At 43.7% G+C, this 115,343-nt stretch carries 101 protein-coding genes, 2 tRNA genes and 1 riboswitch (2 of these 104 cut by a window edge); of the genes, 45 read left to right on the top strand and 58 right to left on the bottom strand.

Going from position 1 to position 115,343, the window contains the following annotated elements; all coding sequences use genetic code 11:
* Window positions 1-30, top strand: partial view of an FMN-dependent NADH-azoreductase gene (locus ACZ5ZC_RS15080; RefSeq protein ID WP_054867089.1) — the 3' portion only. The gene continues 555 nt to the left of window position 1, outside the view; the window shows 30 of its 585 coding nt (coding positions 556-585); its start codon lies off the left edge, out of view; the stop codon is at window positions 28-30.
* Between the two features lie 79 nt (window positions 31-109).
* Here the strand turns inward: ACZ5ZC_RS15080 and ACZ5ZC_RS15075 are convergent, their stop codons facing one another.
* Window positions 110-529 carry a hypothetical protein gene (locus tag ACZ5ZC_RS15075; protein WP_225480717.1) on the bottom strand — a complete coding sequence of 140 codons (420 nt, stop codon included), beginning with the start codon at window positions 527-529 and terminating at the stop codon, window positions 110-112.
* A 62-nt stretch (window positions 530-591) separates the two neighbouring features.
* The gene (locus tag ACZ5ZC_RS15070) at window positions 592-1,896 is read right to left on the bottom strand and encodes a MipA/OmpV family protein (RefSeq protein ID WP_464932061.1); all 1,305 of its coding nucleotides are present in this window, start codon (window positions 1,894-1,896) and stop codon (window positions 592-594) included.
* A gap of 236 nt (window positions 1,897-2,132) precedes the next feature.
* Here ACZ5ZC_RS15070 and ACZ5ZC_RS15065 point away from each other — a divergent pair, with 236 nt between their 5' ends.
* From ACZ5ZC_RS15065 to ACZ5ZC_RS15055, 3 genes are all read left to right on the top strand, one after another.
* Window positions 2,133-2,483 (top strand): VC1380 family protein, encoded by a 351-nt coding sequence (locus ACZ5ZC_RS15065; RefSeq protein ID WP_074191431.1) that lies wholly within the window; start codon window positions 2,133-2,135, stop codon window positions 2,481-2,483.
* Between the two features lie 9 nt (window positions 2,484-2,492).
* A complete protein-coding gene (locus ACZ5ZC_RS15060) occupies window positions 2,493-4,433 on the top strand; it encodes an alkaline phosphatase D family protein (RefSeq protein ID WP_432604043.1) in 1,941 nt (646 codons plus the stop codon).
* Between the two features lie 189 nt (window positions 4,434-4,622).
* Entirely contained in the window at window positions 4,623-5,063 is a 441-nt protein-coding gene (locus ACZ5ZC_RS15055) for a tellurite resistance TerB family protein (RefSeq protein WP_046875238.1), read from the top strand.
* A 252-nt stretch (window positions 5,064-5,315) separates the two neighbouring features.
* On the opposite strand, the gene ACZ5ZC_RS15050 is transcribed toward ACZ5ZC_RS15055, so the two are convergent.
* A complete protein-coding gene (locus tag ACZ5ZC_RS15050) occupies window positions 5,316-5,846 on the bottom strand; it encodes a 3'-5' exonuclease (protein WP_005394213.1) in 531 nt (176 codons plus the stop codon).
* Between the two features lie 83 nt (window positions 5,847-5,929).
* Window positions 5,930-7,471 (bottom strand): sensor domain-containing diguanylate cyclase, encoded by a 1,542-nt coding sequence (locus tag ACZ5ZC_RS15045; RefSeq protein WP_464932060.1) that lies wholly within the window; start codon window positions 7,469-7,471, stop codon window positions 5,930-5,932.
* A gap of 289 nt (window positions 7,472-7,760) precedes the next feature.
* Here ACZ5ZC_RS15045 and ACZ5ZC_RS15040 point away from each other — a divergent pair, with 289 nt between their 5' ends.
* From ACZ5ZC_RS15040 to ACZ5ZC_RS15030, 3 genes are all read left to right on the top strand, one after another.
* Window positions 7,761-8,393, top strand: a complete 633-nt coding sequence (locus tag ACZ5ZC_RS15040; protein WP_005394205.1) for a DUF2760 domain-containing protein — start codon at window positions 7,761-7,763, stop codon at window positions 8,391-8,393.
* Entirely contained in the window at window positions 8,393-10,348 is a 1,956-nt protein-coding gene (locus ACZ5ZC_RS15035; RefSeq protein WP_464932059.1) for an Hsp70 family protein, read from the top strand. Before ACZ5ZC_RS15040 ends, ACZ5ZC_RS15035 begins: the two co-directional genes overlap by 1 nt.
* Window positions 10,349-10,409: 61 nt before the next feature.
* Window positions 10,410-13,220 (top strand): Hsp70 family protein, encoded by a 2,811-nt coding sequence (locus ACZ5ZC_RS15030; protein ID WP_464932058.1) that lies wholly within the window; start codon window positions 10,410-10,412, stop codon window positions 13,218-13,220.
* Between the two features lie 98 nt (window positions 13,221-13,318).
* On the opposite strand, the gene ACZ5ZC_RS15025 is transcribed toward ACZ5ZC_RS15030, so the two are convergent.
* Window positions 13,319-13,513: a hypothetical protein gene (locus tag ACZ5ZC_RS15025; RefSeq protein ID WP_005394200.1), complete on the bottom strand. Its 195-nt coding sequence runs from the start codon at window positions 13,511-13,513 to the stop codon at window positions 13,319-13,321.
* A gap of 86 nt (window positions 13,514-13,599) precedes the next feature.
* Here ACZ5ZC_RS15025 and ACZ5ZC_RS15020 point away from each other — a divergent pair, with 86 nt between their 5' ends.
* From ACZ5ZC_RS15020 to ACZ5ZC_RS14995, 6 genes are all read left to right on the top strand, one after another.
* Entirely contained in the window at window positions 13,600-14,286 is a 687-nt protein-coding gene (locus tag ACZ5ZC_RS15020) for a DNA-3-methyladenine glycosylase I (RefSeq protein ID WP_054867108.1), read from the top strand.
* Window positions 14,287-14,860: 574 nt separating this feature from the next.
* Complete coding sequence (locus tag ACZ5ZC_RS15015; protein ID WP_047008748.1) at window positions 14,861-16,204, top strand: sodium/glutamate symporter; 1,344 nt, start codon at window positions 14,861-14,863, stop codon at window positions 16,202-16,204.
* 192 nt (window positions 16,205-16,396) lie between these two features.
* The gene (locus ACZ5ZC_RS15010) at window positions 16,397-16,909 is read left to right on the top strand and encodes a prepilin-type N-terminal cleavage/methylation domain-containing protein (RefSeq protein WP_054867094.1); all 513 of its coding nucleotides are present in this window, start codon (window positions 16,397-16,399) and stop codon (window positions 16,907-16,909) included.
* Between the two features lie 273 nt (window positions 16,910-17,182).
* Window positions 17,183-18,922, top strand: a complete 1,740-nt coding sequence (locus ACZ5ZC_RS15005) for an ABC transporter transmembrane domain-containing protein (protein ID WP_258623564.1) — start codon at window positions 17,183-17,185, stop codon at window positions 18,920-18,922.
* A gap of 3 nt (window positions 18,923-18,925) precedes the next feature.
* On the top strand, window positions 18,926-20,701 hold the full coding sequence (locus ACZ5ZC_RS15000; protein WP_464932057.1) for an ABC transporter transmembrane domain-containing protein: 1,776 nt from the start codon (window positions 18,926-18,928) through the stop codon (window positions 20,699-20,701).
* Window positions 20,702-20,953: 252 nt separating this feature from the next.
* Entirely contained in the window at window positions 20,954-21,502 is a 549-nt protein-coding gene (locus tag ACZ5ZC_RS14995; protein WP_054867095.1) for an MSHA operon transcriptional regulator, read from the top strand.
* Between the two features lie 41 nt (window positions 21,503-21,543).
* Here the strand turns inward: ACZ5ZC_RS14995 and ACZ5ZC_RS14990 are convergent, their stop codons facing one another.
* The 8 genes from ACZ5ZC_RS14990 to ACZ5ZC_RS14955 all read right to left on the bottom strand — a co-directional run bounded on the left by ACZ5ZC_RS14990 (window position 21,544) and on the right by ACZ5ZC_RS14955 (window position 32,192).
* On the bottom strand, window positions 21,544-23,766 hold the full coding sequence (locus ACZ5ZC_RS14990; RefSeq protein ID WP_464932056.1) for a TonB-dependent siderophore receptor: 2,223 nt from the start codon (window positions 23,764-23,766) through the stop codon (window positions 21,544-21,546).
* A gap of 201 nt (window positions 23,767-23,967) precedes the next feature.
* Window positions 23,968-25,944 (bottom strand): Fe(3+)-hydroxamate ABC transporter permease FhuB, encoded by a 1,977-nt coding sequence (gene fhuB / locus ACZ5ZC_RS14985; protein ID WP_464932055.1) that lies wholly within the window; start codon window positions 25,942-25,944, stop codon window positions 23,968-23,970.
* Window positions 25,941-26,825 carry an ABC transporter substrate-binding protein gene (locus ACZ5ZC_RS14980; RefSeq protein WP_374071781.1) on the bottom strand — a complete coding sequence of 295 codons (885 nt, stop codon included), beginning with the start codon at window positions 26,823-26,825 and terminating at the stop codon, window positions 25,941-25,943. Before ACZ5ZC_RS14980 ends, fhuB begins: the two co-directional genes overlap by 4 nt.
* 11 nt (window positions 26,826-26,836) lie before the next feature.
* Window positions 26,837-27,601, bottom strand: coding sequence for an ABC transporter ATP-binding protein (locus tag ACZ5ZC_RS14975; RefSeq protein ID WP_464932054.1), 765 nt, complete (start codon window positions 27,599-27,601; stop codon window positions 26,837-26,839).
* Window positions 27,602-27,926: 325 nt separating this feature from the next.
* Window positions 27,927-28,145 (bottom strand): hypothetical protein, encoded by a 219-nt coding sequence (locus tag ACZ5ZC_RS14970; RefSeq protein WP_005377723.1) that lies wholly within the window; start codon window positions 28,143-28,145, stop codon window positions 27,927-27,929.
* Between the two features lie 87 nt (window positions 28,146-28,232).
* Window positions 28,233-29,357, bottom strand: a complete 1,125-nt coding sequence (locus ACZ5ZC_RS14965; protein WP_048626351.1) for an HD-GYP domain-containing protein — start codon at window positions 29,355-29,357, stop codon at window positions 28,233-28,235.
* 274 nt (window positions 29,358-29,631) lie between these two features.
* Complete coding sequence (locus ACZ5ZC_RS14960) at window positions 29,632-30,837, bottom strand: aromatic amino acid transport family protein (RefSeq protein WP_074191420.1); 1,206 nt, start codon at window positions 30,835-30,837, stop codon at window positions 29,632-29,634.
* A gap of 161 nt (window positions 30,838-30,998) precedes the next feature.
* A complete protein-coding gene (locus tag ACZ5ZC_RS14955; RefSeq protein WP_464932053.1) occupies window positions 30,999-32,192 on the bottom strand; it encodes an iron-containing alcohol dehydrogenase in 1,194 nt (397 codons plus the stop codon).
* 624 nt (window positions 32,193-32,816) lie between these two features.
* Here ACZ5ZC_RS14955 and ACZ5ZC_RS14950 point away from each other — a divergent pair.
* Window positions 32,817-34,082, top strand: coding sequence for an HD domain-containing phosphohydrolase (locus ACZ5ZC_RS14950; protein ID WP_464932052.1), 1,266 nt, complete (start codon window positions 32,817-32,819; stop codon window positions 34,080-34,082).
* Between the two features lie 61 nt (window positions 34,083-34,143).
* Here ACZ5ZC_RS14950 and ACZ5ZC_RS14945 read toward each other — a convergent pair whose 3' ends face one another.
* Together ACZ5ZC_RS14945 and ACZ5ZC_RS14940 are read right to left on the bottom strand one after the other, a co-directional pair.
* The gene (locus ACZ5ZC_RS14945; RefSeq protein ID WP_046875222.1) at window positions 34,144-34,746 is read right to left on the bottom strand and encodes a 2OG-Fe(II) oxygenase; all 603 of its coding nucleotides are present in this window, start codon (window positions 34,744-34,746) and stop codon (window positions 34,144-34,146) included.
* A gap of 160 nt (window positions 34,747-34,906) precedes the next feature.
* Entirely contained in the window at window positions 34,907-35,677 is a 771-nt protein-coding gene (locus ACZ5ZC_RS14940) for a TerC family protein (protein WP_464932051.1), read from the bottom strand.
* 414 nt (window positions 35,678-36,091) lie between these two features.
* Between ACZ5ZC_RS14940 and ACZ5ZC_RS14935 the strand changes: the two genes are divergently transcribed.
* Window positions 36,092-37,030: a LysR family transcriptional regulator gene (locus ACZ5ZC_RS14935; RefSeq protein ID WP_047008735.1), complete on the top strand. Its 939-nt coding sequence runs from the start codon at window positions 36,092-36,094 to the stop codon at window positions 37,028-37,030.
* A 24-nt stretch (window positions 37,031-37,054) separates the two neighbouring features.
* On the opposite strand, the gene ACZ5ZC_RS14930 is transcribed toward ACZ5ZC_RS14935, so the two are convergent.
* From ACZ5ZC_RS14930 to ACZ5ZC_RS14915, 4 genes are all read right to left on the bottom strand, one after another.
* On the bottom strand, window positions 37,055-37,936 hold the full coding sequence (locus ACZ5ZC_RS14930) for a YjjW family glycine radical enzyme activase (RefSeq protein WP_464932050.1): 882 nt from the start codon (window positions 37,934-37,936) through the stop codon (window positions 37,055-37,057).
* Between the two features lie 23 nt (window positions 37,937-37,959).
* The gene (locus tag ACZ5ZC_RS14925; protein WP_464932049.1) at window positions 37,960-39,504 is read right to left on the bottom strand and encodes a YjjI family glycine radical enzyme; all 1,545 of its coding nucleotides are present in this window, start codon (window positions 39,502-39,504) and stop codon (window positions 37,960-37,962) included.
* A gap of 214 nt (window positions 39,505-39,718) precedes the next feature.
* Window positions 39,719-40,342, bottom strand: coding sequence for a LysE family translocator (locus ACZ5ZC_RS14920; RefSeq protein WP_054867099.1), 624 nt, complete (start codon window positions 40,340-40,342; stop codon window positions 39,719-39,721).
* A 192-nt stretch (window positions 40,343-40,534) separates the two neighbouring features.
* Complete coding sequence (locus ACZ5ZC_RS14915) at window positions 40,535-41,752, bottom strand: HD-GYP domain-containing protein (protein WP_005394162.1); 1,218 nt, start codon at window positions 41,750-41,752, stop codon at window positions 40,535-40,537.
* A gap of 486 nt (window positions 41,753-42,238) precedes the next feature.
* On the opposite strand from ACZ5ZC_RS14915, the gene ACZ5ZC_RS14910 reads away from it, so the two are divergent.
* Window positions 42,239-43,942 (top strand): putative bifunctional diguanylate cyclase/phosphodiesterase, encoded by a 1,704-nt coding sequence (locus ACZ5ZC_RS14910; protein WP_395208796.1) that lies wholly within the window; start codon window positions 42,239-42,241, stop codon window positions 43,940-43,942.
* 128 nt (window positions 43,943-44,070) lie between these two features.
* On the opposite strand, the gene ACZ5ZC_RS14905 is transcribed toward ACZ5ZC_RS14910, so the two are convergent.
* The 5 genes from ACZ5ZC_RS14905 to ACZ5ZC_RS14885 all read right to left on the bottom strand — a co-directional run bounded on the left by ACZ5ZC_RS14905 (window position 44,071) and on the right by ACZ5ZC_RS14885 (window position 48,405).
* The gene (locus ACZ5ZC_RS14905) at window positions 44,071-44,544 is read right to left on the bottom strand and encodes a response regulator (RefSeq protein ID WP_012841869.1); all 474 of its coding nucleotides are present in this window, start codon (window positions 44,542-44,544) and stop codon (window positions 44,071-44,073) included.
* Window positions 44,531-45,868 carry a sensor histidine kinase gene (locus ACZ5ZC_RS14900; RefSeq protein WP_464932048.1) on the bottom strand — a complete coding sequence of 446 codons (1,338 nt, stop codon included), beginning with the start codon at window positions 45,866-45,868 and terminating at the stop codon, window positions 44,531-44,533. Before ACZ5ZC_RS14900 ends, ACZ5ZC_RS14905 begins: the two co-directional genes overlap by 14 nt.
* Window positions 45,869-45,871: 3 nt before the next feature.
* Window positions 45,872-47,290 carry an SLC13 family permease gene (locus ACZ5ZC_RS14895; RefSeq protein WP_005394158.1) on the bottom strand — a complete coding sequence of 473 codons (1,419 nt, stop codon included), beginning with the start codon at window positions 47,288-47,290 and terminating at the stop codon, window positions 45,872-45,874.
* Between the two features lie 240 nt (window positions 47,291-47,530).
* On the bottom strand, window positions 47,531-48,007 hold the full coding sequence (locus tag ACZ5ZC_RS14890; protein WP_464932047.1) for a GNAT family N-acetyltransferase: 477 nt from the start codon (window positions 48,005-48,007) through the stop codon (window positions 47,531-47,533).
* Between the two features lie 35 nt (window positions 48,008-48,042).
* Entirely contained in the window at window positions 48,043-48,405 is a 363-nt protein-coding gene (locus tag ACZ5ZC_RS14885) for a hypothetical protein (protein ID WP_046875214.1), read from the bottom strand.
* Window positions 48,406-48,884: 479 nt separating this feature from the next.
* Between ACZ5ZC_RS14885 and ACZ5ZC_RS14880 the strand changes: the two genes are divergently transcribed.
* Window positions 48,885-49,442 carry a DUF3750 domain-containing protein gene (locus tag ACZ5ZC_RS14880; RefSeq protein WP_054867101.1) on the top strand — a complete coding sequence of 186 codons (558 nt, stop codon included), beginning with the start codon at window positions 48,885-48,887 and terminating at the stop codon, window positions 49,440-49,442.
* 51 nt (window positions 49,443-49,493) lie between these two features.
* Here ACZ5ZC_RS14880 and ACZ5ZC_RS14875 read toward each other — a convergent pair whose 3' ends face one another.
* The 7 genes from ACZ5ZC_RS14875 to ACZ5ZC_RS14845 all read right to left on the bottom strand — a co-directional run bounded on the left by ACZ5ZC_RS14875 (window position 49,494) and on the right by ACZ5ZC_RS14845 (window position 57,353).
* A complete protein-coding gene (locus ACZ5ZC_RS14875; protein ID WP_047008725.1) occupies window positions 49,494-51,071 on the bottom strand; it encodes a sensor domain-containing diguanylate cyclase in 1,578 nt (525 codons plus the stop codon).
* Between the two features lie 190 nt (window positions 51,072-51,261).
* Window positions 51,262-51,738 carry a heme-degrading domain-containing protein gene (locus tag ACZ5ZC_RS14870; protein WP_005393342.1) on the bottom strand — a complete coding sequence of 159 codons (477 nt, stop codon included), beginning with the start codon at window positions 51,736-51,738 and terminating at the stop codon, window positions 51,262-51,264.
* Window positions 51,735-52,775, bottom strand: a complete 1,041-nt coding sequence (locus ACZ5ZC_RS14865; RefSeq protein ID WP_054867103.1) for an oxidoreductase — start codon at window positions 52,773-52,775, stop codon at window positions 51,735-51,737. Before ACZ5ZC_RS14865 ends, ACZ5ZC_RS14870 begins: the two co-directional genes overlap by 4 nt.
* Before the next feature lie 11 nt (window positions 52,776-52,786).
* The gene (locus ACZ5ZC_RS14860) at window positions 52,787-53,560 is read right to left on the bottom strand and encodes a DeoR/GlpR family DNA-binding transcription regulator (protein ID WP_203346381.1); all 774 of its coding nucleotides are present in this window, start codon (window positions 53,558-53,560) and stop codon (window positions 52,787-52,789) included.
* Between the two features lie 187 nt (window positions 53,561-53,747).
* Complete coding sequence (locus ACZ5ZC_RS14855) at window positions 53,748-54,749, bottom strand: HAD family hydrolase (protein WP_464932045.1); 1,002 nt, start codon at window positions 54,747-54,749, stop codon at window positions 53,748-53,750.
* Window positions 54,750-54,907: 158 nt separating this feature from the next.
* Entirely contained in the window at window positions 54,908-55,990 is a 1,083-nt protein-coding gene (locus tag ACZ5ZC_RS14850) for a tetratricopeptide repeat protein (protein WP_464932044.1), read from the bottom strand.
* A gap of 40 nt (window positions 55,991-56,030) precedes the next feature.
* Window positions 56,031-57,353: an anaerobic sulfatase maturase gene (locus ACZ5ZC_RS14845; protein WP_317387841.1), complete on the bottom strand. Its 1,323-nt coding sequence runs from the start codon at window positions 57,351-57,353 to the stop codon at window positions 56,031-56,033.
* A 177-nt stretch (window positions 57,354-57,530) separates the two neighbouring features.
* Between ACZ5ZC_RS14845 and ACZ5ZC_RS14840 the strand changes: the two genes are divergently transcribed.
* Window positions 57,531-58,319 carry a formylglycine-generating enzyme family protein gene (locus ACZ5ZC_RS14840; protein ID WP_054867380.1) on the top strand — a complete coding sequence of 263 codons (789 nt, stop codon included), beginning with the start codon at window positions 57,531-57,533 and terminating at the stop codon, window positions 58,317-58,319.
* A 58-nt stretch (window positions 58,320-58,377) separates the two neighbouring features.
* Here ACZ5ZC_RS14840 and ACZ5ZC_RS14835 read toward each other — a convergent pair whose 3' ends face one another.
* Complete coding sequence (locus ACZ5ZC_RS14835; protein ID WP_464932043.1) at window positions 58,378-60,699, bottom strand: multiheme c-type cytochrome; 2,322 nt, start codon at window positions 60,697-60,699, stop codon at window positions 58,378-58,380.
* A 393-nt stretch (window positions 60,700-61,092) separates the two neighbouring features.
* On the opposite strand from ACZ5ZC_RS14835, the gene ACZ5ZC_RS14830 reads away from it, so the two are divergent.
* Window positions 61,093-62,658 carry an arylsulfatase gene (locus tag ACZ5ZC_RS14830; RefSeq protein WP_256955452.1) on the top strand — a complete coding sequence of 522 codons (1,566 nt, stop codon included), beginning with the start codon at window positions 61,093-61,095 and terminating at the stop codon, window positions 62,656-62,658.
* A gap of 183 nt (window positions 62,659-62,841) precedes the next feature.
* On the opposite strand, the gene ACZ5ZC_RS14825 is transcribed toward ACZ5ZC_RS14830, so the two are convergent.
* The 7 genes from ACZ5ZC_RS14825 to ACZ5ZC_RS14795 form a co-directional block, all read right to left on the bottom strand.
* Window positions 62,842-64,263: an aspartate kinase gene (locus ACZ5ZC_RS14825; RefSeq protein ID WP_005393366.1), complete on the bottom strand. Its 1,422-nt coding sequence runs from the start codon at window positions 64,261-64,263 to the stop codon at window positions 62,842-62,844.
* 84 nt (window positions 64,264-64,347) lie between these two features.
* Window positions 64,348-64,734 (bottom strand): ectoine synthase, encoded by a 387-nt coding sequence (locus ACZ5ZC_RS14820; RefSeq protein ID WP_005393369.1) that lies wholly within the window; start codon window positions 64,732-64,734, stop codon window positions 64,348-64,350.
* Between the two features lie 15 nt (window positions 64,735-64,749).
* Window positions 64,750-66,015, bottom strand: coding sequence for a diaminobutyrate--2-oxoglutarate transaminase (gene ectB, locus ACZ5ZC_RS14815; RefSeq protein ID WP_005393371.1), 1,266 nt, complete (start codon window positions 66,013-66,015; stop codon window positions 64,750-64,752).
* A 34-nt stretch (window positions 66,016-66,049) separates the two neighbouring features.
* Complete coding sequence (ectA, locus tag ACZ5ZC_RS14810; protein ID WP_005393379.1) at window positions 66,050-66,583, bottom strand: diaminobutyrate acetyltransferase; 534 nt, start codon at window positions 66,581-66,583, stop codon at window positions 66,050-66,052.
* Between the two features lie 313 nt (window positions 66,584-66,896).
* Window positions 66,897-68,558: a BCCT family transporter gene (locus tag ACZ5ZC_RS14805; RefSeq protein ID WP_464932042.1), complete on the bottom strand. Its 1,662-nt coding sequence runs from the start codon at window positions 68,556-68,558 to the stop codon at window positions 66,897-66,899.
* 191 nt (window positions 68,559-68,749) lie between these two features.
* Entirely contained in the window at window positions 68,750-69,496 is a 747-nt protein-coding gene (locus ACZ5ZC_RS14800; protein ID WP_005393383.1) for a 3'-5' exonuclease, read from the bottom strand.
* On the bottom strand, window positions 69,496-71,376 hold the full coding sequence (locus ACZ5ZC_RS14795; protein ID WP_006741594.1) for a DUF294 nucleotidyltransferase-like domain-containing protein: 1,881 nt from the start codon (window positions 71,374-71,376) through the stop codon (window positions 69,496-69,498). The genes ACZ5ZC_RS14800 and ACZ5ZC_RS14795 overlap by 1 nt, the downstream gene beginning before the upstream one ends.
* Window positions 71,377-71,814: 438 nt before the next feature.
* Between ACZ5ZC_RS14795 and proV the strand changes: the two genes are divergently transcribed.
* The 13 genes from proV (at window position 71,815) to ACZ5ZC_RS14730 (ending at window position 84,877) form a co-directional block, all read left to right on the top strand.
* The gene (gene proV / locus ACZ5ZC_RS14790; RefSeq protein ID WP_005393388.1) at window positions 71,815-73,002 is read left to right on the top strand and encodes a glycine betaine/L-proline ABC transporter ATP-binding protein ProV; all 1,188 of its coding nucleotides are present in this window, start codon (window positions 71,815-71,817) and stop codon (window positions 73,000-73,002) included.
* A gap of 4 nt (window positions 73,003-73,006) precedes the next feature.
* A complete protein-coding gene (gene proW / locus ACZ5ZC_RS14785) occupies window positions 73,007-74,098 on the top strand; it encodes a glycine betaine/L-proline ABC transporter permease ProW (protein WP_046874899.1) in 1,092 nt (363 codons plus the stop codon).
* Window positions 74,091-75,098, top strand: a complete 1,008-nt coding sequence (gene proX / locus ACZ5ZC_RS14780) for a glycine betaine/L-proline ABC transporter substrate-binding protein ProX (protein ID WP_005393392.1) — start codon at window positions 74,091-74,093, stop codon at window positions 75,096-75,098. Before proW ends, proX begins: the two co-directional genes overlap by 8 nt.
* A 216-nt stretch (window positions 75,099-75,314) precedes the next feature.
* Window positions 75,315-75,959 carry a thermostable hemolysin gene (locus ACZ5ZC_RS14775; RefSeq protein WP_464932041.1) on the top strand — a complete coding sequence of 215 codons (645 nt, stop codon included), beginning with the start codon at window positions 75,315-75,317 and terminating at the stop codon, window positions 75,957-75,959.
* Window positions 75,960-75,966: 7 nt separating this feature from the next.
* Window positions 75,967-77,526 (top strand): AMP-binding protein, encoded by a 1,560-nt coding sequence (locus tag ACZ5ZC_RS14770; protein WP_464932040.1) that lies wholly within the window; start codon window positions 75,967-75,969, stop codon window positions 77,524-77,526.
* 25 nt (window positions 77,527-77,551) lie between these two features.
* Window positions 77,552-78,235 carry a TenA family transcriptional regulator gene (locus ACZ5ZC_RS14765; protein WP_464932039.1) on the top strand — a complete coding sequence of 228 codons (684 nt, stop codon included), beginning with the start codon at window positions 77,552-77,554 and terminating at the stop codon, window positions 78,233-78,235.
* A gap of 8 nt (window positions 78,236-78,243) precedes the next feature.
* Window positions 78,244-79,038, top strand: coding sequence for an SDR family oxidoreductase (locus ACZ5ZC_RS14760; RefSeq protein WP_464932038.1), 795 nt, complete (start codon window positions 78,244-78,246; stop codon window positions 79,036-79,038).
* A 14-nt stretch (window positions 79,039-79,052) separates the two neighbouring features.
* On the top strand, window positions 79,053-79,688 hold the full coding sequence (locus tag ACZ5ZC_RS14755) for a tetratricopeptide repeat protein (RefSeq protein WP_464932037.1): 636 nt from the start codon (window positions 79,053-79,055) through the stop codon (window positions 79,686-79,688).
* Between the two features lie 3 nt (window positions 79,689-79,691).
* Window positions 79,692-80,348 carry a response regulator gene (locus ACZ5ZC_RS14750; RefSeq protein ID WP_005393404.1) on the top strand — a complete coding sequence of 219 codons (657 nt, stop codon included), beginning with the start codon at window positions 79,692-79,694 and terminating at the stop codon, window positions 80,346-80,348.
* Window positions 80,338-81,750: a sensor histidine kinase gene (locus tag ACZ5ZC_RS14745; RefSeq protein WP_464932036.1), complete on the top strand. Its 1,413-nt coding sequence runs from the start codon at window positions 80,338-80,340 to the stop codon at window positions 81,748-81,750. The genes ACZ5ZC_RS14750 and ACZ5ZC_RS14745 overlap by 11 nt, the downstream gene beginning before the upstream one ends.
* A gap of 186 nt (window positions 81,751-81,936) precedes the next feature.
* The gene (locus ACZ5ZC_RS14740) at window positions 81,937-83,886 is read left to right on the top strand and encodes an LTA synthase family protein (RefSeq protein WP_457868384.1); all 1,950 of its coding nucleotides are present in this window, start codon (window positions 81,937-81,939) and stop codon (window positions 83,884-83,886) included.
* A gap of 141 nt (window positions 83,887-84,027) precedes the next feature.
* On the top strand, window positions 84,028-84,393 hold the full coding sequence (locus ACZ5ZC_RS14735) for a VOC family protein (protein ID WP_005393412.1): 366 nt from the start codon (window positions 84,028-84,030) through the stop codon (window positions 84,391-84,393).
* 100 nt (window positions 84,394-84,493) lie between these two features.
* Window positions 84,494-84,877, top strand: a complete 384-nt coding sequence (locus ACZ5ZC_RS14730) for a hypothetical protein (RefSeq protein ID WP_005393414.1) — start codon at window positions 84,494-84,496, stop codon at window positions 84,875-84,877.
* A 91-nt stretch (window positions 84,878-84,968) separates the two neighbouring features.
* On the opposite strand, the gene ACZ5ZC_RS14725 is transcribed toward ACZ5ZC_RS14730, so the two are convergent.
* Together ACZ5ZC_RS14725 and ACZ5ZC_RS14720 are read right to left on the bottom strand one after the other, a co-directional pair.
* Window positions 84,969-85,703 (bottom strand): chromosome partitioning protein ParA, encoded by a 735-nt coding sequence (locus ACZ5ZC_RS14725; RefSeq protein WP_464932035.1) that lies wholly within the window; start codon window positions 85,701-85,703, stop codon window positions 84,969-84,971.
* Between the two features lie 31 nt (window positions 85,704-85,734).
* Window positions 85,735-85,893 carry a hypothetical protein gene (locus ACZ5ZC_RS14720; RefSeq protein ID WP_005377784.1) on the bottom strand — a complete coding sequence of 53 codons (159 nt, stop codon included), beginning with the start codon at window positions 85,891-85,893 and terminating at the stop codon, window positions 85,735-85,737.
* 528 nt (window positions 85,894-86,421) lie between these two features.
* Window positions 86,422-86,521, top strand: a riboswitch (glycine riboswitch).
* Between the two features lie 122 nt (window positions 86,522-86,643).
* On the opposite strand from ACZ5ZC_RS14720, the gene ACZ5ZC_RS14715 reads away from it, so the two are divergent.
* A complete protein-coding gene (locus ACZ5ZC_RS14715; RefSeq protein WP_005393417.1) occupies window positions 86,644-88,020 on the top strand; it encodes an alanine/glycine:cation symporter family protein in 1,377 nt (458 codons plus the stop codon).
* 114 nt (window positions 88,021-88,134) lie between these two features.
* Here the strand turns inward: ACZ5ZC_RS14715 and ACZ5ZC_RS14710 are convergent, their stop codons facing one another.
* Together ACZ5ZC_RS14710 and ACZ5ZC_RS14705 are read right to left on the bottom strand one after the other, a co-directional pair.
* Window positions 88,135-88,701 carry a hypothetical protein gene (locus tag ACZ5ZC_RS14710; RefSeq protein WP_005393418.1) on the bottom strand — a complete coding sequence of 189 codons (567 nt, stop codon included), beginning with the start codon at window positions 88,699-88,701 and terminating at the stop codon, window positions 88,135-88,137.
* Window positions 88,701-89,336, bottom strand: coding sequence for a LysE family translocator (locus tag ACZ5ZC_RS14705; protein ID WP_005393419.1), 636 nt, complete (start codon window positions 89,334-89,336; stop codon window positions 88,701-88,703). Before ACZ5ZC_RS14705 ends, ACZ5ZC_RS14710 begins: the two co-directional genes overlap by 1 nt.
* A gap of 223 nt (window positions 89,337-89,559) precedes the next feature.
* Here ACZ5ZC_RS14705 and ACZ5ZC_RS14700 point away from each other — a divergent pair, with 223 nt between their 5' ends.
* A complete protein-coding gene (locus ACZ5ZC_RS14700) occupies window positions 89,560-91,032 on the top strand; it encodes a carboxypeptidase M32 (protein WP_464932034.1) in 1,473 nt (490 codons plus the stop codon).
* A gap of 70 nt (window positions 91,033-91,102) precedes the next feature.
* Here ACZ5ZC_RS14700 and ACZ5ZC_RS14695 read toward each other — a convergent pair whose 3' ends face one another.
* Window positions 91,103-92,053 carry an LpxL/LpxP family Kdo(2)-lipid IV(A) lauroyl/palmitoleoyl acyltransferase gene (locus tag ACZ5ZC_RS14695; protein ID WP_464932033.1) on the bottom strand — a complete coding sequence of 317 codons (951 nt, stop codon included), beginning with the start codon at window positions 92,051-92,053 and terminating at the stop codon, window positions 91,103-91,105.
* Window positions 92,054-92,749: 696 nt separating this feature from the next.
* Between ACZ5ZC_RS14695 and ACZ5ZC_RS14690 the strand changes: the two genes are divergently transcribed.
* A complete protein-coding gene (locus ACZ5ZC_RS14690) occupies window positions 92,750-94,177 on the top strand; it encodes an APC family permease (RefSeq protein WP_464932032.1) in 1,428 nt (475 codons plus the stop codon).
* Window positions 94,178-94,251: 74 nt separating this feature from the next.
* Here the strand turns inward: ACZ5ZC_RS14690 and ACZ5ZC_RS14685 are convergent, their stop codons facing one another.
* On the bottom strand, window positions 94,252-94,587 hold the full coding sequence (locus ACZ5ZC_RS14685; protein ID WP_065646842.1) for a DMT family transporter: 336 nt from the start codon (window positions 94,585-94,587) through the stop codon (window positions 94,252-94,254).
* Between the two features lie 173 nt (window positions 94,588-94,760).
* Entirely contained in the window at window positions 94,761-95,147 is a 387-nt protein-coding gene (locus tag ACZ5ZC_RS14680; RefSeq protein ID WP_047008701.1) for a DUF6559 family protein, read from the bottom strand.
* 340 nt (window positions 95,148-95,487) lie between these two features.
* On the opposite strand from ACZ5ZC_RS14680, the gene metA reads away from it, so the two are divergent.
* The 7 genes from metA (at window position 95,488) to ACZ5ZC_RS14645 (ending at window position 105,596) form a co-directional block, all read left to right on the top strand.
* Window positions 95,488-96,429: a homoserine O-acetyltransferase MetA gene (metA, locus tag ACZ5ZC_RS14675; protein ID WP_006741610.1), complete on the top strand. Its 942-nt coding sequence runs from the start codon at window positions 95,488-95,490 to the stop codon at window positions 96,427-96,429.
* A gap of 178 nt (window positions 96,430-96,607) precedes the next feature.
* The gene (gene pilW, locus ACZ5ZC_RS14670) at window positions 96,608-97,333 is read left to right on the top strand and encodes a type IV pilus biogenesis/stability protein PilW (RefSeq protein WP_464932031.1); all 726 of its coding nucleotides are present in this window, start codon (window positions 96,608-96,610) and stop codon (window positions 97,331-97,333) included.
* 269 nt (window positions 97,334-97,602) lie between these two features.
* Window positions 97,603-98,532, top strand: coding sequence for a phosphate/phosphite/phosphonate ABC transporter substrate-binding protein (locus ACZ5ZC_RS14665; RefSeq protein ID WP_114322401.1), 930 nt, complete (start codon window positions 97,603-97,605; stop codon window positions 98,530-98,532).
* Window positions 98,532-100,691 carry an EAL domain-containing protein gene (locus ACZ5ZC_RS14660; RefSeq protein ID WP_464932030.1) on the top strand — a complete coding sequence of 720 codons (2,160 nt, stop codon included), beginning with the start codon at window positions 98,532-98,534 and terminating at the stop codon, window positions 100,689-100,691. Before ACZ5ZC_RS14665 ends, ACZ5ZC_RS14660 begins: the two co-directional genes overlap by 1 nt.
* A gap of 158 nt (window positions 100,692-100,849) precedes the next feature.
* Complete coding sequence (locus tag ACZ5ZC_RS14655; protein ID WP_464932029.1) at window positions 100,850-104,017, top strand: response regulator; 3,168 nt, start codon at window positions 100,850-100,852, stop codon at window positions 104,015-104,017.
* A 9-nt stretch (window positions 104,018-104,026) separates the two neighbouring features.
* A complete protein-coding gene (locus ACZ5ZC_RS14650) occupies window positions 104,027-104,503 on the top strand; it encodes a hypothetical protein (protein ID WP_005393443.1) in 477 nt (158 codons plus the stop codon).
* Window position 104,504: 1 nt separating this feature from the next.
* Window positions 104,505-105,596 (top strand): outer membrane protein, encoded by a 1,092-nt coding sequence (locus ACZ5ZC_RS14645; protein ID WP_464932028.1) that lies wholly within the window; start codon window positions 104,505-104,507, stop codon window positions 105,594-105,596.
* A 44-nt stretch (window positions 105,597-105,640) separates the two neighbouring features.
* On the opposite strand, the gene ACZ5ZC_RS14640 is transcribed toward ACZ5ZC_RS14645, so the two are convergent.
* From ACZ5ZC_RS14640 to ACZ5ZC_RS14620, 5 genes are all read right to left on the bottom strand, one after another.
* A complete protein-coding gene (locus ACZ5ZC_RS14640) occupies window positions 105,641-106,255 on the bottom strand; it encodes a sugar O-acetyltransferase (RefSeq protein ID WP_176320442.1) in 615 nt (204 codons plus the stop codon).
* Between the two features lie 208 nt (window positions 106,256-106,463).
* Window positions 106,464-106,775: a hypothetical protein gene (locus tag ACZ5ZC_RS14635; protein WP_046874879.1), complete on the bottom strand. Its 312-nt coding sequence runs from the start codon at window positions 106,773-106,775 to the stop codon at window positions 106,464-106,466.
* 208 nt (window positions 106,776-106,983) lie between these two features.
* Entirely contained in the window at window positions 106,984-107,418 is a 435-nt protein-coding gene (locus ACZ5ZC_RS14630; protein ID WP_012841889.1) for an Mpo1 family 2-hydroxy fatty acid dioxygenase, read from the bottom strand.
* A 77-nt stretch (window positions 107,419-107,495) separates the two neighbouring features.
* Window positions 107,496-107,849, bottom strand: a complete 354-nt coding sequence (locus ACZ5ZC_RS14625; RefSeq protein ID WP_005393450.1) for an MmcQ/YjbR family DNA-binding protein — start codon at window positions 107,847-107,849, stop codon at window positions 107,496-107,498.
* 24 nt (window positions 107,850-107,873) lie between these two features.
* Entirely contained in the window at window positions 107,874-108,356 is a 483-nt protein-coding gene (locus ACZ5ZC_RS14620) for a MarR family winged helix-turn-helix transcriptional regulator (RefSeq protein WP_005393451.1), read from the bottom strand.
* 110 nt (window positions 108,357-108,466) lie between these two features.
* Here ACZ5ZC_RS14620 and ACZ5ZC_RS14615 point away from each other — a divergent pair, with 110 nt between their 5' ends.
* Window positions 108,467-109,354 carry a DMT family transporter gene (locus ACZ5ZC_RS14615; RefSeq protein ID WP_005393452.1) on the top strand — a complete coding sequence of 296 codons (888 nt, stop codon included), beginning with the start codon at window positions 108,467-108,469 and terminating at the stop codon, window positions 109,352-109,354.
* A 173-nt stretch (window positions 109,355-109,527) separates the two neighbouring features.
* Here ACZ5ZC_RS14615 and ACZ5ZC_RS14610 read toward each other — a convergent pair whose 3' ends face one another.
* Window positions 109,528-111,024 (bottom strand): EAL domain-containing protein, encoded by a 1,497-nt coding sequence (locus tag ACZ5ZC_RS14610; protein WP_464932027.1) that lies wholly within the window; start codon window positions 111,022-111,024, stop codon window positions 109,528-109,530.
* A gap of 388 nt (window positions 111,025-111,412) precedes the next feature.
* Between ACZ5ZC_RS14610 and ACZ5ZC_RS14605 the strand changes: the two genes are divergently transcribed.
* Together ACZ5ZC_RS14605 and ACZ5ZC_RS14600 are read left to right on the top strand one after the other, a co-directional pair.
* Window positions 111,413-111,859, top strand: coding sequence for a DUF3291 domain-containing protein (locus ACZ5ZC_RS14605; RefSeq protein ID WP_005393454.1), 447 nt, complete (start codon window positions 111,413-111,415; stop codon window positions 111,857-111,859).
* A 222-nt stretch (window positions 111,860-112,081) separates the two neighbouring features.
* A complete protein-coding gene (locus ACZ5ZC_RS14600) occupies window positions 112,082-112,378 on the top strand; it encodes a YkgJ family cysteine cluster protein (protein ID WP_074191235.1) in 297 nt (98 codons plus the stop codon).
* A 139-nt stretch (window positions 112,379-112,517) separates the two neighbouring features.
* On the opposite strand, the gene ACZ5ZC_RS14595 is transcribed toward ACZ5ZC_RS14600, so the two are convergent.
* From ACZ5ZC_RS14595 to ACZ5ZC_RS14570, 6 genes are all read right to left on the bottom strand, one after another.
* Window positions 112,518-112,594, bottom strand: a tRNA-Val gene (locus ACZ5ZC_RS14595).
* A gap of 32 nt (window positions 112,595-112,626) precedes the next feature.
* Window positions 112,627-112,703, bottom strand: a tRNA-Val gene (locus tag ACZ5ZC_RS14590).
* Window positions 112,704-112,882: 179 nt separating this feature from the next.
* Window positions 112,883-113,221, bottom strand: a complete 339-nt coding sequence (locus tag ACZ5ZC_RS14585) for a hypothetical protein (protein ID WP_005377830.1) — start codon at window positions 113,219-113,221, stop codon at window positions 112,883-112,885.
* Between the two features lie 120 nt (window positions 113,222-113,341).
* Window positions 113,342-114,001: a DUF2726 domain-containing protein gene (locus ACZ5ZC_RS14580; protein ID WP_046874874.1), complete on the bottom strand. Its 660-nt coding sequence runs from the start codon at window positions 113,999-114,001 to the stop codon at window positions 113,342-113,344.
* Between the two features lie 195 nt (window positions 114,002-114,196).
* Complete coding sequence (gene maiA, locus ACZ5ZC_RS14575; RefSeq protein WP_065646798.1) at window positions 114,197-114,865, bottom strand: maleylacetoacetate isomerase; 669 nt, start codon at window positions 114,863-114,865, stop codon at window positions 114,197-114,199.
* Between the two features lie 21 nt (window positions 114,866-114,886).
* Window positions 114,887-115,343 carry the final stretch of a fumarylacetoacetate hydrolase family protein gene (locus ACZ5ZC_RS14570; protein WP_170902090.1) on the bottom strand. Its footprint extends 581 nt past the window's final position, so 457 of the gene's 1,038 nt are visible here — the last part of the coding sequence; the start codon falls outside the window, past its right edge — the gene reads right to left on this strand; it ends in the stop codon at window positions 114,887-114,889.

Below are 115,343 nucleotides of genomic sequence, written 5' to 3'. Positions count from 1 at the left end.
GCGCAGAGCCAACTTGCAGCGATAGCGTAAATTGGCCTAAGTTCAAGAACAAGTAGAATACAAATAACAAGGGATTGCTTCGCGCCAATCCCTTGTCGATCAAAATACCCTAATCGTGTTTAGAAGTTATCTTATTTCTCCCAGAGCGATTCACTTTCTCTAAGTTGTGTAGCGCTTCGTGATAGAGCTTTTCCAAAGACTGCTCAGCTTCGTTTATCATATTCTCAATCATCGCATCAAACGCGACATCACTCGGAATTTCGAGATCGTCTCCAACGTCAACCTCAAGAGAATTGACGTACAACACTAACCATTCATCACTCTCTAAATGTCCTTCCCCGTGGACGACAAAAAAGCGCTTGGCAAATTCATCGTTGGTACAGTTTATCGCCTCAATTTGAATATTGAATGAGGAGTCGATACTCATGGTGCTCATGCCATCCGATTCATCAGATGCATCACAAACAGCCTTAACTTTGGCACGATACACGAAGGTTCGCGTTGAAAGCAGCATTGTATTATTCATCATTACTCATAATGGGTGATAAAGAAGTCAGTTGCAAATCCGACCTATATGCATCTTACGATGCTCTAAAACTCGAACTGGAAGTAAATGGTATTGTAGTTGCTCCCGCCTTTAATGCGCCCAAACTGGGACGCACTTTCGAAAATTGCTGAGCGGTGATGCAATGAATAACCCACCCACATATTTCCCCAGTTTTTTTGGTTGAATAAGTCACCTATATTTACACCAAACGAGAAGTCTAAGTAGTTCAGTAGCTTACTTGGTGTATAACCCTTGTCTTCCATTTCGGTTCCTTCGATGTAGGTAATGTTGTCGACGTATGACATACCTTCCGCAACACCAAATCGCCAAGTCGTTGGCCAATTAACTGTATAATACGCCTTAATCGCCATCACGTATTCTGTGCTCGCGGGCTGAACACTGGACGACCAGTGATGAACCAAACCTGGCGTTAAATAAATATCAAGAGGAAAGCCAAACAACTCGTCCGTTAGCGGGTGCCCATAAAACAATGAAGTAAGTTGATTGTCGTATGGGTCTTTTTCTCTCTCAAAGCTAAATATTTCACCAATATTTGAAGGCGTCGCCCAACCATGCGCGATACGTAGATATGGTTTATTGCTCAGTGTTGATTTCGGAGCTTTGCCTTTATCGTTGAAAAAACCAAAACCGACAAACACTTCACCTTGATATCGGTCTTCTACAAGCTGGCTGTCGTAGGCATTATCATCTAAGCGAGTGACACTCGTCTCCCCCAATAAATACAAGTTGGAAGTCACATGATAACGCGCTTTGATGCCGAGGTTGGCATCAAGTCCTGCTCCAATTCTTTCCCCAGTAACATCTTTAAACGCATAATATTCACTGTTGAAGTCAGCGTCTTTGTATCGAATCGTGATAGATGGCTCTAACTCCCAATCACCAAACGCATAATTAGCGGCAAGGCGATAATTAGAGTGAAACTGGAGTTCATCGTCCGTCATTAATTCTACTTCTGCGCGCCAGTTGTCGTTAATGCTATAACGAACTTGACCACCGAAGTCGACTCTGTCCCCTTCATTGGCATTTTGTAGCGACATGGGAATATCAACAAATCTCAATCGCATAATCGCACTCGCGCGCCAGTCAGAATCACTCTCGTCATACAGAAAAACGCCGCCTTCAATGCCATTGATATACAAATGCTCGTTTTCAAAGAACATCATTGGTACAAATGTACTCACCGTCGAGTCATTATCGGCGGTATAAAACGGGATCGATGCAGTGCGATACATCGCTGCAATTCCCCACGTTTGCTCTTCTACACCATACGCAGAAGAAGCCATCGCAGCTAAAGGCAAAGTGAGTGTTGTTAGAATTAATCTCTTCATGAGTTCGAAAAATGTTGGTTGAGAAGCAGGCAAACATCAATGATTTGCCATTTAAAGCTTATGTTCTTCTGATGATAGCCGTTACAATGACAAATGTTGTCATCCTCGTGACAGTTTGAGTCCCAAGATTATATTAATATTGCACGACTAGATGAGCTTATTTGTGAATATTTTACTATCGTAACAAGCTCTTAAAACTCTAGCTTAGTTCTAAATCAAACATAATGAAGTAAAAAGTGAAAGCATCAGAACTCATCTCTACCTTGAATCATTTACCCGCAGACACGGACCCAGACATTGTGATGGGAGAAGCATGGCTGCCTGAAAGGTTGATAGGGACTCAACTTGAGGGTGACATGTTATTTTTGCACTTTGATAATGCTCCAGAAGATGGTCAGGGAGACGAAGAGGGACGCGGCTTCGTCGAGCACGAAATAGATCTAATCAGAACGCGACTTCAGCAGATTTTGGATGAAGACAGTGATAACGCGTCAAAAGCCGATGCTATGCTAGGTTTATTCCTTATGGGACATGAACTTAGCAGTTCACAAGTTATCGAAATATTAGAAGAAGAAGCTGACACATAAGGAGCCGTTTTGCCAGCATTGATGAATACGACTGAAACATCTTCACTTCCTCTTATCGTTGCAGGTCCGATTTTGCGCAAAGTGACCGCAACTGAAATCAATATTTGGCTAGTCACCACCCAACGCTTGGAGGGTATGGTGCAAATTACGGATGAAAACGCCTCCGTCCTTCATCAAGCCCCCTTAAGTGAGCAAAAAGAACAGCTTCAAATCGGTCTCAATGCGTGGTGCTGTTTGTTGCAATTAAAGGGCGAGTTTCCGCCCCATCAAACGTTACGCTATCAAATACAAACGCAACACGGCTCCGTAACGGAACTGCTTCCTCATCTGACTTATGAACGAGATAACAGTCCAAATTTGGGCGTTGAGTTCCTAATCAGCGAAAAAGCAGATTATGTCCTGCATGGCTCGTGCCGGAATCCCCACCACTTCAGTAAAGATACATTGGTCGCTGCAGATCATAAAATCGCATCTCAAACCATCGAAGAAAGACCAGATATGCTCATCATGAGTGGTGACCAAATCTACGCAGACCATGTTGCAGGCCCTACTCTGGACGCCATCGAACAAGTCATTGCCCTACTCGGTTTACCGGGCGAAGAATTCGAGCAAGCGCCGATAAAAAATACCAATGCCCTCTACCAGCACTCAGCTTGTTATTATGGTCGGGACAAATTGTTGCCTCATTATATGAATGATGGCAGTTTACTGAGTACGTTTTTCCCGCACAGAGGGACGCCAATATTCAGCGCCAAAGAGTGTGAAAACCATCTAATAAGCTTTGCCGAATGCTTTGCAATGTACTTATTGGTTTGGTCTCCAACCTTATGGAAGCTCATTCGGACAGATCGCTTATTAGAAAATGAGTTTACTGTCGGCGGAGCAACTCTCGATCCCAAATGGCAGCAGCAATGGCGCGAAGAAAAAGCTCAAATAGATAAATTCGTCTCAGGTCTGGATAAGGTTCAACGCCTACTTGCTCACATTCCAACCTACATGATCTTTGATGATCACGATGTCACCGACGATTGGAACCTTACCATAGGCTGGGAACAAGCCGCGTACAGCAACGCCTTTGCGAAACGTATTATCGGGAACAGCCTGATTGCCTACTGGCTCTGCCAAGGGTGGGGAAACGCGCCAGAAAAATTCAATGATGAGTTTATGAGTATCGCTCAACGCTTTTTCAACGAGCGTTCCTCACAAACTCAAGATGCATTTATTCAATATTTGTATCGCTTTGAGAATTGGCATTACACCATTCCGACGACGCCAAAAGTTGTCGTGCTAGATACGCGAACCAGACGCTGGCGTTCTGAGTCTAAAATGAACAAGCCCTCTGGGTTAATGGACTGGGAAGCAATGATTGAGTTCCACCAAGAACTTGTTCATCAAGACAAAGTTATCATTGTTTCTGCCGCACCGATGTTCGGAGTGAAATTTATCGAAGCACTGCAGCGAGTAGTAACGATGCTTGGTAAACCATTAATGGTCGATGCTGAAAACTGGATGGCGCACCCCGGAAGTGCGAATACGCTTATTAGTATTTTTACACATACTAAGACGCCGACCAATTTCGTTATTCTCTCTGGCGACGTGCACTACTCTTTTGCATACGACATTAAGCTTCGCTACCGAAAAAATAGTCCGAATATCTATCAAATCACCTGTAGCGGGATTAAAAATCAGTTCCCAACCCAATTGCTCAATATTTGTGATGGTCTAGATAGACTGCTATATAGCCCTCGTTCGCCTTTAAACTGGTTTACAAAACGTAAGCGGCTAAAGATCTACAAACGCGCACCAAGTACGCACAATTTTTATCGCTTAGTTAACCACAGCGCCATTGGTGAGCTGCGTCTTGATGACGAAGGAAAGCCGAGCCAAATTAGCATTCTAACGAGCGATGGTGAAGAGGTACATTTTCCACCAACTCGTGCAGAAGGCTAAATCTCGCTCCCAAAATGACTTGCCCTTTATTGAAGGCAAATCATTTTGACTGAACTTAAAAGTGCGAGGGATTTGGGTAGATGAGAAAAGCTCTTGACTGTCAACGGCGTGCTAATTTTGATACTACACCTTGAGATCTACCGTATTTATGACCATGTTAACCAAATAAACAATAGCTCGGTGTTCAATATGTTTAACTCTCTTACCTCATTATTTAAACAGCTCATTGAAGGCTCTGATTTAAGCCAAACCAACACACTCTCTCCGAATATGGCTATCGCGTGCTTGCTGTGTGAAGTATCTGGCGCAGACCATAACGTCGATGATAAAGAGCAAGAAACAAAGCGTTCATTATTGATGAAGCTTCTGTCATTAAATGAAGAAGAATCAAATGCTTTGTTAGATCAAGCGCAACAGAAAATAAAAGACTCCGCGTCTCTGTACGATTTTACTTCTCAACTGAGAGAATTGACTCAAGAAACACGCTACAACTTAATCAAAAGCATGTGGGAAGTGGCGTATGCCGATGGCGAAATTGATCCACTAGAAGATGCAGTGATCCGCAAAACAGCAGAACTACTCTACGTTGATCACAGTGAGTTCATTCGAGCAAAGTTGCAATCTCAGTAAGGAAACAAGGTAAACATGTAAGTCGCGCAAGCTATTTCAAGTCTACCGTGAAATGATGGCGAAGATTGAGTTCTATAGCCATAAAAAAACGCGCATTACGCGCGTTTTTTCGATAAGCCAACGACATTGTTATTAAAATACTGGTCAAGATATGAATGTGTTTGACGAACTCAACACTAAACAGATTCCATGACAAAACGACAATGGTTGAATGACGATTTGATTACAAGTTTGCCTATCTATAGCGGACCATTAAAGCATAGTCAGAGCGAGCTTAGCTAAATTGTACGCATCCACATAACCAGAATGTTGGCGCCCTTCCCAATCAATGCCTTTTGCTTCTTGAGCGGCTCGGTGACCAATACGCTTATCCTTAAGACGATTTTGAATGCGATAAAGCGTCGCTAAGTTGATAAACTCCGTAAATGGCGCTTCAATACCTTTTTGCTTACACTCTTCAAGCAGGATGAGGTCATCTCGGCCCCATGATGCATAAATCTTGTTACGACCACCGAAGTTCTTAACCATGGATTTAAGCACTTCTTCTAATGGGCGTCCTTGTTTTTCAATTTTACGTGGCGTAATACCTGTTAGCTCGGCACAAAACAGCGAAACTTCATCATGTTCAGGTTTTACGTAGTATTGAGCTCGCTTGACTATCTCGCCTCTAGACAAATCTATTTCAGCCAACCCAACTTCGATAATTTCACCCGTGCTGCCGACACCATTTTCGTTCCAGCAACACATTTCTAAATCGAAGCATACAATACGGTTATGGTTCATAGTTTGTCTTGATTCCTAACATAAAATTTTAAAGCGTGGGATTCTACCGTAACACGGTGTAAAACTCGAATTTGCGCGCCCATTTAATCGCCAATCGACACATTATTACGACCGTTTTTTTTACTCAAATAAAGTTGATTATCCATTTTGTGATACAAGCTTTCAGGATCTTCATCTTTATGAACAGCCGCGCCGATACTTAACGTGCAAACGATTGAAGCATCGCCATAATCAAAAGCCGTACTTGCCACGATGCTCCGCAACTTTTCCAGATAAGCTTCCAGTGCTTCTTTATCAATGACTTTAGAAATAATACAGAACTCATCACCACCAGCACGATAAAATCGGTCTCCAGGCTTTAGATTCGCACTGACTAACTTAGTCACATGCTGCAATGCTTCATCTCCCCCTAAATGACCGTGCTTGTCATTGATAACTTTGAAGTGGTCGATATCAAAACCAACCAATGCGAAGCTAACACCTTTGTTTATCTGGCTAAACAAATGATCGTTAAACGCTCGGCGATTGAGTAACTGAGTTAGAGGGTCACGCTCAGCCATCCTTTTTAATTCGACGGTTTTAAGCTCTAACATGACCGCCAAGCGCTCTTTTTCTCGTGACTGTAAATTCACAATCCAACTAATCAAAAAGGCGATTACCAACCCGGCTAATGTCGTGCCCGCTAAAATAGAACGCTCCCAAGCAGAGACGGCATCAGAAAGTTTAAAATCAATCCGCCACTCACGATTAGGCAGTTGAATGGTACGGCTTATAACCGTTCCTCGAATGTTGTCCCAGTTTGAACTTTGGAAGAGAACGGGATCATCTGCTGCGTCAAAGCCTAAATCTTCTACGCGCACCGACATATCTAGCTCAGTCGCGGTTTTCGTAATCAAATCCTCAAAGTAAACTGTACTTCGAATCACCCCTGTCACTACACCTAATAAATGTTGGTTCTCGAAGTCAAACACTGGATGGAACACTAGCAGCCCAGTTTTAGGGATGGACTTGTCATACCCATCTTGCAGTAAGCGAACTTTATCCGAGATATTCGCTCGCCCATTTGTGGATATATCATCTAAGATGAGATCAAAGCGTTTACGTGAAAAATAGAAACCTAGTAGAGAAAGGTTTTCTGGTGTTCTTGGATAAATATCCGATGCGATAAAAATTGGCTCTTTGTGTTCAAAAATGTACCCGTAGGTTTTGGGGCCATCTTTAGGAACGGTAAACGGTTGGAAATCAGGAAATGTTTGACGGGTCTTTAAAATATGCTCATCAAGGTCTTCGAATTCGACCTTTTGCATCCATTGAAGTCCAATTAGACTTCGCGAGCTATTGATTACTTGTTCCGCATACATTGGGAACGAAGACCAATAGGTGCGTTCAATCGAATGAAAAAAGTTTGCACCTGCACCAATGAACTTTAAATCATTTTCGACGTTCGCTTTCAGTGATTCTGCTTGTCGGTCAGCTAAAGTATCAAACGTCGTCTGCGTATACCGTTGCTGCATCGTATAAGCAGCACCGACCACACCAGCAGTGACACACAACGTCGCTGCAAAAGCTAGAATAGAGTCTGAATGTCGTTTGATAACGCTCTTGTGAGCGGTGCTTTGTGTCATATCGTAATTTTGATACTTCCGTAAGTTAAACTTCGGGATCTATTGAAATACTGCGTTAGCAACGCACAAACATCAAGCAACAACCTATGCTGGGCAGTCCGATCGTCGATTTTTCACGCTGTTCGTACGGTATAGTCACGAATTATTACAGCCTTAAGCCTTGAATATGCTACCATCCGTCATCATTTTAATGTCTAAACTTGGTGCAAGATCGCAAAGACGATCGTTTTAGTGAACACATATGAGCCAATACTGAGCACCAATAATCAATAGAAAGAGAAAAAACGTCATGAACATTGATTTGAACCTAATTCCTCAAACGTTCGATATGCTTCACGCTGGCCTAACCGCATCGAGCGTTTTGCTTCTTTTAGTCGCGGTCTCTCGCAAATCAAAAGTGGTTGAGAAAGTCGTAGAAAAACCGGTCGAGAAAATCGTCGAAGTTGAGAAGCCAGTTGAGAAGATCGTCGAAGTAGAAAAAGTCGTTGAAGTTGAGAAAGTCGTAGAAAAAGTGGTGGAAGTTGAATCGAAACTCGCAACAGCTTCTACTGATTCTGCAATGCAGCTACTTTCTATCATGCAACAAGAAGCTCGTCTGATTGACTTCCTACAAGAAGACCTAACGTCATTCTCTGATGAAGAAGTAGGCGCAGCAGCTCGCGTAATTCATACTGGTGGCCAGAAAGTATTGAACGATTACGTAACACTTGCGCACGTTCGCAACGAAGACGAAGAAACTCGTATTACGGTTGAAGAAGGCTTCAACCCACAAGAAATCCGCCTTACTGGCAACGTGACAGGCAGCGCGCCATTCCAAGGCACGTTAGTGCACAAAGGCTGGAAGGCAACATCGATGAACCTTCCTAAGCTGGCAGAAAACTACGATGCATCTGTGATTGCTCCAGCCGAGGTTGAGCTGTAATGGAACACATGAACCAAGAAAATCATTCTCAAGAAGCGTCTGTTGAAACTCAACAGACGCCTAAATTCAGTGTTGGTATCGACTTAGGTACAACACACTGTGTCATGTCTTTTGTTGATACGCACGACGAAGACGCTCGCGTAGAAGTAATGCCTATCCCGCAGCTAACTGCGCCGGGTACGGTAGAGACTCGTAGCCAATTAGGCTCTTTCCTATACCAACCACACGAACACGAAATGAACCCGCAATCACGCGTTCTTCCGTGGTCGAGCGAGCCAAAAGCTCTAGTTGGTGCAATTGCACGTAACCTAGGTTCAAAAACACCAATTCGTCTTGTTGCAAGTGCGAAATCTTGGCTTTGCCACGGTGGTGTAAACCGTCGTGACGCATTCCTACCAGCGGGTAGCCCAGAAGAAGTGGAAAAAGTATCCCCTCTTCGCGCAACCGAGCTATACCTTGAGCACTTAAAAGATGCTTGGAATCACGCAAACCCAAATCACAACCTTGCCGATCAAGACGTTACCATTACGGTTCCTGCTTCTTTTGATCCTGCTGCCCGTGATCTAACTGCAGAAGCAGCACGCAACGTTGGTTTTGTGCACCTAACGCTTCTAGAAGAGCCACAAGCAGCACTTTACAACTGGATTGATAACAGCAACGACAAATGGCGCGACGAAGTTGAGGTTGGCGACATCGTGCTTGTGGTCGATATCGGCGGTGGTACAACCGACCTTTCTTTGGTTGAAGTAACTGAAGACGACGGCAACCTAACTCTGAATCGTATCGCGGTAGGCGAGCACATCCTACTTGGCGGTGACAACATGGACCTTGCACTTGCGTACCGCTTGAAGATGAAGCTAGCGCAAGAAGGCAAAGAGCTACAGCCATGGCAAGTTCAGGCGATGACGCACGCATGTCGCGATGCGAAAGAAGCGCTATTGAACGACAGCGAGCTGCAGTCAGTGCCAATCGTGGTACCAAGCCGTGGTTCTAAACTGCTTGGCGCAACACTGAAAACAGAACTAACTCAAGAAGAAGTACAACAAACATTGGTTGACGGTTTCTTCCCTCAAGTTGCGATTACCGACCACCCTGTTCAACGTAACCGTGGTGCACTAACACAAATGGGTCTGCCTTACGCACAAGATGCGGGTATTACTCGCCACATTGCAGCATTCTTGTCTAAGCAAGCACACGCGCAAAGCGGTGGTGAATCAGCGCAAGCTCAAGATTTCAACCCATTTGCAAACATGCCAGGTATGCCAGGCGCGGAGGCAGCGCAATCGGCTGACTTCATCAAACCAACGGCAATCCTATTCAACGGTGGTGTGCTGAAATCAAAACTTCTAGCCACTCGTCTAGAAGACACGATTAACGAATGGCTAATTGAAGCAGACGCAGAAATGGCGAAACGCCTAACAGGTGTGGATCTAGACCTTGCGGTTGCTAGCGGTGCGGCTTACTACGGCTCTGTGCGTCGTGGTCAAGGCGTTCGTATCCGCGGCGGTATTGCTTCGGCGTACTACGTGGGTATCGAAAGTGCGATGCCTGCGATTCCGGGCATGGCGCCTCCAATGGAAGCACTGTGTGTAGCACCATTTGGTATGGAAGAAGGCTCAAGCGTTGACGTACCAAGCCAAGAGTTTGGTTTGATCATCGGCCAGCCAGTTAACTTCCAATTCTTCGGTTCAACCGTTCGTCGTGACGACCTAGCAGGTACTCACCTTGACTACTGGGCACCAGAAGAGCTTGAAGAGCTACCAGAAATCCAAGTAACGCTGCCTGTATCAGAAGGTCGTCGTGAAGGTGAAGTGGTTCCAGTTACCCTAGCTTCTCGCGTCACAGAGCTTGGTACGCTTTACTTAGAAGCCATTGCCGCTGATAACGGGCAAAAATGGCATGTTGAGTTCGATGTGCGCGAAGACGCGAAAAGTGACTCAAACGAAGAACAATAATTAGAAGTCAAACGGCATCCAATCGGGTGCCGTTTTTAAATACACGAAGGTTTGGTTTTGTATGGCATCTCCTCGTTTCCTTGTTGGTATTGACCTCGGCACCACAAACACTGTGGTGGCCTACTGTGAAATCACCGACAACCTTGAACAATCCGAAGTATCCCTATTTGACATCGACCAACTGATTGGTCCGGGCGAAGTCGTTCGTAAACCACTTCTGCCCTCTTTCCGCTATCATCCAGCTGTAGGTCAAATCTCCTCTTCTGACCTCACTCTTCCTTGGGACAACGAACCTGTTGCTGGCGACATTAACAATGTCATCGTTGGTGAATGGGCTCGTGAATTAGGCGCGAAGGTGGAAGGACGTCAGGTATCCAGTGCAAAAAGCTGGCTATCGCACCAAGCGGTAGATCGTAGCTCAGACATTCTCCCTTGGGCTGGCGCGCAAGACGTAGATAAAGTCTCGCCCGTCATTGCCAGCGCAAGCTACCTCAACCACATTCGTCAAGCATGGAACTACCGTCATCCTAGCAACAAGCTAGAAGACCAAGATGTGGTTGTGACCGTTCCAGCATCGTTCGATGAGACGGCTCGTAAGCTCACGCTTGAAGCCGCAGAGTTGGCAGGTTTAAAGAAAATCGTCCTGCTCGAAGAGCCACAAGCCGTATGTTACGACTGGTACGCACGCCATCAGAAAACCGCAGCTGATGAACTCAAAGAGTTACCGCTGATTCTTGTGTGCGATGTGGGCGGTGGTACCACCGACTTGAGCTTGATTGAAGCAAGTTTCTCTTCTCAAGATGAGCTAGCCCTTGATCGTATTGGCGTTGGTGAACACTTAATGCTAGGGGGTGATAACCTCGACTTAGCGTTAGCGCACCTTGCTGAAAGTCGCTTCAGTCAAAACAAAAAACTCACTGCAGCAAGCCTGACTAAGCTGATTCAACAAACTCGTAAAGCCAAAGAAAACCTGCTCTCAACAAGCGCGCCTGACGAAGTGAAGATCACCATGTTAGGTAGCGGCTCTAAGCTACTTGGGGGCACAAAGAGTATTGCTCTAAGCAAACAAGAAGTGCACCAAATCGCATTAGATGGCTTCTTCCCGCTTTCTGATTTCAGTGAAGTACCAGACAAACGCCGCAGCGCAGTTGTCGAGTTTGGCCTTCCATACGTTGCTGACCCAGCGGTGAGCAGGCACGTTGCCGAGTTCTTAACGATGCATCAGCAAGTGTCTCGTGCCGCTCTTGGCATTGAAGACGATAAACAAAATGCCATTCCAATCGGTTTGCTACTCAACGGTGGCGTGTTCAACAGTGATCTGGTGACTGAGCGTGTCACTACCCTACTGTCCGATTGGCGCGGCGCTCCGGTTACGGTATTAGATAACCCACATCCAGATTGGTCTGTTGCGCTGGGTGCCGTTGCCTTTGGTAAAGCACGTCGTGGTGCACAGCTTAAAATTGGTGGTGGTGCAGCCCGTTCTTACTTCTTGCATCTTCAAGAAAAGAACAAAATGGGCAAAGCGCTCTGTTTGCTTGCAAAAGGTACAGAAGAAGGTCACGAGATCCGTTTAAGCGGTCGTCGTTTCTCGCTCACTCTTGGAGAGCCAGTCCGCTTTAACCTGCTGACTTCTACCCACGATACCTTAACCAATAACACCGCCATTCAAAATGGCGTGATGGTTGATGTTGACCCAGACTTGTTTGCTCCGCTACCGCCTTATATCACCACCCTTGAAGGTGAAGGTGCCGAACTGCAAGCCAACCAGAAAGAACGCGTAGAAGTACAACTGGCGTGTCAGTTGACTGAAGTCGGCACACTTAAGATGGAATGTGTCAGCGCAGAAGACGACAACAAACGTTGGGAACTCGAATTTGAAGTCCGTAACAAGCAAACCGATGACAGCGAGCAAGTTAAGCTTCACCCTAAACTGAACGAATGTAAGGGGCTAATCGCTCGCCTATACAGCGGTAACAAAAAAAGCGCAGAAGGCAAAGAGATCAAAACCTTAGCCAAAGATCTTGAGAAGAAGCTCGGCAAACGTGACGAATGGGACTTCACCACACTCCGTCAACTTTTCGATACTTTTGCACAAGGTCGTAAACGTCGCCGTCGTTCTGAACAGCACGAGAAAAACTGGCTTCGTTTGGCGGGCTTTGCATTGCGTCCGGGCTTTGGCGATCCAACCGACTCATGGCGCATCGAGCAAGTTTGGGGACTGTATCAACAAAATATTCAGTTCAAAAACCATCAAGGCTGGACAGACTGGTGGGTATTCTGGCGACGTATCGCGGGCGGTCTAAGCCAAGAACAACAAGAAACCATTTTGGCAGACATCGCAAAATATCTGCATCCCGGCGCGATGAAAAACCCACAATCCGCCAAAGCGGCACAAGACATGGGTTACGAATCCATGGTACGTCTTTCAGCCTCTCTAGAGCATCTAGAAGTGGAAGATAAAGTTCTATTGGCAACGTGGTTCTTGAGTAAAGCGATCAACCAAAACCAGTTTGAACAAGCGCACTGGTGGGCGATGGGACGTTTGGCTTCTCGCACACCACTTTATGGCAGCCAGCACAACGTCATTCCTCGTGAACAAGCAGAACAGTGGTTGCCTAAGCTGTTAGAGCAGAACTGGCAGAAAGAGCCAATGATCGCTTTCGCAGCCGTAATGATTTGTCGTAAGACGGGTGACCGCCTGTTTGATATTTCTGACGATTACCGAGAGCAAGTTCTAACGAAGCTGAAACAAAGTAAAGTGCCCGAATCTTGGGTATCACTAGTTAAAGAAGTGAAAGAGCTTTCAGAAAGCGAATCAAAACGCGTCTTCGGTGATGCTTTACCAAGCGGTTTAACGCTGGTTCATCATTAAATCCACTCTACACAAGAAGACGAGTTAGACGTACAAAGCCCTTCCGACGAAGGGCTTTGTTGTATCGCATTCTTTTGGTTTTTATCGTGTACAACGCGCTAATTCATTTCTGTCGTAATCACTACATCGCGCGTTTCGTTATCCATATCGCTAATACCGACCACCGACACTTCTCTGTCCGATAGAGTTTCAATTAAGCTGTCTTCTAGTCCGCCATCAGCCAGCCAAGTATAAAATTTATCCGCGATACGCTCCGAACCTTCCCCGACAAACGTTAATGTGACCTTCTTCATTTGTGACACTCCATCAATTTACGATTCAGCCACTTAAGCGTAGTATGTTTCGCAAATATCGACATAAACTAGGACTAACTTCTTTTATGAGTATCGAAAAATTTGACGCGATTTATCAACGTGCTGCTAAGCGAAAAGGCGGAGAAGATCAGCTTGAAGCGCTATTGTCTCACCCATTAAGTAAAGAGGAATTAGCAGCGATTCCCGATGACCGTTGGCTGGCCGCTTTTTCGATGAAGGTATTCCAAAGTGGGGTTTCGTGGAGCGTGGTTCGCAACAAGTGGCCGAACTTCGAAGAAGTGTTCTTCGGATTTAAGATTGAGCCGTTGTTGATGCTGTCAGACGAACAATGGGAAACCAAAGCGACCGACAAACGCATCATTCGCCACCTCACTAAAGTCATGTCGATTCCGGCCAACGCTCGCATGATCCATGAAGCAAGAATCGAATATGGCTCGTTCAGTAACATGATTGCTGAATGGCCTCGGGAAAAGATCACGGATCTATGGGGCTACTTGAAGAAGCATGGTAGTCGTTTGGGTGGAAATACAGGCCCTTACACTTTACGCCAAATGGGCGTGGACACTTTTATTCTGTCTAGCGATGTCGAAGCTTATTTACGCAACTGCAAGATCATTGAAGGCGGCAAAGACACGAAAAAGTCCTTGGACTCTGCTAATAAAGCCTTTATTCAGTGGCAGCAAGAAAGTGGAAGAAGCTTGACCGAAATCAGTCAAATTATCGCGTTTAGTACTGGTGACAACCGAATTTAAACAAGCACTTTGTAGCTCTGGGGGCGAAATTCCGGCCCCCTATAACGCATGATATTTGCGCGAATCACTCTACTTTAGCTCTTACTGATATTACTACTTTCTCGATTCCTCCAAAAAATCCCTCCTTAAAGTGGCAAAATCCCCCTTCAAATCACAAAAAGTTATCATATCGACAAATTATTTTTCTTGTTCAATATTTTTATTTATCAAATATTTAATTACAAGTGCCCAGTTTTTAGGCACTAAATATTGATGACGCTCAATTGCATTGCGCTGACAAACTGACTAGGATACACGCCCTTCCTGAGTGAACTATCAGAAACTTGATCGAGGAATTTATTCAAATTTCTCAACACTTCGTGAGCACTCACAACAATTGCACTCACTTTATAGATTTAAGGATCAACAGATCCGTTAATACAAATTCGACAGCGCAATAGAGTGCTGACTAGAACAACCATGACGCGATGTCACATGAGTGACTATTTTCGTGGTTTTGTGCTGGAAGTTATTTATTACATCAAGGCTGGTTAAAAGGATGAGCCCCTTGAACGCATTTACTGGAGGACAAGAAATGCCAAAAGGTCTAATGCTGACTGACTTAGCCATCGCTGGCTTACTATTAATTGCAGCAAAAGTAATTCGTGTACATATGCCTTTACTACAACGCATGTACATTCCATCAGCTGTATTGGCTGGGTTATTTGGTCTTATTTTTGGCCCAGCTCTGCTTAACGTATTACCTTGGACAGATACTTTTACCGCAAACGCAAGCCTCTTAACTGCTGCACTTTTTTCTGCGTTGGGTTTAGCAACAGATGTCCCGTCACCAAAAGTGGTTGCTCAACGAGCAGGCTCATTGTGGGCGTTTAACCAAATTGCATCCGTGTCGCAATGGCTGTTTGCAGCAATGTTTGGTTTAGTACTTACCACCTTCTTTTGGCCTGAGATTAATCCTGGGTTTGGCGTAACCATGTCCGCTGGATTCATGGGCGGTCATGGTTCAGCATCTGTAGTCGGTGAAATCTTCACAGGCCTTGGCTGGGAAGATGGTTTTACACTTGGTTTAACGTTCGCCACGGTTGGGATCTTTATTTCAATCTCGGTGGGCATGTTAATGCTTCAGTTTGCGTTGAAAATGGGCTGGATTCGTAGCTTTACGACATTCGACAGCATGGACGAACACGAGCGCAAAGGCTTAGTGAAACCTGACGATCAAGAACCTGTGATGAAAGATACGATGTCATCATTGTCAGTCGATTCTTTCGCGATTCACGCGGCGCTGGTTGTAGTGGTAACCGCTTTCTCTTATGTAGCAGCCAACTACTTATCTTCTTTCCACGATAAGGTACAAATTCCGACTTTCGTTACTGGCTTTCTGGGCGGTATGTTAGTTCGAATCATCGCTAAGCAAACCAAGGCATCTCATTACCTATGTGACGGCGCATTCAAACACGCAGCGGGTATTAGTACGGATTACCTGATCATCTTTGGTATCTCAGCGATTAAGATCACGGTTCTAGCACAGTATTTAATGCCAATGGTAGTGCTCGCAATTGGTGGTATCGCGTTCACGCTATGGCTTATCTTTTGGGTTGCACCTCGCATCATGGGAGATGACTGGTTTGAGAAAGGCATTTTCTCTTGGGGATGGTTAACAGGTACAGTCGCTATGGGTATCGCGTTATTACGCATTGTCGACCCCAAAATGCGCAGTAAAGTGTTAGATGACTATGCTATCGCTTATGTTCCAGGCTCAATTACGGACATTTTCATCATCTCGCTTATGCCAATCGCAATGTATAACGGCATGCACTGGCAAGCGTTAGGTGTTGGTCTAACCTATATTGCCGTTGTCTTATTTATTTGGCGATTTGTGTTTAAGCGCAGCGGTCAAGCCGTCGCAAACGAGTCTTAATTGCTCATTTCGGGAGGTATTTTATCCTCCCGAATTTAACTCTCTTCTCTTATTCGATAGCCGCCTCCCAACAGCATGCAAAAATAAGCAACTTGTTTTATACTTAAGATCTGCAAGCTTGGTCACCCCTTCCCATCCTTTTTTAATACTTGACCTACGCATTTTTATATCAAAATAGCCGCCAAACTATTCATGACTCATGGAGAAAAGGCAGTGCATCGCTCTCAAGGATTTACCCTCATTGAACTCATTGTGTGCATCATTATCCTTGGTGTCGTTAGTGTTATTGCCCTTCCTAAATTTCTTGGTCTGCAAAAAGATGCCCGAGTGGCAGTACTATATGGCGCGAGGGAAGCGCTCATGACTGCAAACAACTTTGTGTACACTAAAGCCGTTATTCAATCTCAAGAGACGATAGATGGCGGCAAACAATATAACATTGATCTAGATAATGACGGCAATAACGACCTAATTGGTTACTTTGGATTTATTAAGAATGTCATTCCCGCAAAAGAGCTGGCAGGTTTCGACCCTCAACTCACTATCAATACTTGGTACGGGGTAGACAGCCCGGACGAACCCTATTTCCTTATCGGCTTTGCAAACAAACCTGTTGGTCCAGACCATATGTGTTATGTCGAAGTTTACTACCCAGAAACTCCAGGTGGCCAAGTCAGCTACAAAATACAAACTGACGACTGCTAGTTCCCCTAGTGAGTGAAAGTAACAGTTGCACTTTTGGCGCTTTCATCGCTTTTAGCAGAATACTGGCCCCAAAACCCATTATTAACAACTATTTCACATAATGTTGTTTCATAGTTAGCTTGCAGCGAGAAAACAAGTAATTAGCGACCGCACGCGCCCGTAATCGAAACAATCTATCGTTTTTCCGACCGCCAATAATTTGTGCTTGTAAACTCATCATTTCGCTCAATAATAGTTCTATAACAAATTCAATAATTTAAAGCGGGAGGCGTGATGAGAATATTCTGGCAGTTACGTTGGTATTTCCAACAAAAGTGGAAGCATTATGTCGGATCGATTTTGCTTTTCGCTGTGATATCGACTCTACAACTTGTTCCTCCTAAAGCGGTCGGTATCATCGTTGATGGGGTCGTAGATAACACGTTAGATACAAATACGCTGATTCTGTGGCTCTTGGGACTCACTGCACTGATCTTTGCCATTTATGGATGCCGTATCTTATGGCGAATTTGGCTTTTCGGCGCAAGCTGGGAACTCGGAACCATTCTACGTAATCGTCTCTATAGGCACTTATCGACACAACCACCCCGATTTTTCGAACGTTATAAGACCGGTGATCTGATGGCGCGTGGTACTAATGATGTACGTAACATCGTAATGACAGCCGGCGAAGGGGTTTTAACGGCAGCCGATTCCTTGATCACGGGTATTGCAGTTTTAATCATCATGGTAACGCAAGTTAGCTGGAAGCTCACCGTTATGGCACTTCTTCCAATGCCGTTTCTTGCAATCATCATCTTTTTTATCGTCCGTATACTGCATCAACGTTTCCGCATTGCTCAGGAAGCCTTTTCTACCATGTCAGACATGACGCAAGAGTCACTTAACGGCGTGCGAATGTTGCGAGCTTTTGGGTTAGAGAATCAAGAACAACAGCGCTTTGAAGATGTAGTCGATGATACCGGTCAGAAAAATATCGCCGTCGCTAGAGTCGACGCGAGATTTGATCCAGCTATCCAACTCACCATCGGCCTCTCTTTCCTTCTCAGTGTCGCTGCTGGTGCTTACCTTGTCGATAAGGGAGAGATCACGCTTGGTGATCTAACAGCCTTTACGATGTATTTAGGGTTAATGATATGGCCTATGCTGGCCTTCGCTTTCTTATTTAATATTTTAGAGCGAGGCTCCGCAGCATGGAATCGCCTACAAGAGATCTTTGATGAAACACCAGAGATTGTCAGTGGAAATAAACCATTAGAAGATAAACCACTGCCATTAAAAATTGATATCGATGCTTTCCACTGGTCCAGTGATTTACCACCAGCTCTGGCCGAAATAAAAATCGAACTTGAACCCGGTAAAATGTTGGGAGTAGCTGGCCCTGTCGGAAGCGGAAAATCAACCCTGCTAACGTTGCTTTTGCGTCAGCACGACCTAACAAACGGTTCAATTACATTCGGGGATGTTGAGATTAAAGATGCCCTACTTCCTCAATGGCGCAACCGCTTTGCCGTGGTGAATCAAAGCCCGTTTCTATTTTCAAAATCTATCTTTGACAATATTGCCTTAGGCAACCCTAACGCGGGAAAGGAAGAAGTCTATAGAGCAGCAAAGTTAGCCTGTATTCATGATGATATAGAGAAGTTTCCTGAAGGCTATCAAACAGAAGTCGGTGAAAAAGGCATTACACTCTCCGGCGGGCAAAAACAACGTATTGCGATAGCACGCGCTATGTTACTAAATGCACAAGTCTTGGTATTGGATGATGCGCTTTCGGCTGTTGATGGCCGAACCGAGCATCAAATCCTTAAGAATTTGGAAACACACTACCGTGATCAAGCCCTAATCGTTATTGCACACCGCCTCACCGCATTGGAAGCAGCAGACGAGATCATTGTCTTGAATCACGGCCACATTACTGAACGTGGGCAACATAGCGCTTTATTAGCGCATCAGGGATGGTACGCCGAAATGTTCGAGTACCAAAAACTAGAACAGGCGATGGAGGAATAATGAATGAACCAGACCAGTACGTTTAAACGGTTAATGTCTTACCCATTATCTCAACCAAAGCCAATGATTAAAGGACTTGCTTTGCTGTTTATCGCAGCGTTAGCCAGCGCTGGCGGCCCTTGGTTGATTCAATATTTCATTGATGAGCACATCGCTAAAGGTGACTATTCACAGAATGTTCTGATTTCGCTAGCAGTAGGTTATATCGCTCTTCAGATTGTATCGGCAACATTTCAGTATTTTCAGTCATTGCAATTTAGCATTGTCGCGGCTAACACGATCAAAACGATTCGTAAGCAAGTATTTTCTGGTGTGATTAAGCAGCCGTTATCTGCGTTTGATTACACTCCTGCTGGAAAGTTGGTATCGCGAATCACCAACGATACGGAATCTCTACAGCAATTTTATGAGCTCTTGATCGCGACCGTGGTGAAAAACGTGGTCATGATTGTGGTGATGCTTGGCGTTATGTTTTTCATGAGCTGGAAACTCACACTTGTTGTGCTTGTATTGCTACCGATCGTCATCGGCTTTATGTACTTGTTTAAGCAGCTAAGTACAGAAAGCTACCGAAAGATGCGTGACCTATTGACTGATATAAATGCGAATCTGAGTGAATCCATTCAAGGGATGAGTGTCATTCAATTAATGCAACAAGAACAGCGTTTTAATAAACAGTTCAACGAGCTAACCGCAGAGCACTTGGTGGCATCTAAACGAGTGATTCGGCTAAACGGCTATCTGCTAAGACCATTAATGGATTTGCTCGCAGGTCTTGCGTTGCTTTGCTTGGTTGCGATCTTTGGTTTTAATGGTATTGAGTTGATTGGTGTGGGGGTACTGTATGCATTTATCAGTTATCTTGCGCGAGTTACTGAACCACTAATTGAGATGACTCAGCAACTTGCTCTACTTCAGCAAGCGTTAGTATCAAGCGAACGTGTTTTTGAATTGATTGATGCGAAAGAACAAACTTACGGGAACGATCATCAACCATTAAGGTCAGGTGCTATCGAACTTAAAGACCTCACATTTAGCTACGATGGTAAACAGGACGTCCTAAAAGACATTTCGTTGAGGGCCAACCACCAAGACTTTATCGCGCTTGTCGGGCATACAGGAAGCGGTAAAAGCACATTAGCGTCACTGTTAATGGGCTTTTATCCAACGCAATATGGTGAACTGCTCATCGATAGTCGTCCACTTAAAACACTAGGGAAAGACGTCCTTCGTAAAGATGTGGCAATGGTTCAGCAAGATCCGTACATTCTCCCTGCTTCAGTCAGAGAAAACATCTCTCTTAGTCGAGCGGTTGACGATACTCAAATATGGGATGCGTTAGACAAGGTAGGTTTGGCAGAGCAAATTCACCGTTATCCTAATGGGCTAGACACGCAGTTAGGTCAAGGTGAAACCAATCTATCTGCTGGACAAAAACAGCTCTTAGCGTTAGCACGTGTGCTTGTGGTAAAACCTAAAATATTGATATTAGATGAAGCAACGGCCAATATTGACTCAGGAACAGAAGCTTTAATACAAAAGAGCTTGGCAGTACTCAGACAAGACATGACACTAGTCGTTATCGCTCATCGACTTTCAACTATTTTGGATGCGGACCAAATAATTGTTCTTCATCATGGGGAGTTAGTAGAGAAAGGCACACACAAAGCACTGTTGAAACAAAATGGTCGTTATGCCCAAATGTATCAGTTACAGCAAGCAAACCGACATTTACAGCAGATTGAAGAAGAAACCAAGCAACTCGAAGAAGCGGTGTGATTTTTATACCCATGCCTTCTTTTTATTTGGTAGGCATGGGCATAATCGGCCCAACTTCAAAAGTTAGCCTGATTAGCTTCCAATTTCTTCATAATGTGAACTAATTTTCTATTTCTTACCTATTATTGACATAACCCCTCGCTATATCACGCAAGGTCGTTGTAAAATCGTACGGTACTTCAGTCTGGTGCCCTTTGCACTAGACTGTTTTTCACTTTCTAATAATGCATATTAATCTCATGACACAAGTCCATGGACAAAGATAAGTTTACTAACATCTATCGCTTGCCTGGTTCGATTCAAATTCGTATCGGTAAATGGCAAAAAACGTTCCGCGGCACCTCTGATTTAGTTTTACATCAGGCGCTAATGGAGCGTAATAAGCAATTTAAGAAGCCAGACTTTTTACCTAAAGGCTGGTGCGTCACTCCTGTTGACGAAAAAGATATTACTGTCACGCACCACGGTAAATATATCCAAACCGTCATGCGCACAATGTTGGACAGAAAGGTCTCGTACAAGCGATTATTCCTATCTCGAATGAGTGCGGAAGAAGGTGAAAAAGTGCTCCACAATTACAAACTGGAGTGGGTAAGAAAACATAACCAGATCGCCAAAAAGTACAATCAAATTAAGAAGAAACAGTACATGAACTTTGCAAGAGAAGAAGAGGAAACCCTCTACCCTTCGATTCCAAAGGGTGAGTTTGACAAAACGTTATGGAACAAGCTCGTAGTATCATCGTTTGGTCCGCAGAAAAAGTACAAAAACCCACATTTTGTCCGCAAAGCCGATTTCTAAATAAACACCCCTACACTAGGGGTGTTTATTTATCCGTTAAATCACCAATCGTAAGTTAAACTGGCAATAATATTTTGTCGATCGCCATACCAACAAAAACCATCACATGTCGCTATGTACTCTTTATCAGTGATATTTTTGGCTGCGACTTGTAGCTTGTAATCTCCAATGCGATAGCTGACCGTCGCATCCATTAAAAAGTAACTTGGTACTTTTAGTCTCTCTTCATTATCTCCGTATGACTCACCTGTATAGCGCGCACCTAAGCCAACCGAAAAGCCATCAAGAGGTCCATCAAAGAAACGATAATGTGCCCAAGCTGATGATACGGTATTCGCGACTTGAGACGGTGTTTTGCCGACCCATGTCTTATTGACGTCTTCTTTTATCTCTGCATCAACATAGGCTATGTTTCCGATTAATGTTAAAGAAGGTGTCACATTGGCTACAGCTTCAAACTCAACGCCGTTATTTTCTATTTTTCCTATTTGCGTCAATTCACTCAAGTAGATACGAGCCAAATTTTCTTTTGTTGCCCGATACGTTGCGATATTGAAATAGCCATCGAATGAATCCGGTTGGTACTTCATACCGATTTCAAATTGATCACCGCTTTCCGGCTTCGCTGGCTTACCATTGTTATCTTCTTGAATAATCGGATCAAAGTACTGAGAGTAACTAAAGTATGGTGTGAAGCCAGAATCAGAAATATAAGCCGTTCCCACGCTAAACGTCCACTCTCCATTATCGACTTTCGTGCGAGCACCCGTGGTAACATTATGTACTTCGTTACTTGTATCATCGTAACGCGCACCCAATAACATTGCCCATTTATCGTTAATCAGCATATGATCTTGAAAGTAGACACCGAGCTGTCGGTTCTCGATTTTCGTTCTTTGCTTATCGGTTTCGCTCAATGGCTGTAGCGTATTCGGATCGAGTAACATTATATTATCCGAATAAGTGGGATTGAATACATTAAACCTAGGGTCAGGCAAAGCTCCCATTGGTGTGGTTAAGAATGCATTACCATCAGCAACGATAGGATCATTAGCAAAGTCCTTACCATTGATACTGATCATTTGAAAATCTAAACCCAACATCAAGTTATGCTCAACGCTTCCCCAATTTACTTGGTGCATCAAACGATTATCAATATTAAAAGCATCGGATGATCCATCTTCTGTTGAAGCGCCCCGAAGTATGGTCTTGCGTTCATTTGATGGATCTAAAATCGACCCCAACCCAGGCACATCAGCCGAGTAAACGTACGAATACATTTGTCTCAACTTAACATCCATTTCACTGTAACGAGCTGCTTGAACAAACGAAGTGGTATCATTAAACGCATGAGAAAACTCATAGCCTAAAGACACCTGCTCACGCTCAAAGGTCTCCCAGTTAGGATTACCTATCGCTAAACTATCACTGATCTTTCCATTTTTGTTTGGCGTTAACGTTCCTTCAACTGGCAAAAATTGCAGATAAGGATCTGAGTCGTCTTTTTGATAGCTCGTTAGAAAGGTAATTTCAGACGTCTCATTAAATTTGTACGTCATTGATGGAGAGAGAAGAATGCGCTCTGCTTCTACCCCACTAATTCTCGTCCCATTTTTTCTCGCTAACCCTTGAAAGCGGAAAGCTAACTGCTCACTCACCTCAGAGTTTACGTCAAGAGAAAGTTGTTTACGGTCTTCAGAACCGTACTCCAAAGATACAAGCCCTGAGCCTCCATCAAATTGAGGTCGCTTACTGACGACATTGATAACCCCACCAGGAGGGTTTTGCCCATAAAGAACAGACGCTGCACCACGTAACACTTCAACCCTTTCTAACGTAAACGGATCTATTTGCCAACTATAGAAACCAGAAGAATATAAACGGGTACCATCTTGATACAGCCCGCTGTTCGCCTGTTTAAAACCACGAATAATAAACCAATCTTGCTTGTTATCTTCGCCGAAATAATTAGTTTGAATACTTGGTGTGTACTGTAGCACGTCAGAAATGCTAATAGAGGCACGATCATCCATTTGTTCTCGCGTAACAACAGATACCGCTCTTGGGGTTTCATTGATGGCAATATCAGTTTTCGTCGCTGCCCGACTCTTCGCTCCAAGATAACTAAAATCAGGACCAACTGCACTGTCTTGCTGCTGTCCAATCACAACTATATTTTCATCTTCCTGAGCCAAGACATTTGGCGTTGATAACGCTAATACAACCGCCATTGACGTTGGTGTCAGCATAAACTGCCGAGTCATATTATTCTCCTTTTTTGTCGGCAGCCAAACCAACCCTTCATGACTTCAGCGATCGCTGAAAGAAAAGCGAGTTACGGCATCACCAGTTGTTTCCATAAAAGACAAACCAGAGGTTTTGCATAAAGCACTCGCATAGGTTGCGAATGCCACTGCGAGTGCTTGTTTGTATAATTACTTTCTTGGTTGAGGCGTAGCTCGTATCTACAAACGACGTAATCCCCACATCAGATACAAACCGCCAATGAGAGATGCCATCAGCCCTGTTGGTATTTCTTGTGGGTAAAGAACTTGTCGTCCCAACCAATCGGCCAACAACATCACGCCGGAACCCAATATCGCGGCGCATAACATGTGTTGTGACGCTTTGTTAAAGCCAAATAAGCGAGCTAAATGCGGAGCCAGTAACCCAACAAAGCTAATAGGACCAACAACCAATGTCGCACTGACCGTGAGACAAGCAACTAAAAGCAGCAGTATCGCGCGCGAACGATCAACGCGAATCCCAAGTGCTTTAGAGGAAGCGGCGCCAACAGGAAGAATATCTAGCCATCTTACGCAGAGAAAACTCAACCCTATAAAGACAAGCGCAGATAAAGACAATGGGAGTAACGTTTCAACCGAAACATAGTAGGTAGACCCAGACAACCAAGCCAATGCTTGATAACTTCTTGGGTCACCAGTGGCTAGAATAAAGCTCTGTATTGCATTCATCAGTGCGGTAATAGCAATACCAGTCAACAAAATGCGCTCCGGCTGAAAACCTGATTTACGGTTTAGCAGCACAATGACCAATACCGTCGCTAATGCGCCTACGAGCCCGCCTAGAGAAAGAGTGAAAATTGACGAACCAAACCCAGTAAACATCGCGATGATCAATCCCATCGCTGTCCCTGAACTGATACCGATCACTTCAGGACTGGCCATTGGGTTTCCACTTAGGCGTTGAATCATGGTCCCAGCAATCGCCAACATTGCCCCCGCAATTGCTGCTGCAAATAATCTAGGTGCGCGCCATTCCAAAAAAATCCAATTTTGGCTAGAAAATAAGTTTGTCCACCCTTCATTTTGCACAGCAACCGTGGCAAAAAGAACAACGGAAATTAACGTGCCGATCAACGCCAATGAGATCGCTTTAGGGTTTAGCTTGTAAACATGTTGACGGTGTCGAGTTAACACTGTTTGAGTATGGCCCTGCGTCTTTTGTGATAAGCGAGGTAACAACCATAACAGTAGCGGAGCGCCCAATGCAGCCGTTGCTGCTCCCGTTGGTATAAAACTCGCCATTAGCCCCGGCAGTTGCTGAATAACCAAATCGGTTAAAGTCAATAACATGGCACCAATCAGCATTGATACCCAAAGCTTATGCTGGATTTTATTGATACCTATCAATCGAGTAGTCGCTGGCGCTGCTAATCCGATGAAACCGATGATTCCTACTGCAGAAACGACCCAAGAAGTGATTAACACCGCAAGCCCAAGACAGACAAAGCGCAGTTTGGCTAGCGAGACACCTAAACTCTTGGCACCTTGCTCGGAGAGTTCTAACAGACTTAACGGCTTTGCAAACACAAATGCGATAACCGTAGCAAGTGCGATTCGAGGTGCAAGATACGAGAAATCACCCCATCCGCTCTGAACAAGCGAGCCCGCTCCCCATATCATTAATCCATTCAGCTTTTCGGTATTCATCATCAGAATAACCGTACTTAATGATGCAAAGTACAGGTTTATCACTAACCCAGAAACGACGACGACCGTTGGAGATAACGCTCGTCGCCATGACAACAGCATAACCAACCCCATTGATGTCACACCGCCGATGAGAGCAACCAAATTAGGTGCAATATCCAACATCCAAGGTGCAAATAGCGTAGCTAACATCAAAGCAAAACTTGAACCGCTCGCCACACCTAATGTCGTGGGCGAAGCAAGAGGATTGCGCAGAACTTGTTGCATTAATACCCCAGCAACCGCTAATCCGGCACCAGAAATAATCGTGGTGAAGACTCGAGGCCACCAGCTAAAGTGAAGTAAGACAGAATCGATAGATTGAAAGTTAGGTTCCCATAAACTGCTAAGAGCCAGTGAGAATGAACTTGCTTGATACAATTGGAAAGCACCAATAGAAAAGGTAAATGCCGAAAGTAACACCACAAGGCTTAAAGGCATGGCTTTCATTGTTCTAACTCCTCGACCTTACTCGCCGTAACTAACTCCGCGAACCGAAGCGCTGAAGGCATAGAACCAAAACTCCAAACAGGCGCGACTTGCATGACCTTCTCACCAGACTGTTGAACAACGTATTGCCAAAACGGATCTTGAGAGAGCTGCTTTTCGCCACCGTGAGGCAATGGCTCAACGATAACAATTTGGGCTCTTATACCTGCTAACTTATCGATGCCGACTAAGCTGAAGCCCCAGCTATTTGTCTCTTCGTTCCACGCATTACTCAGCCCAATCTTTTCGATAGCCTGAGAGTAAAGACTATTCTGACCAAAAACACGAACGTGCTTCGTATCCATAAACTGAATCATTAAAAGCGGCGGCTGGTCTTTGTTTATGCGCTGTTTTAATAAAGAGAAATGTTCTTCATATTGTTGTATAAGTGCCTCAGCTTCCGCTTCTCTTCCTAGCTCTTCACCAAACCTCCGAGTGAAACGAGTAAGTACCGACCAATCTGTAATCCCGCTTTCATATAAGTCAATCGTGGTAACGGGGGCAATATCGACTAAGCGATGCTTCATTGAGGAGAAGTACGGGGCAATAAAAATACGGTCAGGTCTGAGCTCGTAAATACGCTCTATATTGGGTTGAGTTCTTAACCCTACATCCTTAGTTTGAGGTGGTAACGGTGGCGATTTTACCCAAGCATCGTAATCTTGCCCTTGAGCGACGCCTACGGGCACAACCCCTAACGCCAACATCGTTTCAGTTTGTGTCCAATCAACCGACATCACCCGAGGTGACGCCTCAGCTACTGCTTGAAAGGAACTGACCAAAAGCGCACTAAGTGAGAGAGCGAAAGAGAAATGTTTAAGTCGAGTGTTTGTACTGCTCATTATTCCAACCTCTAGCTTGGCATCGCCACCGGATAACCCGCAGGATGGTCAGAGATCTTCATCTCTATCCCGTATATGTCCCTCAGCTTAGGTTCAGTAAACACCTGTTCAACATTGCCTTGTGCAATCAAATCACCTTGATGTAATGCAACGATATGATCGCAAAAGCGCGCCGCTAAGTTGATGTCGTGCAATACGATAATAACGCCCAAACCCAACTCTTTACTGAGTTTAGAGATGAGCTTCAACATATCGACTTGATGGCTAATATCTAACGCAGACAAAGGCTCATCAAGAAGCAAATACTCGGTTTTTTGCGCTAATAGCATGGCTAGCCACACTCGTTGGCGCTCCCCTCCAGATAGTGTATCAACTAAGCGATCTGCGTATTTTAGTGTTCCTGTCATCGCCATTGATTCTTCAACAATGTCATGATCTTTCTTGCTCAAACGACCAAGTAAACCATGCCATGGGTAACGACCAAAACCGACTAAATCTCGACCTAAAATACTGTCGGTCACCGGAAGATGCTGAGGCAAGTAGGCAATGTGTTGGGCGAATTTTTTCGCTGAGAGCTCGTTAATGCTCGTTCCATGCAGAACCACGTCACCAGCGGTGTATGGCTGTTGCTGTGCCAGCAACTTTAACAATGTGGATTTTCCTGAACCATTGTGCCCAACAAGAGCGTATGTTTTTCCAGGTTCAAATGTCACATCAAACGCTTTTAGCAATGACTTGCCTTCAATCTCAAACTGGAGTGCTTTAGCTTCCAACATCCCTACTTCACCTAATAGCCATTCACAAATGAAAGCTAATCAATCGCTTTCATTCGTTCATCACGTTTGCCGTTCTTATTCAACAGAACGATTAATAAGGGAGGTTTTATATAACAACAAAGATACAAATGCAAACCGTTGTCATTATCATTACATCAGCAAGATCATTGAGAGAATTACTAAGCGTTAATGATTATTTGTTGCGGATGACTTCATTAGTGGATTGTCGGCAGGTCAACGAGAGCAGCGGTCTACCACTGCCCTCGCATAAATTTAAATGAATACTGCGGCGCATGAAGAAATGAGAAATGCCGCAGTGAATAAATTAATGACGAGCGTCAGCGCCAAACTCTACTTCTTTATAGATATCGGCCAGCGACTTTTTACCTTGTTTGTCTTTGGCTGAACGCTTTTTCTTCGTTTGATAATGGTATTCTTGCTCCTGAAGTGCTTGTTCGTGCTCTTTTGCTGACTCAACAAACTCAGGATTTGCAAGTGCTTGTTGGCGTAAGCGGTTTACTCTTTCAAGGGTTTCCCACAACATACTTCACCTCCAAACTTATTACTGTATATAAAAACAGTATTGTTTAAATATTCCTCCTCGTCAACATTTCAACTTCGTTACTGCTCTTCACATTAACCCCAAGCCTGTATAGTGCTCCGGATATTTGTGGATGATTTGCTTTATATAACCTTGATGCTCTCGCAGAGCATTAACACATTCTCGAGATAACCATCCCTGATATACCCATTTTTCAAGTTCTAACAATGCGTATGGGATGGACCACGCTTGCCTGTACGGATGGTGCGTCGTCATAAAATCAAAGGCATTCGCGACAGCAGTAATTTGCGCGGCTATTGGTATATCGCCACTGGTTAAACCATACGGATAACCAGTACCATTTAAGTTTTCGTATTGATACGTAACCATCTGCAAAAACAAAGTCACACTCGGGTGAACCGGATTTCCGATACGAGCTACTATGTCATCGGCCGAGTCGATGCAACGCTCAATATGTTGAATCAATATCGCCTCTTGTTCTTGAGTATAATTTGTTCGGCGACTAGCAATTTCAACTGGCAACTGAATATCACTGAGCGCATGGAATTGAGCAAAAATACCAATATCTTCGACCATTTCATCATTCAGGTGATAACGATCCGCTAACTGCGTTGCGATGACTTGGCTGTAGTACTTCATTCGTTTGGTATGCGCGTAAAACTCAGGGGAGTAGCCTGGCATCATACATTGCATTCGGTTCGCCAACGTTTCTATCGCGCTAACGACGTGGTCTTCTGATTCAACCGCAAATTGAATCATTTCGAAATAAGGTTTGAGACTATTCAACGCTTCTAAGCTAAACGCATTGGGCTGAGTGGAATTTAAAAACACAAAGCCTGTAAATGCTTTATTGTCGTAACAAGGAATCGCAACCGACGACTGGTATCCCTGTTTGAGTAAGGTTTGAACCCGAGGACAATGATTAATATCGTGAAGGTCTTCGACGATGCGAGGAATCGCGTTTTTGGAGGCAATATTGAGGTGGTGGAGTTTACGGAATGCTGACTCATGGTGGGCTAAACACCAAGTGTCGAACTCACTTTCTGCAAATGATTTGAGCACATCTTGGTCTGGGTGATATTTAGCAAATGACACCCTATCAATACACGGCAAGTGCGCCTGCATCCTGCCCTTTAGCGTTTGCAGTTGCTCATTAAGCGGTTTTGCAAACGGGTAAAAACTCCGGTGCGCCATACTTCACCTCCACACCCAAGCAGAGAAACAAGAGAAGCTCATTGTGTTGTAAATTCAATGGTATTTTGAGCGGTTTTCTCCACTTAAATTATCGATATACCACAACTTAAGTGTACGAAATAAAAGCACATTTCTACCAATTCTTTCACCGAATATCTTACGGTAATTTGATCCAGATTAAAAAAGCCAACGAGCGAAACTCGTTGGCTTAACAATACTGATTGATTACGATGGATTCAGTAACTAGAGGTTATTCAGAGAACGTTCTAAACAACTAGCCCAGAGCAGGAAGCACACCCAACGTAATTAACACCTGAGCTAATACGATACCTGTGCCAGCGATACCCGTTATCACTAATGCTCCTTGGCCACCAGCAACTCGGTACTCCCCCGTAAAATCATCCGATTTACGAACCTTGATCACCATAACCAGAGGCAAAAAGATGGCTAAAATCGCTAATGCAATCGCTGCATAACCCAAAGCCATAATAAAGCCTTGAGGGTAAAAAAGTGCGAAGCCCAGCGGTGGGGTAAACGTCACGAGTGCCGCAACCAAGCGATTAGGCTTATCGTTGCTCCCTTTGATGGTATCACCCAAAAATTCGAATAGACCCAAACTCACACCAAGAAATGACGTTAACAGTGCCAAATCAGCAAATACACCGACAATGTTGCCTAAGTTTGATTGGTGCACCGTCTGCGATAGTTGACCAATAAGCGCGCTCAACCCGCCGTTTTCAATAAGCGTACTTTGGCTAACCACACCCAATGTCACGATCTGCCAAAAGATGTAAATCACGAGCGGAATCGTCGAGCCAATAATAACGGCTTTGCGCAAAGAAGAAGTATCGCCATCTAAGTAATTCACAATTGCCGGAATGCTTCCGTGAAAACCAAACGAAGTAAAGATAACAGGAATCGCCGCTACAATAAGACCTTGCTCAATCGGCATACTCAATAAGTAAGATTCTGTAACGTTTGGAGCAAGAAAAGAAAGCACAGCAACCATCGCAACAAGTTTCATCGCGAACAACACGCGGTTAACTTTATCGACCGTACCTGTACCAACTGTCACAACTAAAGTCACAATCAAGGTAAAGATTATCGTTGATGTAGGCCCTGAAATATCAAGGTCAAACCATTGTGCAAGGCGGTCTCCGAACTGAGCACCACCGCCAGCGATGTACGCTGCACACAATGAGTAGAACAGAAACAACATCGCAAAACTTGCCACCCACTTGCCTTTTTGGCCCAGGATCTGTTTCGCTAAAGTATGAAGAGTTGCACTACTTTCTGCATGCTGATGAAGCTCAAGCATGAGTAAGGCAGTGAAAGCCATCAGAGCCCATAAACTGAGCATGATGATGATTGAAGTTGAAAAACCAATGCCGGCAGAGGCAAGTGGAAGGGCTAGCATGCCAGCACCTATTGTAGTTCCCGCGATAATTAGAGTACTACCGAATACTTTAGAACGACTCATTGTATATTTATCTTTACACTTTATTAGGAATTATCGGTATTAGATCGGGCAACGGCGTACCGAAACCAACACCATATTTGTAATGCTGTCGATATTGTAGGATCTTCAGCAGAAGATCAAGCAAAGTGTAAGGATAAAAAGCCACAAGTGTAAATTTAAATTTACACAGTACTAATATCCAACAATAGCTGAGTACATTCTTCCCTGCTCATGAACTTAGGGACAGGGTAATTCCAGTGCGCCTCTTTCAGAATTAAATCTACAAGCGCATCAGCATCTTCGCGCTTAATGAGTGCACTTTTCTGCTTAATATCAATGCTTGCAAACAAAGACTCCACGTGCGTCAAAAAGTGTTGAGCACTCGCCTCACCTGACTGCCCTTCGGCCGTCAACGCATCGAGTTTTCTTAGTTGAGGCTCTATCTCTGATAATGAAAAGCGCAGCACAGGTAACAAGGCTAATCCGTTTGCCATGCCATGAGGTATTCCATATTTCGCACCGAATGTGTGAGCAAACGCATGAACATAACCCAAACTCGCTTTCGTAAATGCTAAACCTGCGTAGTAGGATGCCATGGCCATTTTATGTCGAGCTTCAACATCATCCCCTTGTGCTACGACCCGAGGAAGATACTTAAAAATTAACTTAATGGCGGCAACAGAGTAAGCCCTAGTTTCTTGAGTAGCATTTCTCGACACATACGCCTCAATAGCGTGAGTTAATGCATCAACGCCAGTATCAGCCGTGATCTTAGGAGGCAAACCAATCATTAAATTCGCATCTAAAGCTGCCATTAGTGGCACCAACTTTGGATCCATCAAAGGGGTTTTAATGTGTGAGGAGGGATCTGATACGACCGCGGCGATGGTGACCTCACTTCCTGTTCCTGCGGTCGTTGGAATAGCAAACAGAGGCGCTGGCATTCGCCATACTTTCAATAGTCCAGCTAACTTTTTTATTGGCCGTTTATTGGTAACTTTCGCAGCAATGACCTTTGCGCAGTCCATTGCCGAGCCACCTCCCAAAGCTAATATGCCCTCACAATGAAAACGATGGTAAGCCTCTAGACCGCTTTCTACCTGATCATAGGTAGGATCGGGCTGCACTTTCGAGAAAATATCTAACTGTAAATCGAGTTGTGCTGCCGCCTTGAGCACCTTATCGACAATACCGACTTGGACTAACCCTTCATCGGTAACTAATAAGACGCGTTTAAATCCCAGTTCGGTCATCGATTCTAATAGCTCATTCATCGAACCAGGGCCGGAAAACAAGGTTGGTCTCGGCATAGGAAGGATAAGAGCTGCTATTTTTAGCCCTGCGGTGTAAGTCCGATATAAGCGATGCTTCAACATACGAAATCCTTTTCATTTAGAGCTATCATTCTAGCTACTTTTATCACCTATGCTTACTTTGCAATCACACATTTTTAATTAAGTCATTCCATCAACACATAAATGCTGCTGAGGGAGCAATACCGTTATCTTGATCTCCCCACACCATGTGAGCTGTAGAGAAAATTATTTTTTATGACTTTCCATTAGCGTTACCTTAATAACTCACCCCTCTTCGGCTTTGCCGATCATAAAGTGGTTATTGAAGGTGCCTTATCATTCATACAAACTCAAAAATATGAATTCTGCTTAATCACATAACGGTACGGAATATCAGTAATCTAATCCGAACATCACTTATAAAAATACAAATAAGAATGCGTTACATCATGATTTATTGTCGTTTTCAAATAAGTCAATAAAAGCAACAATAATCTTTCAAAACTAATACTTAGTTCAAATAACTGACTCTTAATCATGAGCTTCAGGTGATATTGTTATGCAACTAGGATTATTATCCGCCCCATAATTAAAACTACGTCTAAACGCCCACCTTTTTGGGGTCTATTCGCTGTCGTACCCAATTTTCCTATCACCTTCTGATTTGGGTTTCGCGTGGGCTAATTAGCAATGTCGGTATAAACCATGAATCATTCTTGCCATTCCCATACGGACACGGGCTTTGAAGTCGATCTAAAACAAGCACTTATCTGGGTTGCTCGAGCACTCGATTATGTCGGTGTTGACGATACTCACCACAGCCATCGTGTCGCTTATATCGCTTACCAATGTGCTCGCGTCATGGGTTGGGAGCCAGAAAAAGCGGAGTTTTGTTACTTCGCAGGTATGATCCACGACTGTGGAGTCTCCGAAACACAAGAACATAAAATGTTACTTGAAGAGCTCGTGCCACAAGACGTGAAAACACACTGCTTAAGAGGGTACCGAAGCCTCGAGCAGTGTCGTTTGTTGCGCCAATTTGCGACACCAGTTCTTTACCACCATACACATTGGAGCGAACTAAAAGAGCTCGATTTACCGCCTTTTGAAAAAGAGGTGGCCGCCCTGCTCTACTTATCGGACCGCCTTGATTTTATGCGCTCAAAATACGTCATGAACTGCCACTGTGACATTGTCACGCTTCATGAAGAATTGATTGCTGAGTGCATCATGGCAAACGTTGGAACCTTGTTTAATCCAAGCATGGCCGAAGCAATGGTTAAACTCGTCATGACCGACGCGTTTTGGTTCGCGATGGAGTCGGAAAATATTGAAACTATAGGCCTAAATTTTAAAAGCATTGATTGGCTTCAAAAACAATTAACCATCCAAGATATGAACAGTTTGGGAATGTTTATCGCTCAAATTGTCGATGCAAAGAGCCCGTTCACTTATCAACATTCACAAAAAGTAGCGGAATTATCTCGTTATCTAGCAATTAAGCTTGGGCTAAACGAGCACGACCAAGAAATGTTATATATTGCAGGGCTGGTGCATGATATTGGAAAGTTAAAAACACCAGATGAAATCCTTCACAAAGAAGGCTCTCTGAACAAACAAGAGTACACACGCATTAAACGCCATACCATTGATACTCAGCTCGCATTGCACAAGGTCTTTCCTAACGCGAAAATAGCGGAATGGGCTTCCAATCATCATGAACGTTTAGACGGGTCGGGCTATCCCTATCACAAAACAGGCGACGAGCTCGATGTTCCATCGCGTATCATTGCTGTCGCGGATGTCTTCCAAGCCCTGTCTCAAGATCGCCCCTATCGAGGACTAATGACTCAAACACAGATCGCCGACATTATGGGTGAGCAAATAGCCAAAGAGGAGCTTTGCTCTGACGTTTATGCGGTATTAGAACGACACATGACAGAGTGTTACGAACTCTCAACCGACGTTTAATCAAAACAGGGGCGAACACACGCCCCCTTTTTTAGGATGATAAAACTAGGCAGATAAATAGCTACCTAGCAATATCAAGTAAATTATCTCGCACACCATTGATTCTGAACCAACCAGCGATACTAAAACGCTCGGCATTAGTTGGTAACACCTCATGTGGGAACTGCTCTGATAAGAATACGAACAAACGCCCTGAGCGTGGGGGAATGGTTGCAATTTTAGTGTCATTCAAATCGTATACTACTAATTCACCCGCGTCTTCTTCCGTCCAGGATTCGTTCATATAAAAAACGGTCGTCAATCGACGGTTTTCGTTACCTTTGAAGCAATCTAAATGTTTTTGGTAGAAGTCCCCTTTCTCGTACTTGGCAAAATGAGCTTCGTACTCAAAAAGTCCAAGAAACAAGTGACGGTTCACTTCTTGGCGGATCTCTTCCATTTTATCCAAGTAAGAAGTAACAGCATGCCCCATATTTGGCGATAACCATTGAATCTTGTCACTACGAATAGATTCAATACGAGTAACATCATCGTTACGACCAATACGTGCTTTTTTCCAATTGCTTGGAATGCAATCTCGCAGTTGAGCCACCTCTTGTTCAGAAAGAAAGTCATCCCAGATGTAGTAGCCATTGGTTGCTAACGCATCGATCATTTTATTCATTATTTTCGTTCACTCGTGTTAGTTGGGCGCTCTATATAAAAAATCTGCGACACAACAACAAATGCGATTTTTTATCGAGACGACAACTAAGCAAAACGAGAATTAAAATAGATGATACAAGATATAAAAATGCCGCTCATGTGAGCGGCAATGTCGTTTATTATTGACGAGCTTCTAATCTCGTTGCTCGAATTCGCAACGGACGAAGACGCTTAATGCTAGGACGCTGTTTGTTTTTTAGCTGGATATGACAAAGTTCCAGAATCAAACCAAATGCCATCGCAAAGTACACATAACCTTTATTGATATGAATTGCGAAGCCTTCTGCCATCAATAAGCCACCCAATAAAACGAGGAACAGCAATGCCAACGTTTTAAAGCCGGGATAGCGCGTCACCAGATTATTGATTTTTTCAGCAGTCATTACCATCACGATTGCAGACGAGACAATCGCCGCGACCATAAGCGGGACATCACTTGTCAAACCGACGGCGGTTATCACCGAGTCCATTGAGAATACCGCATCCACAGCAACAATCTGCAGCAGCACTACCGCTAATCCAGTACGAGCATGAGTCGAGTGGCCAGATTCATTGTGATTTAGCCAGCTCCACAACTCTTTCAGGCTTTTTGCCAATAAGAATGCACCACCCGCGATCATGATCACGTCTCTTCCGGTAAACACTTGGTTTACGATGGAAAACAGTGGTTGAGTCAACTGCATAATCCAAGAGATAGAAAAAACCAATGCAATACGAGCAATAACGGCAAGGCCGATGCCAAGGTTTCTTGCCAGTTTACGTTGGTGCTGTGGCAATCTTTCACATAGGACGGAGATAAAAACGACGTTATCAACGCCTAAGACAACTTCAAGCGCAAACAAAGTGGCGAAAATCGCCCAAGCCTCTGGTTGCATGAAAAGTTCTAACATGAGTACGCCTCCAATGATGGGAAGACATACGGTGAAGGGTTCTGTCGACTAAAGGGGTCGTCCATTAATTATTTATACCTCTGTTACTTAAGGATCTTGAGTAAATCACCAAACAATTAACAACACAATGGCTATTTTTAAAGGCAATGACGGCTTTTCATTCGTACACAAACTATTCAGCCCTCGCACTAGAAAGATAAATGAAATAGAAATTCTTAAATTGAAGAAAGGAAAATGCCAAAGATCTAACAAATCCAAGAGAATTCTTTAATCTTACAAAGCTCAAATTATTTTTACGCAACACGTTAAATACATTGAGCTCAAAGCGAAAGATGCTCATTTACGAGATAAACAATAGTAAAAATTTGTTTCATCCTGATATACTGCCAAAAATCATAAGAAACCATGCTATTTATGGACTACATTGCTCTTTCACGCATTAGCCTAAAACACCTCACTGTATTGCATATGTTGTTAACCACTCACAGTGTTACGCTTGCCGCAGAGCGCCTGTGTGTAACACCTTCGAGCGTCAGTAAAACACTTGGGCAATTACGTGAAACGCTGAAAGATGACCTTTTCTATCGCGATGGTACTCGCTTGGTACCAACGGCATTTGCGCTGCACATTGGCCCCTCGATCCATGGCATACTCTCTAGCATGAATGGATTATTACATCAGGGCTCATTTAATCCAGCTTACTATCAGGGCAGTTTCTCATTAGCTATGCGTGAAAGTTCGTTTGAGCTTTTTGCGCCAGTTCTACAGCATTTATCTCAGCAACTCGGTAATCACGCACATTTGAATGTGCATGCAAAAGAGGAAATGAGTTTCGATGCGTTGGTAAGAGGCCAAGTGGACTTTTTGCTGCTTCCACACGATCTTAGTCAGCCGCCCACGCAAAACAAAGACTTGGTATGGCAAACCATTCTAAAAGACGAAATGGTTTGTTTAATGGGACCATCAAATCCACTCTCTAAACAGCCTTTGTCTGTTGAAAGCTACCTCTGTGCAAGACACATTGGGATTCATGATAAAGATCTCTCACAACCTTATTTCGAGCAGAACCTCACACAAAGGCACTCGAAGCGAAATATGGCTATGCGTGTAGCGGATTTTGGCTCAGCTGCGGTGATGTGCCAGCACTCAGATTACTTGTTCACCTGTTCCAAGCTTTGGGCAAGGGCGGCCATGCAAGCAAAAGGCTTGGTTGAACAATCCCTTCCATTCGATTATGGACAGGTAGCCTACAGCCTCGTTTGGAACAAAGCGAGCTTGAACGATCCGGCTTTAAAATGGCTACAAAAACAATTGCTCGATGCCTGTGCCATGCTAGACGCGTGCGATGCGTGAGTAAGATAACGAATCAAAACTGCATTACGTGAGTACAGCCGGCACTGCGATGGGGTTACTCACGTAACGTAAAAGTTCTGATTTTAAGCGTTCGATATCATGGCGCGAGCAGACATCCCAAGTTAGCGCCTCCCCCATGACTCCGTGATGTTGAAATGCATTTAAACGGATAAGCACCGATTCAGGCAAAGTACTCAAATAGCGCCCAATCACTACGATTTCTATATCCAAATCACTTTTCCCTGGAATATGCAGTAACCGAACTTCATACAATTTTTCATGCTTTGCAAGATACTGAAGCGTTTTGAATACACGGTGATTATCACGCCCAGTTAGCCACTGGTGCGTCTCTGTCTGCCACGATTTCAAATCGATCATCGCACCGTCCAGAAAAGGAAGCACACGCTGCCAACCTGTCACTGATAAAGAGCCATTGCTGTCGATGAAACAAGAAAGGTGCTGTAGCTCAGGATCTTGCTTCATCCCTTTAAACAGCTCAATAATGAAAGGAAGTTGTAAGGTAGATTCCCCACCGGATACTGTAACACCACTGATGAAAAAGCGATGCTTGCGTATCAAATCGAGCATTGTTACCACAGAGTAGTCAGTAATTTTTGGATTAGATTGGTTCTGACATATCTCTATACAATGATCGCAGTGGGTGCACTCCTCTTTAAGCCAAACAACGTTGTTGTTTTCGTCGAACTTCAGTGCTTCTGCCGGGCACTCACTCACACAATCACCACAGTGATTACAATGGTTTATTGTATGAGGGTTATGACAGTTCAAACACTGATAGTTACAACCCTGTAGAAAGATGACTAGACGATTTCCTGGCCCATCAACACAAGAGAAAGGAAGGATACGAGTGACTTTTGCCAAAAGGCTTCCACTTCGTCTAGACATCTTGTTCTTTCCTAAACCGACCTTTACGCCTGCGTGTAGGTCGGTGTCATTTCATGACTCACCACACGTGGTGAGCGATCTAAAATCCCAGTATTTTTTGCCGCCTCTGCTCCCAGAAACGTCGTATTGGTTCTCGAACCTTCTGCATCATATTTTGCGATATCAGAAAGTTTAACCATGTATCCCGTAACGCGAATCAAATCATTTGAGGCCACATTCGCGGTAAACTCACGATAACCAGCATTTAACGCCCCTTTGCACAAATTGAACATCGCTTCTGGGTTTGATTTCACCGTTTCATCAATCGTCAAAATATCGCTGATACCTGCACGATAATACTGGTGATGCTCAGCTGTTGCTTGTACATAAGTGACAGGGTCTGGCTCCGTGCCATAAGGAAGGCGCACACCTGGCGTAACGCCAAGATCTAAGCTAATACCGCCTTGAGCATGTAAGAGCGCTTTGCCATCCAAACCATATTTCACTGGGGTTGACTCCACTAGTTTCGCCAGTGTGGCTGAAACATCATGAGCAAAAGCATTCGCACGTTCATCTTTTCCGTACTGCCCCGTTTGGCCTTCTTTTTCGAACAGAAGGTTCACCGCTTCTGCCATACCATAAATGCCATACATTGGTGCGAAACGGGACTCTTCAATCAACCCTTCTTGCGTCAAAAATCCTTGAAAGAAATTGGACTTTTCATGCAAGTGCGTACTTCTAGCGTCCATCAACTCAACCATTAATTGATGGTATAGAGGTAAAACACTGTTTAAAAAGTCGTTACAATCCGATGCTCGTTCTGCGACTTCTTTTAGGTTCATTCGCACCAGCGTGTTTGAACCACCAGCCAGTAGCAGTGAATTGTAGCAACTTACAATACCAAAACGTGAACCGCTGTAGGCTTTCGAGTGCACAGGGTAATTGGCAATATGAGGCTTACTACACTCGCAAATATTCTGCGTCGCTTGACGAAGTAAATCATCAGGTGTGACCGACTCGTCATACATGAAAGTAAGATTTGGCGCAATCTGCTTGAGCTCGGCGTCCACTTTTAAAATAGTGCGACAAATAATGTTGTCTGTCGGTCCGACATTCACGTGCATAAACGCATCTGGCAATGTGCGATCCAACATGATCCAAAAATGTTTTAACTTTTTGTAAATTTGATTCTCTGTCAGGTCGCCTATGTAAGGCAATAAGACATCATCCAACTGACCTAAATACACCGGAATATTCGTTACCGATGGAACATGATGGTAAATGATGGTGAGCATATTCAGCGCATCATCGAAATCGTCAGCTGGAAGCAACTCTAGATACTCAGAGCCTTGCAATAGGAACTTAGCGTAATCAGGCAACACATAGCGTGGTTTGAAAGGTGCATGGCCTTCAAACATATCACAGATGATTCCTTCATCCATTGCTTGTCTTAGCGATGGGGAAATCGACATGTAAGGAATACATGCTTCCGCCTCCAAGGCCAAAAAGTTCGACTTTTGTTTTGGAGAAAGACGAACATCAGTCGCAATGTCTAGAAAACGTTGTTGTAGTTCAGAAAGGCTTTTCATCTGAGATGTCCCTGAAAAAGTAACCACAAACCCACAAGATAAAACATGGATTCTACCCCTAAAGAGTAACGTGATTTTACTCCGGCTTACCTGTTGCCACTAATGAAAATAAACAAAACGTCTATTTCCATAATGGAAATAAGCTAACGCTAAATTAGGTTATTGCAACTTACGCTATTGAAATAATCCAACCATCCACCGAACACGCGCTTTCTCATCGGTTTGCCGTCGACAACATGACGCCCGCGCTAATAAATACTCCGCCAGTCAGGCGATTGAACAACTTGGCTCTTCCAGCGACAAACAGCCAGTCTGAAGCTTTTACACCTAATAATGCATAAAATGTTAGCCAACTTAGCTCAAACACCACAAATGTAGATGCAAAAATCGCGTATTGAGCCAACAAAGGCGCAGAGGGATCAATGAACTGAGGAAACAAAGCGGTAAAAAAGACAATCGCTTTCGGGTTACTAGCGCCAACAATAAAACCACTGGTGAACGCGCTGAGCGTATTCGAGGAGCTTTGGACGGCTGCCGTTTTGTCAAAATCCGTTTGAGAAGAGCGCAGCGCTTGAATGCCTAACCAGATTAAATAAGCGGCACCACACCATTTGATGATATTGAAGACCAGCTCAGATGAGGCAATCACAACCCCTAACCCGGTAAAAGAAAGCGTTAGTATAATAGTGATCGCTGATAAACTGCCTAGCGCAGTCATGAGGGCAATACGAAACCCACTACTCACACCTTTACTTAAACACAGCAATGAGCTTGGCCCAGGCGATGCAGTGAGCACCAAAATGGCCAGAGTGTAAAAAATCCATGTATCAATTTGCATTGGCATCCCTTCCCGCAAAAAGTAGAGGGTTGTATCTCAATCTTTATTGAGATATTCCTAGCTCAGTTTCCATCCATGAAACTCGATTCTTTAATAACCACCTAATCCCTACATAATTTAGAAACCATTAATAGATAGTTATGCAATCAAAATACGCTCTGCATGCAAGGTTGTAAAGCATGTTTATTTTTCTTAATCATAAAAAGGCTTGGGATCGATTTCTAACGATGACGGAGCGACTGCTCTTTCTATTTTGTGTAGGCTATTTTTCAAATCGACCATCGCCACATCGATATAACGCTGATATTTACGTGAGTAAAAACACTTCACTTCTGGCTTTAAAGCTTGAGAGTCATTTGAGGACCAAACAATACCAACACGCCCATCACTCAACTCAACAATAGAGCCCACTGGGTACATCCCAACGCAATTAATGAACTTGTAGACTAGGTCTGCATCTAAATGAAATGGCGTTAAACTCAACAAGATTTTAAACGCTTCTGCTGAGCTCATGCCTTTTTTGTAGCAGCGATCGGCCGTCAACGCATCGTAAATATCAACAATACAACTCATGCGGCCGTGAATCGGAATCTCATCGCCCTTCAAACCTCTAGGGTAGCCATTGCCATCTAACTTCTCATGATGCATCAAACAGACATCGCGACTCACATCACTAAGGCCCTTTACATGGAGAATAATCTCACCAGCGAACACTTGATGTAGCTTCATGTGTTCAAACTCTTCAGGTGTTAGCTTTGCTGGTTTATGCAAAATCTTGTCATCAACTTTAATTTTACCTACATCATGAATGATGCCACCAATAGCGAGCTGCTTTAATGTCTGCTTATCTAACCCCAAGTACTTACCAAATGACACTAAAAGGCAAGCCACATTGACGGAGTGTTCCAACAAGTAGGAGTCTTTTTTTCGGAGTGCAGAAACACATTGCAACGCATCTGAGTCGATAAAAACGCTTTCAATGACATCATCGGCCCAAGCTTCTACCTCATCAACTTCAATGATTTTGCCTTCAAAAGTTTGATTCAATAGTTTCTGCGCCAGATCTTTTGCTTCCGCAATTAGCTTTTTGGCTCGTTTATGTTGAACATCTCTCGAGCGATAAGCGCGTTGAACCTTCGAAAAGTCTGAGGACTTGGGCTCTCGCTCCTCTTCTACGGCAACAATGGATTCATCCACAGGCTTAAAGACACACTTCTGAGAAGATAATGTTTGATCTACCCAAACATACTTCACGCCGCTCGCGGTAAGCTTCTTAATGCCCTCTGGGCTAGATATCCGCCCTGCATTGGCTAAATTTACGCGCTTGTTGTGCTCTATCGCGGTAACAAACATACCAACGCCGACATCAGCGAGCGCAATTTTGATTGAATTTTTTGGATCGTACTGCATAAAAAGAAAGCTTACTCGATATTAACGGCAGTATTATAAGAGATTTGATTAATTGGCGTGATAATAAATTAGAATTGATTACTATTAATGAGCATCCTGTCAATTAATAACCCATCGCGATCACTAAGCCCTTTTTGTTAATATGGTCTTTAGCCTAGCAAATATACAGATATGACACTCAAGAACAGAACCTCTAACCGACACGTCTTAAAATAACTTGAGGATAATTATTCATAAATATTTATAGATTGCGGACAGCATCAATAACTGTATTTTATAAATGATTTTTACTGTTGACTATTTTTTATAAATGTCGATGATTAGCCGCCTAATCTTAGTATGTTATTAACCTAGTAGCGCATAAAATGATAGCCAAACAATTTGAACTGATACTTTTGTGATTGTAATGTACGCCAACAGATCAACTCTATGTTATCAAACCCCCACACTCATCTCTGATGCTAAAACGCTCGAGGAGGAAATATCTTGACCACCATATTTGACCAACAAGCCTCAGATAGTGACCGAGAGTTCCTGAAAATCGTTGAAGAACGATTCATTCATATCTTCGACGTATTTAACGAAGGCCTCTTCTACATGGATGAGTTTGGTACCATGGTATTTTACAACAAAGGCTTCTATGAACAGCTCGGTATTAACGCTGGCCGAATCAGTTTAGAGCAGTGGTTAGAACTTGTTCATCCTCTTGATCGAGAAAGGCTGTCCACAAGGGTCGATGCGCACATCACGACCAACAATACGAGGGTTACAACCACTTACCGAGTTCGTAAACCCAATGGACAATACGTCTGGATAGAAGGCGTAGCCATGACCAAAGAAACAGAACATGGCCATTACATGGTTGGCAGCCATCGCGATATTTCTGAGCGTAAGCTGATGGAAAGTTACATCCATCAAGTTGCATTTCATGACAACGCGTCAGGCATGGCTAACCGCGCCCACCTCTTGCTGGATATCGAGGACAGTGTACGTACCACCGATTCTTGCGCGTCTATTTGTTATATTCAGATCGAAGACATCAAATCTTACTTGAATCAATATGGCAGTGAACTGGTCGATGGGTTAGTAGAGAAGTTGCTACAAACTCTCAGTCACTTGCCCTCTCCAAACAGCTCGGTGTATCGCGTACATGATGATGACTTTGCGATTTTGATTCACGATGAGTGCTCAATAGAAGCGCTACAGAGTTACGCCGAAAGTTTAAAACAAACCTACCATGAAGCGGTGATTGAAGAAGGCCAATACCTAGGTAGCAACATTAGCATTGGTTTGTATCCTTGTATTGACCCTAGTCACTCCGCAGAGGAAATTTTACGTAAAGCGGCAAGAACTTGTCAGTACGCGAGCGAACAAAATAAAGACCGCGTCGCGGTCTACAGTGAGAAGACGCAGCATGCCGTTGATCGCTACTTCTTTATTGAGCAAGGTCTTAAAAGTGCGCTAGAAAAACAGACATTAAGTGTTAAGTTTCAGCCAATTATTGACGCCAAAAGCTCAAAAGTGGTGAGCTTCGAATCACTAGTGCGCTGGCGTAGCAAAGAGTTTGGCGAAATTTATCCCGACGAGTTTATCCCTGTAGCGGAGAACAAAGGATTGATCGTCGAACTGGGATATCAAGTATTTGCCAAAGCGTGTGAATTCATCAAAAACTACCGTGAACGTTACCAAAACCAAGTTCGTGTTAACGTGAACGTTTCTGTACTTCAGTTGATGAACAGCGAATTCCCTACGCGAATTAAAGCCATGGCGGATGAAGCAGGCGTTGACCCCGAGTCTATTGTTTTGGAACTGACAGAAACGTTTATTTTGGATAATAACCAGACGGCTATTGCCCCCCTAAGCACGCTCAGGGAGTTAGGTTTTGCACTCTCACTCGATGACTTTGGCTCTGGTTACAGTTCATTAAATAGCTTCTTCGACTTGCCGATGACACAAATCAAAATTGATAAGTCGATGGCATGGAAGACACTGACCAATCGCTCTTCTCAAGAGTATTTGAAGTTTCTTATCACTATGTGTCAGGAAAACAATATTGAAGTGGTGATAGAAGGCATCGAAGACGCAAAAATGTGTGACTTCTTTTCCGAGATGGGCGTCGATTATTTGCAAGGTTATTGGTTCTCTAAACCACTCTCTGTTGCCAGTGCCAGTCGCTATTCATTGAGCTAAACCGTTCTTCGGCGAAATAATCCCAGAATTAACGCTATTCCGCACGGCCACGTTAAGCATGCTGAACTACTCACAGCAAACTTCAGACACTAACTGGCCGTGACGAAAACAACCTTAGAGAGCCTTGATTAACGTAGGCGCTCAAAAACAACACTCTGATCTAAGTGTTCATGATATTGAGTGTAATCTAAGCCCATATCAAAGATATATTGAGTCACCAAGTTTCTAACGCACTCAATCAATTGGCTCGCTTGCCATGGCTTCTCAAAGTAGCGGTCAATACCTGCGGAGTTAATCGCATTAATGGTATCCGTGTGTGTCGCCTGCCCCGTCAGAAGCACTTTACGTGTGCGAACAAAACGACTGTCTTTTGATACCTCTGTCAGTAGTTCCACTCCTGTTTTACCTGGCATGACATGATCGGAAATTATTAATGCGATCATCTCGCCTTCTGCATCAAGCTCATCCATCAGTTCTAGAACCTCACCTGCGGATTCGCAGTCTTCGATATTCAACCACTGATGTAACGGCTCTAAATCTTGTAGAACCGCGCTTAATACCTCTCGTTGGTCATCAACGCAAATTACATTAAGCTTCTCCATGTTCACCCTCTACTGGTAACTTGATTCTAAAAATTGTTTTTTCACTGTCGCTCTTTACCACAATAGAGCCGTTATATCCGGCGATAATGCGTTTCACAATCGACAGCCCTAATCCTAAACCAAACGACAACCCACCCTTTTTAGTGGTGAAGTTTGGCCGGAAAATTTTTCTGCGTGTCGCTTCATCGATTTCTGGTCCGTTGTTAGCAATCGTGACCAAAATTTTCCCCTTACTCTCTCGAGTATGTATTTCGATCCCCGGATCTTCGGTTTGACCAAGTGCATCACACGCATTCTTTAAAATATTGACCCAAACTTGTACGAGTTCGGTTTGAGAGCCAACAAAGTCCGGCAACTCCGCTGGGCTAAAACGTACGCTCACGCGTCTTAAGTCACTTTGCAATAGGGCCAGCGCTCGATTGATTGAGTCATTAATATTAAACGCTTCATCCAGGTCGATATCCGTACGCCCCAATTGTTTCACTGAACGTACAATGCCAACAGTATGTTTAGAGGCAATACGCAAATCATGAAGGTCTCGCCCCATTTGCCAGAAACGTATCGCTTCTTCGGGTCTTTTTAACCAATGCTCCGACAGGAAATTATTTGGAACGGCACGTGCGAGATCACGCGCGAGATCCTTAGGTAAGCCGTAATATTTTTCGAAGTGACGCCCCCGCTTTCTCGCTTCGCTGGAAGAGACTTTCTGTCCTTGCATCAAACCAAAATCAAAAAACTGACTCGCTTCCGGATGAACTTCTTCAAGCAATTCCATGATGACCGACTCGAGTCGCTCAGATTTACTGCTTACCACACCAATAGCATTGTTCAACTCATGAGCAATACCCGCGGCAAGCTGTCCTAACGTTGTCATTTGCTCTGCGGTATGCAGCTTTTGTAACGCTTTTTCTTTAGCCAAGGCCTCTTGCATTGCACGCCGTTGACGCCGAGATAACTCGTTCACCATCACAGGCATAAATTGTGTCGTCAATGGTCCGTATGTCTCCTCTTCCACCGCGGGCGTATCACGCTGTATCCAAGCCAGTTCAACATCGGTTTGAGCAATCACTGTCGAAGAGGCCGTCCATGTACCAGAAAAGAAACTATGTACGCCAATAAACGCACCTTGAGACGCAGAAAATACCTGAATTGGCTTCTTGTCGTCTTCCGCATAATAGCCAGCCAACTCTCCTGAAAGCACGTAGTACAACCGATCGTTGTAGCCAGCTTGCTCGATCAGCACCGATCCGGATAAAACCGTTAATCGGCGTTCAAGATGGTTAAAATAGCGTTGTACTAACGCATCTAGTTTCGTTTCGTACATGGGTTACCCAATATGCCCAACGGTATGTAAAATCCAAACCATAACAAAACTAAGTAATACACCAATCACGCCCAGTACTGCACCGATACGAGCCATTTGGCTGCTTTCGACATGCCCAGTAGCATGAGCTAACGCGTTTGGTGGCGTACTGATTGGTAACGACATACCGAGTGAAGCGGCAAATGTCACGACTAAGATCAGCGTCACTTCTCCACCCAATGGCGTTAACGAAGTCATCGAGGTACCTAGCGCAGCCATAATCGGCATAAGTAAGTTTGCAGTAGCCGTATGCGACATAAAGTTTGCCATTAGCAAGCACAAGAACGCCGCACCAAACAAGACCACATATGGCGAGAACTGATCAAACGGAATACTGTGTACCACCAGCTTCGCAAGCCCTGTTTTATCCAGAGCAAGACCCAGAGCGATACCACCTGACACCAACCAAAGCACGTCCCAAGAAATTTTCTTCAAATCTTCCTTGTTGATAATGCCCGTCAATGAGAATACCGCGACCGGAATTAATGCCACTGTGTAAGAGTTCATCCCATGTGCTGACCCCATCAGCCAGAGAATAATCGTACCTGCGAAGGTGACATAGACAATCATCGCTTTTGGTGTTTTCAAAAACTTGCTCTTAATATTCAGATCGATGGTGGTTTGCTCGGCTTTATACAAAAAGCCAATCAGAAACCACGCTAGTGCCATCATTACAATGACGAATGGCACGCCAAATACCATCCATTCACCAAAGGTAATTAAATTGTCACCAACCAAATATTTCAGCGCGATAGCATTCGGGGGCGTGCCGATTGGTGTACCAATACCACCAATGTTGGCGGCAACAGGAATACACAAGGCAAACGCAATTCGACCGGGATCTTTAGGCCCAAATACCGCAATCACAGGGGTTAGAATCGACAACATCATCGCTGTTGTTGCGGTGTTTGACATAAACATGGAAAAGACAGCGGTGATCAACATCAAACCCAACATAACGAACTTTGGGTTTTGCCCAAATGGTTTTAGCAACACGCGCGCTAAGTTGACATCCAGCCTGTACTTTGTCGCCGCCATAGCTAAGAAGAACCCGCCGAGGAACAGCATAATAATCGGGCTAGCGAAAGTCGCCATTATCTCGTTATATTGCAACAGCTCACCAAAATGTGGCTGCCCTTCTTGCAAGCGAAAAAGTACGATGCTTTTATTCGAAACAAGCAATAGTTCGAGCACAATGATAACGACCGAAGTGGCGTAGATTGGAATGGGTTCAAACACCCAACAGAGTGCAGCAAGCAAGAAGATTGCGATCACTCTCTGCTGGACGATAGTAATGCCGTCAAATGGGAATGCAGAGAGGGGCATTAACCAAATAAGCAATGGTATCAATGTTGGAATAATGTATTTGAGATAAGGGCGCATAGTACTACTTCTCTTCCTGAGATGGTTAGCCAGACACGATTGGCGTATGGAACGCCATTACCCACCGCAATACCGAAGCTTTTAGGCTCTGACTAAGCCTTCAGAGACGAAAAATGCAGTAATGGCTTGTTCCAGAGAAGATTATGCACACTGTTTTCAAACAAAACTTTGGTGCGAGATCAATGAACTTGTTTTCACATTGGAAAACATTTTATATCTGTGTTCAAGCTCACTAAATGCTCACGATTTCAGTGAAATATACTTTTCCATCATAAAGTTAGTTAAGGTTTCTCCCCTAACTTCAGCACGTTGCTGAACCTTAACTGTGAACCCCATTTTCTCGTAGAAAGGTCGTGCAGTGATACTCACCTCAGAGTACAGTCGCTCTATCCCCTGTACTTTCGCCTGTGAAAATAGAAAAGACATCAAATCACGACCAATACCTTGGCCTTGATATTCATGGTGACAAAAGAAATGGTCAATCAAGCCGTCACTTTGCAAATCACAATAGCCAACGACCTGCCCTTCTATTTCCGCAATATAGGGTTGAATAGCATCCACTGTGCGTTGCCATGAATTGAGATCAAAATCTGATGGGGCCCAAGCTGAAACTTGTGATTCGGTATAATCGCGACGATTAATGACTCGTACAGTGTGGTAAAAAAGTGTCCACAATATTGGAGCATCCTCTGTGCGATAGCGACGTATTGAGAGCATCGGTTCAACCATTCCTATTCGATAAATACCAAGTATTAACGCAAAGTAATACTGGTGAATTCATCATTTTCAATACCAACCACTAAAGGCTTTTCAAGCTGATCGCTGTTCATCAATACGGTGGTATTTAGCTCTCGACTTGATCTGCGTATTTTGCTTTTTCTGATGATATGTATATTCACAATGTAATCGGAATATTCCTTCGTGACTCCTCCAGAAAACTCCACATGTTCACTTTCATTATCTTGGACCACATGAAATTTTCGATTTGCTTGAATATCAGCGCTGAGTGAAGAGTCACCATAGTTAAGTACAACGGACGTTGGTTCACTATCTTGATTGGCAAAACAGCCAAATGCGAAGGTGCATAATGCAAGTATACTTTTTGATTTAAACATTGGTTATTCAATTTCTAGTTATTTTTCTGCCATTTGCATTACCAAACAGCACTCTCAATAATCGCCCATTGTGCCACAGGTGTACGCAAGTCTCTAAATACAGTAAAAGGATGTACGATGAAATTCCGCTAAAAATGGGGGAATCACAATGCAGTTGAGGATAAACCAGCCTATTTAATCGCCCCCAATAACACCCAAGCAATTGTTTTTATTTAATTTTAAATTACTAAATAGTGTAAGCAATATACGTACAAGCTCTTACTTTTTCATACGCAACTAAGCAAGTTAATAGAGAGAGACAATATTGTCTATGCCACATGTTACAAATCTGCTTACCTCATTATTACGTATGATCCGATATTGTGGCGCTAGCCTTCCCTTCTTTTTAACGAAGGGAAGATTTAACAATAAGGCTTGCACCTATTTTATAGCTAAAATCAATAAAGCATTTCCAACATCGGTTGGTCTAGGAGCGATCAATGAAAAACTCTCTCAGTTTTACTCATCTATTAAAAGTTGGCTTGATATCAATCGCAGCTTTGATGGGTGGATGCACTCAAGGAGATTGGCGTACCGCAAGCAGAGAACCTGCCGGTATCGCGCCTGACCCTTCCAATGTGAAACATGCCGTAATTGAGTTTTATGCCGCAGATGCATTTGGTTGGCGAGGCTGGTTTGCGGTGCACACTTGGTTTGCGATAAAGCCTGAAAATGCGAACGAATATACCGTGTATGAAGTGGTCGGGTGGCGCGTGAATCGTAGACAACCCGCTTTGTATCAATACCAAACGGGCACACCAGATCGCTACTGGTACGGTGCGAAGCCAGAAAAAATACTCTCAATACAAGGTGAAAAAGCCGATAAACTTATCCCAAAAATACAAAGCGTTATCAACCAATACCCTTGGGCTGAAGAATACACGTTGTTTCCAGGACCAAATAGCAATACATTCCCGGCTTGGGTGGGCAAGCAAATTCCGGAGTTAGAACTCGACTTGCCATTTAGAGCAATTGGTAGCGGCTACGCCAACGAGTAAAACAAAAGCTTGGTAACTGGCGCGTTTTACGTTCAGCGCATAGCACTATACCTATTGTGCGTCTTCACCCAACTCGGTTCTGTTTCTTCCGTTGCGCTTTGCTTTATACAGAGCGTTGTCAGCGTCTTTCATTACCGCTTCAATTGGCATATCGTTGCCTTTCCAGTGAGAAACACCAAGTGATACCGTTACCTTACCAACTACCAGGAAATCGTGTTTTTCTACGTTATGCCTAATCCGCTCAGCGACATCAACCGCGTGATGGACATCCGTCGCTTCAAGGAACATCATGAACTCTTCCCCACCGGAACGGCAAAGATGATCATTCGCTCGGGCTTGCTCTTTCATCAACTGAGCGAATTCTTTGAGTAGATTGTCACCCACATCATGACCATAGTTATCATTGACGCTCTTAAAGTGATCAATATCCAAAGCTAAAATAGAAAAAGCGGTGTTTTCTTGCTTAAACAAGCCTAGAACTTTGTCTAAGCCGCGTCGATTTAACAACCCAGTCATCGCGTCTGTTAGCGTATCCAGTTGCAGCTTATCAATGGTTTTTGAAACGATACCAAACGCCTTGAGAAAACTGAGCTTCAAATGTGAAGCCTCAAAATACCAAGACTTAACCAGCTTCAAATCATCGATGGATGAGGAGTGCTCTTCTACTCCTCGAACAGCGCCAGCCAATTGCCATAATGGTCTTGAAATAAGTAGAGAGAAGAACCAGATCAACAGCAGAGTTAATAAACCAATTGGAATCGATTTGAAAAATACACTCCACATCTGCTCATCTAGCACCATTAACGTCATTGATTTCGGGCGCTGAGCGACAATTCCCCACCCTGATGATTCAACTGGTGCATACCCTGCTAGCATTTCAACACCGCGAGAGTTCACAATTTCTTTGTTACCACGCTGACCCATTGTCACGGCGTTAATTGCCATATTATCGTTGATCACTTCACCAACCCGCGATTTATCTGGGTGGTAGATCAGCGTATTGCTTTCGTCCACAACGTAAAGGAAAGAGCCATCTTTGTAAGCATGCTGGCTAAGTAATTCCGCAAGAATATTGTCCTTCTCTAAATAAATAGTACCGCCGATATAGCCTAAATATTCATTGGACTGAGAAAATATAGGGTATGAGATCGTTAACAGATAATTACCTGCGGGTGAGATGAATGGCTCAGTGACAACGGGCGCTTGAGCATTTAAAGATTGACGTTTTCTTTCACCAACAAGCTTTACACCTTTAACCTGAAGTGTCTCTGGTGATACAGAAATAATGACGCCTTTCGCATTAACGACAACCACAGAGTTGAATGATTTGGTTTGCTTTCTCAGCCTCTCCGCCTCTTCGTCAAGAAACTGAGCATCGTGCATCTTATCTTTTAGCAAGTTCGCACTGTATTTTAACTGCGACATTGAGCTTTCTATGAAAGAGTCCGTCATTTCTGACATTTTTTGCGCATAAACGCGGTTGGACTCTAACGTGTTATTGATGATGAGATCTCGTTGCACTCGATAGATCGAATAAAACGCATTGATCAAAGTGACAAGCACGCTGAAAACACACAGGATTACAATAAGGTTTCTAAGATTAAGTTTTTCTTTTCTTCTAAAGGACATTTGCCAACTGCCAGCTTCGATGGCTTTTTGTATGAATGAGCGTATAGGTTATATGAAATTGATTTAATTTTCAGGTAGGAAGTTGGGAGCAGTGTTAAATATTTTCTCACATAATAGAACGCAAAAATGAGCTAATAAGAGAATTCAGTGACACAAAATAAATGCCGTGCCACTGTAATATCGCACAACTTTAAGCAAGCTCTGTGCTCGTCATTACCATTGTCTTTAATACATCGACAACAAGCTGATGATCATCTAACTGCGGTAAACCCGATACCGTCACAACCCCAATTAAACCAGAACCCATGATTCGAATTGGGAACGCGCCACCATGAGCACAATACTCACGCGCATCGAGATGTGGCTGATTTTCAAAATCACGCTGCTTTTGCTTATTGTATAGCGAGAGGTAGTAAGAGCTGCGACCATATCTCAATACTGAGTTTCGCTTTCTACGAACCCAATCCAAATGGTCAGCGCACGTTCCTGTCATCGCGTATTGAAATAGCGTTTGTCCAAAACCGTAGACCTCAATAGCCACAGCCGCGTCACAGGCTTCCGCCGCTTCTTTTAAAGCTAAACCAATAGACCACGCAACTTGATGGTTAAACTCTTTCAATTGAAGCTCATGCTCTTGTTGAGCGACGAGCTCAAGCGTTAAGCTCATGATTTCACCTGAATCGTTTTACCCGTTTTACTGCTTTCCAATGCCATCTCAATCAGAGCGATATTCTGTACTGCTTGAACGGCAGGAACCGGGTTATCAGCACCCAGGCGAATTGCGTCCGCCACACCAACAAAATAAGCTTGATACGCACCTCTCTCCGTTTTGATAGTTTGCGCACCGTTTTCGTCGTAGCGGACACCGTATAACGCCTCATCCTCTTCTGACCAAGCATCGTTCTCCGGTAATCGGCCTTCTTTTAAGTAACCTTCTTGAGGATCTAATCCGTATTTTTCATATTTAGCTTCGGTACCCAATACTTTATAACGCAGGTTTGGTTCTGGGCTGTATAAGTTTGAATGTAAATGCACAATATGGTCTGTGTAATGAAGCACTAAGTTGTAGTAATCAATCGTCGTCGCGCCCGGACGCATCATTCGACACTGTGCATCTATCGCATCTGGCAAACCAAATAACACCAAGGCCTGATCGAGAAGATGGGGAGCAAGATCGAATAAAATACCACCGCCATCTTGAGCCTGCTCTCGCCAGCGTTGACGAACTTCAGGACGGTAGCGATCAAAGTGCGACTCAAACAGCCTCACATCACCTAACTTACCTTGTTCGATAAGCGATTTAACGGTGAGAAAATCGCCATCCCAACGCCTATTATGAAAAACGCTCAGAACCAATCCTTTTTCTTCTGCTAAGGCGATCAACTTATTCCCATCTTCTATGCGCGTTACAAACGGTTTTTCGACAATGACATGTTTCCCATTGTTCAACGCACGCTTTGCGAGCTCGTAGTGCACGTCATTTGGCGCAGTGATGATCACAAGCTCAGCGTCACTGTCATCGAGTAAAGTATTGGCATCAGCAAACCACTGAGCACCTGGCCAATCATTTTGGACCGCTTCCTGTTGACGAGAACTTATTGCGCTCAACGTCAAGTTTGGCAGTGCTTTAATGAAGGGTAAGTGGAAAGTTTTTGCTGAATATCCGTAACCAATCACGGCGGTCTTTACGGGATCGTAAGCCATACTAAGATTCCTTATTTCGGTGAAACAACAATACATTCAATATCATTGTGGTCGAGAAGTTGTTGAAAATCTGATTGAGGAGCATGATCGGTAATAACGATGTCGATCTTTGACAAATCACATACATGGTGAAAATTGTCGCTTCCAATTTTGCGGGATTCACAAACGACAATGACTTGTTGAGCTTGCTCTATCATGGTTTGTTTCATGGTTGCTTCTAGCTCATTATTTGTCGTCAACCCTCGGGATGACAACGCGCACACACCAATAAACGCCTTATTCACATGATATTGCTTCATTTGCTGTTCTGCTTGTGCACCCAAGATCGCTCTGGCGTAGGGGTCAAAGTGTCCACCTAAGAAATGGACGTCCATTGATTCACTTTTTTCAGCAGCGAGCAGTACGTCAATACTGTTGGTGACCACGTTGAGCTTATCTTCTTCACAGCGTGCTTTTTCTACGTAAAGTGGGAGCAGAGATAAGATAGTACTGGTATCAATAACAAGGTGGTCACGCTCATCCAAAAGCTTAGCGGCCGCTTGAGCGAGGCGATGTTTAGTGTCACTAATTGGTCGATTAGAGTACGCCTCTGTAGAGGAGGATATCGGGGCAAGCATGACGCCACCTCGGATTCTTTGTAATCCCGGTAGTTGGCTCAACTTGACTAAGTCTCGACGCGCTGAATCTCGCGAGATGCCAAAATACTCGCAAACTTCCGATAACGTTATTTTGTTTTGTAGGTCTAGCTTGGCTCTGAGCTCTATCAATCGCTCTTCTTGCGTCATTGCTTAAATTCACTTAAGTAGTTTTAAGCAATAATGCCACACAGCAATCAAATAACCAATACGGACGCACGCAATATTTGCTTATGCTAATACCAAACAGAATTGTTAAGTTGAGGAGATGAAGAGCGTTTTGCTCATCACCCCCTATCAAAAAATTTTTGGTGTAATGTTTACGTTGGCTGGGTCGCTACTTTTTCATCGCTTCTTTAAAAACTTGACTCCAATCTTGTTTCATATCGACAAACAACCAACCTTGCTCTTCACCCACTTTAAATGATTTGTCTAATTTCCCCACGTGAGAGTCTTTATCATACGCCCATTCACGCTTGTCATCCGTGTGATGGATAACCGCTGAAAATCGTGGGCCAGACCCCGCTTTAGTCCACTCTAACATTTGTAAGTCACCGTCAGAATTACCAAATGCCATCACCGGGCGCTTACCAATGAAGTTCTGAATCGTGACAGGCTTCACCGCTTTATCATTCACAAAATCAATTTCTGGCAAGCGTTGAATCGTTGGCTTTCCATCAACGACCTGATACTCCGCTTTTAATGTCGTCCCAACGATATTTTGCGTTGGGATCCCGTATACTTCTGGTGCCCAAACACGCATGAAATCAATGCCACCTCCAGAAATTATATAGGTCTGGTAGTCATTTGCTCTCAAATAGTCGAGTAACTCAAGCATCGGTTGATAAACCATTTCAGTGTATGGCTTTCCCGTCGTAGGATGAACGGCCGTTTTCATCCACTCCTTCACTTCTTGATGGAACTGATCAGTCGACATTCCAGAGTGAGTCGCCATAACAAGCTTCATCACACCTTCAAGGCCTTGCTTGCCACCCCCCTCCAAGTCACCTTTTATTGCCGAAGCAAAAGGTTCTGTTGTTTTCCAATCAGGATGCTCAGAGGCCATCTCTTTCACTTTATCGATCGCAAAAAACAGCTGTAGATAAACGGGTTTTTCTGCCCACAGCGTCCCGTCATTATCAAACGTAGCGATCCTTTGGCTTTCAGGAATATAAGCGTCCGAGCCTTGAGTCGTCGTTTTAGTAACAAACGCCATAATAGCTTGCTTCGCACCGGTGTTGTTCCATGACGGCAGAGGATCTTGCACATCAGCAGCAATGCCATAGCTAGACAGAGCAAAACTTGTCGCAAGGACAATCACCTTTAACTTTATAGCCATTTTAATTCCTTATATTGAGGTACGGGATGCAAATCCAAATGAAGTATAGTTCACGATTAACAAGCGCAATTCAGAGCAACATATGTAACGACACCAAAAAGTGACCCTGTAACTAGAAACACGCTTTAGTTAAAGAAGCTTACTGATAAAGTGTTGAGTTAGCTGGCGTCAACCTGCTCAGAAGTACTTTGACGTCCCTTTTTCTGATTAAGCTCATCAATCACGTAATCCGGAGCCACTTTCTTTAGTTCCGCTAAACACTGTTCAGACTTGGGGTTATCGTACCGAATGTAGATATCACACACTGCATAAAGCTGCTCCGGCGCGCCAGAGATCAAATAAGCTTTTTCAAAAGCGTGCACAGATTTTTTAAGATCTAACTCTTCTTGCAGAACACCATTTAAGTACCAAAAATAACTGTTGTTCTTTGCCATGTTAGCGGCCTTTTCAATTTCGCTAGCGGCATCATGCTTCTCACTAAGTCTTACTAGCGCCAACGACTTCGAGTAATGCAAAGCAGCGTTATCAGGAAAAAGTGTGATTGCTTCATCAAGTACTTGGATAGCTTGTCGATCTTTTTGTTGCGCTCGAAAATTGTCCGCATAGCTTAACCAGACTTGCGGGTTACTTGGCATCAGCTTGGTTAGCTCTGGATAAATCAATGCCGCTTTGTCCCACTCTCGATGCCAACGATATACATCGGCAAGGAGTAATCTAGAAACGTTGTCAGTTTTCTGCGACAAGTAGGATGTTAAATCAGTCACCGCGCCTTCAAGTAACTGTTGCTGCTCCGAACTTAAACTGGCGTAATCTCGAACCAAGTTTATCGCTGCGGTAATTCGAACCATTGCATCGTCATCACTTAGCAACGGGGAAACCAGACGCCAGCGATGCTCTATCATATAGGGTTGAGCTCCTACAATTGCTGCTTCACGAATTCCAGCATCTGCATCTTTCAAACCACGAGCGACGGCAACCAAAGCGTTTTGGCTGGGGTAGTTGGCTAGTTCACGTAAAGCATCAATACGCTTTTCTGAAGACAACTTCTTGTTTTGTGCATCATAAGACAATTTTTCGACTTGCTGTGCTAGCGTCATTGGTTCTTCTTGAGATGCTATCTCAACGGGTGAAACTCTATCTGAATTGAGCGGAGGTTTATCTTGAGCCCAAGCGCCTTGGCTTAACGCTACACTCAGCGTGAAAGTTAAAAGTGACTTCGTAAAACGCGTTATCTTTTGCATTGATGAGACCTTACTTTTATAAAACTGGACCAGTTGAATCTTAGAACTTAGTGTCAAAAACAGGTTGATTAGACGCTTTCAGGTGCAAAGCCTTATCACTGTATTTGCCGTGTACCACAGGGTTGCCCATCGCTCGTAAAATGTACGCCATTGATTTATCGGCATGCGCAAAAAACTTCTTCCAACCTGCACATAGATAGTTAAGGCCGGGCTCACCTTCTCTGGTGCGAATAAAGCGGTTTTTAGGGCATTCTCCAAAGCATGCAAACTGATAATCGCAATTAACACACTGCTGAGGCAGTGTACGACTTTTAGCAAACCCGAATTTCTGCTGGTCAGGGCTATAAGCGAGAGTATCGAGTTTTTCGCGGTGAATATTTCCGATCTTGTATTCCGGGTAAACATAGTGGTCACACGCAAAGACATCACCGTTTGGTTCCATTGCTAAACCTTTGCCACAGATTTCACCTAGCGTGCATAGTGGGTTTTTGCTTCCCATCCATGTTTCCAAACTTGCTTCAAAATACTGTACAAAAACGTTACCAATATCATGCACGACCCACTCATTGAATATCGCGATAAGGAAGTTACCCCATGCTTCATCCGCCACACAAAATGGCTCGACAACTGAATCCTTGTGGCCGGGAATCAGACGTTTATCACCTTGCATTAGTTGCTCATTGGGCTTCCAAGTTTGTGGCGCTGTTGTTCTGAAAGTTTTCTGCTCAACAATCGGAATAAACTGCATTTGAGGGGAACGTACTTCATCTCGTAAGAAGCGATACACTTCCAATGGGTTTCGGCTGGTCAAGTTGTTCACGCACGTAAGCGTTGCAAACTTCACTTCATGCTTATGTAATAGATCAACGGCGTTCATCACTTGTTTAAATGTGCCTCTTCCCGCTCGATTTGTTCGGTAAGCGTTGTGCATCATCTCAGGGCCATCGATGCTTAAACCGACAAGAAAGTGGTTCGCTTTTAGAAACTCGCACCACTCATCATTAAGAAGCGTGCCATTAGTCTGAAGATCATTAGAGATCGTAATACCATGAGGGCGGTATTGATCTTGTAGTTCAACAATTCTTTTGAAGTAATCCAACCCCAGCATGGTCGGCTCTCCACCTTGCCAAGAGAAGATAATTTCAGGTGTGTTCTGCCCTTCTATGTATTCGCGGATATAGCTCTCTAAGGTTTCGTCATCCATTATTGGCGAGCACCCTTGCTTATATTCCAACAAATCTTGTTTGCTTAAGTAATAACAATAAGTGCAATCGATGTTGCAGGCAGCACCAATGGGCTTTGCCATCACATGTAAACGCTTAGATGCTTTTCCGTTGAACTGCGGCCCTTGAGTTATGTGCATTCATCACCTTCTTAGTTGCTAACCTGTCCCCAATGATGTCAAACCTAATCATCGAGTTAATCGCCTAGGGTTATGATAATGTTCAATTATTCTCGGCGCTTGTTATAGTGTGTATAACCGTTTGTTATGGTTTTGCTTGCTAGACTTTCTGACCAAAGTCGTTGACGGAGTCGCCGAATGAAGCATCCCAAAAGTAAGATTATTTCCTTTGTCTCAACCATGTCGGTCACGCTGATAATTAATGGCTGTGCAACAACCCCACCACACTCTCTCGCTCAGAAAATCGATCAAGATATGGTTCTTGTCGAAGGTGGGCAGTTTACGATGGGCGCAGATAATCCATCAGCCAAAAAGTCAGAGCGCCCAGCTCGCACTGTTAACGTTGATGGATTCTATTTGTCAAAATTCGAGGTAACTCAATCGGTCTTTGAAGCTGTCACTGGCTCCTCTCTGAGCTACTTTCGAGATCCAAATACACCCGTCAATAATATTAGTTGGCAACAAGCCAATTATTTCATTCAGAAATTGAATGAAAAAACGGGAGAGCATTACCGTCTACCAACAGAAGCAGAATGGGAGTTTGCCGCTAAAGGCGGAATTTTAAGTAAAGGCTTCACTTTTTCTGGATCAAACAATATTGACGATGTAGCTTGGTATGCGAATAACTCGCACAATCAGGCTCATAAGGTAGGTCAAAAGCAACCAAACGAGCTCGGGTTGTACGATATGACAGGTAACGTAGGCGAGTTTGTGATTGATGCTTTTGACGAAGGTTATTACAAAACAGCACCCAGTGATAATCCGGTAAACGCAAAAGAGGAAAAAGAAAGCCTTGCACACAAGTCTGTACGTGGCGGCAGCTTTGCTTATAACGCAGACGAATCTGAAAACTATCGCCGCGATTTTGCCAGCCAATCCGTCATTATGTCTGACATGGGCCTTAGACTAGCGAAAGACGTAGACTAAACTAAGTAGAGAAAGTGGCGCGATAAAGGCTCCACTTTTTACTATTGGTGTTTAATCTCTACAGATTCGCAATAGATGCTTTCAGCTGATCAATAGCCTGCTTAGGAGCATAATTACTCAGCTCTTTTAGACACCTATCGAAAGCAAAAGCGACAGCACCTTTTTTATGATTTCTCGCTAGAACTTCGCATTGAGCATATAAATGTTGAGGGTTCCCACCAACTTTAAACGCAGTCTGCAATGCCTTACTGGCTTCCAGAACTTCACTTTTTTCTAAAGCTAGACCATAAACATACCAGTAGTGAGCGTTAGTCTTTCCTAGTTCTGCGGCATGTTTAAGTAGAGCTTTGGCCTCATCTTCCTTGCCTTGGCGTAACAAAGAAAGACCGGCACTGTAAGGTAATGAGCTGGACTTAGGCTGAGCTTTCATCCCTTGTTGTAACACCGAGAGCGCAGCTTTTTCTTTCCCAAGGCGTCTATACAGGTCCGATAAATTCACGTAACTATTTTCGAAATAAGGCTCGATACTTATCGCTTCTTGGTATAACGCAATTGCCTTATCGATTTCGCCTAAGCTGCGGTATACATTTGCCAAATTGGTTCTGCCGAAACCACGATCGGCGTTAAACTTTTGAATGTCCATGTACTCTACAAGCGGTGGTTGAATCCTATCTTTTTGTAACGGCGTCATTTGCGCATAGCTGGTCACTAATACCGAAGCCGCCTCCGCCCTCACTGAAAGTACGGGATCATCTAGCAGTGGTTCTAAAATTCGCCATCGATCATGAAACTCATAACCAGACGAGCCCGCGACTGCGCCGAGTCTAATCATTTCATTCTCATTTTTAACGGCCCTTGCGAGCGAAACAGTCGTATTTTGGTCAGTATTGCCGCCCATTCGCTCTAATGCAGAAGCTCGTATGATGTCTTTTAATGATGAATCCTGAGCAGAGTAAGCCAGAGCATTCGCCGCCCCTTTGTGCCCAATTTCATCGGCATAAAACGCGACAGCAAAGTGTTGTTGATTGCGGTATTGAGAGTGAGGAAACCATTCGGCTATCTGCGCATCCGCCCACTGGTTACTCTTATCCTCATGACAAGACGTACATACATTGGGCGTATCGATGTGTTTACTCAAGTCAGGTCTAGGTACGTGCCAACTGTGGTCTCTACGAGGATCGACTCGCATATAAGTCGTTTCTGGCATGTGACAAGTCGTACATTGTGACGCTTTGGATCCCGCTTCATGGAAGGTGTGGCTTTCTGGGGTATATTCTGACGCAATATGACATTGTGAACATACCGCCTCTTCTGGGATGTTTAGTTTTGCCGAATGAGGATCGTGGCAATTGGTGCATGTTACGCCTTTTTCAGCCATTTCAGACTGAAGAAATGAACCGTAAACATAGCCTTCATCGTAAATTTGGCCATCGTGGTAGTAGAGTTCTGGAGTGATCAGGCTTAACCGATATTTATCTAAAAATGAGCCTTGAATGTGCTCACCAGTCTCATTTAACTGCGTTCGACGGCTGTGACATTGTGCGCACGTCTGAACTTGATTTGTTTCTGCGATTGCTTTTGGTTGTAACGTTCTGTGGCCCTTCTCAAATACCCACTCGGTTACCGCTTTAGATAAATTTCGGTCAAAACCATAGTGACTATCTGTATCGAAAAAGCCTCCTGTAGATGCGACCTTTTTCGCCAACTCGATGTGTCCACTTGCAGGGCCATGACACGCTTCACAACCAACATTGATCTCGGACCAAGACGTATTGTAGGTATTTTTGATTGCGTCATAGTTCTTCTTTAAATTGGTCGAATGACAGTCTGCACACATGAAATTCCAATTTTGCCCAGTGTTAGTCCAGTAAAACTCATCTGTCGTTGCTGTCTCTGGATAGAGGTGAAACCAGCGCTGACCACCTTCCGATTTCGTCCTTGAATCCCACGCAAAAGGAATGAGCTGTACACGACCGTCTTCAAACTCCACCATATATTGCTGTAACGGTTCCCAGCCAAATGTGTAGCTAATTTTATAATCATGCCATTGACCATCAGGGCCTTGAATATTGACCCAATACTCCTCGCCTTGTCTAAAAAAACGGTTGGGTTGCCCATCATGCGTCACTGTGCGGTTATCAAAATCACCTTGAACAGATTCTGAGTTTGCATGTTTCATTGCCATATCGTGATGAGAGCCCTTCCAAGCCTCCACCTCTTGTTGGTGACATTCCGCGCACGTTTGCGTGCCAACATATTCCAACCCAAGCTTCGTGGTATTTTGGGAACTCTCTATCACTGATGCCTGGGAAAAAAACGAACCACTCACCATGACGATACCCAGAAATAGACACCGAAACCGACCTGCCCACTGACTCATAACTATCCTTAGTATTTAGATGGTGCAACTTGAATCAATATAGTCGCTAACCCCTTGGTTATACAAATAATTAGAAGTGAAAGGCCTTCAAAATGAGTGCTCCATTCTTCGTCCCCCGATTAGGGAGTATCTCGGTGTTTTTGCTGAAACTTTATTCGTCTCACCAGCAACCTGCTCTGGTGTTCATTAGTGACCCATCTCTATTTTTAAAACCTCCCCAAATCATCAAAACGATAAGTATTTTTATTTAGAAACAAATAGTTAAATACCCTCAATAACTTATGGTTATAAAGAGTATAAGAGGATTTTTCTATACACATCATTAACTTATGCAGCACCTAAGCACAAGGTTTACTTGTGCTTCTCGTTACTCTCAACCACCTGGAGTTTTTTATGGCAAACCAATTGAGAAAAATCGCAGTAGGCGTCGGGCTGTTAGCAACGTCCAGCGCAGCGATGGCGGCAGACAAACCCAACATACTTGCAATTTTCGGTGACGATGTCGGTTACTGGAACATCAGCGCATATAACCAAGGTATGATGCGTTACAAAACCCCTAACATCGATCGTATCGCGAACGAAGGGGCTTTGTTTACAGACCATTACGGCCAACAATCTTGTACTGCCGGTCGAGCAGCATTCATTACTGGCGAAGAACCATTTCGCACTGGCTTGCTGACGATTGGTATGCCGGGTTCCGACCATGGGATTCCAGATTGGGCACCAACTATTGCTGACTTACTAAAAGACCAAGGTTATATGACAGCTCAGTTCGGTAAAAACCACTTGGGCGATCAAGATAAGCACCTACCTACCAATCATGGTTTTGATGAATTCTTTGGTAACTTGTACCACCTTAATGCAGAAGAAGAGCCCGAAACCTACTATTACCCTAAAGACCCAGAGTTCCGTAAAAACTATGGTCCTCGTGGTGTAATTAAATCTTATGCCGACGGTAAGATTGAAGATACTGGCCCAATGACGCGTAAACGCATGGAACACGCGGACGAAGAGTTCCTCGAAAGCACTTTATCGTTTATGGAGAAAGCTGTTAAAGCAGATAAGCCTTTCTTCATCTGGCATAACTCTACGCGCATGCACGTGTGGACCCGATTACAAGAGAAGTACCGAGGCAAATCCGGTGTTAGCATTTACGCTGATGGCATGTTAGAGCATGACGATCAAGTCGGCGTATTGCTCGACAAACTCGATGAGTTAGGCGTTGCTGACAACACCATCGTTATTTATACAACAGATAATGGCGCGGAGACCATGACTTGGCCTGATGGGGGCGCAACCCCATTCCACGGTGAGAAAGGCACGACTTGGGAAGGCGGTATGCGTGTGCCTCAACTTGTACGTTGGCCAGGTGTCATTAAGCCAGGAACGAAAATCAACGAAATGATGGCTCATCAAGACTGGTTGCCAACATTGTTGGCGGCAGCTGGCGTTCCTGACATGAAAGAAAAGCTTGCTGAAGGTTACAAAGCAAATGGTAAAGACTGGCGTGTCCATATAGACGGCTACAACTTCATGCCATACTTCGAGGGAAAAGAAGAGAAAGGACCACGTGAGTCTCTGCTCTACTTCACCTCAAATGGTGAACTAAACGCAGTACGCTGGAATGACTGGAAACTTCACTTTGCAACTCTGGAAGGAAACCTAAGCGACGCCGTGCGATCTGTACCAAACTGGCCTAAGATCATTCACTTACGTGCTGACCCATTTGAAAAAGGTCCTAGCGAGTCACAAATGTACCTACGTTGGATGGCAGACAACATGTGGTTGTTTGTACCAATTCAAGACGTTGTTGGCGACTTCTTTAAAACGTTACCTGAATACCCAATGCAACGCGGTACAACTATGAACCCTGCTTCTTTAAATTACGACTCTTTGCAGATGCAAGAAAAGATGCAGCAGTTAGAAATGCTTAAACAGGAAGTGAATAAAGTTAAGTAATCTAATTAATCACTCTAGATTGCGTTACTGAGCCAGCAGAGTTCTGCTGGCTTATCTGTATCTCTACGGACACACTTAGCTCAGTAGTTTACTCCATGCAAAACGGGCCCATATTGAGAACACAGAAAAACAAAAAAAAAGGAGAGCAAACCTGCTCTCCTTTGTATTTTAACCGTGAATAAACTAAGCTACGTTAACCGATTTAGTTAAACTATTGCTCTGAAAGAATTCATCATGTAATGCGCAAATCGCACGCTGATATTCTTTATCACCCACTACGAACTGAACGTTTACATTTCTCATTGATGAGTGAAGTGCAACTGGCGTTACGCCATTGTTCATCAAAGAAAGTACACCTTTCGCTAGTGTCTTGTTAGTGTCAATTTGAGAACCGATGGCTGAAATCAGCGCGACCATACGGCCTTTAATCGACGCATTCGGATAGCGTTTTTCAGCTTTATACAATACTTTGTTCAAGCTATCAGTACTGCCACCTAGATAGTAAGTGATAGAGTTCGCGTTCATCTCTTTACCAACTAAACTTACGCGAGCATCAGAGATAATTTCCATTAATTCGTAGCTAACGTTATCGGCTTTTCCCACCATCGCTTGGTCAAACAAATGCAGTGCGAACACCTTTTCTTTACCTGCGATAATTTCGACTTTGTCTTCTTCTGGGCGGTAGCTTGAAGAGATCAAAGTGCCTTCGTGTTCAGGTTCAAATGTATTTTTAATCTGTAGCTCAATACCACTCTCACGTAAACCTGCGGCTGCATTTGGGTGAATCGCTTCCATCCCAAGGTTAGCAAGTTGGTCTGCTACATCATAGTTTGTACTACCAATTGGCAAAACTTTTTCAGGACCAACAACACGCGGGTCTGCAGAGCTCAAGTGATATTCTTTGTGAATTACCGCTAAATCCGCTTTTGTTATCGCTGCAATTCGGCTAAATGTCATTTCACTATAACCTCGGTCATAAGTGTGCATTAGGCCTTCCTTACAGTAAGCATAACCTGTAACGATTGGCAGTTCTTTTGACACATCGATATCAGCAAACGCATCACTGATCGATTCATCAAGGCTCCTTGGCGCTTGATTGTCCCAACCGGACAGGTCAACGAACTTAGCGTTAATACCCATATTTTTTAGTTTCAGTGCCGTGTTGTAAGCACTGTGCGCCTCACCGATAGACGACAGAAACTCTCGAATTTGAGGCAAATACTGACGTAGCGAAAACTGACCGTACTGACAAGTTTCTAAAATGTTCGCAATACAATTTTTCGCTTCAGCAATACGTGAGCGAATGAATTTATCTGCACGGATACGATTCATTGGGTCCGCGAAAATATTTTCATTGGTGAGCAGCATACGGCTTTCAACGTATGCTAACGCTTCTTCCCATTTGTCATCACGTTTCGCGATAAGCTGATAAACACCTGGCTTACTGGTTTTTTTACATTCGAGTAGCGCGTCGGTCATACCGCCGTATGCAGAGACGACAAAGATACGATTGTATGGCGATTTAGGACGAAGAATAATGTTGTCGAGAACAGCATCAAATGCTGTCATTGATGTACCGCCGATTTTTTCTACGGTAAATGTCATGATAAGCCTTTTTTGATTGGTAACTTTAAAAGAAAAAAGAAGAGATAGTTGATCGTGGGGCGACAAGCACCCCACCTCTATCTTTTAGTCAACGAGAGGATAAACACCGTTTTCATCGTGCACTTCAGCGCCGGTAATTGGTGGGTTGAATACGCACGCCATTACCATTTCTTTATTCTTATAAGCTCTCAAGTAGTGCTCATCGTGTTTATCAAGGATGTATAACGTACCCGGTTTAATCGGGTAAGTTTCTCCACCAACGACTTCAATTTCACCTTCACCGCTCATACAAAAAACCGATTCTAGGTGATTTTGATAGTGAATGTGTGTTTCAGTACCTTCATAAATCGTAGTGATGTGGAAAGAGAAACCCATGTTGTCATCTTTCAACAACATACGGACACTTTCCCAGTTATCTGAAACCACACGTCGCTCACTGTTGCGACACTCATCGAGTGTTCTGACGATCATAATTAATAATCCTTATTAAGATGCTTGTTTGAAATGTTTCGCAGCAATGGTTTCCACTGCACTTTCAAAGATGCTTAGTCCTTGGTCTAGTTCTGACTCGCTAATCGTAAGTGGGCAGAAGAACTTAACGACTTCGTCGTCAGGGCCAGCTGTCTCAATTACCATTCCGTTTTCGAAACAGTTTTTCGCGATTTCAGATGCCATATCACCGTTGATACACTCAATACCAACCATCATGCCGCGACCTTTTTTCTGTACAAACATTTGTGGGAAGCGACGAACGCAGCGATCAATAACAGCACTTACTTTGTCTGAACACTGCTTGATGTGTGTTTCAAAATCATCATTTGCCCAATAAATTTCTAATGCTTTCGCCGCGGTAATAAATGCATGGTTGTTGCCACGGAACGTGCCGTTATGCTCACCTGGCTTCCACTGGTCTAGCTCTGGTTTGAGTAGCACGACGGCCATTGGTAAACCGTAACCACCGATCGATTTCGATAGCGTCACGATATCTGGTTGAATACCTGACGGCTCAAAGCTAAAGAAAGTACCTGTACGTCCGCAGCCAGCTTGAATGTCATCGACAATCACAAGAATGTCGTTGGCTTTACAGATTTTGCTCAAACGTTGTAACCACTCGTTTGAAGCTGCATTTAAACCACCCTCGCCCTGCACAGTTTCAAGAAGTACAGCGGCTGGTTTATCCATACCTGCAGAGTTGTCGTTTAGCATGGTTTCGAACAATGCTAGACCATCAACGCCAGCGTAACCTTCAAATGGAATACGAGTGACGTTACTTAAGCTAGAACCGTTACCTTGTCTGTGATGCTGGTTACCCGTTGCAGCCAGTGCGCCAGCTGTACAACCGTGGAAACCGTTGGTAAATGCAACGACGCTGTCGCGACCTTTTACTTTTTTCGCTAACTTAAGTGCTGCCTCAACGGCGTTAGTACCAGTTGGGCCAGTAAACTGGACTTTGTAGTCCAAGTTTCTTGGTTTAAGGATGTAAGTATCCAACGCTTCAAGAAACGATGCTTTCGCTTCTGAGTGCATATCCAAACCGTGAGTAATACCGTCCATCTCAATGTACTCAAGCAGTGCTTGCTTAAGTACTGGGTTGTTATGGCCGTAATTTAGAGATCCCGCTCCAGCAAGGAAGTCTAAGTATCGTTCACCTTGTTCTGTTTCCAGCCAGCAACCTTTCGCTTTACGAAAAACGACTGGGAAATTGTTTGAATATGAGCGTACGTTGGATTCCTGCTTTTTGAAAATATCCATGATGAGACCGTTTTTAATTCCTATTGTTTGAGGATTATTTGAGAGGAATGCGATACAAATATTCTGTATCGTGTTTGCCTTTAAAGTGGGCTTCTTCATCCAAAAATGTGCTTACTTGGCCAGAGTTGCCGTTCATCGCATCTAACTTTTTGAACAATGCCCAAGAGGCTTTATTATCTTCCGTGATGGTAGTTTCTACCGATTTAACACCGCCCAATTCCTCTCGGGTGAGAAGTTCTTTCAACATGCGGAATGCTAAACCGTGACCTCTAAAGCGAGGTGAGACTGCAACTTGCCAGACAAATAAAACGTCTTGCTCGTCTGGTTTCTGATAACCGGAAATGAAACCTGCGATTTCGCCTTTTTGCTCAACCAAAATACTGGTTTTGCTGAAATGCGTAGACTGTAGGAAATTGCAATAAGATGAGTTCATGTCCAATGGAGGACAGTCTGCAATTAAGCTGTAAATGTCGTCACCATCAGAGATTTTAGGCTCACGAAAAATCCATTTTTTACTTGAGTCTTCTCCAATCTCTGGATAAAGAACCCAAGGTGCTGATGTGATCATGTGGAAATACATATCCTTTGAGGTCTAATTAAATTTCCTTTTTATTATGGGCATCCCTCGCGACTAAAAATCAAATAATCCGCCTTTTTATCGGTATTTTTGTGACAGGCATCACAAAAATACGCCATTTAACCCAATCTTAAAATAGTTCGAGGTCTAATTTATTAAAAAATCACTTAAAGAATAAGTATAAAAAACGAACAGAAAAAACAGTCCTCCATGGTCTTCATTTCTCAGCAAAAAATTCAAAAATCAAAAAAAACGGCATGCTTTCGCATGCCGCTTTATTCAAATATTTAACTGCTGATGTTGGTTATTTCGATTTCTTCTTAGAAACCGCTTTTGGACGAGGTTCATCCATCAAGCCTTTTACTAGAGAAACCGTTGCAACAAGCAGAACAATCGTAAATGGTAGGCCTGTGGTCACGGCCATTGCTTGAGCTGCCGCTAGGCCACCACCAAGCATCAATGCAATCGCAACTAAGCCTTCAAACGTACACCAGAACACGCGTTGAGGCGTTGGCGCATCGACCTTACCGCCCGCAGCAATAGTATCAATAACCAGTGAACCAGAGTCTGAAGAGGTAATGAAGAATACCACCACCAAAATAATACCGACGAAAGATGTAATTTCAGCTAGCGGCATCACATCTAACATGGCAAATAGTTTTAACGGTAATTCCGCGTTGAACACGGCTTCATAACCATCGCTCACGTATTGGCTTATAGCGTTACCACCAAAAGCGGTCATCCATAACACACAAACAGAAGAAGGGATAAGGATAACGCAAATAATGAACTCACGAACTGAACGACCACGAGATACACGCGCAATGAACATACCGACAAATGGTGACCAAGAAATCCACCAAGCCCAGTAGAATGCTGTCCAACCTTGAGAATAGTTTACGTCTTCTCGTCCAAATGGCATTGATAGGGCAGGAATATTAGCCACATATGACACTATATTTTCGAAGAAGCCCGTTAAAATCGCGATCGTCGGGCCGACAACAATAACGAAAAGCAGTAAAAGCGCAGCGAGACCCATGTTGATCTCAGATAAGATTTTCACGCCTTTGTCTAGTCCCGCAACAACTGAGATTAAAGCGAGTGCGGTGATGCCAATAATCAATAGTACCTGCGTAGTATTCGTCATTGGAACATCAAATAGGAAGTTCAAACCCGTTGCGGCTTGAGACGCACCGTAACCTAGAGACGTTGCCAGACCAAAAACTGTCGCTACAACGGCAAGAATGTCGATAATGTGACCAGTCCAACCCCATACACGCTCACCAAACAGTGGGTAAAAAATAGATCGCATGGTAAGTGGTAAGCCTTTGTTAAACGAGAAAATCGCCAAACCAAGGGCCAATAGCGCATAAATTGACCACGGATGAAGCGCCCAGTGGTAAATCGTCGCCGCCATGCCTAGTGCAGATGCAGCACTTGCATCGCCTTCTGCACCACCTAGAGGGGCCCAGTCAGTACGAACACCGTTCTCAACGTTCACGCCACCAATAGCAGAACTAAAATGAGACATAGGTTCTGATACACCAAAGAACACCAGACCGATACCCATACCTGCTGCAAAGAGCATTGCCAGCCAACCCGCATAGGAATAATCTGGCATCGCTTCTGTACCGCCGATTCGTACACGACCTAGCGGTGTAAAAATCAACCCAACACAGACAATGACAAAAATATTACCAGATGCGAGAAAGAACCAATCCAAATGGTGTAACAAACCCGCTCTTAGATCTGCGAAAAACGGCTCTACCTGTTCTCGAAATAATAGTGTTACTACAACAAATAGGATGATTGCTAAACCAGAAATTGCAAAAACACGGTTATGAATATCAAGGCCAAACGGGCCTACTTTTAACGCGACGTTATCCTGACCAATTTGATAGTCAGTGTCTATCGCGTTTACCTTTCCATCGGGGCGTTGAATGCCACCGTTATTATCGGTGCTCACGGATAATCTCCTTAAAAATACGTGACCAAATTTAAATTACTTTCGTCGGAGTTTGAGTGATGAAACCTCCCATCACTACCAAGCACATGTTCAAAAAACATAGTTCTTATAAGCGGTTACTCAGTCCGCCATAATAATCGCAAAGCCCCCTACCTTTCATTGCATTTTATTGTCTTCATCATAAACAACGCTTATTGCCAAATCGAAGAGATTGGCATGCTTCGATTAAAATGATATTGCAACTGTGCTTGAAACAGTTCAGCAGTTGCCAGCGCATCGGTCAAAGCATGATGAGGTTGATAAGCAGGAAGGCGATACCTTTCACGAGCATGCCCCAGCCTGACAGAGCCTGGCTTCTTACCTTTTAACTTATTGAATAGGCCACTGCATTCACGGCGCTGTATCGCGTGTTCAATGTCTAGCGTATCGACAACGGGAAACTGTATCCCCTCCCCAATGCTATTTAGCAACGCGTTATTAAAAAACTGCCTTTCGATATTTTTATAATGAACAAGCACAACTTTGCCTGACAGCGCATCCAATATTTCCCCTAAAATGTGGGTTAGTTGGGGCGCGTTTTTGACTTCAGAATCAGTGATGCCATGAATCACAACTGACTCTTCGTTTAACTCACGATTAGGGTTAACAACCCAATGCGCAGAGCCACTACATTGAACACGATCAATGGTAAACGGCACAAGTCCAATCGTGAGAATTGCATCCTCTTCCGCATTCAAACCTGTCGTTTCAAAATCTACCGAGACAAATGGCACTTCCTCAATTGGTGTTTCCCCATTAACCATCGGTGTCGAGTAATAACGTTTGAGCCTCTCGTCTCTTGCTTCTTTCGCGAGCTGTTTGAATAACGTTGACCACTCTGGCGTCCGAGACGTATCCAACAACGGCTGATCTTTTGCTGCATTTTTTGAGAACCACATTATTTGCTACTTCTCTGGTATCGGAACTTGATGAAGTTCTGTGCATTACTAAGGATTTGGAAAGCAGCTTTTAAGTTTCGGCGCTCAAACTCTGACATGTTCTCTGGCTCAATGTTGTTATCTGGTTCATCTCCATTTTCGATATCGAGTGCTTGATGACGAATTCGAACCATGTAGATCAATTCCATTGCATCCCTCAAGTCCATTCCTCGACCTTTAGGTAAAATGCCCGCATCATTGATATCGTCTAAACGGTCAAACGAGTTTTGCGAACGGGAACCAATTGCCAATGAATGTACTCGAATCAAATCTGCCAATGGCGCAGTTCCTCTTCTTTTCAAGTTAATAGAATTGCGGTGACGACCATCTTTCTCCATAACAAAATCTTTGAAGAAGCCCAATGGCGGTGTACGACGTATCGCGTTGTAAGCCATACATGCAAGGAAGCGGTTGTTTCTTTTCGCGCGCCTAACAATAAAGCTGCTTAATTGTTCCGCCCACTTCACTCGCCCATGAACACCTAACAAATCAAAAAAGATATTACTGTTTAACAACCTTTCAGGAGTTGGGTTATCTATCCAGTTGCCAAAGCACTCCTCCCACTCCGCTCGGGTTTTTCGCCACTCTGGATTGGTTGCCATAATGTCGCCAGTACAGTAAGCATACCCGCATGCTGCTAAACCATCACAAACAAATTTGGCAAACTTTTCAAAGTACTCCCCGTGCATCTCAACATCATAACTGTTATCGAGAATAAGGGCGTTGTCTTGGTCCGTTACAATTAACTGCTCATCCCTGGCCATCGATCCCATAGCGACCAAACAATACGGAATTGGCGCAGGGCCAAGCTCTTGCTCTGCTAATTCAGCCAAACGCTGTTTAAAGCTACTACCAATTACCGACATGGCTCGACCAATCATATGAGCGTTGGCATCTTCATTCACCATTCGTACAAAGCAGTCTTTCACTTGTTCAGAAACTTGCTTGAGATCTTCAACGCTGGTTTGTTGGAAGATGGAGCTAACGAGTAACAAACTGTTTTGAGATTCATAACGGACAATATCCGTCATGCCAATAATTCCTATCGGCTTTTTATCTTTTAAAATAGGGAGATGGTGCACGTTGTAGCGCAACATGGTTAACATGGCTTCAAAGACATAAGCGTTGTAATCCAGAGACACCACGTCATAACTCATGACCTCACTCACTGGGATATTGGTATCAATGCCCTGAGCTAATACGCGAATACATAGATCGCGATCAGTCAATATTCCAAGTAGTTGTTCATCATCTTCTTCTGTGAGTTCTTCTGCTGGGCGAACAATAAGCAAAGAGGTGACATTTTCCTCCGCCATCAGTATCGCGGCTTCTTGAATCGATGCCGTCGCCTCCAACGTTACCGGATCTCTCGCTAAGATCTTACGTGCCTTGGCAGTGGTAAAGTCATTGCTTTCTGAGCGGCTGGATATTGCGCTTCGCAAACGCGCGCTGTCTTCCAGTTCCATATAGTCAGCAAAGTTTTCAAACTCATCACAAAGCTCGTTGAAAATATCCTCCGGAATACAGTAAACCAAGGTGTCTTCTATCGCTTTGGCAGGCATACGCACACGGTTGTTCATTAACAAACCCATCTGTCCAAACAGTCCACCAGCGTCAATCCTGTTATAGAGTTCGCCTTTACGTCGGTAGATCTCCACAGCGCCGCTTCTCACCATATATAAGTCGCGGATCGTGTCTCCAAAATTGAGTATCTCTGTGCCTTGCCGAAAGTATGCAACCTCGGCATTTAGAGCGATCTTTTTTAACTGCTCTTCGGGTAGATCATCGAAAGGTGGGTACTGACTAATGAAGTTGAGCACTTCTAACTGTTCGGCTTCCATCTTTTATTCCATACGTTGCCTAAACTACAGCGATAAATATCACCAAGATTGAAATCAATCAATGAATAAATCTAAGAATAACAACACCTAACCTAGTTCGCAGAATAAAACTCCAACCAAAAATTAGAGCTCTAATGTTTTTAAATATAGACCTCTAATCTATTTCTCCTTATAGCTATGCAGATGGGCTGAGTTGAAATGTACTAAAAACTTCAAAATAAATTCAAACCAATGTCATGGAAAAGTTAAGCGAAGACAAAACCAATCGTAAATATCTATTTTTGTTAATAAAAACACTATTTAACCACACCACCTTCATTGTTTATTGTATGCACATAAAATCCAATTAACCGAACCCCATTCGTTGAAAGTTGAACTAAAATTAATTAGAGTACAAATCGTTAAACAGTTATAAACACACAAAAAAGGACAGATAACATGGATCCCATACTGGAAGTTAAGGGACTGTATAAAGTGTTTGGAGAAGACCCAGAAAGAGCCTTCTCGCTTATCGAAAAAGGTATCGATAAGGACGGTATTTTTGAACAGACAGGTTTAACAGTCGGCGTAAACGATGTATCTCTCACCATTAACGAAGGTGAAATTTTCGTAATCATGGGGCTTTCTGGTTCGGGAAAATCTACTCTCGTTCGACTCCTAAACCGACTCATTGAGCCAACGAAAGGCAGTGTTTATCTCAAAGGGAAAGATATTGCCCATATCTCTGAAGACGAACTTCGAGAAGTTCGTCGCAACAATATCTCAATGGTTTTTCAAAGTTTCGCGCTTATGCCTCACATGACGGTGATCGAAAACGCTGCATTCGGTTTAGAACTTGCTGGCATTGATGTTAATGAACGTCAGAAAAGTGCCCTTTCCGCCTTGGAAAGAGTTGGCTTAGACCCTTATGCAGAATCTTTCCCTGACGAATTATCCGGTGGTATGAAACAGCGCGTGGGTTTAGCAAGGGCATTGGCTTGTGACCCAGACATTCTATTAATGGACGAGGCGTTTTCCGCTTTAGACCCATTAATCCGTTCTGAGATGCAGGATGAGCTTATTCGTCTACAAAACGATGATAAACGCACAATTGTCTTCATCTCTCATGATTTGGACGAAGCAATGCGTATTGGTGATCGTATCGCCATCATGCAAAACGGTGAGGTTGTTCAGGTTGGCACACCTGATGAAATATTGCACAGCCCAGCAAATGATTATGTTGAAGCATTTTTCCGCGGCGTAAACATCGCAAGTGTCTTGACAGCAAAAGATATCGCTCGCAAGAAGCCAGCCGCCGTCTTTAAGAAATCGGAAAATGATGGCCCGGGCTCTGCGATGCAGATTCTGATGGATCATGACCGTGATTACGGCATTGTCGTCGATAAATCTAGCCGATATTCCGGCATCGTGTCTCTTGACTCACTACGTTTGGCTCACAAAGAAAACCGCTCTCTAGCCAGTGCTCAATTGACGGATGAAGTCACTCTTCAGCCAGAGCAGTCAATCAATGACATTTTGGGACTAGTTGCAGGCGTTCCTTATGCCGTACCTGTCGTTGATGAGCAAGGTACTTACTTTGGTGTCGTGACTAAATCACGTCTTCTACAAACACTAGATAAGGATTAACACGATGTCTTCAGAGCAAACTAACAATGATCCCTGGTCGAATACCGCTCCTGCACAAGATGATCCTTGGTCACAAGGTGCAGGTGCTGACGCTGCCCCAAGTAATGACTGGTTAAGCTCAGAAACTGTAGAGCAAGCGCCATTCGACATTATGAACCCATTCCAAGATGCGGTTCTACCACTTGATAGCTGGGTAGAATCGGGATTGAACTGGTTGGTGGAACATGGTCGCCCTGTTTTCCAAGCAATTCGAGTTCCAATCGACTTTATTCTTACCTCGTTTGAAACTGCTTTGGTGTCTACACCTGCGCCTATCATGGTGCTCATTTTATTTTTGCTGGCGTGGCAGTTTTCCAATGTAAAACTCGGTTTTTCAACACTTGTATCCCTTGTTTTTATCGGCCTAATTGGTGCGTGGTCACAGGCGATGACAACGCTCGCACTGGTTTTAACCGCCGTCTTCTTCTGTTTGCTTATCGGGCTACCGATGGGGATATGGTTGGCGAGAAGCCAAACCGCAGCCAAATTTGTTAGACCAATACTCGATGCAATGCAAACGACCCCCGCGTTCGTTTATCTAGTGCCAATCGTTATGCTATTCGGTATTGGTAACGTTCCTGGCGTTGTAGTAACCATCATTTTCGCACTGCCTCCCGTTGTGCGCCTGACTATTTTAGGGATTCAGCAAGTACCTGAAGAGCTGATCGAAGCGGGCCACTCTTTCGGGGCAAACAAAAAACAGATGCTTTACCGCATCCAATTGCCATTGGCGTTACCAACGATTATGGCAGGGGTAAACCAAACCTTGATGCTTTCACTTTCTATGGTTGTGATCGCTTCAATGATTGCGGTTGGCGGCTTGGGCCAAATGGTACTTCGTGGTATCGGCCGACTTGATATGGGTCTTGCTGCTGTCGGTGGCTTAGGCATCGTAATTCTTGCCATTTTATTAGACCGTATTACCCAAGTATTAGGGGTTAATGCGGGTAACACCAAGCTTCGCTGGTATCACACAGGTCCTGTTTCATACCTATTAAAACTGAAAACAAAGACGAACCAAGACGATCTAAAACTTAGGAGAAACATCAATGAATAATTCATGGAAGAAAGCGCTCTCTGTTGGAGCTCTAAGTACTATCGCATTTTCAACTTATGGTGTGGCAAGCGAACTACCGGGTGAAGGTGTGACTGTTCAGCCAGTTCAATCAACCGTTGCAGAGGAAACGTTTCAAACATTGATCGTAAACCGTGCACTTGAAGAGCTTGGTTACGATGTAAAACCAACTAAAGAAGTGGATTACAACGTAGGCTATACCTCTATTGCTAAAGGCGACGCCACTTTCTTAGCAGTAGGTTGGTTCCCTCTTCACGCCGATAAGTACACAATGTCTGGCGGTGATGATAAGTTTTTCCGCAAAGGTCAATATGTAAGTGGTGCTGCGCAAGGCTACTTGATCGATAAAAAAACCGCTGAAAAATATGGCATCACAAATATTGGTCAATTAAAAGATCCAAAACTGGCCAAGCTTTTCGATGCCAACGGTGACGGTAAAGCGGACTTAACAGGTTGTAACCCAGGCTGGGGTTGTGAAATGGTCGTTGAGCATCAGTTGGATGCGTTCAAGCTTCGTGACACAGTAACGCACAACCAAGGTAACTACGCTGCGATTATCGCTGACACGATTTCTCGTTACAAAAAAGGCGATCCGATTCTTTACTACACTTGGACACCTTACTGGGTAAGTGGCGTCTTAGTTCCGGGTAAAGATGTTGTTTGGTTAGAAGTGCCATTCTCTTCACTTCCTGGTGAGCGTAAGGACATCGACACAACACTAGAGAACGGTAAGAACTACGGCTTCGAGATGAACTCTATGCGCATCGTTGCGAACAAAGAGTTTACTGAAAAGAACCCAGCAGCAGCGAAGCTGTTTGAAATCATCAAGCTAAACATCAATGATGTTAGTGCGCAGAATATGATGATGAGCCAAGGTAAGAACAGCTCAGCAGACATCGAGTCTCATGTAAATGGCTGGATCAAAGCGAACCAGAAAAAGTTCGACGCATGGGTAGACGAAGCTAAAAAAGCAGCCATGTAATCGGCACAACCATTAAAATACGTGACACCTAACTTTAGAGCCAACCGATCACATCGGTTGGCTCTAATTTTATTCACCGTAGTAAAAAGGGTTACAACAATATTGAGCCCTGCTCCTAAGTATTTTCTTAAAGTTTCTACTTAATTTCATTCCTTAAGAGTTTCTTAAGTTTCGCGTTTTATTTTGTTGATAACCAATCAAACAAAGGAAGCGCTCATGAAACACCATGCACAAATTTCTGTAGATGGCTTTACTTTAGACATCGTCTATCCAATGCATCCGCTTTGGAGCCAAGTTATCGAGCATGTTTCTCAGCGTTATCAAGAAGCATTCTTTGCCGAGCTCAAACAGTTTATGCCGGCGTATTTAACCCTCATTGACGGCGGTCAAATTATTTCCGTATGCGGCTTTCGCATCGCCGAAGATGAACCTTTGTTCCTTGAACAGTATTTAGAAGACGACGCCCAAAAGCTGGTTTCTAACGTATTTAACTGCGACGTAAAACGTTCGAACTTAGTGGAGTTTGGTCACTTGGCATCTTTCGCTAAGGGCATGTCATCTCTGCACTTCTACCTGATCGCAGAAATGCTGGTCAATCTCGGTTTTGAATGGTGCATCTTCACCGCAACAGACCCTCTTCACGCCATGATGGCGCGCCTAGGATTGGAGCCTCATATCATCGCGCAGGCCGATCAAAATAAAGTCCCCGATGCCGAGTCCACTTGGGGGGCGTACTACGAGCATCAACCGCGTGTGTTAGCTGGCAATTTGCAAAAAGGACTCGAACGCCTTCGATTAGTCCAAGAAAAAAAACGCAAACACAACCACAACAACTTGGTTAAACACCACGCCAGAATATAGGTGATGTATGAATATTCTCCTCGATGCCATTACAAAATGGGCAAAAACGACACCAGATCGAGTAGCACTTGTCGGCTACGAAGCGAATCAAACCGTTGAACTGACTTACTCTGAATTGTTAAACAAGATCGAACTCGTTGCCGCCGAGCTTATTGCACAGAACATCAAAGCACTCGCGCTACGCGCAGAAAACAGCATCAATTGGGCCATTGTTGATTTGGCGGCGATGGCGGCAGATTTAGTCGTCGTACCTATTCCGACTTTTTTCTCTGATGCACAAGTTGAACACACATTAGAGCAATCAGGCGTCGATGCTTTAGTCGGCGATTGGCAAGCATGGTTGGCTTCTCATCCTAAGCAAAGCTTTAACCAGCAAGACCATCCGCTTTCCATTGCAAATTTGCCTTTGCTGCGTCGTAACCAGTTGGGAGATGAAGAGACACGGGTAGCTTATCTACCAGAAACCGGAAAAATCACATTTACGTCTGGCTCGACTGGTCAGCCTAAAGGCGTCTGTTTAAGCAATGATCATTTGTGTTTGGTGGCGAAATCGCTCGCCGACGCAGTAAACGGCACGGCGCACTCGCACTTAGTGCTGCTTCCGTTATCGACACTTCTCGAGAACATAACCGGCGTTTATGTGCCACTCATGTTGGGCGTGACGTCATATATTTTACCCGGAGCGCAAACCGGCCTACTCGGTTCAAGCCAATTCGAACCGGGTTTGTTTGCACAAGCATTAACGACCATCAAACCAGAAAGCTTAGTGCTAACACCGGCTTTATTGCTTGCGCTCATTCAGATCGCGAAACAACAGCCCTCTCTTGTGGATTCTCTAAAATTTGTCGCCGTTGGCGGCGCAAGAGTGTCGTCGCAACTGATTAACACCGCGCATGCGCTGAACATCCCTGCGTTTGAAGGTTATGGCTTGTCTGAATGTGGCTCCGTCGTTTGTTTGAATACACCAGCCACATTTAAAGCAGGAACGTGTGGCAAACCGCTTCCCCACGCTCAGATTCGTATCGCGGAAGGTGGTGAACTGCTCGTCAAAGGCAACGTTGCTCTTGGTTATTTGAATGAACCGTTTACTCAAGAATGGTTAGCGACTGGCGACTTAGCCCAAATTGACGCGCAAGGCTTTGTAACTCTCTCGGGGCGCAAGAAGAACCTTATCGTCACCGCATATGGCAGAAATGTCTCACCGGAATGGATTGAATCAGAAGCGTTGGCGTTTTTGCCGATGACGCCACTGATCGTTACAGGCGATAGCCAACAAACATTATGTGCTGTCATTGCCAATAGCGAAGACGTCGAAGCAAAGGTTCATGCATTAAACCGAACCCTACCCGATTACGCTCAAATCCGAACCTTATTGCTGCTTAACAACCCACGAGCCATCTCTGGTTGGTACACGGATAACGGCAAGCTCAAACGAAATCAAATCGAACATGATGTGGCTCAGTTGTTAGCGAGCACAACGCCTGAATTAACGCTGCAAGCGCAAAAGATCCAACGCATCGATTTGCCCTTCCAGCAACACATTACGTCTTTCCAAACTGCATCTTAGTTAACGGCTTCTTAAGGAGAAGGTTATGACTTTATTTTTCGAACAACTCAAACAAAGCACTGCCACTGCTCAACAAGCAATGTTAACTGCGCCAGTCATCGCAGACGTTCAACAAGGCAACATTTCCAAAGATATGTATATCGCCTTTCTAACCCAAGCTTACCATCACGTTAAGCACACTGTTCCCTTGCTGATGGCGTGTGGAGGCCGACTATCTGGCGAATACGAATGGGTACGAGATGCCATTTCCGAGTACATCGAGGAAGAGAAAGGCCATCAAGAATGGATTTTAAATGACATCAAAGCGTGTGGCGGCGATGCCGAAGCAGTGCGCAACAACAAAGATGTAGGCCAAGTCGGTGCGCCTATTGAATTGATGGTTTCCTATCTTTACCACAACATTGACCGCCACAACCCACTCGCGCTGTTTGGCATGGTGTGGGTATTAGAAGGCACCAGCGTCGGCATTGGTGGCCAAATGGCAGAAAAAATCCAGTCAACGCTAAGCCTACCGCCTTCAGCAATGACTTACCTAGTTTCACACAGCGTGTTAGACCAAGATCATCTGCAATTTTTTGAATCACTGATGAACAAAATCACCAAAGTGGAAGATCAACAAGTCATCATCGACTCCGCAAAAATGGTGTTTGCACTGTACGGACAAATGCTGCGCTCTTTGCCTTCTTTCTCAACCCAACAAGCGGCGTGAGGTGAAGCATGAACATTAACAACAGCACCATTCTCCTGACAGGCGCAACGGGCGGAATTGGGCAAGCCATCGCGCAAAAGTTAGCAAAACGCGGTGCTAGCCTCATTCTTGTTGGGCGAAACGAAGAGAGCTTGCAAACACTACAGCGTGAACTGTCAAATCCAGAACGTCATGACGTAGTCGTTGCAGACATCACCTCATCAGAAGGATTAACAGCGATTAAAGATCGAGCGCGTCAACATCAAAAAGTGGACGCACTGATTAACAATGCGGGCAGCAACGATTTCTCGTTGTTAGGCCACAAACGACCAACGCAGATTGCAGACGAAATCCAACTCAATCTCGTCGCGCCAATGCTGCTGTGCCAGTCGGCGTTAACGTGGTTAAAACAGCCTGGGGTGATTCTCAATATTGGTTCCACATTCGGCTCAATTGGCTACCCAGGCTATACCTCCTATTGCACGGCAAAAGCGGGGTTGCACCGTTTTACCGAATCGCTCGACAGAGAGCTGTTCGCAACCGGAATCCGTGCGCTGTATTTGGCACCAAGAGCGACAGAAACCTCACTCAATAGCGATGCTGTCAATGAAATGAATCGACAGCTAGGTAACCAAACGGACTCGCCGCAAGTTGTTGCAAATCACGTTGTCGCCATGTTGGAAAAAGAAATCTCCGCGAAATGGATTGGTTGGCCAGAGAAGCTTTTTGCACGCATCAATCAACTGCTTCCAAGCATGGTTTCTTCTGCGATTCGTAAGCAGCAAGAAACCATTCACCAATACGTAAACCGAGTCAGTCACTGAAGAGGACATAGACGATGAAGACCAAACAACTACTTTGCGCTTTGACGGTTTGTTCAACGTTAGCTTCGACCGCTGCGTTGGCAGGCAATGCTCCGCTGCAACAGGTTCAAAAGAAATGGGCGGAATGTCAGTACGGCACGCCCGATGGTGGCGAAAAGGAACAATGCTTCCATCGCGCAATTGCCAAAACCAGTATTTATCTCGACAGAGAACCGGGCAATCCCGAACTCACTGTTTGGCTGGCAATCAATAAAGCATCGCTGGCTGGTGCTCAAGGTGGCTTGGGTGCACTATCACTCGCCAAAGAAGCCAAATCTTTACTCGAAGGGGTAATCGCAACGTCACCGCAAGCGCTTGATGGATCTGCATACACCAGTTTAGGTTCTCTGTATTACAAAGTTCCGGGCTGGCCAATTGGCTTTGGTGATGACGATAAAGCCGAAGAAATGTTGAAAAAAGCGTTAGAGATCAATCCAAAAGGCATCGATCCGAACTATTTTTATGGAGACTTCCTTGCAGAAGAAGGTCGAGACAAGGAAGCGAAAGTGTATTTGACTCGCGCAATGCAGGCGTCACCTCGCCCCGACCGACCTTTGGCTGATAAAGGTCGAAAACTGGAAATTGAAGCGACTCTTGTGAGTTTGAAATAATCCATGCGCTTATTACTCGTAGAAGATGACAAACTACTCGGTCAATCCATGGTGACTTCATTAAGTCGCCATGGGTACACCGTGGATTGGGTGGAAAAAGGCTCTGGCGTGACTAGCGCACTCAAAACAGAAGCGTTCACCGCCGTAATATTGGATCTCACTCTCCCCGATATCGATGGATTGGAAGTTCTGCGTAATATTCGCAAAGGCGGATTTAAGCTCCCAGTGATGATACTTACCGCACGAGACGACATTCGCGATCGCGTTCAAGGCCTTGATGGCGGCGCAGATGATTACCTCGGAAAACCGTTTGCACTCGAAGAGTTGCTCGCTCGCTTGCGTGTGTTGATTCGCCGTCAATCCGGTAGTGCAGAAGAAATCATTCAAGTTGGGCAGTTATCTTTATCCTTATCGGAACAAAGCATTCGCTACGATGACGCGCCGCTTAAACTCACACGCAATGAATTTAAAATCCTCACCAGCTTGATGACGAACGCCGGACGCGTGCAAAGTAAGGAGCAATTGCAACAATCACTACACGGCTGGGATGAAGGTTCAAGCGACAACGCTATCGAAGTTCATATTCACAATTTGCGTAAAAAAGCGCCCAAAGTGGTCATTAAAAATATTCGCGGTGTGGGGTACATTCTTGAAAGATAAGAAGTCGTACTCGATCAAACGTCAGTTAACTCTATCAGTAGGCGTGTTGGTAAGTGTTCTCTTACTCATCTCACTTTATTTCAGTTTCCAATCTGCGAAGCACGAGGTCGAAGAAGTTTATGACGCTAGGCTTGGACAATCCGCAAAATTAATGTTGCTGACGCTCTCAATTTCAACGGAAGAGAGGACTCTCGCTAACCATCGAGAATTATTTAATGAGTGGATGGAAAACATTGAGTCAATGTCAAAATCTGACGATGACAATGTCACAACGTTCGGCCACCCTTATGAACAAAACTTGGTTTTTCAATTCTATCGAGACAACACACTAATCTGGAGCTCAGATCAAACCTTGCACGCACTCTCTACGTCCTTTGATAATAACGGCTACACTGATATCGTAAAAGACGGTACACAATGGCGTACATTTCAGATTTCACTACCACAAATAAAACATGATAATGAATACGTCGTGGTTGCAGAAAAATACAAGATACGTAAAGAGATCATCCACGAAATTGCCCTATCCACATCAATAGAACAATTGCTGATACTACCAACTTTGTTGCTTTTGCTGTTTTGGTTGATCGATAAACATTTCCGACCGATTAACGACCTGCGCACCGCCATCACACAAAGAAACGTACATCGATTAGATCGCATTCATGTAAAAGACAACACCGTTGAACTCGCACCACTTGTCGATTCGCTCAACTCTCTCCTCTCTGAACTAGAGTTAGCCTGGCAAAGAGAGAAACGCTTTACACGTGCTGCAGCGCATGAACTAAAAACCCCACTAACAATCCTTCGTCTTAACGTAGAAAATGCACTTGAAAGTAATGATCCGGAGCAACTGAGAGGAGATTTACACAACATTCTGCAAGGCATTGAACGCACTGACCGCCTTATCCATCAGCTACTGACTTTAGCTAAAGTAGATAGCTTATCAGAACGTGTATTCGACACCGTTGAGCTAACCCCTTTGTTGCAAACCGTTGTTGCTGATTTGGCACCGTTAGCATTGAAGCATAAGCAAGACATCAGTTTATCATCTTCCAACATCGCTATATCCGGTGATCGAATGTTGTTAGAGGTGTTATTTCGTAACCTCGTCGATAATGCGATTCGTTACTCCGGCGAGCACAGTGACATACAAGTCAGCGCCACTGAGAACAATAATAAAATCAAAGTCTTAATTTCCGATACTGGCCCAGAAATCCCGAAAGAAACTCGTAAAAGAATCTTCGAACAGTTTTATCGGGGTCATTCTGAACATGGCGACGGTGCAGGTTTAGGGATGTCAATTTGCAAAGACATTACAGCACTACACCGTGCAACACTGGAGCTCATTCCCAGAGAAAATAGTAGGAATACGTTTGTCGTCACTTTCCCAAAGTGCTAACAAAAGCGATACAGGCCATAACCTGTTTAATTTATGTTCCAGCCGAACATGAGCTTCATTCCACACTTACATAGACATACCAACACTTACACTACTCGACCATAAACCCACATTATAATTCACGTTTATTTCACGCTTGCTTTGTTAAAAACAACACAACATAACAATTAAACTATTCGAATAAATATGAAAAACTTATCTAAGGGCTCTGTGTGGGGGCCTTTGCAGCCAATTGCTGCTTTTTCTTTGTTTTCACTTATATTTCTGTCTATTTCACGCGTTTTGCTCGCCTTTTGGCAACTTGATCGAATTGACTCTTTCAACGACCTAATTTACATCCTAGGCCAAGGCTTACGCGTAGACATTGCAACACTGTGCTGGTTATTCATCCTCCCTGCACTGCTTTCTGCCCTAATGCCATTCAACGGCAAGATTGGGCAATGCTGGAAATGGATATTGCGCATATGGATGGTTTTAGGGCTTTGGATTCTCGTGTACATGGAACTGGCAACGGCACCATTCATTCAAGAATATGACCTACGCCCAAACCGTCTGTTTGTGGAATACCTTATCTATCCGAAAGAGGTCATGGGCATGCTTTGGACTGGCTATAAGCTAGAGCTGTTTATTGGCGCGTTAGGCACGGCATTAACTCTAGTTTTGGGTTGGAAATGGAGCAAAAAACTGACCGACAATGCACAGCAGATCAACTGGAAATGGCGCCCACTATTAGCCATTTTTGTTGTGCTTCTTGGTGTTGCAGGCGCACGCTCGTCTTTAGGCCACCGCCCACTAAACCCTGCCATGGTGGCGTTTTCTAACGATCCACTGCTCAACGACTTAGCATTAAACTCATCTTACTCACTGCTGTTTGCTGTCAACAGCATGAAGTCAGAAAAAAGCGCAGAGCAGTTCTACGGCAAGATGGATAATCAAAAGATGCTGGAGCTAGTTCGCGCTTCGTCAAAAAAGTCCGACTTTGATCCAACATTGCTTCCAACCATGAACAGTAACCCAGCGACTTACCATGGTAAACGTAAGAACTTAGTGATCTTGCTACAAGAGAGCTTAGGAGCGCAATTTGTGGGTTCTTTGGGTGGTCTACCTCTTACGCCAAACCTGGATGAACTCATGGCTGAAGGTTGGCAGTTCACGCAAATGTACGCAACGGGTACTCGTTCTGTTCGTGGTATCGAAGCCGTAACCACGGGTTTTCCACCATCCCCTTCTCGCGCAGTGGTGAAACTAAGCAAAAGCCAAACAGGCTTCTTTACCATCGCAGACTTACTCAAAGCACAAGGCTATCACACGCAATTTATTTATGGCGGTGAAGCAAACTTCGATAACATGAAAACCTTCTTCTTCGGTAATGGTTTTGATCAAATCGTCGAAGAAGATGATTACAATAACCCAAGCTTTGTTGGCTCTTGGGGGATCAGTGATGAAGATTTATACAACAAAGCAGACGAAGAGTTTGAACGTCTTTCAAAAAGCGACAAACCTTTTTTCAGCTTAGTTTTTACGTCAAGCAATCACAGTCCTTATGAGTATCCGAAAGGTAAAATTGAGCCATACGATTCCGAACACATGACGCGTAACAACGCGGTGAAATATTCAGATTACGCTTTGGGTACGTTCTTTGAAAAGGCGAAAAACTCATCCTACTGGGATGATACTATTTTCATTGTCATTGCAGACCACGATGCCCGCGTGTCTGGTGCTAACTTGGTTCCAGTTAAGCACTTCCATATTCCTGCATTGATCATTGGTAAAGACATTCAACCACGTAAAGATGACCGTATCGCAAACAACATAGATATGCCGCCTACGCTGTTGTCTCTTATTGGCGTAGACGCCAAAACGCCGATGATTGGTCGTGATTTAACGAAACCACTGGCTCGCGAAGATGAACGCGCAATGATGCAATACGACAAAAACTTTGGTTATTTAACGCGTGACAACCTAGTTGTGCTTTCTCCTGGTGAAAAAGTATCGACCCTGGCGTACGACTTTGAAAGCCAAACCATGAAACCGCTAGAAGTCGATGAATCCGTTATTGAACGCGCAAAAGCAAACGCATTGTTTGCATCTAAGGCGTATCAAAACAACTGGTACGCTTCGAAACGTACCAACTAATATCCGCTGATTCAGTGAAAAGGGAGCCAACTGGCTCCTTTCTTTATTCTTACACTCTCCTTCGAATCTTCTACTGACAAAACCTGTCTTAGCCTTCCGTTAGATTCAACCTCATACTTCTAGTAAATTGAGAAACAGACCATGCTAACTATCAATTCATTCGTCCTCTATGTTGAGGACATCCACGTAAGCCAAGCTTTTTACTCGAAACTGTTTGATTGTGAGGTCACGTTTTTGTCTCCAACATTTGCTTCTATGCCACTCGCAAATGGCTTAAAACTGACACTCAAGCAAAGTGATGTTCTTTCCCCTTCCAGCGACATCAAAGGTGGTGGCACCGAGTTATCATTTGCAGTGCGCAACCGCCATACGTTAGAGCACGTTTACAACAGTTGGAAAAACATGGGCGTTGAGTTTGCTCAACCACCAATGACTTCGGTGTATGGCTTAAATTTTGTGGCTACCGATCCGGATAAACATCGCATTCGCGTTTTCATTAGTGAATAAAAATGCGTTAAAAATGCTTTTTACCCATTCCCAATGTGACTTCAATAAATTAGACTCAGGGAAACATCAAAAGCTGCGTTGTATATAAGAAGGAATGCCCATGAGCTCAAGTATGATCCTTAGCGAATCTCTAATCGAGAGTGGAAGAGATATCCCCCTCAAAGAACTGCTTTATGCAAAGCGCGTGCTGGATAATTACATGGCGGTAGCAAAAGAGAGCAGCCCACTTGAGCTGTTGACAGAGATGAAATCGGCAGCAAAGCAAGTGGAATACTTTACCACTACGAGTAACCCGTGTGAGGCTCGTAATGTCATCAGTCAGATGATTGATAAAATCGACACCGCGGAATCTTTTGAGTCGTTCAAGGCTTTAGCAGGCAAGCCCTCACTAGCTCTCAATGAACTGATTGAAGATCGCGCCCAACTGATTAAACATGAGCGAGAATTGCTGCTTGCTTCAGGCTATGACGCCTCGCGTATCTAAGAATAAACGCTAGCTCCCGAGTTTAAAGCTAGCAACGAAAAAGGAGCTCTTAAAGAGCTCCTTTTACTTTCCAAAATCAGGTATAAAAGATCTAGAGGCCGATATCTTCAGTTATTGCTTTGATTTGCTTGAGATCCATTTTATAAACTTCAATCATTTGGTCGACCTGACTTAGCCGTGAATTGGCTTCATCGTGTTTATCACACGCGTCCGATTTCACGTCCCAAGATTTACCTTCCAAAAATACATCACACTCTTTTTTGAGTTTCTCGATCTTAGGCAATAATTTCGCCCTTTCTTTCTCTAGGGACTCCAATTCTTGCGAAATTTTCAGCTCTTTTTGAAACACCTCGCGCGATCGTTCAAAGATAGTCGCTTGCATATCCGCTTGACGACTCAACTTCTCATTTTCCGACTTCGTCGTGTTGATCTTATCTGCCTGTTGTTTCAATTGAGACTCTAGCGACAGGTTAACTTTCTCGACCTCAGTCAATTCCTTTTGTAACTTCTTAAGCGCTTTCTCGTGCGCTTCATCTTTCGCAGCGAGCAGTTTAGTGACTTTATCTTGTATTTCTTGCTCGAGCGCTTCTTCGCGCACTTTTACTTGAGACACCAATTGCGTTTTATCTTGCGTCAACGCTTGGTATTTTTCTTCTAGCACATGATAAGTCGATTCCCACTTATTCGCAGTGACAATCGATCCAACAAGGCCACCAAATGCCAAGCCTAATACCGCAGCAATCGCGATATAGATATGAGTACGTTTGTCACGCTCTTCAATGACAACAACGTCGTCTTGTTCTTCCATCTTGTTCTGAGAACTCACCGTATACTACTCCAAGGACTCTTTTACTTTGCTAGCGGATCAATTCCGCAAACATAATCGATGCTGTATAAATCAGAAAGGCGCCAATTAATGTTATAACGGTCGCTTTTTGGACTTTTTCATTGGTTCGATAACGAAACAGCACAAATGCTACTGCAATCAACACCGCAATGGCTAATAATCTGGTCATACCGCCTCCTTGTCCACTCATGAAAAACTGCCTAGGTCCATAGACGGTTTCACAAAGATTTATTGTAACTCATTTATACGCCCCATAAGGTCAACTTAGCGTAGATTTTAAAATAAGTGCTTCGATTTCAATCAAATTTGTGTTCTCAATTGAATAACTTATGCCGTAATAATCGAAACACATTTATCGTTCTGAAGTGTATTCTTGGTTCTATTCCCTAGCCCAATGAGTTTTGTTTATGCAGTTGCTCACACAAAAAACTTGGTAAGCATAGCTTCGTGAAAATAAGTGGGGTTATTTCGTTGAAAATAAATTGATATAGGGTGTTGAAATGGACCAAAAACATGATAGAGTTCACACGTTAATGATGACCAGCATCATTAACTAACCTTTACTCATTTAATTGAGTAATTGTTCCGATGAAGACTGCAGGAGAGTGGTTATTAATCAAACTTTAACATTTGATTAGCATAACTCGCCGAAGAATTAACTATTTCAGGTGCTACCTAGGTAGCGGGGACTGTAGTTGGAGGAACCTCTGGAGAGAACCGTTAAATCGGTCGCCGAAGGAGCAAGTCTTGCACTCACGCAAGGTGAAACTCTCAGGCAAAAGGACAGAGGAGTGGAAAGTTACAACCTAACTATTTTGCTTGGCCTTCCCGCCTACAACCAATAGCTTAGTTCTTTTAGAGATCGTTGATCTCGTCCTTTCCCTCTTCTCCTTATTAGTTGTTTTATTAAGGGGAAATCATGAACGACCTACAATCTTTACTACAAACCATCGATAATTTTGTCTGGGGTCCACCACTGCTTATTTTGCTAGTGGGTACCGGTGTTTACTTCACTTTTAGCCTCGGCTTGATCCAGTTTAAACATCTCCCAACAGCGCTAGCGATGGTATTCAGTAAAGATAAGTCATCTGATAAACAAGGTGACGTTTCTAGCTTTGCAGCACTTTGTACTGCGCTCTCAGCAACGATTGGTACTGGTAACATTGTTGGTGTTGCCACCGCGATCAAACTTGGTGGACCAGGTGCCCTATTCTGGATGTGGCTCGCCGCCCTTTTCGGAATGGCGACTAAATACGCCGAATGTTTGTTAGCGGTTAAATACCGAAGAGTCGATGATAAAGGCCAAATGATTGGTGGCCCGATGTACTATCTGCAATACGGTGTTGGCTCAAAAGCCCTCGCGATCATGTTTGCAGTGTTTGCTTTGGGTGTTGCTTGTTTTGGTATTGGTACGTTTCCACAAGTAAACGCGATTCTGGATGCAAGTGAGATATCTCTCGGTGTTGACCGTGAGCTCTCTGCCTTTGTACTGACTCTTTTGGTTGCTTTCGTGACTTTGGGTGGTATCAAATCCATTGCTAACGTTGCAGGAAAAGTGGTTCCTACCATGGCTGTATTTTACGTGTTGGCGTGTTTAAGCGTGATCATCATGAATGCAGACCAATTGTTCAATGCCGTTGAATTAGTGTTGGTATCAGCATTTACATCAACAGCAGCGACTGGCGGTTTCTTAGGTGCAAGTATCATGCTGGCGATCCAATCAGGTATCGCTCGTGGCGTATTCTCAAACGAATCTGGTTTGGGTAGCGCGCCTATGGCAGCAGCGGCAGCGAAAACAGACTCTTGTGTGAAACAAGGCCTGATTTCAATGACAGGTACCTTCTTTGATACCATCATTATTTGTACCATGACGGGCCTAGCCTTGATCCTTACTGGCGCATGGCAAAGCGACTTTTCTGGTGCAGCAATGACGACTCATGCCTTTGCGGTAGGTTTAAATGCGGATACATTTGGCCCAATGCTGGTTTCAATTGGTTTGATGTTTTTTGCATTCACAACCATTCTTGGATGGAACTACTACGGTGAGCGTTGCGTTGTGTTCCTTTTTGGTACAAAAGCGGTGCTTCCTTATAAGCTGATTTTCGTTGCTTTGGTGGCATCAGGCGCGTTCCTCCATCTAGACATGATTTGGCTACTCGCCGATATCGTAAATGGTCTGATGGCGATTCCTAACCTAATCGGTTTGATCGCACTGCGTCACGTCGTGCTGGCAGAAACCAAGCTGTTCTTTAGCTCAGCATCGCAATCTGATCAAATTGAAGCAGTAAAAGCTTAGTGACATGACAAGTGTTCAGTAATGAACCGTCAATCGCTGAAAGTAAATTGGAAATGGTAAAAACATAAAGCCCGCTGGTATTCAGCGGGCTTTATTTTATCTTAAGTTAAGCGGTTAATCTCTCAACCATTGATGCTCAACCTTTTCTCCACGTTCTTGAAAAAACTTCGCATTTTTTTGCTTGAATTGATCCGACTTCAGCTCTGATAGCGGCCAGTCTGAAAACGCCTCTGTTACGAACGAATCTCCAACCCCAACTTCAATCGATTCAAGATGCTTCCCGATGTAGCGATAAAAGTAGCTCTGCCCCAGTGCATCACAAACCATCGGCACATGTCTCATGCGTTGATGGTTGACGGATACTGAAGCCCAAGTTGTCGTTTTAGGTTCGCAACTTTGCTCTTTTACAACATCAACTTCAAATTTATTGTCCATTGTTGTCGAGACAAAAACGACAATACCGTCATTCATATACACACGTCGAAGTAATAGCTGTTTCGTATCTTGAGTTCGCGTCTGTTGTATTCCATTGGAAAATGGCTCGAAATAGCCCCAGTGCCAAGACCAGGTCATGCCACGTTGCGCAAACTGTACCTGTGGCCATGTCTGCCAAACAATGGCACCAACCACGCCAGTAATAAACACAACGAGTAATATCAAAAGGTGGTAAATATTGCGCATTACACGGGCTTTTCAATCAATAACTTTACGCCAAGTGCGACTAAGACAGCGCCCGTCGCCCCTTCCATCCACTTCATAAAGCTTGCATTCTTTAACAGGCTCTTAGCTGAGTTAAGTGCGCCAGCCAAACCACACTGCCAAACCATCGCAATAATAAAGTGCACGGATGCCATCATCATTGATTGAAGCAAAGGAGAACCTTCTGGATTCACAAACTGTGGCAAGAACGCCAAGTAGAAAACTGCCGTTTTTGGGTTCAAGACGTTAGAAAGAAAGCCCTCTCTAAAAGAGCGTTTGCCATTAAACACTTCATGAACCTGCTCAGTCACTGACAAACCATTCTTCGACGACATCAGGGCTTTTAAACTGCTCAGACCAAGCCAAATAAGATAAGCTGCACCAATCATTTTTACGATTTGGAATAACTCTGCAGATTGCGCCAGAATGGCCGAAATTCCAACCGCTGAAAAGAAAGCATGCACAAATAAGCCAAAGCAAATCCCTAAACTGGTTGTACATCCGTCTTTTAAACCCGCGCGACTGGTATTACGGATAACAAGGGCCGTATCTAAACCCGGCGTTAGCGTTAAAATAGTGATGGCAATAATAAATGCCTCAAAATTCAAGATATCCATATTATCGTGATAATTAATTGTTAATCCGTCATCAATACCGTCAATCCACGAGATTCGCAAGCTTCTTTTTTAAGAGAGCTATACAACTGAGTGAATTTATGGACAATGAGTGACGATTAATTGTTAATTATTAGTAAATTAACGCAGGTTGTTTCGTGCAACTCGACGTAAAGGACCCGTTATCGGGTGTTTAGGGAAAGAACAAAAGAATAAGAGTAGTCACATGAAAGCATTTACAAAACTCATTGAACATTCCAAAAAAGTGGCAAACTTTGAGCACCTCTCTGCCATCATAGGTTGGGACCAAGCAGCGGTCATGCCATCTGGTGGCGCTGAAGCACGCTCCAATGCTATGGCAGAGCTTGATGTACACATTCACTCATTGATGATTCAGCCACACTTGGACGAGCTTTTCGCTCAGGCAGAAGAAGAGACGCTATCTGCAAGTGAAAAGTCCATCCTACGAGAAATGAAACGTGAATGGCAACAAGCTAACTTGCTACCAGAATCATTAGTTCAAGCTCAATCTCTTGCTGGCTCCAAATGTGAACATGCATGGCGTACGCAACGCGGAGAAAATGACTGGTCTGGCTTTGAAAAGAACTGGGCAGAAGTCGTCAAACTATCGCAAGAAGAAGCGCAAATTAGAGCCGAAGCAAACGGCACAACGCCTTACGATGCCATGCTTGATATTTATGAACCAGGCACAACGTCTGCATCGTTAGACACGCTTTTTGCTGACGTAAAAACGTGGCTACCTTCCTTGATAGACGAAGCGCTTGAAAAACAGCAATCAGACAACATCTTATTGCCAACTGCGCACTACCCTGCGGAAAAACAAAAAGCGCTGGGACTGGAAGTCATGAAGCTACTTCAATTCGATTTTGAACACGGTCGGCTTGATGAAAGTGTCCACCCATTTTGTGGCGGTGTGCCAACAGATGTGCGTATTACAACACGTTATGATGAAAGCGAGTTTGTCCAATCATTGATGGGGATCGTCCACGAAACTGGCCATGCCCGATACGAGCAAGGGCTACCAAAAAATTTAGCAGGAACGCCAGCTGGTCAAGCACGCTCTATGGGAATTCATGAGTCACAGTCGCTCTTCTTTGAAATGCAAATAGGACGAAACAACGCATTTATCGACCACCTTGCTCACATGGCTTCCAAGCATTTTTCTGGGGATGAATTTGAAAAAGACAATCTAGCCAAAATCTACACTCGCGTAGAGAAAGGCTTTATTCGCGTAGATGCGGACGAATTAACATACCCTGCCCACGTTATTCTTCGATACGAAATTGAACGTGATCTTATTAACGGTGCCATCAAGCATACAGACGTACCAGAGCTCTGGAACGAAAAAATGAAAGCGTATTTGGGACTCTCAACGGAAGGAAATTTCAAAAACGGCTGTATGCAGGACATTCATTGGACAGATGGAAGTTTTGGATATTTCCCGTCTTACACTCTCGGTGCGATGTACGCAGCCCAGTTCATGGCCGCAATGAAGCAAACAGTAGATGTGGACGCGGTTATTCGCTCTGGCGATCTGACGCCGATATTCGATTGGCTGTCGAAGAACATCTGGAGTAAAGGTAGCTTATTAACAACAGATGATCTCGTAAGAGAAGCAACGGGTGAAACACTAAATGCTAAGCACTTCCAAGCGCACCTAAAAGGCCGCTACTTGTAAATAGAAAAAGAATAGAACGTAAAAGCCCAAGGTTCGTATGTTCCTTGGGCTTTTTTAAGCTCTTTCTATGCTATGCCAAGCTAGGGATAAGTCTGGGCTTGTACAAACAATCCTCGCCTTCAGGTCTGGTTTTAAACCGACGGTGCAGCCACATATATTGGCTCGGACTTGCCATGATTGACGTTTCAACTATCTTATTCACGAAAACTGCCGCACCTTGAGGATCTTCTTTCGGGAAACCGTCGACTGGCGCACTAATCGTCAAGGTATAGTGTCCGTCTTTTCCTCTTACCATCGTAAAAGGCACGATGGCACAATCTGTCGAATCAACCAGCAGACTTGTACCTGTCGTCGTGCAAGCATTTTTAACGGCAAATAATGGCGCAAACGTTGAGCGTCGGTTTCCATAATCATGATCCGGTGCATACCAGACCCGCTCACCCGTTCTAAGCGCTTCAAGCATGGCTTTAACGTTCTTGCGGTCAATAAGCGTACGATTAGAGCGAGAACGCCCCTTGTATTGAAAGTAATCAAAACACGAATTGTTGTTTGGACGATAAACACCAGTGCCAGACTTTTTAATGCCAAAAGCACGAGCACCTAACTCTAAGTTCATCGAGTGTACGGCCAACATTAATGCCCCCTTGCCTGATTTTTCTAAAGCCTCGAGGTGCTCCATTCCTTTTATCGTAACGTGTTTGTTTACCCGTTTATCAGGCCAAAACCATGCCATCGCGGTCTCAAATAGCGCAATACCTGTATTGTCGATATTGTCTTTTAAAATTGCTTCGCGTTGGCATTCTTCCATCTGAGGAAAGCAAAGCTCAAGATTGCGTCTAATCGTAACTTGACGTTTTTTCATGATTCGCATGGCTAAACGGCCAATGCCACGTCCTAATGCTAACTGAACTTTGAAAGGAAGGAGACTGAGTAAGTACATCACGCTGATGATAATTAAGGTTCCCCAGTAACGAGGCAAAAGAAATTCAGCCTTGAATTCAGGCTTTTGGTATTTATTCATGTGAGTATTGTCAGATGTGCCCATCTATAAGTGATAAAAACAATGATAATGGACTGCACTTTTATCATTGATAGCGCTAATAACATAAATTAAAGCGCGCGGATTCTATGGTTCTTCGACACACTACACAATAAGAACTTTGCAGAAATATGTAGGGGGATGAAAAAGCAGCAAAGATGAATCACCACGTTAACATCGATTGGAGTGATTAATCTACCACACTTTCATAAAGTTTGGACAAACATAACTTTGTGTTTTCAATGCGCTAGATAATGGTGTTTTTTTAACCCCATAATGCAGCTATCATGAAAATAACAATAAACATGATAACCATTACCCTGAATAAGTAAGACAACTTTCCGGTGCCGCCTTTTGGCGCTTGGTTACAGCATCCCATTGTGTTTCTCCATCGTTTCATTTCGATATGGCGTTAATGTACTCCTTGACCTTAGGGGAAAGTCAAACCTTTACCTAAAGGTTCTAATTTATCGCTATAAGTGTTTATTTATCCGACATATCACTCGTTTATATCCCATGGAAATAAAGCGTGTTGTTTTCAGCTCATTTTCGGATAAATACATACCGTTTTTCGCTATATACCCACTATTTATGAGGAATCTACAATACGCGAGTCTTACTTGTAGCACGCTACTTTTACAACCTAGAAGTTGTGCGCTCATCCATTAAAGGTATCGAATGAGCAATATCGTTAAATCCGCCGTTAAATTGAGTGTTTTCTCTATCATCATGATTACCGTAACTTCGGTCGACAGCATAAGGAACATTCCTGGGGCGGCTTTGTTTGGTAGCCATGCCATTTCTTTGTTCTTACTTGCTGGACTCTGTTTTTTTGTCCCTACAGCGCTAGTGTGTGCTGAGCTAAGTACCACTTATCCAGAGCAAGGTGGTGTATATCTTTGGGGCAAAGAAACACTAGGGCCAAACTTTGGCTTTGCCACCGTGTGGTATCAATACGCTGAAAATATTGTTTACTATCCACCTTTAATTTCATTCATTGTTGCAACGGGGGCCTACCCTTTTTTCCCAGACCTGGCGCAAAACAACATGTTTATGTTGGTGATGATTAATGTGATTTTTTGGGCGTTAACTTTAGTTAATATCTTTGGCTTGCGCCTCTCTTCCCTGATTACAAATGTATTCGGCACCCTGGGTTTGATATTTCCGATTCTATTGATTATCGGATTAGGCGGGTACTGGGCGTATACCCATCCTGGTGAGTCTCATATCTCGCTTCGCCACGTATCTGACTGGTTGCCGGACCTTTCTCAAGATGGGATCGGAGCGGGTTTTACTGCGGTAGTTCTGTCACTTACAGGCCTTGAAATCACGACCTCTTATGCAAGCGAAGTCGAAAATCCGCAAAAAGCCTATCCCAAAGCTCTGCTGATCTCCACAATCTTAATCTTGGTTTCTCTGACGGCTTGCTCACTATCTATTTCTTCGGTCGTCTCAAGTGACCATTCTAGTTTGAGTGAAGGAGTGATACTTGCCTTCAAAGCTTTTTTTGATGATCTGCACCTCTCATTCCTGCTGCCTGTCATTGCCCTTGCTATTGTTTTTGGCACGCTTGCAAGCCTGAATAACTGGATAATCGCCCCAACTAAAAGTCTGCATGTTGCCGCAAAAGATAGTTTCATGCCGATGTCGCTCGCCAAAGAAAACCGCAACCAAGCCCCCGTCTCATTGTTGCTCTTGCAAGGCGCGATTGTTAGCGTGCTCTCTTTGGTTTTCATTTTTGTTCCTAACGTCAATCAAGGCATGTGGTTATTGAATATCCTGATGACTCAGCTCTATATGGTGATGTACATCTGTATTTTTGTTAGCTTTTTGGTCTCACGCTACAAACACGCAGATATTGAGCGCCCATTTCGAGTTGCGGGCGGAAAAATAGGAATGTGTTTAGTGGCAGGATTAGGCTTGATGAGTTGCTTGGTGACGATTGTTGTATCTTTTGACGTACCAGCAGGAATTAGCGCAAAAACTGGGGCATATGCACTGATATTAGGGTTTATCACATTTAGCCTCCCAGCGTTCGCCGCCGTGATGTATCGCAATCGAAAACATCGTCAACAAAGCAAAATGCTTGAGGTACTAGTAAGTTAACTATTGGATTGACATTAAAAAGCCGCAGCAATTTCTCGCTACGGCTTTTTATTTGGCATCACAAGTTGTGTTAGTTATCCGTGTCCTACAGTCTTGGATAACAGGTTAACAATCATCACACCAGTGAGGATAAACCCAATGCCAACAAGCGCCGGCAAATCTAGCCGCTGTCCATAAACAAAGTAGCCAACCGTCGCAACTAAAACAATACCCGCCCCACTCCATATGGCGTAAACAACCCCAACAGGCATCGTTTTTACCGTGACGGAAAGCAAGAAGAAAGCAATGCCGTAACCAATCAGAACGACTGTGCTCGGCATCATTTTCGTAAATTGCTCTGTTTTGGGAATATAGGAAGTGGCAATCACTTCACATACAATCGCGATCGACAGCGCCAACATTGGCGGCATAGAGACAAGCATTTTGAACATAAGGCATTAACGCTCAACAGAAATGTAACCGACAACACGTCCGGATAATTAGGTCGCGCATTATACCCAACTCATCTCTCGATGGAATACCTCTGACTCAAGCGGCTTCAAAATGCAGGATTCACAGCGTGATCACTTGAATATAGAGACATTCACACGCCATCGCTTTCACTCACTTCTTGATGAGTAAGCGACAAGCCTGCTTTTTGGTGCTGCCGAGCAATTTCAAAGTAGATGTGCATATCAATTGGCTCTGGTGTATTGAGCAGCATCTTGCCCACTTCTCGTTGAAAGTGACCATAATTACCTAACTCATCCGTCAGCCCTAGCTGCTCGTAAGAAGCTTCATTGGCAAACATTCCATAGGCATACTGATAATGACTTAGATCCTTGCTCTTATCATAACCAAGCTCTTGAAGGGCTTGATCAATTTCTTTCGGCGTATAAGTGTCTTTATCGCCAAACAAGCGCAATAGTACGCTAGGAACCTCTTGAGCGATGCTCTGAATTTTTGTCTTTCTTTTAAAAATACCGAACATAATGTCCTCCACTGACGATGTTTCCAAATACACACTTTAATGCATATTGGTGAGCTGATTGTTTTTAGTATGGCTCATTAATCTGAGACTTCCTTACAACGAAGTCACTTTCGCATATTAACGTGATCACATAATTACCAGCAAATAGTACGACCAGCGTTTCAAACATTCCTCATCAGAAACTCCGCTCTAGTCACAATTGTGTGACAGCTTCGAGCTCGGTTTACCATAATGTAAAGAGTAGATTGAAAAGTCATATTTCGTATCGACATCTAAACTTAATTAAGTTAGCTTTAGAAGTATAGACGTCTAGATTGACTATACTTAGGGAGAGAAAGTCGTGCCAATTAGAATTCCAGATCAACTACCAGCTACCGATGTGCTAAGGACAGAGAACATCTTCGTAATGAGTGAAACGCGTGCTGCGAGTCAGGAAATACGTCCTTTACGAGTGCTGATCCTGAATCTGATGCCCAAAAAAATAGAAACTGAAACTCAGTTTTTGCGTCTACTCTCAAACAGCCCATTACAAGTCAATGTCGAGTTGTTACGCATTGATAACCGCCCAAGCAAAAATACGCCAACCGAACATTTGGATACTTTTTATCGTCAATTTGAAATGGTGAGAGATAAAAATTTCGATGGCATGATCATTACTGGTGCCCCACTAGGTTTGGTTCAATTTGAAGATGTCATTTATTGGGACCACCTAAAAACCATCATGGAATGGGCAAAAGATCATGTGACATCGACTCTTTATGTCTGCTGGGCAGCACAAGCAGGACTGAAGTTGCTCTACGATCTACCTAAAAAAACGCGTAAAGAGAAACTTTCAGGCGTGTACCATCACCAGATTCATCATCAATTCCATCCTATGTTACGTGGGTTTGATGACACATTTTTAGCGCCTCATTCACGCTATGCCGACTTTTCACCTCACTTTTTAGAAGAACATACCGACTTAGACATCCTAGCCACATCGGATGTTGCAGGTGTTTATTTAGCTACAACAAAAGACAAGAGAAATGTGTTTGTTACTGGGCATCCTGAATACGATTCGCATACCTTACATAACGAATATATCCGCGATTTAAGCGAAGGCATGGAACCAGCCATTCCCGTCAACTACTATCCAAACAACAATCCTGATAATCCACCAATTGCCAGTTGGAGAAGTCATGGACATCTCCTCTTTTTAAACTGGCTGAACTACTGCGTTTACCAGCAAACACCTTATGATCTTGATCACTTCAGTGAAGACGCTTTTACTAAAGACGATTAACCTCAAAGCACGCAAACAAAGCGCTTATGACGCCTAAATGTAATATGTGAACCAAGCCGCCATATGGCGGCTTTTTCATACCAGTTTGCAAACCTGATCGCATAGTGTTTTTTCCTCAATAGGCTTTTGCTACGTAATTCATATCATGCTGGGAGATTCAGGGATGTAGGGACAAAGAATGAAAACAACAAAGCTCGGTGCACTACTATTAATCTCTCAGTTTGCACTTGTGGGCTGCGTGACGGTGAAAGAAGATGGTAGCCCTGTCGTTAAAGCCGATCCTGTAGCAATGGCAGAATCACGTATCGCACTTGGCCTAGGTTATTTAGAAGGCGGCAATATGATTCGCGCGCATGATAACTTGCAACAAGCCTTAACCCACGCACCTCAATACTATCGTGCTCAGTTATCGATGGCTCACTACTATGAAACGGTTGGTGAAGATGCTAAAGCCGAGCAAATGTATAAACGCTCTCTACGCCAACACACCAAAAACGGTAACGTGCTCAATAACTACGGCACCTTTCTTTGCAAGCGGGGTGACTTCGAGAAAGCCGATCAAATGTTTAATCGAGCGATTGAGCAACCTTATTACTATCTCATTCCGGCCAGTTATGAAAACGCCGCATTTTGCGCGTTGAAGTCACAAGATAAAGACAAAGCGAAATACTACTTCGCCCGAGCTATTGATCATGACCCTCATAGGCCAAAATCTATTTTGCAGCTAGCCAAGCTAGAAATTGATAGCGGCAATTACACTGAAGCCAGAATTCGATTAATGAGATTTAATCAAATGTATGGCATTAAGAAACCCTCTTTACAGCTCATGATTCAACTTGAACGTGCAGCAGGTAATGAAGCACTCGAGAAAAAATATCAAAAGCAATTGGAGAGATTTTCTTAACACGACATCATGATAAAGAAGGTGTACTCGCTCACAGACACTACTGAACTTGACTAAGAATCCAGTGAATTCAAACCCACGGTGAAACATTCATCCTGTACATAAACTTCAAATTCGGTACTATTTGAACGGAATAAGTGACCAAGTCACATTATAAAAGTGCGCTAGTAAAACGAAATTTGTACATCATACTGTTTCTACTATTGATTTGGGGCGCATTGATAAATGCTAAATATTACTGACATGCACCAGAAGGAAGTTGAAGCCGGATGAAACCTGCCTGCACTCTGTTATCACTCACTTTGCTGAGTTCGCCTTTTGTCGTCAGTGCACAAGAAAATATTGAAAAAACATTCACGTTTGGCATTGTTTCCAATAAAGCTCAAAGCAAAATCAAAAAGTCGACGCCTTTTACGCAGTACGTGACCAATGGTTTGGCCGGATACGGATACACCAAGGGTGCTGTAAAAGTATTTAAAAATTATCGCCAGCTCGCGGTGGCACTAAAAAATGGCACCGTTCAAATTGCAACAGCCACCCCCTTCAATGCAATGACCCTCGAGGCAGAGTCTGGCAGCCAAGCCATTGCCATACGCTGGAAAAAAGGTTTACAAAAATATCATACGGTATTCTTTACCCACAAAGAGAGTGGTATCGAGTCGATTTCTGACCTGCGCGGAAAAACACTTGTTTTTGAAAAGCGTACATCCACCAGCAGCTATTACTTACCCGCTATTACACTGCTTAATCAAGGGGAGAAATTAGAATACCTCCCCTCCTCCGATGACAAACCAGCCAAAGACAGTATTGGATATTTATTCCTTGACGAGCACTTGGCTCAATCAAATGAAATCAACCTTTCAGTATGGGTGTATAAGCAGAGAGTCGCAGCAGGAGCGTTCAGCAATTTCAATTGGAGCAACCCTAAAGATCTTCCAGAAAGCATGAAAGACAAACTAACGATTTTCGCTCGCTCGGTAGAAATACCTAGAGACTTAATTCTCGCCTCTCCGACCTTAAGCCAAGATCAGCAACATAAAATCACGTCAATATTGCTCGGTATGGAGGCATCTCAGCAAGGTGCTTTAGCACTTAAACAGTTCCAAAACACGAAAAAGATCACCGCTCTAACGCCAGAAATGTCCGCGTCCTTAAATACCGTTCGAACATCTATTCACTTGTTACCGAAGGTGGATTGATGTTCCACAAACTCTCACTCGAAACTAAATACATTTGCTCGACCATTTTTGTTGTCCTGTTTGTCGTAGTGATAAACCTCGCACTATACATGCATGGTTACGATACGTATTCAAATAACTTAACCCGCCAAATCACCGAGAACTCACAAGAAAAAACAGAGTCTTACGTCAAGCAAAAAGGATTGGTTTACGCAGAGTTATTATCAAAACAACTTTTTGACCCACTCTATACGGATAATATCAGCCAAGCGTACGAGCAAATTAAAGCGACATTAAGCCAACCAGATGTCTCGAAGATACACGTTGTTGATAATGAAGGGCTAATCTTTCACGACGGTACGACTCAGCTGAGTATGTTTGCCCAGCCTCATTACCGTTCTCGCTTTATTTTAAAAGCAATAGAAGAGTCTAGAATTCTCATTTCTTTTTCTAAACATCAATTAGAAATTGCGGCACCGATTCAGCAATCGAATATCACACTGGGCGCGGTGTATCTTGAACTCAACCTAGCACATCTATTAGAAGAGAGAGAACAAAACATTGCGCAAGTACAAGCGCTTACCTCAAACGATAAGCAAAAGATGTTTAACTTGCTGCTCACGATCAGTGCGATATCTGTTCTGCTCGGAAGTGCCATCGCGTATGCTTTGGGTCGCTCATTAATAAAACCACTCAAACAACTTAAAGAACAATTTACAGAGTCAAATACTCAAGCACTGCCAATCACTGATATAAAAAGTAAAGATGAAGTGGGTGATCTTATTTCGGCGTATAACAAAATGTCGAACAAAGTGAACCGATACACAAGCCGGGTGGAGTTCATGGCGTATCACGACATTCTTACCTCCCTGCCTAACCGAGAAAAGTTGCTCATTGATATCCAAAAGCAAATAACGAACCGCAGATCTCCCTCACTCGCGGTTGTTTTTATTGATCTGGATGACTTTAAACATATTAACGATAACTACGGGCATAGCATCGGAGATAAATTGCTAGGTCATCTCGCCTCAGAACTTCAAGGTCGTTTGCCGAGTTACTTCCAGCCTCTTTACCGTCTTTCAACCATCGTAAGCCGAGTCGGCGCTGACGAATTTGTGCTGGTCTTTCCAAGCAAAGACAGCCTCCACGCTAGAGAAAAAGCGGACGATATTCATCGCCAATTGCTTTCTCCTTTTAACTTGGAAGAGAACGATATTCAAATTACGGCAAGCCTTGGAGTAGCGGTGTATCCGGAATTTGGCTCAAACGCAGAGTCTCTTTTACAACTCTCCTCACTGGCGGCGCAAGAATCTAAACGACGCGGCAAAGATATCATGACGATATACGATTCCGCGTTTGATGAGACAGTGAAGCAGCGCTTATACATAGAAAAAGAACTGCGCCGCTCAATACGTGATTTATCTCAGTTCGAGCTTTGGTATCAACCCCAGTTCGACCTCAACACCTACCAGTTGATTGGTGTCGAAGCATTGGTTAGATGGAATCATCCGGAGAAGGGTTATATCAGCCCAGAATTATTTATCCCGATTGCAGAACAAAGTGACTTAATTTTAGAGCTTGGTGAATACCTCATCGAGACGGCGATTAGCCAGCGAGCACAATGGGCGAATCATTTCGCTGCTGATTTTCATATCGCATTAAATTTGTCTCCTAGGCAGATCTACCGCCAAGATTTAAGTCAGCTCTTTTCGAAATATTTACAACAATATCAAGTCCCCCCTCAAACCATTCATGTTGAAGTGACAGAGTCTCTGTTTATTGATGATATTGAGAAAGCGCAGTACGTGCTCAGAAAATTACAAGCTAACGGCGTAGAAGTGTGGCTAGATGATTTTGGAACTGGGTACTCAGCCCTCGCCTACCTACAACAAATGTCGTTTGATGGGCTTAAAATTGACCGTTCATTTATCGCTCAAATCCAAAAAAATGAACAAGATGATTCATTAGTCCGTGCGATTATATCCATGGCTCATAACCTAAGAATGAGAGTGGTAGCTGAAGGCATAGAAACCCAGACCCAACTAACAAGGATGGAATCACTTCACTGCGACGTTGTGCAAGGCTTTTTCTTGGGTAGACCGGTGCCGGCAGAAGAAATCATAGAGTTTGAGCAACAACGCCAAGCAATAGATGACTCAACCGCAAGCAACTATGCTTAACTGAAATAATTTATCGCGTCCATTGAATTAAAGGGGATTCGTTCTGCAATATTGGTCACACTTCGCCATCTCGCCAGTATGAATTTCCTCTTAAAATCTAACATTTGAGATAGGTAAACTACACTTTTCATATCAACTCTTTGGATATGGAAACGCGTGTGGTCGGGATATTTGCTTGGAACAACCTGTCTGTGAAGCAGAAACTTTTTGGATTGGTCCTACTACCAATCTTATTGTTATTGCTTCTGGCGGGCAAACATGTACAAAACCTCTCTATCCAAGCTCAAGAACTTCAAAAAGCACAACTCTTCTCCCAATATATAGATCGTGTTTCCTCACTGTATTATTTGACGAGCGAGCCAAGAGTCGCGAATAACGCTCAAGAAACCCGCCAGCTCGTTCAAACTTTACAAGATACGGCTTCGCCTGTTTTTGGTGACAATACCGATATATTAAATCAGCTCACGAATTTCGAAGAAGCAACACTGTCAATGCTCTCGTCCAATAATGCAGAAGATAAGTTAGATGCTGCTGAGTGGCGTGCCGACACATTCAAAGAGATTCTTTTGAGTTTGGATAGACTCTATTTCAGCCATGTAAGTTATGAAACCAACACTCACCTCTCCTCATTGATGCAGCTTGAGTGGTTAATGTTTTGGTCAACAGAAGAGCATAGACTCAGCAAATACTTAGTGGAATCCACAGAACAGGGGCAGATTTACGATCCAGCTATCCAAGCCAGTATTCAATCATTAATCCAGAACCAACAACTGCTGTTCGAACGTTTTGTCACACTTAATGCGAATAAGCAGCAAGTCCATCTTCTCATCGAAACCTTTACCGATAATGTGTTTGTTAAAAGCCAAGCATTTCGAGCCAATTTGTTGCAGCCATCAAACCTTAGCGTGTTGACCCCTGCTCAAATAGATGACGGGTTGTCTGCGCTTTATAAACGCTTAAGTTTATTACGTAACGTTGATGACCAGATGGAACGACAACTTATTGAGGATATAACCAAGACGATCAGTGAAACAACACAGCACCGCATTGGCTTCATTGCGCTAATGAGCCTCGTGACATTGCTGGTTGTGAGTTTGACACTGAGGTTAGTGCGTAAGGTCACTGGCAACTTGAATTTAGTCCTCGAATTCCTAAGTCGAGACACTTACGAAGAGGACAACAATGAAAACTCACCACTGACAGAGTTGACCAAAGGGAAAGATGAGCTCAGTAAGTTTGCTAAAGAGGTAAAAAAACTGAGTTATGAACGTGAGCAGTCAAGACAAAAGTTAACCCAAGCCAAAGAAGATGCTGAAAAGGCGAAAGATGATGCCATCGAGGCAAGCAAAGCCAAAAGTAGCTTTCTGGCGAATATGTCTCATGAGATTCGAACCCCTTTAAACGGCGTTATTGGCATTTCAGAAGTTTTGTCAGACACGCCGCTAACGGCGACACAGCGTGATTATGTTGACACGATAGAAACCTCCTCGCAATTACTGTTGAGCTTAATAAATGACGTTCTGGACTTCTCTAAAATTGAATCTGGTATGTTGCTTATCAGCCCTCATTCAACCTGTGTTCGTGAATCCATCTACGATATTGCTTCTATTATTTCCCCGAAAGCGAAAGAAAAAGGCATCGATGTTCAAGTCAGCATCAGCCGCAATACGCCCTATCACGTTATGTTGGATGATCACCGTATACGCCAAATTATCATGAACTTCATGTCCAATGCCGTAAAGTTCACCGAACAAGGCTGCGTTGAACTCTCTGTCATCACTAGAGAAATCAAAAATGGTGAAGCGAGTATCGAGTTTTCAGTCAAAGACTCAGGGATCGGTATTGATGAGCAGCAACAAAAGAAGATATTTGCTCCTTTCGCCCAAGAAGATAACTCCACCACCCGACAGTTTGGAGGGACAGGGCTCGGGCTTGCAATTAGCACGCAGCTGGTAGAGTTGATGGGCGGTGAGATTCAGCTTGAATCCGAGAAAGGCAAAGGTAGCCGATTTTTCTTCGAACTTACGGCTCCAATTGTGACTCAAGAGTTCAATGGCTATCACTCCCTTAATCACAACGATATATGGATAGTTTGCAACAACCCTACTTTGGAGCAAAAGCTGCGTGACGAGTTGAGCTTTTTCCACATCAATGTTCAGCAATCAGTAAATACACTGGATGCTCTGCCAACGTGGATTGATAACGAGCGCATCATTGTTATCAACGTAGAAACTTCTCCAAATACCGCAGCCAAACATCTAGGTGAAATGAAAAGACTTTGCATGCAAAATGTTCGAGTTTGTCTTATTAAACACCTTCATAGCGCCCAACGTGATTTTGGTAACAGCATTAGTGCATTGGTCACTCAACCCCTCTTAGGACAGCGCTTAGTAAAAGCACTTGAAACTTGTGCTGCAAACTTCCCTCAAATAAACAAAGAGAACACGAGAACAACCAATGCTAAGACTTTCCCAAAAATCTTGGTGGTCGACGACAACACCGTCAATCAAAAAATCGCTGGATTACACGTCACAAAAGCGGGCTTCGACTTTGATATCGCCGTAAACGGAGAAGAAGCCGTAGATATGTTTCAACAGAATCAATACAGCTTAATCTTAATGGATTGCATGATGCCTGTGATGGATGGGTTTGAAGCAACCAGAATGATCCGTCAAATTGAAGCAAAAGAAAAACGGACGATCAGAATCCCAATTATCGCGCTAACAGCAAGTGTAGTCGATGATGACATTCAAAAGTGTTTTGATGTTGGAATGGATGATTATGTGCCCAAACCTTTTAAAGCGGGTTTGTTGAAAGAGAAATTAGATAAAGCCATTGGACTACGCATTTCCAATATTGTTTCTGATGAAAAGCGACTGGCAACAAACACCACTCACACTCCTGAAAAAACCTCGCATGCTGAACAATCAGAAGCGACCGTGACGCCTATTCGCTCAGAACGGATTTTGCTCGTCGAAGATAACAGAGTAAATCAAAAAGTCGCTTCGCTGCTTTTATCCAAAGCTGGTTATCAATTTGAAGTGGCCGAAAACGGACAGGTTGCGGTCGAAATGTTCCAAAAAGATGGTGGGTTCGACATCATTTTGATGGACTGCATGATGCCGATCATGGATGGGTTCGAAGCCTCGCGACAAATACGCGCCTACGAAGCAAGTAAGGGTCTTCCGAAGACTCCCATCATCGCGCTAACGGCAAGTGTTGTGGATGATGACATTCAACGCTGCTTCGATTCAGGCATGGACGCTTATGTACCCAAGCCTGTTCGTAGAGAAAAGCTGTTGTACCAGATTGAAAATGCGATATAGGTAGCGATGATGAGCGGCGACATATCTCTCCTCTGTTTTCTTTTGCGCTGCATAAAACGCTACCTATTCATTGTTGTTTTCCTTCTACCCATAGATAGTCAAGTACTTGCTGCAGAGAGCTACGCTGTTTTCTCGTTTAATAGTGAGTTCTCGCCCCTGACCATCAATAAAGCGCGAAAGTTGTACAGAGGAAAAACGCAACTCTTACAAGGGCAGAGAATTGAGCTATCTGACTGGCCAGCGACATCAGCGGAGAGAGCGGAGTTCTATCGCTACCTTCTCAATAAAAACTTGGCGCAAATGAACGCGCACTGGGCGAGCTTGTCTTTTTCAGGCAAAGCGAGGCCACCCAAAGTGATTGCAAACTCTAGCATTGATGCGCTGATCACGTGGATGCAAGAAAAGCCCAATCGGATTGGTTATGCCCCTGCTTCGAGCGTGCCTGGAAATGCTCGTATTTTGTGTGTGGTGAGCTCGGAGGATTAATATGAAAAAATATTTGACCATGTTATCACTGAGTATTGTCGCCTTTCCGATCTTAGCCACCATTGAGTTATCAGATCACCTGTCTTTGAGTGGCTTTGGTTCGACATCTTGGTCTAAGTCCGATAACTCTACAACGGTTCTCGTCAACCGCTTTGTTCATGATGAAGCCTGCTACGATTGTGACACAACCTTCGGCCTGCAGCTTGATTACTTTTACAAGGCATTTCGAGCATCCGCACAAGTAGTCAAGCGTCCGCAAGATCATTGGAGCTCGCCCCAATTAGAGTGGGCATATTTAGCTTATACCTATAAAAATATAGAGATACGTGGGGGACGATTGAGGCTGCCGCTGTTTTTGATGTCTGAGTATAATTATGTCGGTCACGCTTTTACCCAAGCTCGACCACCAAATGAAGTGTATGACAGCATATTAGGCATCACCGCTTACAATGGTTTATCCATTCGCTGGAATCACGACCTCAATGAGCAAATCATGCTTACTGCAATGCCGTTTATAGGGTTTAAAGACAGCAGTGATGTCACCCTCAACGAAGACACTGAACTGAAGATCGAATCAGACAACACAGCCGGAATAAACTTAACACTCAGCGGAAATGCCTACCGTTTAAACTTATCTTATCTACATGGCGACTATGACCAAACTACGGTTCTCTCCAACACCAAGCAATCCACACCTGAAGGGGGAACCATGTTAATTGACCGTTTGGTTCTAAAAGAAAAAGGCAATACGATTGACCAGTTTTCTCTAGGAGTAAGGTATGAGCTTGATAACGTTGTGATAATGGCGGAAGGACAAACCAGCAACATTTCCTCCTCTTGGTACGCAACAACGAGTTACAACGTGAATAAATTGACCCCCTACATAGTTTACGGCCAGCAGTTTAATAGCAGTGATACAAAGAATGGGGACAGCTATCTGTTTGGGGTGAGATACGACCTAGATTATAACGTGTCACTGAATGCTGAATGGCAAAAGTTTAACGCCCACAATAACGATACTGGCGCGTTTTCATCGATACCAGAAGATAACAGCGCCAATCTTTACACCCTGATGTTAAATTTCGTTTTTTAACTTTTCTATACTGACACCGTATAAACCATGGGCATTTACCTTTGTTATCGTTGATACATGTTGTGCGTGATTTGACGCTCTTTGTAATAGAATTCTTTGTCATGTTCGCCTATCTCTCGCAATACACGACACGGGTTCCCTACCGCAACAACATTACTTGGTATATCTTTCGTTACCACGCTACCAGCACCAATTACGCTGTTTTCTCCAATCTTGACGCCAGGCAATACCACTGAGTTAGCGCCGATCCATACATTAGCACCAATATGAATAGGGATATTGAATTGCGCAACTTCTCTTCTGAGCTCCGGTTCAACCGGGTGTCCTGCCGTTGCTAGTGTCACATTGGGCCCAATCATGACACTATTGCCAATGTAGATATACGTATCATCGACTAGGGTTAAGTTAAAGTTTGCATACACGTTATCACCAACGTATGTATGCCTCCCCCAATTCGCTCGAAGCGGCGGCTCAAAATAGCAGTTGTCACCAACAGCGCCGAGCAAACGTCGTAATATTTCTGTACGCTTTTCAGATTCAGAAGGCCGAGTTTGATTGTAATCGTAAAGAACTTCTAAACACTGTGTTTGCTGCTCGACTAACGCTTCATCATTACAAAAATATATTTTCTGACTATGAAGCATTGATTCACTATCCATAATATCCTCCGTTCTATCTGCCCAGTAGCCTCAGGCTGCTGGAACACCTCGCAGTACGAGTTCCTGTCAAGATTGGCTAACAGAATGCATGATGTCGTTTTTTGCAATAAGTTTAATGACATGCTTGCGAGGCCTAACGCAAAATACCGAATAACTTGAAAGAAATATGTGAATCAGACGAGTAAATAACACAAAGCTCGATGCAGAGTTAGCTTTGTTTATCTCGTTTCATTTTCAAGCGCTTTTCTTTACGTCGTAACGCTCGGAAAAACTTCGACTCCTCGTGATACCAGCCGATAACACTAACCGGGAAGCCCACTAGCATCATGATAAAAAGATCCGCGGGCAGTTGCTCCAAAATATCACTCAGGGAGTGCAGCTCACCAAAAATGAATAAACCAATGACTTTACCAAGCAATAGTGCGCAACAAATCATAAAAAAAGACTTCATGATGTAATGCCATTTGCCTTTTTTACGCTCTTCTCGCCAATAGGCATATTTATGTTGTCGGTCGTACATTCATCCCCCAAGTGACAATGTCACTAGCCACAAACATTCAGGCAAAGTAACAGGCTTTAGCTGCACTCTAATGATAGTGTGAATTAGAAGCGAATGCTTGTCATGGCAATGAGAAAGCTGCACATCATGCTGCGCATTTTACGACTTTATGGACGCTAGCATGATCGCGCAATACAGGGAGATATCAGCTTGTTAATCACGGAGTGAGTTAATGTTTTCGGAACACCCAAATTGGACCAATAAGAAGAAACTGCAAATCTTCGAAAAAAGACGGTTTCTTCCCTTCTATTTTGTGACCAATGAACTGCAAGATCCACAGTACACCGAATAGGAGCATCGAAATATGCAGTACGGGCAGCGCCAATACCTCCAAAGACCATATCAGGCCGATGCACGCTAATGTATACCCTAACATCATCATAAAGACGCTGAGAGACAAACGAAAATAGAAAACCCATACGGGTATGACAGCAATCCAGACCCAGTTAAACTCGAAACCCAAGATGGAGATTTGAGGAATTGACCAAATTAGACCGACCACAGATAGGTAAATACCCGGAACTGCGATTGTGTGAATCTTTTGGTTGATGGGGTTTTGATGGCTCTCCCCATATTCTTTTAGCCATTCAGATAATGCTCGCATATCATTCCTACTTTTCCGCCTACTTATTCTTATATAGCTTGAGGATGGAAAAGGTGCGAATTTTTCTGTAATAGCTATTACTGACCAAGCAATGCTCGTTGCACTTTTGGTAGTTTGGCAACGACGAGAGTATAAGAGCGTTCACATAAATCCTGAATCAATCCATCTTCCACATCACCATTAAAATAAACCGTTATCCAGTGACGCTTATTTAGGTGATAACCAGGAGTGATGTCCGTAAACTGCGATGTTAAGACTTCTCCATCTTCTGGTTTTACTTTTACGCTGACATACTCCCGACCGTTTCTCTCTGCAATAATCGCAAACATTTTACCTTTGATTTTGTATACAAGCGCTTCTGGCCCAAATGGGAAATCACTCTCCGCACACATAAAGGTACTTAAATAACCTTCTAACTCTTTGCTTCTCATTCCGTCCCACCCTTCCTGTATCTTTTACTCAAACAAAGGCAATAGTAGTCTTAACGCCTGGTTAACCTGCGCTTTCTCATTGCCTTCTAAACCATGTAGCAGCGATTGCTGAACGTCCACATGCTCTAAGATCAACTTGTCAATTAAGGTTAAGCCCTTTTCAGTTAACTCAACGGTGACACTGCGTCTATCTTCTTTACTGTGTGTTCTGGTAATAAAGCCTTTCTTCTCGAGTTTATCTAATCGGTTCGTCATCGCGCCCGAAGTGAGCATCATCGAATCAATTAGCGCTGAGGGAGTAAGGCAATATGGTGAACCTGCTCGGCGAAGTGTCGCCAACACATCAAATTCACCCATCTTAAGATCGTACTTCTTATGTAGGTCAGCGACCCGACACTCCATGTGCTTAGCAATTCGCATTAGCCGACCCATAATTGCCATCGGTTCAGTGTCGAGCTCTGGCTTCTCCTTAGCCCACTGCTCTACCACTCTATCAATTGCGTCCATGGTTTCTCTCCAAACGTCATTTAATTTTTATTTTAACATGAAGATACTTTACAAAAAGTAACCTTACCGATATCTTTACAATTAATTATCTCAACGTAAAGATATTTAACATGAACATTTTGCTTGCAATGATCCCGGCTTTTTTTTGGGGGACAACTTATGCTGTTACTCAGTTTACGCTTCCGGACTGGCCTCCCGTTTTACTTGGTGCGCTAAGAGCATTGCCTGCGGGTCTTTTGTTGCTCGCAATAAAGCCATCTTTCCCGAAAAAGAGTGAATGGAAAGTGCTGCTTGTTTTAGGAACTATCAACATCGCTTGCTTCTTTGGTCTCATTTTTGTCATGGCGTTGACGCTTCCTTCTGCGATCTCAGGTGTAGGTATGGTATCAGTGCCCGTTTTTGCGATGCTGTTTGGCTGGGCAGTCTATAAGCGCCAGCCAAGCGCAATACAGGCAATAAGTGGAGCGACTTTGATTGCTTTGGCTTGGTTCTTATTTGATCCTAGTTCTATTTCGCTCAACCCTATGGGTTTGCTGGCGATGATCTCCGCCATCATGTGTATTGTGGTAGGCAGTAGCGTAACGAAATCACTAGGAACGAAAATGCATTGGTGGACAGTATTAACATGGCAGCTCATTTTGGGTGGTGTGATTATGTCTGTCGCAACAAGCGTGCTAGCAATAAACAATCCAGAGCCATACGTTACAGCCATTCAAAACTTATCAATGACGAACACCCTTGGGCTGCTGTGGGTGATCATTCTGAACACTGCATTAGGCTACGGCATGTATGTTTGGCTATTGCAGCGTATGTCGGTCGTTGACTTTACTTTTGGTGGCATTGCCAACCCCGTTGCGGGCATTGTGTCAGGTTTGCTGCTATTAGGTGAGACTTTCACCCCTCTCCAATACAGCTTGATGCTAGGGATGATTGTTATGTCATTGCTCCCTCAATTGATCGCTTCATTAAAAACTAAAAAAGCCGCCCTTTCTTCCTAAGTAAAATCCTAACGCCCGATGCTAAAATCGGGCGTTCATATTCTCTGTAAACTCTGTTTGAATTCTAAGGCTTCAACAGGTTTTTTATGGAACAGTGAACCCAAAAAGGTTCAGCAATAAAAAAGGTGCCGAAAGACACCTTTAATAATGAATACGCCCCATTATGCCTTGCTTTAAGTCATCACAAGGTTGTTAATAGGCTCTGGTTTAGCGTAGACATACCCTTGAATAAGGTAAATAGAATGCTGAGCCAAATACGCGACTTGAGCCTCGCTCTCTACACCTTCTGCAATCATCTCACATTCCGCTTTCTTTGCAGCCGAGACAATAGAATCCAACACTTTCAATTTTTGGTCATCAGAGCCTATTGGGTCGATGAACATCTTATCCACTTTCAAGCATCGGATACCCAGATCTTGCAAATAAGAAAATCCGCCATACCCAGTCCCAAAATCGTCAATTTTGAACTTGTAGCCTTTATTCGCCAGATACAAAATCTCTTTTTTCGCTGCCTCTGTATCTTTTACAGGAATTCGCTCGGTCAACTCAAAATGCACTCTCTTCGGACATGGCCAATTCAGTTCTGACAGTAACTTAGTGAGTTCACCTGACTCTAAATGGGAAGAAACAATATTGATGCTGACCCACACATGCTCAGGTAACACACTAAGATCTTGAATGATTTTACGAATAAGCTGATTCGTCATTGGGACAATCAGACCACTTTCTTCTGCAGCGCCAATGAACATGTTTGGCGGCACCATACCATCACGGCGAGACCACCGAATCAGTGCTTCATACCCCACTGTTACACCATCACGGCTATCGACAATCGCTTGGTAATAAGGGACAAATTCCGCATTATTAATCCCATTCTGGATCAAGCCTTTGATAGACTTTCTCAAGCTCTTACTGGACACATATACAAACGCAAAAGCCAACCCCATAAGCACACTGACTAGGCCTCCCCATAGAAAGACTCTTTCCTGAACATAGCTCTTCAGTTTCTCGCCACTGTGTATTTTGATGAGCATATTGGCTTGAGAATCAGCCGAGAAGAATAACTCCTTTGAAACTGCCGCTTCTTCTGCTGCAATGGTTGGTTTTCCTCGACTTATTGTTAAATCTCCAAATACAGGCTCATCATATATAAACTCGACGAACAAACAGTCTTCACAAGGCGTTTTTATCACTTCTTTGACCCAACTATTATCGAGAACCCAGACAACTTCAACATGTTCATTTTCATAAATGACCATCCACTCAACTTGATCTTGGTGTTCCGGTAAAATAAGTGATGCAAAAAAGTTTTCGCCAAGCTGAAATCGTTGCGCATTGGATAAATGAGATACTTCGCGACCAATCGTGGAGCATGTTTTACCGTCATTCGTTTCCATCGCAATAAAACGGATGTAACGATTATAAAAACGTGGATCGCGTAATGTTCTAACATCACTATTACTGCACGTGAAATCTAACTGTGCAACCTGCTTTACAATCGCCTCATCCAAATACATGGATCGTTGGTGTAAATAATCGACATAGGTGTCTATTTTAGTCTCTTTGATATAGCTGATGTAAAAATTGGCTATTGAATTAAAAGCCACAACAAAAACTGCAATGGGAACTAGGCCAAGCAAAATGGCATTTCTTGTTATCTTTGTAATCAAAGCTCCTCCTAACGTTCAGCCAAACAACTTAAATTAAAGAGTGACATGAACACTATCTCACGTTCACACACCAAAAAGTGAGGATCGAATCTCAATAAGAAGTATAGAAGCGCAAGGCTTGCCACAGAAAATGAGAGTACTGCTGCATATCCAAGATAGCAACTCTCTTGAGTGAGACTTACCGACGATAATCGCGAGAAAAGAGGGGCTTATGCTCAACATAACCAATGTATAAAACGACTTTTTTGCCATCCAATGACTCGCCACAGTCACTAACTTTCTAATTGACCTTTGAAGGCACTAGCAACACACTGCATGATAAAATAGGAAAAGCTACTTAGAGCTTTTTACCAGCATTACAGGCTTATCGACCAGGGAGGGTCATGAAATGAAATTAGCTCAATTAAATATTGCGCTTGCTAAATATCCTTTGGATGCACCAGAAATTAAAGATTTCGTAGACAATTTGGACTTAATTAATGGTATAGCTGAAGAAAGTGAAGGCTTTATTTGGCGTCTAAAAGACGACTCCGGTGATGCAACAAGCATTAAATTATTTGATGACCCGAACATGATTGTAAACATGTCTATTTGGGAAAGTACTGACTCACTTAAAAACTTTATGTTTCGTACCGGTCATAGAGATTTTATGCGCCGAAAAAGCGAATGGTTTCATCGTCTAGCGGAGGATAGCTATGTTCTGTGGTGGGTAGAAGACGGTTATATACCAACACCACAAGAAGCCTTGTTACGCCTTCAGCATTTGCGCGAAAACGGAGATACGCCATTTGCTTTCACATTTAAAACAAACTTTACAGAAGCAGATCTTGTGTAAAGTACACGTATGCCAAAGAATCGGCGTTCAAATTTACACTGACTATAAGGTTAATTGGTGTGAATCACTGTCAGTTCTACCGACTTACTCGGAAAGGCGGGCAAGTGAACGCATAAAATGCGTTCACTTGGTTTATCGTTAATAGGGTGTTCTATTTAGAAATAAAGTTCATTCGTGCTAAATTTACGGTACCATGCACAATTGACCAAATTGTAGTTATTCATGATTATACCAACTAAGACTCCCTCTCCCCTGCCCTCTGATGTATCTTGCTCTAACTGTAAGGCTTGTTGTTGCCGTCTCGAGGTTATGATTATTTCAGATACTGGCGTACCTGAAGAGTTTATTGCGCGTGACCAGTATGGAGGCGAAACAATGATGCGGCTAAATGATGGTTGGTGTGCAGCTTTAGACAGAGACACATTAATGTGTACGATTTACGAAAATAGGCCTTGGATTTGCCGCGAATTCGAAATGGGCTCCAATGAATGTTTAGATGAACGAGTTAAATTCTTGTAAAACCACTCAAATTTACACTGATGGCAATGCGGAGTATTTGTAGAAAGTGTGCAAAGGAAAAGTAAGGTGTTTAAATCTGAGTATCAACAAATTATGGATACAAAAAAAACCCACCGTTTGGTGGGCTTTTTCTAAAATTTGGTGGGTCCGGGCGAACTCGAATCGCCGACCCCTACCATGTCAAGGTAGTACTCTAACCAACTGAGCTACGGACCCAAATTTTGTGTTCCTAACCATTCAATTCAGAATGGTGCGTCCGAGTGGACTCGAACCACCGACCCCCGCCATGTCAAGGCGATACTCTAACCAGCTGAGCTACGGACGCATTTCTCTGGAACGACGAGGATATTAGCTATAAGCGAACGACGGTGCAAGCACAAATTTACCAACTTTGAACCGTTTGGCGAAAATGTAAACTCAACACGCGTTTTCAGATGATTTTATCGACAAGGACTGAGCCTGCAGGGTTTAAAAGTGTGATCTATATAACTTTTATTATCTCACTTAATTGTCGTAAGGCACTTCACTGAGCATCCAAATCTGTAAGGTTTGCGATACCTTAGGGCAAGTACCAAATAAAATCTGATATTTAGGTTTAAATGGTTCGCCGATATAGGTTGTACGGATCAACTCTCCTGTTTTGACATCCACTTGAGTGCTCACCCTGCCTTTGAAGTTTTGAAATATGACAAACTGCTCACTGTGGTAAACCATTTGCTCTCGGTAAAACAAGAAATGATCTTGGGGTGTCTCCGTTAACTCACACTCCAGTGGTTTCAAATTAGGTATCGCACTAACATTAGATGCGATGAACAACGCTGACAAAATCCATCCGTATCGCATATGGCTTCCCTATTCTGCACTCTTTTTCAAAGTATAGGTCTTGCCTTGGGGACTGATACAAAAAAGGCTTTGATCATCTCGAATCAAAGCCTAATCAGTTTTGCTGTTCAACTGTCGTCTTTAGTCGTCCGACTCAAACACCACATTGTAATTCTCGGTGTAAGTACAATTTGGTTGGCGGCTGCAAGTAAAGAAGCGTCGACCTTTGAATTCACCTTGGCTTGCGGTTTTAATGATCATCGGACTGCCGCATTTTTTGCAAAAGCGCACTTCTTTATCAGGCTCAATCAAATCTATATGTGCCGCAAGCAAACGACGTAATCGCCCAACTTGATAACTGTGCTTTATCGAAGCGCCGATTAAAGGTAGGTTTGCTGTCTTACAAACATGGATCAGTAACTTTTGTCTTTCTACCTTGCCCTTGCTTAACTCTTGCCCGTTATCCAATTCAACGATCACACGCGGCTCTAGCGTCCTAGGATCACAAATAACGTAATCAAAATAACTTCGAGATATGCGATTGTTCGCGACAAAAAACTGCTTCTTATTTTTGATTTCTTTTGGCGTAACCAAACTGGACATGTTTACTTTCGCGAATACTACGGCATGCTCCCCTACCGCCGCTCTTAACGCATTATAGAACGCACCCTCTTGACCTCTGAGCAGAGGACCTTTCGAGCGATAAGGATAATCACGCGTGTCGTCGTGCTTAATCACGTACTTTTGAATAACAAAGAAGAATAAAACCAGAAGAACAACAATGATAAAAATGTTGGTCATAAATAAAGTGCATCCAAAACAACTCGTTGCTCAAAGCGTAAATGGAAATGCTATGCAGAGCAACAAAACCTCGCAATTTTGAGGAGCCACTACGATAGCGTGATACAGAAAATTTGGCTCCCCAATAAAAACGAGCCAATCACACACTTGGATTGGCTCGTTTAAATTTTTGTTAATACATTATGATGCTAAGAATCAACTATTAGCGTCTGGCTGATTCTCTGGCATCGCATCAATAAAAGCAGGCAGTTGATTGCATGACTGCACAACCGCGTTAATGGTTGGATAAAGAGAAGTATCTACACCAAAGCGTTGTGCGTTATAAAATTGTGGTACCAGACAAATATCGACAATAGATGGCGAGCTTGTCAGGCTAAACTTACAATCACCATTTAGTTTACGATGCTTCTGAAGTTTCTCTTCTAATGCTGCAAAACCTTTGTGGATCCAGTGATGAATCCAAGCGACTTTGCGCTCTGGCTCGCAAGCTAACTCCCCCTCTAAATACTGTAGAACTCTTAAGTTATTCAGAGGATGAATCTCCATTGCAATATCCTGAGCCAAAGCCAGTGCTTGATATCGAAGTGGTGTTTGCTCGGGGATCACAGTGACATCCGGATAGTGTTCTTCTAAGTATTGAATGATGGCCAGTGACTGGGTTAACTGAACCTCCCCATCCACCAGCACAGGAATCAGTTCAGAAGCGTTTAACTCATGGTACTCGTCACTGTGTTGTTCACCACCATTGCGCACCAAGTGTACCGATTTTGAATCATACGATAACTCTTTAAGATTCAAACAAATACGCACACGATACGCCGCTGAAGACCGCCAATATCCGTACAAAACCATGCTATCGCTCATATCGTCTCCCAACTGGCGCTCTTAATGCTTGAGATATTGGCTAACTTGTTGGTCAATCGAACCAAAGATGTTGTTGCCATCCGCATCGAACATTTCCAGTTTGATTGAGTCGCCAAACGACATGAAGTTAGTCGACGGTTTACCATCACGAATGGTTTCAATCATACGAACTTCCGCGATACATGAATAGCCAACGCCACCCTCCTCAATCGAAGTGCCATGTTCGGTGCCTTGCTTATTAGATACCGTGCCAGAACCAATAATCGCCCCAGCAGATAGCGGGCGCGTTTTAGTCGCATGAACAATTAAGTCTGCAAAATCAAACGTCATATCGATACCCGCATTTGGGCGACCAAACGGCTTGTGGTTGTATGTCGAGACCAATGGTAAATGCACTTTGTTTTCGTACCACGCATCGCCTAGTTCGTCAGGTGTTACTGCCACAGGAGAAAACGCAGAGGAAGGTTTAGATTGGAAA

It is taken from the genome of Vibrio sp. JCM 18905 (assembly GCF_055393305.1).
The sequence above is the reverse complement of the archived record's forward strand: the minus strand, read 5'-3'. Positions and strand labels throughout refer to the sequence as shown.

Coding starts and splice junctions, on each gene's coding strand:
- ACZ5ZC_RS15075 (WP_225480717.1), bottom strand. CDS start 529: ATGATGAATAATACAATGCTGCTTTCAACGCGAACCTTCGTGTATCGT.
- ACZ5ZC_RS15070 (WP_464932061.1), bottom strand. CDS start 1,896: ATGAAGAGATTAATTCTAACAACACTCACTTTGCCTTTAGCTGCGATG.
- ACZ5ZC_RS15055 (WP_046875238.1), top strand. CDS start 4,623: ATGTTTAACTCTCTTACCTCATTATTTAAACAGCTCATTGAAGGCTCT.
- ACZ5ZC_RS15050 (WP_005394213.1), bottom strand. CDS start 5,846: ATGAACCATAACCGTATTGTATGCTTCGATTTAGAAATGTGTTGCTGG.
- ACZ5ZC_RS15045 (WP_464932060.1), bottom strand. CDS start 7,471: ATGACACAAAGCACCGCTCACAAGAGCGTTATCAAACGACATTCAGAC.
- ACZ5ZC_RS15040 (WP_005394205.1), top strand. CDS start 7,761: ATGAACATTGATTTGAACCTAATTCCTCAAACGTTCGATATGCTTCAC.
- ACZ5ZC_RS15035 (WP_464932059.1), top strand. CDS start 8,393: ATGGAACACATGAACCAAGAAAATCATTCTCAAGAAGCGTCTGTTGAA.
- ACZ5ZC_RS15030 (WP_464932058.1), top strand. CDS start 10,410: ATGGCATCTCCTCGTTTCCTTGTTGGTATTGACCTCGGCACCACAAAC.
- ACZ5ZC_RS15025 (WP_005394200.1), bottom strand. CDS start 13,513: ATGAAGAAGGTCACATTAACGTTTGTCGGGGAAGGTTCGGAGCGTATC.
- ACZ5ZC_RS15020 (WP_054867108.1), top strand. CDS start 13,600: ATGAGTATCGAAAAATTTGACGCGATTTATCAACGTGCTGCTAAGCGA.
- ACZ5ZC_RS15015 (WP_047008748.1), top strand. CDS start 14,861: ATGCCAAAAGGTCTAATGCTGACTGACTTAGCCATCGCTGGCTTACTA.
- ACZ5ZC_RS15010 (WP_054867094.1), top strand. CDS start 16,397: ATGACTCATGGAGAAAAGGCAGTGCATCGCTCTCAAGGATTTACCCTC.
- ACZ5ZC_RS15005 (WP_258623564.1), top strand. CDS start 17,183: ATGAGAATATTCTGGCAGTTACGTTGGTATTTCCAACAAAAGTGGAAG.
- ACZ5ZC_RS15000 (WP_464932057.1), top strand. CDS start 18,926: ATGAACCAGACCAGTACGTTTAAACGGTTAATGTCTTACCCATTATCT.
- ACZ5ZC_RS14995 (WP_054867095.1), top strand. CDS start 20,954: ATGGACAAAGATAAGTTTACTAACATCTATCGCTTGCCTGGTTCGATT.
- ACZ5ZC_RS14990 (WP_464932056.1), bottom strand. CDS start 23,766: ATGACTCGGCAGTTTATGCTGACACCAACGTCAATGGCGGTTGTATTA.
- fhuB (WP_464932055.1), bottom strand. CDS start 25,944: ATGAAAGCCATGCCTTTAAGCCTTGTGGTGTTACTTTCGGCATTTACC.
- ACZ5ZC_RS14980 (WP_374071781.1), bottom strand. CDS start 26,825: ATGAGCAGTACAAACACTCGACTTAAACATTTCTCTTTCGCTCTCTCA.
- ACZ5ZC_RS14975 (WP_464932054.1), bottom strand. CDS start 27,601: ATGTTGGAAGCTAAAGCACTCCAGTTTGAGATTGAAGGCAAGTCATTG.
- ACZ5ZC_RS14970 (WP_005377723.1), bottom strand. CDS start 28,145: ATGTTGTGGGAAACCCTTGAAAGAGTAAACCGCTTACGCCAACAAGCA.
- ACZ5ZC_RS14965 (WP_048626351.1), bottom strand. CDS start 29,357: ATGGCGCACCGGAGTTTTTACCCGTTTGCAAAACCGCTTAATGAGCAA.
- ACZ5ZC_RS14960 (WP_074191420.1), bottom strand. CDS start 30,837: ATGAGTCGTTCTAAAGTATTCGGTAGTACTCTAATTATCGCGGGAACT.
- ACZ5ZC_RS14955 (WP_464932053.1), bottom strand. CDS start 32,192: ATGTTGAAGCATCGCTTATATCGGACTTACACCGCAGGGCTAAAAATA.
- ACZ5ZC_RS14950 (WP_464932052.1), top strand. CDS start 32,817: ATGAATCATTCTTGCCATTCCCATACGGACACGGGCTTTGAAGTCGAT.
- ACZ5ZC_RS14945 (WP_046875222.1), bottom strand. CDS start 34,746: ATGAATAAAATGATCGATGCGTTAGCAACCAATGGCTACTACATCTGG.
- ACZ5ZC_RS14940 (WP_464932051.1), bottom strand. CDS start 35,677: ATGTTAGAACTTTTCATGCAACCAGAGGCTTGGGCGATTTTCGCCACT.
- ACZ5ZC_RS14935 (WP_047008735.1), top strand. CDS start 36,092: ATGGACTACATTGCTCTTTCACGCATTAGCCTAAAACACCTCACTGTA.
- ACZ5ZC_RS14930 (WP_464932050.1), bottom strand. CDS start 37,936: ATGTCTAGACGAAGTGGAAGCCTTTTGGCAAAAGTCACTCGTATCCTT.
- ACZ5ZC_RS14925 (WP_464932049.1), bottom strand. CDS start 39,504: ATGAAAAGCCTTTCTGAACTACAACAACGTTTTCTAGACATTGCGACT.
- ACZ5ZC_RS14920 (WP_054867099.1), bottom strand. CDS start 40,342: ATGCAAATTGATACATGGATTTTTTACACTCTGGCCATTTTGGTGCTC.
- ACZ5ZC_RS14915 (WP_005394162.1), bottom strand. CDS start 41,752: ATGCAGTACGATCCAAAAAATTCAATCAAAATTGCGCTCGCTGATGTC.
- ACZ5ZC_RS14905 (WP_012841869.1), bottom strand. CDS start 44,544: ATGGAGAAGCTTAATGTAATTTGCGTTGATGACCAACGAGAGGTATTA.
- ACZ5ZC_RS14900 (WP_464932048.1), bottom strand. CDS start 45,868: ATGTACGAAACGAAACTAGATGCGTTAGTACAACGCTATTTTAACCAT.
- ACZ5ZC_RS14895 (WP_005394158.1), bottom strand. CDS start 47,290: ATGCGCCCTTATCTCAAATACATTATTCCAACATTGATACCATTGCTT.
- ACZ5ZC_RS14890 (WP_464932047.1), bottom strand. CDS start 48,007: ATGCTCTCAATACGTCGCTATCGCACAGAGGATGCTCCAATATTGTGG.
- ACZ5ZC_RS14885 (WP_046875214.1), bottom strand. CDS start 48,405: ATGTTTAAATCAAAAAGTATACTTGCATTATGCACCTTCGCATTTGGC.
- ACZ5ZC_RS14880 (WP_054867101.1), top strand. CDS start 48,885: ATGAAAAACTCTCTCAGTTTTACTCATCTATTAAAAGTTGGCTTGATA.
- ACZ5ZC_RS14875 (WP_047008725.1), bottom strand. CDS start 51,071: ATGTCCTTTAGAAGAAAAGAAAAACTTAATCTTAGAAACCTTATTGTA.
- ACZ5ZC_RS14870 (WP_005393342.1), bottom strand. CDS start 51,738: ATGAGCTTAACGCTTGAGCTCGTCGCTCAACAAGAGCATGAGCTTCAA.
- ACZ5ZC_RS14865 (WP_054867103.1), bottom strand. CDS start 52,775: ATGGCTTACGATCCCGTAAAGACCGCCGTGATTGGTTACGGATATTCA.
- ACZ5ZC_RS14860 (WP_203346381.1), bottom strand. CDS start 53,560: ATGACGCAAGAAGAGCGATTGATAGAGCTCAGAGCCAAGCTAGACCTA.
- ACZ5ZC_RS14855 (WP_464932045.1), bottom strand. CDS start 54,749: ATGGCTATAAAGTTAAAGGTGATTGTCCTTGCGACAAGTTTTGCTCTG.
- ACZ5ZC_RS14850 (WP_464932044.1), bottom strand. CDS start 55,990: ATGCAAAAGATAACGCGTTTTACGAAGTCACTTTTAACTTTCACGCTG.
- ACZ5ZC_RS14845 (WP_317387841.1), bottom strand. CDS start 57,353: ATGCACATAACTCAAGGGCCGCAGTTCAACGGAAAAGCATCTAAGCGT.
- ACZ5ZC_RS14840 (WP_054867380.1), top strand. CDS start 57,531: ATGAAGCATCCCAAAAGTAAGATTATTTCCTTTGTCTCAACCATGTCG.
- ACZ5ZC_RS14835 (WP_464932043.1), bottom strand. CDS start 60,699: ATGAGTCAGTGGGCAGGTCGGTTTCGGTGTCTATTTCTGGGTATCGTC.
- ACZ5ZC_RS14830 (WP_256955452.1), top strand. CDS start 61,093: ATGGCAAACCAATTGAGAAAAATCGCAGTAGGCGTCGGGCTGTTAGCA.
- ACZ5ZC_RS14825 (WP_005393366.1), bottom strand. CDS start 64,263: ATGACATTTACCGTAGAAAAAATCGGCGGTACATCAATGACAGCATTT.
- ACZ5ZC_RS14820 (WP_005393369.1), bottom strand. CDS start 64,734: ATGATCGTCAGAACACTCGATGAGTGTCGCAACAGTGAGCGACGTGTG.
- ectB (WP_005393371.1), bottom strand. CDS start 66,015: ATGGATATTTTCAAAAAGCAGGAATCCAACGTACGCTCATATTCAAAC.
- ectA (WP_005393379.1), bottom strand. CDS start 66,583: ATGATCACATCAGCACCTTGGGTTCTTTATCCAGAGATTGGAGAAGAC.
- ACZ5ZC_RS14800 (WP_005393383.1), bottom strand. CDS start 69,496: ATGTGGTTCTCAAAAAATGCAGCAAAAGATCAGCCGTTGTTGGATACG.
- ACZ5ZC_RS14795 (WP_006741594.1), bottom strand. CDS start 71,376: ATGGAAGCCGAACAGTTAGAAGTGCTCAACTTCATTAGTCAGTACCCA.
- proV (WP_005393388.1), top strand. CDS start 71,815: ATGGATCCCATACTGGAAGTTAAGGGACTGTATAAAGTGTTTGGAGAA.
- proW (WP_046874899.1), top strand. CDS start 73,007: ATGTCTTCAGAGCAAACTAACAATGATCCCTGGTCGAATACCGCTCCT.
- proX (WP_005393392.1), top strand. CDS start 74,091: ATGAATAATTCATGGAAGAAAGCGCTCTCTGTTGGAGCTCTAAGTACT.
- ACZ5ZC_RS14775 (WP_464932041.1), top strand. CDS start 75,315: ATGAAACACCATGCACAAATTTCTGTAGATGGCTTTACTTTAGACATC.
- ACZ5ZC_RS14770 (WP_464932040.1), top strand. CDS start 75,967: ATGAATATTCTCCTCGATGCCATTACAAAATGGGCAAAAACGACACCA.
- ACZ5ZC_RS14765 (WP_464932039.1), top strand. CDS start 77,552: ATGACTTTATTTTTCGAACAACTCAAACAAAGCACTGCCACTGCTCAA.
- ACZ5ZC_RS14760 (WP_464932038.1), top strand. CDS start 78,244: ATGAACATTAACAACAGCACCATTCTCCTGACAGGCGCAACGGGCGGA.
- ACZ5ZC_RS14755 (WP_464932037.1), top strand. CDS start 79,053: ATGAAGACCAAACAACTACTTTGCGCTTTGACGGTTTGTTCAACGTTA.
- ACZ5ZC_RS14750 (WP_005393404.1), top strand. CDS start 79,692: ATGCGCTTATTACTCGTAGAAGATGACAAACTACTCGGTCAATCCATG.
- ACZ5ZC_RS14740 (WP_457868384.1), top strand. CDS start 81,937: ATGAAAAACTTATCTAAGGGCTCTGTGTGGGGGCCTTTGCAGCCAATT.
- ACZ5ZC_RS14735 (WP_005393412.1), top strand. CDS start 84,028: ATGCTAACTATCAATTCATTCGTCCTCTATGTTGAGGACATCCACGTA.
- ACZ5ZC_RS14730 (WP_005393414.1), top strand. CDS start 84,494: ATGAGCTCAAGTATGATCCTTAGCGAATCTCTAATCGAGAGTGGAAGA.
- ACZ5ZC_RS14720 (WP_005377784.1), bottom strand. CDS start 85,893: ATGACCAGATTATTAGCCATTGCGGTGTTGATTGCAGTAGCATTTGTG.
- ACZ5ZC_RS14715 (WP_005393417.1), top strand. CDS start 86,644: ATGAACGACCTACAATCTTTACTACAAACCATCGATAATTTTGTCTGG.
- ACZ5ZC_RS14710 (WP_005393418.1), bottom strand. CDS start 88,701: ATGCGCAATATTTACCACCTTTTGATATTACTCGTTGTGTTTATTACT.
- ACZ5ZC_RS14705 (WP_005393419.1), bottom strand. CDS start 89,336: ATGGATATCTTGAATTTTGAGGCATTTATTATTGCCATCACTATTTTA.
- ACZ5ZC_RS14700 (WP_464932034.1), top strand. CDS start 89,560: ATGAAAGCATTTACAAAACTCATTGAACATTCCAAAAAAGTGGCAAAC.
- ACZ5ZC_RS14695 (WP_464932033.1), bottom strand. CDS start 92,053: ATGAATAAATACCAAAAGCCTGAATTCAAGGCTGAATTTCTTTTGCCT.
- ACZ5ZC_RS14690 (WP_464932032.1), top strand. CDS start 92,750: ATGAGCAATATCGTTAAATCCGCCGTTAAATTGAGTGTTTTCTCTATC.
- ACZ5ZC_RS14685 (WP_065646842.1), bottom strand. CDS start 94,587: ATGCCGCCAATGTTGGCGCTGTCGATCGCGATTGTATGTGAAGTGATT.
- ACZ5ZC_RS14680 (WP_047008701.1), bottom strand. CDS start 95,147: ATGTTCGGTATTTTTAAAAGAAAGACAAAAATTCAGAGCATCGCTCAA.
- pilW (WP_464932031.1), top strand. CDS start 96,608: ATGAAAACAACAAAGCTCGGTGCACTACTATTAATCTCTCAGTTTGCA.
- ACZ5ZC_RS14665 (WP_114322401.1), top strand. CDS start 97,603: ATGAAACCTGCCTGCACTCTGTTATCACTCACTTTGCTGAGTTCGCCT.
- ACZ5ZC_RS14660 (WP_464932030.1), top strand. CDS start 98,532: ATGTTCCACAAACTCTCACTCGAAACTAAATACATTTGCTCGACCATT.
- ACZ5ZC_RS14650 (WP_005393443.1), top strand. CDS start 104,027: ATGAGCGGCGACATATCTCTCCTCTGTTTTCTTTTGCGCTGCATAAAA.
- ACZ5ZC_RS14645 (WP_464932028.1), top strand. CDS start 104,505: ATGAAAAAATATTTGACCATGTTATCACTGAGTATTGTCGCCTTTCCG.
- ACZ5ZC_RS14640 (WP_176320442.1), bottom strand. CDS start 106,255: ATGGATAGTGAATCAATGCTTCATAGTCAGAAAATATATTTTTGTAAT.
- ACZ5ZC_RS14635 (WP_046874879.1), bottom strand. CDS start 106,775: ATGTACGACCGACAACATAAATATGCCTATTGGCGAGAAGAGCGTAAA.
- ACZ5ZC_RS14630 (WP_012841889.1), bottom strand. CDS start 107,418: ATGCGAGCATTATCTGAATGGCTAAAAGAATATGGGGAGAGCCATCAA.
- ACZ5ZC_RS14625 (WP_005393450.1), bottom strand. CDS start 107,849: ATGAGAAGCAAAGAGTTAGAAGGTTATTTAAGTACCTTTATGTGTGCG.
- ACZ5ZC_RS14620 (WP_005393451.1), bottom strand. CDS start 108,356: ATGGACGCAATTGATAGAGTGGTAGAGCAGTGGGCTAAGGAGAAGCCA.
- ACZ5ZC_RS14615 (WP_005393452.1), top strand. CDS start 108,467: ATGAACATTTTGCTTGCAATGATCCCGGCTTTTTTTTGGGGGACAACT.
- ACZ5ZC_RS14605 (WP_005393454.1), top strand. CDS start 111,413: ATGAAATTAGCTCAATTAAATATTGCGCTTGCTAAATATCCTTTGGAT.
- ACZ5ZC_RS14600 (WP_074191235.1), top strand. CDS start 112,082: ATGATTATACCAACTAAGACTCCCTCTCCCCTGCCCTCTGATGTATCT.
- ACZ5ZC_RS14585 (WP_005377830.1), bottom strand. CDS start 113,221: ATGCGATACGGATGGATTTTGTCAGCGTTGTTCATCGCATCTAATGTT.
- ACZ5ZC_RS14580 (WP_046874874.1), bottom strand. CDS start 114,001: ATGACCAACATTTTTATCATTGTTGTTCTTCTGGTTTTATTCTTCTTT.
- maiA (WP_065646798.1), bottom strand. CDS start 114,865: ATGAGCGATAGCATGGTTTTGTACGGATATTGGCGGTCTTCAGCGGCG.